The 111,406-nt window shown below is 63.0% G+C and carries 111 protein-coding genes, 1 tRNA gene and 5 pseudogenes (2 of these 117 only partly in view); 59 read left to right on the top strand and 58 right to left on the bottom strand.

The features are described 5' to 3' along the window. The 3 genes in view from mltA to NKI70_RS19800 are tightly spaced (at most 53 nt apart) and all read left to right on the top strand, a layout consistent with a single transcriptional unit that may run on beyond the window. Positions 1-547 carry the 3' portion of a murein transglycosylase A gene (mltA, locus tag NKI70_RS19810; protein WP_352570110.1) on the top strand. Its footprint begins 560 nt before the window's first position, so 547 of the gene's 1,107 nt are visible here — the last part of the coding sequence; the start codon falls outside the window, past its left edge; the stop codon is at positions 545-547. Beyond that, a complete protein-coding gene (locus NKI70_RS19805; protein ID WP_352570111.1) occupies positions 544-1,080 on the top strand; it encodes a Smr/MutS family protein in 537 nt (178 codons plus the stop codon). The genes mltA and NKI70_RS19805 overlap by 4 nt, the downstream gene beginning before the upstream one ends. A 53-nt stretch (positions 1,081-1,133) precedes the next feature. After that, a complete protein-coding gene (locus NKI70_RS19800; RefSeq protein WP_352570112.1) occupies positions 1,134-1,502 on the top strand; it encodes a helix-turn-helix domain-containing protein in 369 nt (122 codons plus the stop codon). A gap of 9 nt (positions 1,503-1,511) precedes the next feature. On the opposite strand, the gene NKI70_RS19795 is transcribed toward NKI70_RS19800, so the two are convergent. The 3 genes from NKI70_RS19795 to NKI70_RS19785 all read right to left on the bottom strand — a co-directional run bounded on the left by NKI70_RS19795 (position 1,512) and on the right by NKI70_RS19785 (position 4,237). Then, complete coding sequence (locus tag NKI70_RS19795) at positions 1,512-2,129, bottom strand: transglutaminase-like cysteine peptidase (protein WP_352570114.1); 618 nt, start codon at positions 2,127-2,129, stop codon at positions 1,512-1,514. 215 nt (positions 2,130-2,344) lie between these two features. Beyond that, positions 2,345-3,622, bottom strand: coding sequence for a polyhydroxyalkanoate depolymerase (locus tag NKI70_RS19790; protein ID WP_352570116.1), 1,278 nt, complete (start codon positions 3,620-3,622; stop codon positions 2,345-2,347). Positions 3,623-3,877: 255 nt separating this feature from the next. After that, entirely contained in the window at positions 3,878-4,237 is a 360-nt protein-coding gene (locus tag NKI70_RS19785) for a septal ring lytic transglycosylase RlpA family protein (RefSeq protein WP_352570118.1), read from the bottom strand. 305 nt (positions 4,238-4,542) lie between these two features. Between NKI70_RS19785 and NKI70_RS19780 the strand changes: the two genes are divergently transcribed. After that, complete coding sequence (locus tag NKI70_RS19780; protein ID WP_352697404.1) at positions 4,543-4,836, top strand: hypothetical protein; 294 nt, start codon at positions 4,543-4,545, stop codon at positions 4,834-4,836. A gap of 154 nt (positions 4,837-4,990) precedes the next feature. Here NKI70_RS19780 and NKI70_RS19775 read toward each other — a convergent pair whose 3' ends face one another. From NKI70_RS19775 to tauA, 3 genes and pseudogenes are all read right to left on the bottom strand, one after another. After that, positions 4,991-5,857 (bottom strand): ABC transporter permease subunit, encoded by an 867-nt coding sequence (locus NKI70_RS19775; protein WP_352697403.1) that lies wholly within the window; start codon positions 5,855-5,857, stop codon positions 4,991-4,993. Continuing rightward, positions 5,854-6,627, bottom strand: a complete 774-nt coding sequence (locus NKI70_RS19770; RefSeq protein ID WP_352570124.1) for a taurine ABC transporter ATP-binding protein — start codon at positions 6,625-6,627, stop codon at positions 5,854-5,856. The genes NKI70_RS19775 and NKI70_RS19770 overlap by 4 nt, the downstream gene beginning before the upstream one ends. Positions 6,628-6,735: 108 nt before the next feature. Next, a pseudogene (gene tauA, locus NKI70_RS19765) lies at positions 6,736-7,750 on the bottom strand (taurine ABC transporter substrate-binding protein). A gap of 352 nt (positions 7,751-8,102) precedes the next feature. On the opposite strand from tauA, the gene NKI70_RS19760 reads away from it, so the two are divergent. The 4 genes from NKI70_RS19760 to NKI70_RS19745 all read left to right on the top strand — a co-directional run bounded on the left by NKI70_RS19760 (position 8,103) and on the right by NKI70_RS19745 (position 10,974). Beyond that, on the top strand, positions 8,103-8,294 hold the full coding sequence (locus NKI70_RS19760) for a hypothetical protein (RefSeq protein WP_352570128.1): 192 nt from the start codon (positions 8,103-8,105) through the stop codon (positions 8,292-8,294). 147 nt (positions 8,295-8,441) lie between these two features. Next, the gene (locus NKI70_RS19755) at positions 8,442-8,894 is read left to right on the top strand and encodes an RrF2 family transcriptional regulator (RefSeq protein WP_023675902.1); all 453 of its coding nucleotides are present in this window, start codon (positions 8,442-8,444) and stop codon (positions 8,892-8,894) included. 49 nt (positions 8,895-8,943) lie between these two features. Next, entirely contained in the window at positions 8,944-10,290 is a 1,347-nt protein-coding gene (locus tag NKI70_RS19750) for an FAD/NAD(P)-binding protein (protein ID WP_352697401.1), read from the top strand. 330 nt (positions 10,291-10,620) lie between these two features. Next, positions 10,621-10,974: a winged helix-turn-helix transcriptional regulator gene (locus tag NKI70_RS19745; RefSeq protein WP_352570132.1), complete on the top strand. Its 354-nt coding sequence runs from the start codon at positions 10,621-10,623 to the stop codon at positions 10,972-10,974. Positions 10,975-11,088: 114 nt separating this feature from the next. Here NKI70_RS19745 and NKI70_RS19740 read toward each other — a convergent pair whose 3' ends face one another. Both NKI70_RS19740 and NKI70_RS19735 read right to left on the bottom strand, forming a co-directional pair. Next, positions 11,089-11,736, bottom strand: a complete 648-nt coding sequence (locus NKI70_RS19740; RefSeq protein ID WP_352570134.1) for a cysteine hydrolase family protein — start codon at positions 11,734-11,736, stop codon at positions 11,089-11,091. Next, positions 11,733-12,062 (bottom strand): hypothetical protein, encoded by a 330-nt coding sequence (locus NKI70_RS19735; protein WP_352570136.1) that lies wholly within the window; start codon positions 12,060-12,062, stop codon positions 11,733-11,735. Before NKI70_RS19735 ends, NKI70_RS19740 begins: the two co-directional genes overlap by 4 nt. A gap of 165 nt (positions 12,063-12,227) precedes the next feature. Between NKI70_RS19735 and NKI70_RS19730 the strand changes: the two genes are divergently transcribed. From NKI70_RS19730 to NKI70_RS19695, 8 genes are all read left to right on the top strand, one after another. Further along, positions 12,228-12,617 (top strand): RidA family protein, encoded by a 390-nt coding sequence (locus tag NKI70_RS19730; RefSeq protein ID WP_352570138.1) that lies wholly within the window; start codon positions 12,228-12,230, stop codon positions 12,615-12,617. 186 nt (positions 12,618-12,803) lie between these two features. Continuing rightward, the gene (locus tag NKI70_RS19725) at positions 12,804-14,228 is read left to right on the top strand and encodes a pyridoxal-phosphate dependent enzyme (RefSeq protein ID WP_352570140.1); all 1,425 of its coding nucleotides are present in this window, start codon (positions 12,804-12,806) and stop codon (positions 14,226-14,228) included. Then, positions 14,225-15,406 carry a cystathionine gamma-synthase gene (locus NKI70_RS19720; RefSeq protein WP_352570142.1) on the top strand — a complete coding sequence of 394 codons (1,182 nt, stop codon included), beginning with the start codon at positions 14,225-14,227 and terminating at the stop codon, positions 15,404-15,406. The genes NKI70_RS19725 and NKI70_RS19720 overlap by 4 nt, the downstream gene beginning before the upstream one ends. Before the next feature lie 306 nt (positions 15,407-15,712). Next, positions 15,713-16,681, top strand: a complete 969-nt coding sequence (locus tag NKI70_RS19715) for a GlxA family transcriptional regulator (RefSeq protein WP_352697398.1) — start codon at positions 15,713-15,715, stop codon at positions 16,679-16,681. Positions 16,682-16,973: 292 nt separating this feature from the next. Then, positions 16,974-18,278, top strand: coding sequence for a M24 family metallopeptidase (locus NKI70_RS19710; RefSeq protein WP_352570146.1), 1,305 nt, complete (start codon positions 16,974-16,976; stop codon positions 18,276-18,278). Between the two features lie 20 nt (positions 18,279-18,298). Further along, complete coding sequence (locus NKI70_RS19705; RefSeq protein ID WP_352570148.1) at positions 18,299-18,976, top strand: isochorismatase family protein; 678 nt, start codon at positions 18,299-18,301, stop codon at positions 18,974-18,976. A 16-nt stretch (positions 18,977-18,992) separates the two neighbouring features. Next, complete coding sequence (locus NKI70_RS19700) at positions 18,993-19,985, top strand: alpha/beta hydrolase (protein ID WP_352724850.1); 993 nt, start codon at positions 18,993-18,995, stop codon at positions 19,983-19,985. A 321-nt stretch (positions 19,986-20,306) separates the two neighbouring features. Then, positions 20,307-21,947 (top strand): ABC transporter substrate-binding protein, encoded by a 1,641-nt coding sequence (locus NKI70_RS19695; RefSeq protein WP_352575404.1) that lies wholly within the window; start codon positions 20,307-20,309, stop codon positions 21,945-21,947. Between the two features lie 139 nt (positions 21,948-22,086). On the opposite strand, the gene NKI70_RS19690 is transcribed toward NKI70_RS19695, so the two are convergent. Beyond that, positions 22,087-23,616 (bottom strand): pyridoxal phosphate-dependent decarboxylase family protein, encoded by a 1,530-nt coding sequence (locus tag NKI70_RS19690; protein WP_352724849.1) that lies wholly within the window; start codon positions 23,614-23,616, stop codon positions 22,087-22,089. 25 nt (positions 23,617-23,641) lie between these two features. Continuing rightward, positions 23,642-24,727: a PLP-dependent cysteine synthase family protein gene (locus NKI70_RS19685; RefSeq protein WP_352575400.1), complete on the bottom strand. Its 1,086-nt coding sequence runs from the start codon at positions 24,725-24,727 to the stop codon at positions 23,642-23,644. Between the two features lie 213 nt (positions 24,728-24,940). Here NKI70_RS19685 and NKI70_RS19680 point away from each other — a divergent pair. Then, a pseudogene (locus tag NKI70_RS19680) lies at positions 24,941-26,969 on the top strand (transcriptional regulator). A gap of 122 nt (positions 26,970-27,091) precedes the next feature. On the opposite strand, the gene NKI70_RS19675 reads toward NKI70_RS19680, so the two are convergent. The 3 genes from NKI70_RS19675 to NKI70_RS19665 form a co-directional block, all read right to left on the bottom strand. Then, complete coding sequence (locus NKI70_RS19675; protein ID WP_031212349.1) at positions 27,092-27,310, bottom strand: hypothetical protein; 219 nt, start codon at positions 27,308-27,310, stop codon at positions 27,092-27,094. Between the two features lie 136 nt (positions 27,311-27,446). Beyond that, complete coding sequence (locus tag NKI70_RS19670) at positions 27,447-28,139, bottom strand: L,D-transpeptidase (protein ID WP_352697393.1); 693 nt, start codon at positions 28,137-28,139, stop codon at positions 27,447-27,449. Continuing rightward, the gene (locus NKI70_RS19665; protein WP_502897742.1) at positions 28,136-29,107 is read right to left on the bottom strand and encodes an ABC transporter substrate-binding protein; all 972 of its coding nucleotides are present in this window, start codon (positions 29,105-29,107) and stop codon (positions 28,136-28,138) included. Before NKI70_RS19665 ends, NKI70_RS19670 begins: the two co-directional genes overlap by 4 nt. A 903-nt stretch (positions 29,108-30,010) precedes the next feature. On the opposite strand from NKI70_RS19665, the gene NKI70_RS19660 reads away from it, so the two are divergent. From NKI70_RS19660 to NKI70_RS19630, 7 genes are all read left to right on the top strand, one after another. Next, positions 30,011-30,400: a hypothetical protein gene (locus tag NKI70_RS19660; protein WP_352575394.1), complete on the top strand. Its 390-nt coding sequence runs from the start codon at positions 30,011-30,013 to the stop codon at positions 30,398-30,400. A gap of 35 nt (positions 30,401-30,435) precedes the next feature. Beyond that, positions 30,436-30,876, top strand: coding sequence for a hypothetical protein (locus tag NKI70_RS19655; RefSeq protein WP_352697391.1), 441 nt, complete (start codon positions 30,436-30,438; stop codon positions 30,874-30,876). 113 nt (positions 30,877-30,989) lie between these two features. Further along, a complete protein-coding gene (locus tag NKI70_RS19650) occupies positions 30,990-31,985 on the top strand; it encodes a PDZ domain-containing protein (protein ID WP_352724848.1) in 996 nt (331 codons plus the stop codon). Positions 31,986-32,023: 38 nt separating this feature from the next. Further along, entirely contained in the window at positions 32,024-34,327 is a 2,304-nt protein-coding gene (locus tag NKI70_RS19645) for a lysozyme inhibitor LprI family protein (RefSeq protein ID WP_352724847.1), read from the top strand. Positions 34,328-34,427: 100 nt separating this feature from the next. Next, positions 34,428-34,835: a lysozyme inhibitor LprI family protein gene (locus tag NKI70_RS19640; RefSeq protein WP_023678958.1), complete on the top strand. Its 408-nt coding sequence runs from the start codon at positions 34,428-34,430 to the stop codon at positions 34,833-34,835. Positions 34,836-34,952: 117 nt separating this feature from the next. After that, the gene (locus NKI70_RS19635; protein ID WP_156937407.1) at positions 34,953-35,453 is read left to right on the top strand and encodes a hypothetical protein; all 501 of its coding nucleotides are present in this window, start codon (positions 34,953-34,955) and stop codon (positions 35,451-35,453) included. 86 nt (positions 35,454-35,539) lie between these two features. Next, complete coding sequence (locus NKI70_RS19630) at positions 35,540-35,911, top strand: DUF4087 domain-containing protein (RefSeq protein WP_023678960.1); 372 nt, start codon at positions 35,540-35,542, stop codon at positions 35,909-35,911. Between the two features lie 130 nt (positions 35,912-36,041). Here the strand turns inward: NKI70_RS19630 and NKI70_RS19625 are convergent. The 9 genes from NKI70_RS19625 to NKI70_RS19585 form a co-directional block, all read right to left on the bottom strand. Beyond that, positions 36,042-36,126: transfer RNA gene (locus NKI70_RS19625), tRNA-Leu, on the bottom strand. Positions 36,127-36,199: 73 nt separating this feature from the next. Then, on the bottom strand, positions 36,200-36,820 hold the full coding sequence (locus tag NKI70_RS19620; protein WP_023678961.1) for a 2,3-bisphosphoglycerate-dependent phosphoglycerate mutase: 621 nt from the start codon (positions 36,818-36,820) through the stop codon (positions 36,200-36,202). Positions 36,821-36,896: 76 nt separating this feature from the next. Then, positions 36,897-37,730 carry a 4-hydroxy-tetrahydrodipicolinate reductase gene (gene dapB, locus NKI70_RS19615; RefSeq protein ID WP_023678962.1) on the bottom strand — a complete coding sequence of 278 codons (834 nt, stop codon included), beginning with the start codon at positions 37,728-37,730 and terminating at the stop codon, positions 36,897-36,899. Next, the gene (locus tag NKI70_RS19610; protein ID WP_352697387.1) at positions 37,727-39,586 is read right to left on the bottom strand and encodes an ABC transporter ATP-binding protein; all 1,860 of its coding nucleotides are present in this window, start codon (positions 39,584-39,586) and stop codon (positions 37,727-37,729) included. Before NKI70_RS19610 ends, dapB begins: the two co-directional genes overlap by 4 nt. A gap of 119 nt (positions 39,587-39,705) precedes the next feature. Continuing rightward, complete coding sequence (locus tag NKI70_RS19605) at positions 39,706-40,731, bottom strand: glucokinase (RefSeq protein WP_352724846.1); 1,026 nt, start codon at positions 40,729-40,731, stop codon at positions 39,706-39,708. A 121-nt stretch (positions 40,732-40,852) separates the two neighbouring features. Next, positions 40,853-41,944 (bottom strand): penicillin-insensitive murein endopeptidase, encoded by a 1,092-nt coding sequence (gene mepA, locus NKI70_RS19600; protein ID WP_031212369.1) that lies wholly within the window; start codon positions 41,942-41,944, stop codon positions 40,853-40,855. 56 nt (positions 41,945-42,000) lie between these two features. Next, a complete protein-coding gene (locus NKI70_RS19595) occupies positions 42,001-42,909 on the bottom strand; it encodes an SDR family oxidoreductase (protein ID WP_352570185.1) in 909 nt (302 codons plus the stop codon). Further along, positions 42,906-44,066, bottom strand: a complete 1,161-nt coding sequence (queG, locus tag NKI70_RS19590) for a tRNA epoxyqueuosine(34) reductase QueG (RefSeq protein ID WP_023678967.1) — start codon at positions 44,064-44,066, stop codon at positions 42,906-42,908. The genes NKI70_RS19595 and queG overlap by 4 nt, the downstream gene beginning before the upstream one ends. Further along, complete coding sequence (locus NKI70_RS19585) at positions 44,047-44,739, bottom strand: glutathione S-transferase family protein (RefSeq protein WP_352476844.1); 693 nt, start codon at positions 44,737-44,739, stop codon at positions 44,047-44,049. Before NKI70_RS19585 ends, queG begins: the two co-directional genes overlap by 20 nt. A gap of 162 nt (positions 44,740-44,901) precedes the next feature. Here NKI70_RS19585 and NKI70_RS19580 point away from each other — a divergent pair, with 162 nt between their 5' ends. Beyond that, the gene (locus NKI70_RS19580) at positions 44,902-45,708 is read left to right on the top strand and encodes an undecaprenyl-diphosphate phosphatase (protein ID WP_352575348.1); all 807 of its coding nucleotides are present in this window, start codon (positions 44,902-44,904) and stop codon (positions 45,706-45,708) included. 94 nt (positions 45,709-45,802) lie between these two features. Next, positions 45,803-47,053, top strand: a complete 1,251-nt coding sequence (locus NKI70_RS19575) for a flavin-containing monooxygenase (RefSeq protein WP_352575346.1) — start codon at positions 45,803-45,805, stop codon at positions 47,051-47,053. Between the two features lie 75 nt (positions 47,054-47,128). On the opposite strand, the pseudogene NKI70_RS33990 reads toward NKI70_RS19575, so the two are convergent. The 5 genes and pseudogenes from NKI70_RS33990 to rsmI form a co-directional block, all read right to left on the bottom strand. Then, a pseudogene (locus tag NKI70_RS33990) lies at positions 47,129-47,256 on the bottom strand (YraN family protein); the annotation flags it as partial. A gap of 99 nt (positions 47,257-47,355) precedes the next feature. Then, the gene (locus tag NKI70_RS19570) at positions 47,356-47,592 is read right to left on the bottom strand and encodes a metallothionein (RefSeq protein WP_254817997.1); all 237 of its coding nucleotides are present in this window, start codon (positions 47,590-47,592) and stop codon (positions 47,356-47,358) included. A gap of 83 nt (positions 47,593-47,675) precedes the next feature. Next, positions 47,676-48,644 (bottom strand): complex I NDUFA9 subunit family protein, encoded by a 969-nt coding sequence (locus NKI70_RS19565; protein ID WP_352620850.1) that lies wholly within the window; start codon positions 48,642-48,644, stop codon positions 47,676-47,678. Between the two features lie 192 nt (positions 48,645-48,836). Further along, the gene (locus NKI70_RS19560; protein WP_023678973.1) at positions 48,837-49,214 is read right to left on the bottom strand and encodes a YraN family protein; all 378 of its coding nucleotides are present in this window, start codon (positions 49,212-49,214) and stop codon (positions 48,837-48,839) included. Continuing rightward, a complete protein-coding gene (rsmI, locus tag NKI70_RS19555) occupies positions 49,207-50,133 on the bottom strand; it encodes a 16S rRNA (cytidine(1402)-2'-O)-methyltransferase (protein ID WP_352724845.1) in 927 nt (308 codons plus the stop codon). Before rsmI ends, NKI70_RS19560 begins: the two co-directional genes overlap by 8 nt. Before the next feature lie 176 nt (positions 50,134-50,309). Between rsmI and NKI70_RS19550 the strand changes: the two genes are divergently transcribed. Then, positions 50,310-50,495: a hypothetical protein gene (locus tag NKI70_RS19550; protein ID WP_023678975.1), complete on the top strand. Its 186-nt coding sequence runs from the start codon at positions 50,310-50,312 to the stop codon at positions 50,493-50,495. 263 nt (positions 50,496-50,758) lie between these two features. On the opposite strand, the gene NKI70_RS19545 is transcribed toward NKI70_RS19550, so the two are convergent. The 5 genes from NKI70_RS19545 to rph are packed head-to-tail and all read right to left on the bottom strand — an operon-like array spanning position 50,759 to position 54,068. Next, complete coding sequence (locus NKI70_RS19545) at positions 50,759-51,082, bottom strand: low molecular weight protein tyrosine phosphatase family protein (protein ID WP_023678977.1); 324 nt, start codon at positions 51,080-51,082, stop codon at positions 50,759-50,761. Positions 51,083-51,086: 4 nt separating this feature from the next. Continuing rightward, positions 51,087-52,250 carry a radical SAM family heme chaperone HemW gene (gene hemW, locus NKI70_RS19540; protein WP_352575340.1) on the bottom strand — a complete coding sequence of 388 codons (1,164 nt, stop codon included), beginning with the start codon at positions 52,248-52,250 and terminating at the stop codon, positions 51,087-51,089. Continuing rightward, positions 52,247-52,909, bottom strand: coding sequence for an RdgB/HAM1 family non-canonical purine NTP pyrophosphatase (gene rdgB, locus NKI70_RS19535; RefSeq protein ID WP_352697384.1), 663 nt, complete (start codon positions 52,907-52,909; stop codon positions 52,247-52,249). Before rdgB ends, hemW begins: the two co-directional genes overlap by 4 nt. Next, positions 52,909-53,319 (bottom strand): VOC family protein, encoded by a 411-nt coding sequence (locus NKI70_RS19530; protein ID WP_023678980.1) that lies wholly within the window; start codon positions 53,317-53,319, stop codon positions 52,909-52,911. Before NKI70_RS19530 ends, rdgB begins: the two co-directional genes overlap by 1 nt. Positions 53,320-53,351: 32 nt before the next feature. After that, positions 53,352-54,068: a ribonuclease PH gene (gene rph, locus NKI70_RS19525; protein WP_352697382.1), complete on the bottom strand. Its 717-nt coding sequence runs from the start codon at positions 54,066-54,068 to the stop codon at positions 53,352-53,354. Between the two features lie 146 nt (positions 54,069-54,214). Here rph and hrcA point away from each other — a divergent pair, with 146 nt between their 5' ends. The 6 genes from hrcA (at position 54,215) to NKI70_RS19495 (ending at position 59,667) form a co-directional block, all read left to right on the top strand. After that, positions 54,215-55,327 carry a heat-inducible transcriptional repressor HrcA gene (gene hrcA / locus NKI70_RS19520; RefSeq protein ID WP_036239090.1) on the top strand — a complete coding sequence of 371 codons (1,113 nt, stop codon included), beginning with the start codon at positions 54,215-54,217 and terminating at the stop codon, positions 55,325-55,327. 36 nt (positions 55,328-55,363) lie between these two features. Then, complete coding sequence (locus NKI70_RS19515) at positions 55,364-55,561, top strand: hypothetical protein (RefSeq protein WP_023678983.1); 198 nt, start codon at positions 55,364-55,366, stop codon at positions 55,559-55,561. A 99-nt stretch (positions 55,562-55,660) separates the two neighbouring features. Further along, positions 55,661-57,016 (top strand): PQQ-dependent sugar dehydrogenase, encoded by a 1,356-nt coding sequence (locus NKI70_RS19510; RefSeq protein ID WP_023678984.1) that lies wholly within the window; start codon positions 55,661-55,663, stop codon positions 57,014-57,016. Positions 57,017-57,103: 87 nt separating this feature from the next. Next, positions 57,104-57,721 carry a LysE family translocator gene (locus tag NKI70_RS19505; protein ID WP_352591732.1) on the top strand — a complete coding sequence of 206 codons (618 nt, stop codon included), beginning with the start codon at positions 57,104-57,106 and terminating at the stop codon, positions 57,719-57,721. Positions 57,722-57,887: 166 nt separating this feature from the next. Next, on the top strand, positions 57,888-58,868 hold the full coding sequence (gene cysK / locus NKI70_RS19500; RefSeq protein WP_023678986.1) for a cysteine synthase A: 981 nt from the start codon (positions 57,888-57,890) through the stop codon (positions 58,866-58,868). A 175-nt stretch (positions 58,869-59,043) separates the two neighbouring features. Then, positions 59,044-59,667 (top strand): glutathione S-transferase family protein, encoded by a 624-nt coding sequence (locus NKI70_RS19495; RefSeq protein WP_352575452.1) that lies wholly within the window; start codon positions 59,044-59,046, stop codon positions 59,665-59,667. A gap of 15 nt (positions 59,668-59,682) precedes the next feature. Here NKI70_RS19495 and NKI70_RS19490 read toward each other — a convergent pair whose 3' ends face one another. Both NKI70_RS19490 and NKI70_RS19485 read right to left on the bottom strand, forming a co-directional pair. Further along, positions 59,683-60,939 (bottom strand): RNA polymerase sigma factor, encoded by a 1,257-nt coding sequence (locus NKI70_RS19490; protein ID WP_352591729.1) that lies wholly within the window; start codon positions 60,937-60,939, stop codon positions 59,683-59,685. Next, complete coding sequence (locus NKI70_RS19485) at positions 60,939-61,292, bottom strand: YciI family protein (protein WP_023718846.1); 354 nt, start codon at positions 61,290-61,292, stop codon at positions 60,939-60,941. The genes NKI70_RS19490 and NKI70_RS19485 overlap by 1 nt, the downstream gene beginning before the upstream one ends. A 258-nt stretch (positions 61,293-61,550) precedes the next feature. Between NKI70_RS19485 and NKI70_RS19480 the strand changes: the two genes are divergently transcribed. The 3 genes from NKI70_RS19480 to NKI70_RS19470 all read left to right on the top strand — a co-directional run bounded on the left by NKI70_RS19480 (position 61,551) and on the right by NKI70_RS19470 (position 65,148). Next, complete coding sequence (locus tag NKI70_RS19480; protein WP_352575333.1) at positions 61,551-62,510, top strand: TAXI family TRAP transporter solute-binding subunit; 960 nt, start codon at positions 61,551-61,553, stop codon at positions 62,508-62,510. A gap of 161 nt (positions 62,511-62,671) precedes the next feature. Continuing rightward, on the top strand, positions 62,672-64,768 hold the full coding sequence (locus NKI70_RS19475) for a TRAP transporter permease (RefSeq protein ID WP_352575331.1): 2,097 nt from the start codon (positions 62,672-62,674) through the stop codon (positions 64,766-64,768). Further along, the gene (locus NKI70_RS19470) at positions 64,765-65,148 is read left to right on the top strand and encodes a DUF1850 domain-containing protein (protein ID WP_352571587.1); all 384 of its coding nucleotides are present in this window, start codon (positions 64,765-64,767) and stop codon (positions 65,146-65,148) included. Before NKI70_RS19475 ends, NKI70_RS19470 begins: the two co-directional genes overlap by 4 nt. Here NKI70_RS19470 and NKI70_RS19465 read toward each other — a convergent pair. The 3 genes from NKI70_RS19465 to NKI70_RS19455 all read right to left on the bottom strand — a co-directional run bounded on the left by NKI70_RS19465 (position 65,037) and on the right by NKI70_RS19455 (position 67,622). After that, complete coding sequence (locus NKI70_RS19465) at positions 65,037-66,788, bottom strand: saccharopine dehydrogenase family protein (protein ID WP_352571586.1); 1,752 nt, start codon at positions 66,786-66,788, stop codon at positions 65,037-65,039. The two genes, NKI70_RS19470 and NKI70_RS19465, sit on opposite strands and share 112 nt — an antisense overlap. 49 nt (positions 66,789-66,837) lie before the next feature. Continuing rightward, on the bottom strand, positions 66,838-67,218 hold the full coding sequence (locus NKI70_RS19460; protein ID WP_245274773.1) for a thiol-disulfide oxidoreductase DCC family protein: 381 nt from the start codon (positions 67,216-67,218) through the stop codon (positions 66,838-66,840). A 257-nt stretch (positions 67,219-67,475) separates the two neighbouring features. Then, positions 67,476-67,622 carry a hypothetical protein gene (locus NKI70_RS19455; protein ID WP_023678994.1) on the bottom strand — a complete coding sequence of 49 codons (147 nt, stop codon included), beginning with the start codon at positions 67,620-67,622 and terminating at the stop codon, positions 67,476-67,478. 407 nt (positions 67,623-68,029) lie between these two features. Between NKI70_RS19455 and NKI70_RS19450 the strand changes: the two genes are divergently transcribed. The 3 genes from NKI70_RS19450 to ligD all read left to right on the top strand — a co-directional run bounded on the left by NKI70_RS19450 (position 68,030) and on the right by ligD (position 72,015). Then, entirely contained in the window at positions 68,030-68,536 is a 507-nt protein-coding gene (locus NKI70_RS19450) for a YciE/YciF ferroxidase family protein (RefSeq protein WP_352473615.1), read from the top strand. Between the two features lie 119 nt (positions 68,537-68,655). Beyond that, complete coding sequence (gene ku / locus NKI70_RS19445) at positions 68,656-69,507, top strand: non-homologous end joining protein Ku (protein WP_352571585.1); 852 nt, start codon at positions 68,656-68,658, stop codon at positions 69,505-69,507. Between the two features lie 9 nt (positions 69,508-69,516). Further along, positions 69,517-72,015, top strand: coding sequence for a DNA ligase D (gene ligD / locus NKI70_RS19440; RefSeq protein ID WP_352571584.1), 2,499 nt, complete (start codon positions 69,517-69,519; stop codon positions 72,013-72,015). A gap of 111 nt (positions 72,016-72,126) precedes the next feature. Here the strand turns inward: ligD and NKI70_RS19435 are convergent, their stop codons facing one another. Then, the gene (locus tag NKI70_RS19435) at positions 72,127-72,801 is read right to left on the bottom strand and encodes an ArsR/SmtB family transcription factor (protein ID WP_352571583.1); all 675 of its coding nucleotides are present in this window, start codon (positions 72,799-72,801) and stop codon (positions 72,127-72,129) included. 69 nt (positions 72,802-72,870) lie between these two features. On the opposite strand from NKI70_RS19435, the gene NKI70_RS19430 reads away from it, so the two are divergent. The 3 genes from NKI70_RS19430 (at position 72,871) to NKI70_RS19420 (ending at position 73,857) form a co-directional block, all read left to right on the top strand. After that, positions 72,871-73,086, top strand: a complete 216-nt coding sequence (locus NKI70_RS19430) for a DUF1127 domain-containing protein (protein ID WP_352571582.1) — start codon at positions 72,871-72,873, stop codon at positions 73,084-73,086. A 97-nt stretch (positions 73,087-73,183) separates the two neighbouring features. Then, complete coding sequence (locus tag NKI70_RS19425) at positions 73,184-73,516, top strand: NIPSNAP family protein (protein ID WP_352571581.1); 333 nt, start codon at positions 73,184-73,186, stop codon at positions 73,514-73,516. Beyond that, positions 73,513-73,857 (top strand): antibiotic biosynthesis monooxygenase family protein, encoded by a 345-nt coding sequence (locus NKI70_RS19420; protein WP_352571580.1) that lies wholly within the window; start codon positions 73,513-73,515, stop codon positions 73,855-73,857. The genes NKI70_RS19425 and NKI70_RS19420 overlap by 4 nt, the downstream gene beginning before the upstream one ends. 6 nt (positions 73,858-73,863) lie before the next feature. On the opposite strand, the gene mbfA is transcribed toward NKI70_RS19420, so the two are convergent. Further along, a complete protein-coding gene (gene mbfA / locus NKI70_RS19415) occupies positions 73,864-74,847 on the bottom strand; it encodes an iron exporter MbfA (RefSeq protein WP_352451856.1) in 984 nt (327 codons plus the stop codon). 181 nt (positions 74,848-75,028) lie between these two features. Here mbfA and NKI70_RS19410 point away from each other — a divergent pair, with 181 nt between their 5' ends. The 3 genes from NKI70_RS19410 (at position 75,029) to NKI70_RS19400 (ending at position 77,276) form a co-directional block, all read left to right on the top strand. Next, complete coding sequence (locus NKI70_RS19410) at positions 75,029-75,346, top strand: hypothetical protein (protein WP_023679003.1); 318 nt, start codon at positions 75,029-75,031, stop codon at positions 75,344-75,346. Between the two features lie 206 nt (positions 75,347-75,552). Next, positions 75,553-76,530, top strand: coding sequence for a threonine ammonia-lyase (locus NKI70_RS19405; protein ID WP_352571579.1), 978 nt, complete (start codon positions 75,553-75,555; stop codon positions 76,528-76,530). Positions 76,531-76,622: 92 nt separating this feature from the next. Continuing rightward, positions 76,623-77,276: a glutathione S-transferase family protein gene (locus tag NKI70_RS19400; protein WP_352571578.1), complete on the top strand. Its 654-nt coding sequence runs from the start codon at positions 76,623-76,625 to the stop codon at positions 77,274-77,276. Between the two features lie 36 nt (positions 77,277-77,312). On the opposite strand, the gene NKI70_RS19395 is transcribed toward NKI70_RS19400, so the two are convergent. The 4 genes from NKI70_RS19395 to NKI70_RS19380 are packed head-to-tail and all read right to left on the bottom strand — an operon-like array spanning position 77,313 to position 81,041. Next, positions 77,313-78,449: an ABC transporter permease gene (locus tag NKI70_RS19395; protein ID WP_023679006.1), complete on the bottom strand. Its 1,137-nt coding sequence runs from the start codon at positions 78,447-78,449 to the stop codon at positions 77,313-77,315. Positions 78,450-78,457: 8 nt separating this feature from the next. Continuing rightward, entirely contained in the window at positions 78,458-79,378 is a 921-nt protein-coding gene (locus NKI70_RS19390; protein WP_023679007.1) for an ABC transporter ATP-binding protein, read from the bottom strand. Next, on the bottom strand, positions 79,375-80,328 hold the full coding sequence (locus NKI70_RS19385; RefSeq protein ID WP_352724844.1) for an HlyD family secretion protein: 954 nt from the start codon (positions 80,326-80,328) through the stop codon (positions 79,375-79,377). Before NKI70_RS19385 ends, NKI70_RS19390 begins: the two co-directional genes overlap by 4 nt. Then, a complete protein-coding gene (locus NKI70_RS19380) occupies positions 80,325-81,041 on the bottom strand; it encodes a CerR family C-terminal domain-containing protein (RefSeq protein WP_352724843.1) in 717 nt (238 codons plus the stop codon). Before NKI70_RS19380 ends, NKI70_RS19385 begins: the two co-directional genes overlap by 4 nt. Positions 81,042-81,129: 88 nt before the next feature. Here NKI70_RS19380 and NKI70_RS19375 point away from each other — a divergent pair, with 88 nt between their 5' ends. The 3 genes and pseudogenes from NKI70_RS19375 (at position 81,130) to NKI70_RS19365 (ending at position 83,405) form a co-directional block, all read left to right on the top strand. Then, positions 81,130-81,603 carry a CYTH domain-containing protein gene (locus NKI70_RS19375; RefSeq protein WP_352724842.1) on the top strand — a complete coding sequence of 158 codons (474 nt, stop codon included), beginning with the start codon at positions 81,130-81,132 and terminating at the stop codon, positions 81,601-81,603. Continuing rightward, positions 81,600-82,547, top strand: a complete 948-nt coding sequence (locus tag NKI70_RS19370; RefSeq protein WP_352724841.1) for a CHAD domain-containing protein — start codon at positions 81,600-81,602, stop codon at positions 82,545-82,547. The genes NKI70_RS19375 and NKI70_RS19370 overlap by 4 nt, the downstream gene beginning before the upstream one ends. 41 nt (positions 82,548-82,588) lie before the next feature. Continuing rightward, positions 82,589-83,405: pseudogene (locus tag NKI70_RS19365) on the top strand (C40 family peptidase). Here NKI70_RS19365 and NKI70_RS19360 read toward each other — a convergent pair. After that, positions 83,402-84,190, bottom strand: coding sequence for a helix-turn-helix domain-containing protein (locus tag NKI70_RS19360; RefSeq protein WP_352724840.1), 789 nt, complete (start codon positions 84,188-84,190; stop codon positions 83,402-83,404). The pseudogene NKI70_RS19365 and the gene NKI70_RS19360 sit on opposite strands and share 4 nt — an antisense overlap. Before the next feature lie 115 nt (positions 84,191-84,305). Here NKI70_RS19360 and NKI70_RS19355 point away from each other — a divergent pair, with 115 nt between their 5' ends. Continuing rightward, positions 84,306-85,166 carry an SMP-30/gluconolactonase/LRE family protein gene (locus NKI70_RS19355; RefSeq protein WP_352724838.1) on the top strand — a complete coding sequence of 287 codons (861 nt, stop codon included), beginning with the start codon at positions 84,306-84,308 and terminating at the stop codon, positions 85,164-85,166. A gap of 16 nt (positions 85,167-85,182) precedes the next feature. On the opposite strand, the pseudogene NKI70_RS19350 reads toward NKI70_RS19355, so the two are convergent. The 3 genes and pseudogenes from NKI70_RS19350 to NKI70_RS19340 form a co-directional block, all read right to left on the bottom strand. Beyond that, a pseudogene (locus NKI70_RS19350) lies at positions 85,183-85,433 on the bottom strand (sodium-independent anion transporter); the annotation flags it as partial. Between the two features lie 259 nt (positions 85,434-85,692). Then, positions 85,693-86,394, bottom strand: a complete 702-nt coding sequence (locus tag NKI70_RS19345) for a phosphatase PAP2 family protein (RefSeq protein ID WP_352571569.1) — start codon at positions 86,392-86,394, stop codon at positions 85,693-85,695. Positions 86,395-86,408: 14 nt separating this feature from the next. Further along, entirely contained in the window at positions 86,409-86,747 is a 339-nt protein-coding gene (locus NKI70_RS19340; RefSeq protein ID WP_023679017.1) for a hypothetical protein, read from the bottom strand. A gap of 201 nt (positions 86,748-86,948) precedes the next feature. Here NKI70_RS19340 and NKI70_RS19335 point away from each other — a divergent pair, with 201 nt between their 5' ends. Continuing rightward, entirely contained in the window at positions 86,949-88,940 is a 1,992-nt protein-coding gene (locus NKI70_RS19335; RefSeq protein WP_352724836.1) for a PhoX family protein, read from the top strand. Positions 88,941-89,041: 101 nt separating this feature from the next. Here NKI70_RS19335 and NKI70_RS19330 read toward each other — a convergent pair whose 3' ends face one another. From NKI70_RS19330 to NKI70_RS19315, 4 genes are all read right to left on the bottom strand, one after another. Then, positions 89,042-89,722, bottom strand: coding sequence for a GNAT family N-acetyltransferase (locus NKI70_RS19330; protein ID WP_352575304.1), 681 nt, complete (start codon positions 89,720-89,722; stop codon positions 89,042-89,044). Then, on the bottom strand, positions 89,719-90,210 hold the full coding sequence (locus NKI70_RS19325; protein WP_023679020.1) for a MarR family winged helix-turn-helix transcriptional regulator: 492 nt from the start codon (positions 90,208-90,210) through the stop codon (positions 89,719-89,721). Before NKI70_RS19325 ends, NKI70_RS19330 begins: the two co-directional genes overlap by 4 nt. 161 nt (positions 90,211-90,371) lie before the next feature. After that, positions 90,372-91,133 carry an ABC transporter permease gene (locus NKI70_RS19320; RefSeq protein WP_352451914.1) on the bottom strand — a complete coding sequence of 254 codons (762 nt, stop codon included), beginning with the start codon at positions 91,131-91,133 and terminating at the stop codon, positions 90,372-90,374. Between the two features lie 14 nt (positions 91,134-91,147). Further along, positions 91,148-92,074 (bottom strand): ABC transporter ATP-binding protein, encoded by a 927-nt coding sequence (locus tag NKI70_RS19315; protein WP_352571566.1) that lies wholly within the window; start codon positions 92,072-92,074, stop codon positions 91,148-91,150. A 263-nt stretch (positions 92,075-92,337) separates the two neighbouring features. On the opposite strand from NKI70_RS19315, the gene NKI70_RS19310 reads away from it, so the two are divergent. The 3 genes from NKI70_RS19310 to NKI70_RS19300 all read left to right on the top strand — a co-directional run bounded on the left by NKI70_RS19310 (position 92,338) and on the right by NKI70_RS19300 (position 97,346). After that, on the top strand, positions 92,338-93,711 hold the full coding sequence (locus NKI70_RS19310) for a cytochrome ubiquinol oxidase subunit I (RefSeq protein ID WP_352571565.1): 1,374 nt from the start codon (positions 92,338-92,340) through the stop codon (positions 93,709-93,711). Next, complete coding sequence (locus tag NKI70_RS19305; RefSeq protein ID WP_352571564.1) at positions 93,708-94,712, top strand: cytochrome d ubiquinol oxidase subunit II; 1,005 nt, start codon at positions 93,708-93,710, stop codon at positions 94,710-94,712. Before NKI70_RS19310 ends, NKI70_RS19305 begins: the two co-directional genes overlap by 4 nt. A gap of 99 nt (positions 94,713-94,811) precedes the next feature. Then, complete coding sequence (locus NKI70_RS19300) at positions 94,812-97,346, top strand: mechanosensitive ion channel family protein (protein ID WP_352591688.1); 2,535 nt, start codon at positions 94,812-94,814, stop codon at positions 97,344-97,346. 199 nt (positions 97,347-97,545) lie between these two features. Here the strand turns inward: NKI70_RS19300 and msrA are convergent, their stop codons facing one another. The 4 genes from msrA to NKI70_RS19280 form a co-directional block, all read right to left on the bottom strand. After that, positions 97,546-98,274 (bottom strand): peptide-methionine (S)-S-oxide reductase MsrA, encoded by a 729-nt coding sequence (msrA, locus tag NKI70_RS19295; protein WP_352724835.1) that lies wholly within the window; start codon positions 98,272-98,274, stop codon positions 97,546-97,548. A gap of 77 nt (positions 98,275-98,351) precedes the next feature. Then, positions 98,352-98,672: a hypothetical protein gene (locus NKI70_RS19290; RefSeq protein WP_352724834.1), complete on the bottom strand. Its 321-nt coding sequence runs from the start codon at positions 98,670-98,672 to the stop codon at positions 98,352-98,354. Between the two features lie 79 nt (positions 98,673-98,751). Then, entirely contained in the window at positions 98,752-99,462 is a 711-nt protein-coding gene (locus NKI70_RS19285; protein ID WP_352724833.1) for a DUF1223 domain-containing protein, read from the bottom strand. A gap of 179 nt (positions 99,463-99,641) precedes the next feature. Beyond that, positions 99,642-100,727, bottom strand: coding sequence for a TadE/TadG family type IV pilus assembly protein (locus NKI70_RS19280; RefSeq protein WP_352724832.1), 1,086 nt, complete (start codon positions 100,725-100,727; stop codon positions 99,642-99,644). Positions 100,728-100,884: 157 nt separating this feature from the next. On the opposite strand from NKI70_RS19280, the gene lepA reads away from it, so the two are divergent. After that, complete coding sequence (lepA, locus tag NKI70_RS19275; RefSeq protein WP_352724831.1) at positions 100,885-102,690, top strand: translation elongation factor 4; 1,806 nt, start codon at positions 100,885-100,887, stop codon at positions 102,688-102,690. Positions 102,691-102,711: 21 nt separating this feature from the next. Here the strand turns inward: lepA and NKI70_RS19270 are convergent, their stop codons facing one another. The 3 genes from NKI70_RS19270 to NKI70_RS19260 are packed head-to-tail and all read right to left on the bottom strand — an operon-like array spanning position 102,712 to position 105,654. Then, the gene (locus NKI70_RS19270) at positions 102,712-103,566 is read right to left on the bottom strand and encodes a hypothetical protein (protein ID WP_352724830.1); all 855 of its coding nucleotides are present in this window, start codon (positions 103,564-103,566) and stop codon (positions 102,712-102,714) included. Then, a complete protein-coding gene (locus NKI70_RS19265; protein WP_352724829.1) occupies positions 103,556-104,536 on the bottom strand; it encodes a ParB/RepB/Spo0J family partition protein in 981 nt (326 codons plus the stop codon). The genes NKI70_RS19270 and NKI70_RS19265 overlap by 11 nt, the downstream gene beginning before the upstream one ends. 2 nt (positions 104,537-104,538) lie before the next feature. Beyond that, positions 104,539-105,654 carry a DNA adenine methylase gene (locus tag NKI70_RS19260; protein WP_352724828.1) on the bottom strand — a complete coding sequence of 372 codons (1,116 nt, stop codon included), beginning with the start codon at positions 105,652-105,654 and terminating at the stop codon, positions 104,539-104,541. Between the two features lie 381 nt (positions 105,655-106,035). Here NKI70_RS19260 and NKI70_RS19255 point away from each other — a divergent pair, with 381 nt between their 5' ends. The 5 genes from NKI70_RS19255 to NKI70_RS19235 form a co-directional block, all read left to right on the top strand. Then, positions 106,036-106,548, top strand: a complete 513-nt coding sequence (locus tag NKI70_RS19255) for a hypothetical protein (RefSeq protein ID WP_352724827.1) — start codon at positions 106,036-106,038, stop codon at positions 106,546-106,548. 272 nt (positions 106,549-106,820) lie between these two features. Next, on the top strand, positions 106,821-107,195 hold the full coding sequence (locus tag NKI70_RS19250; protein WP_352571556.1) for a hypothetical protein: 375 nt from the start codon (positions 106,821-106,823) through the stop codon (positions 107,193-107,195). A gap of 541 nt (positions 107,196-107,736) precedes the next feature. Then, positions 107,737-108,360, top strand: a complete 624-nt coding sequence (locus NKI70_RS19245; RefSeq protein ID WP_352724826.1) for a CDGSH iron-sulfur domain-containing protein — start codon at positions 107,737-107,739, stop codon at positions 108,358-108,360. Positions 108,361-108,605: 245 nt separating this feature from the next. Beyond that, positions 108,606-110,633, top strand: coding sequence for a hydantoinase/oxoprolinase N-terminal domain-containing protein (locus tag NKI70_RS19240; protein WP_352724825.1), 2,028 nt, complete (start codon positions 108,606-108,608; stop codon positions 110,631-110,633). A gap of 258 nt (positions 110,634-110,891) precedes the next feature. Further along, a protein-coding gene (locus NKI70_RS19235) for a malate synthase G (protein WP_352724824.1) crosses the window boundary here: on the top strand, positions 110,892-111,406 show its start. The gene runs 1,657 nt beyond the window's last position; only the first 515 of its 2,172 coding nucleotides appear in the window; it begins with the start codon at positions 110,892-110,894; its stop codon lies off the right edge, out of view.

Below are 111,406 nucleotides of genomic sequence, written 5' to 3'. Positions count from 1 at the left end.
CGCGGCGCGGCTCAAGATGACCGACGGCAGGCTTCGCCGCATCACCTATGCCGCCAAATCCGGCCAGCGCTTTACCGGACCGGGCCAGATCCTGAGCGAGGAAGGCGAGATCCCGCTGGAGAAAGTGACGATGCAGTCGATCCGTGCCTGGTTCAAGGCGCATCCGGAACGCGTCGACGAGATCCTTTGGCGCAACCGCTCCTACATCTTCTTCCGCGAGATGGGCGTCGACGACCCAGAGCTCGGCCCGATCGCTGCCGCCAAGGTGGCGCTGACACCCGGCCGCTCGATCGCCGTCGACCGGCTGCTGCACACGTTCGGCACGCCCTTCCATATCGATGCGCCGTCGCTGACCGCTTTCGACGGAAAACCGTTCCGGCGGCTGATGATCGCGCAGGACACCGGCTCGGCGATCACCGGGCCGGCCCGCGGCGATCTGTTTGCCGGGTCGGGCGATGCGGCCGGCGAGATCGCCGGCGTTATCCGCAACGCCGCCGATTTTTATGCGCTGATCCCCCGGTCGCTTGTTTCAGGAGCAGGCCGATGACCCGGCGCATCGACAGGCTGAGCGAGGACGACCGGGTGCTGTGGAACCTGGTGGCGCGCACGGCAAAGCCGCTGAAGGGCAAAACCGCCGTCGAAATTCCAGACGTCGGGCCGGAGATCGACGAGACCAGGCAGGCGCCGCCGCCGGCACAGGTCGCGGGCAATGCTGCCACGGCCGCAAAGCCGAAGGCGCAGCATGTCTCCCACGCACTCGACGAACCGACGCTGGACAAGCTGTCGAAGGGCCGGCTGCCGATCGAGGGCCGCGTCGACCTGCATGGCCTGACCCAGGCTGAAGCCTATTCCCTGCTGTTTTCCTTCCTGTGCCGGGCGCATGCCGGCGGCATCCGCTACGTCCTTGTGATCACCGGCAAGGGTTCCTCGTCGGGCGGCGATGGCGTCTTGCGGCGCGCCGTGCCGTCATGGCTGTCGACACCCGCCTTCCGGCCCCTCGTCTCCAGCCACGACCATGCCGCCCGCAAACATGGCGGCTCGGGTGCGCTCTATATCCGCTTGCGGCGGGCGCGCTCATGAGGACACGCCCATGAGGGACGCATCTATGAGGATGCACCCATGAAGGTGCGCTTGTGACCCCATTCGGCGAAAAGCTTCGCGTGCTGAGAAACGAGCGCGGCGTCAGCCAGAAGGACATGGCCAAGGCGATCGGCGTCAGCGCGGCCTATCTCTCGGCGCTCGAACACGGCCGCCGCGGTGCGCCGAGCTGGACGCTGATCCAGAAGATCATCGGCTATTTCAACATCATCTGGGACGAGGCCGAGGAACTGGCGCGGTTGGCCGAAACCTCGCATCCGCGCGTCAAGCTCGACACGTCGGGTCTTAGCCCGGCGGCGACCGAGCTTGCCAATCTCCTGGCCGACAACATCGAAAAGCTCGACGAAGCCGAGCTTCGCCGCATCATTGCGTCGATCCGCGCCGCGCTGGCACAGCCGAAATGAGTTGCCTTGTTACTGGACCGAGCCGACCAGCACCTGCTGGCCGCCGCGGATCGAGACCCAGCGGCCGGTATTGTCAATCGCCTGCCGCTTGAGGAAACGATAGCCGGTCTGGTCCCAGGAGCGGACCTGGTCGGTCAGATTGTCGAGGATGTAGTCGCCCTTGTCGGTGCGCACCGTCAGCACGGCGTGGCCTTCGCCATCCGGCTTGCGCACGACGGTCATAAGCAGATCGGAAAACGAGACGCCCAGCCGGTTCAGCTCACGGCGCTTTTCCAGGACATAGTCCTCGCAATCGCCGACGCCCTTGTCGGGATAGGCCCAGACCTCGTCCTTGCCGTAGATGTCGAAGTCGCTCTCCGGCTTGACGGCGGCGTTAACCCTTGCCGTGACGCTGAGCAGCTTGCGCCACAGCGAGCCTGTCAGGCTGGCGGGCGACAGATCCTTCGGGCGGATCGAGCATTCGGACGCGTAGCTCTTGCAGAAATCATAATGGCCGATCGGCTGCGAGGTCGGGCCACCTGTTATCATCGGGCTGGCTGCCGAGGCCGAACCGGCCCAACCTGCCGCCACAGTAAGTCCGGCCAGCGCGCACAGGCGCAGCGTTCTCGCCATTGGTGAGGAAATCATTGTCCCCGCTTGTCCCTTGTTGTTAACGAAACGTTAAGGGGTATTTACAGTCCGTGTCAATTATGAGGATGGATTGATTTTGCGGCATGGTTACCCGCGTGGCGCCAACGCGACTATTGTGCAACAGCTCGGATGGACTACACCGATTCCAACCGGTAATTTTAGCGTTGGCCGACCTGACGCGAGGTCGCGGGCGCGGCATCATCGCTGGTCGCCTATTTCTTGCCGGTCCGGACCAGTTTCGGCTTCACCGCAACGCGGTTCTGACGGCCATAGCTGGTAATGAAATCAACGATGCGCGGCACGATTTCGGAGCGGAAGCGCGAGCCGTTGAACACACCATAATGGCCGACCGCCGGCTGCATGTAATGGGCGTGCCTGTCAGCCGGGATGTTGATGCACAGGTCGTGCGCAGCCTTGGTCTGGCCAAGGCCGGAGATGTCGTCGTTCTCGCCCTCGACCGTGAACAGGGCGACATTGCGGATCGCCGAAGGGTCGACCGCCACGCCGCGATGCGTCATTTTGCCCTTGGGCAAGGCCTGGCGGACAAACACGGTGTCGACGGTCTGCAGGTAGAATTCCGCCGTCAGATCCATCACCGCCAGATATTCGTCGTAGAACTCGCGGTGCTTCTCGGCATTGTCGCCGTCATGCTTCACCAGATGCATGAAGAAGTCCTTGTGGGCGATGATGTGGCGGTCGAGGTTCATGCTCATGAACCCCGAAAGCTGCAGGAAGCCAGGATAGACCTCGCGGCCGAAGCCCGGCACCGGCCAGGGCGCGCGCATGATGACGTTGTCGCGGAACCAGTCGATGCCCTTTTCCTGCGCCAGCAGATTGACCGCCGTCGGATTGCGGCGCGTGTCGATCGGCCCGCCCATCAGCGTCATCGTCGAGGGCACGAACGGATCACCCTTGGCTTCCATCAGTGCCGCCGCCGCCAGCACCGGCACTGAAGGCTGGCACACCGCCATCACATGGGTGTCGGGGCCCAGCGCATGCAGCATGTCGACGATGTAGTCGATATAGTCGTCAAGATCGAAGCTGCCGTCGGCCAGCGGCACCATGCGGGCGTCGACCCAGTCGGTGATATGCACGTCGGCATAGGGCAGCATCGCCTCCACCGTGCCGCGCAGCAGCGTCGCGTAGTGGCCCGACATCGGCGCGACGATCAACAGCTTCGGATCCGGCCGGCGCCCGGCCGGAACCGCGCGCTCGAAACGAACCAGGTTGCAGAACGGCCGCGACCAGACGGTGCGTTCGCTGACCTCGACGTTTTTCCAGTCGACCACGGTCTTGGTCAGGCCGAATTGCGGCTTGCCGTAGCGGCGCGTCGTGCGCTCGAACAGTTCGGCCGTTGCCGCAACCGAGCGGCCCCAGGACGTGTGTGAAACCGGATTGAGCGGATTGGAGTAGAACAGGCGCATCGCATCGGCATAGAGGCGGGCCGGCTGCAAGGCGGCGTGGTTCAGTTCGTAGAGCTGGTAGAACATCGAGAACCCCGCTGCCGACTGCGATCGAAGGGCCGACGAGCAGCGCCGAGCCTTGAATGCCTTGCGGGGAAGTTAGCAACAATCTGCTGCGATGCAATACGTCAACTTGCGTGATTTATGCTCGTTCTTTCGTCCAAGGCGTTGAGAATCCGCCTGGAACGGCAACAGCCGGCTCAATGTGCACCTGCGAAGGCCTGGCAAGCAGCACGGCTATTGGGGATGAGCGTCGGAGGCGGTGTCCGGCCGTGGCGGCCGTTAGACCCGTGCCATGCAGACAGCGGTGTGACCCGAGCTGATGAAGCCAAGCTGGCTGGCGGCGCCCTTCGACAGATCGAGCATCCGGCCCCTGATAAACGGGCCGCGGTCGTTGATACGCACGACGACGCTGCGGCCATTGTTGCGGTTGGTCACCTTCAGCTTGGTGCCGAACGGCAGGCTGCGATGCGCTGCGGTCAGCGCCGACGGGTTCATGCGTTCGCCGGAAGCGGTTCTGGAATGCAGTGAGTACCAGGAGGCACGGCCGCACTGCGCGGCGGCGCTGGCACTGGATGCGCCGACCATCAGGCCAGCCGCGGTCATGGCCGCGACAAGCGCGGTCCGGTTGCTTTTGTTCATGTGTTGGGGACTGGCTCCGTTGACAGACCCGCAGCGGTTAGGGGCGAATGAGGCAGCAAATGCGGCAATGATCTGTCGGTTCCATGACAATGTTACACGTTTGGAGTCGGTGCGAAACAATTTGTCAGAGAGTTTCCGCAGCACGACACAGCTTCTTTGATGATCGTTGCACCGATCTCCGCATGTCTTGCGCAGGATCAGAGGTTAGCATCCAAGTAGAAGTTGGCGTGACCGAACCGCTTCTTTTAGCTGTTCCATTCCGGCCGGAACGCGGCTGACGATCGACTTGGAAAGGAGTTTCAGCAATGAGATTGATCAAAAATCTGCTGGCCTTGATTGTGCTCGCCACCGGCGTGCTGTGGTCATTGCAAGGCATCGGCCTTATCGGTGGCAGCTTCATGACCGGCCAGTCGCAATGGCTCTATGTCGGCATCGTCACCGCGCTGGTTGGCCGGGCTGGCCTGGGCGAACCGCTCGCGTGGTTGAGCAGGCGTCGATCCTCAGGCATTGGCCGGAGCAGCACACAGCGGACCGTGGCAGCCCGGTCACCGCGACCAGTACTGCCAGCCCCAGTAGAAACTTTCGTCGCGCGGCGGTAAGCGGTTGCGCTCCGCGTCCAGATGCACCGGCGTCGGCGTTTTGCGTTCGTCGTCAGGCGGCTGTTTGTCTCCGGCCTTGATCAGGCGGAGCCAATGGCCGAAATGCGCAAACAATACAGCGGTGGAATGGGGCATCGTCACGTCTCCGGTCCGGTTACTCCCGCCCCGCCCACGGGACCAGCACCCGCTCGATCCTGCGGATGATGAATTCGAGCACGAAGGCAATGGCCGCGATCACCAGTATGCCCATCACCACCACGTCGGTGACGAGGAACTGGGCAGCGGACTGGATCATGAATCCGAGCCCGCGCGTCGCGGCCACCAGCTCGGCGGCAACCAGCGTCGACCAGCCGGCGCCAAGCGCGATGCGCAGGCCGGTCAGGATCGAGGGCAGCGCGCTGGGCAGGATGACGTGCCTGATCACTTGGCGCCGCGTGGCGCCAAGTGAGCGCGCTGCATTGATGCGGTCCTTCGATACGCCGCGAACACCCGATGCCGTCGACAGCGCAACTGGCGCCAGCATGGCAATGGCAATCACCAGGATCTTGGACGGCTCGCCAATGCCGAACCAGATAATGATCAGCGGCAGATAGGCGAGCGGCGGGATCGGCCGCAGGAATTCGAGCAGCGGATCGAAGATGCCGCGCCCGATCGTGCTGATGCCGATAGCCAGCCCGATGGGAACGCCGACGAAAACGGCCGCGATCAGCGCTGCAAACACCCGCCACAGGCTGGCGGCGATATGCTGGAGCAGCGTCGCGTCGACAAAGCCGTCACGGGCGACGACGACAAATTTGTTCCAGACTGCGACAGGCGACGGCAGGAAAACCGGCGACACCAATTGCAGGCGGGCCGATGCCGTCCACGCCGCCAGCATCATCAGAATGGTGATCGCGCTAACCACGCGGGCCGAAACGCGGCTGCGTCTCGGCCGCGGCCGCGACCATGGCACCGACAACCCGTCGGCTCCGTCGTCGACCTTGGAGCGCTGCGGCCGCTCGGTATAGGAGGTAACGGTCATGCTGCCTCCCCTTCGAAGATCGCGTCGGTCAGCTCGCCGCGCGCCGCGGCGAAGGCGGGATCGGCCTTGATGCTGCGAATGGCCTCGCCGGCTGCATAGCGCCGGCTGAAGCCGGTCTCGAAGCTCTGCACCACCCGGCCAGGGCCGGGAGCGAGCACAATGATGCGGGTGGCAAGAACCAGCGCTTCGTCGATGCCGTGCGTGACCATCAGCACGCCGACCTGGCTTGCCGTCCACAGATCGAGCAGCGTTGTCTGCATGCGTTCGCGTGTCAGCGCATCGAGCGCGCCCAGCGGCTCGTCGAGCAGCAGGAATTGCGGCTCGGCCGCCAGCGCCCGGGCCAGGCCGACCCGCTGGCGCATGCCGCCGGAAAGCTCCCAGATGCGCTTATCGCCGGCGCCGTCGAGCTTCACCAGCGCCAGAAGCTTGTCGGCGCGCCGCGCCCGTTCAGCCGCCCTGACACCGCGCAGCCTGAGCGCAAAGGCGACATTTTCCCGCGCGGTCAGCCACGGAAACAGCGCGTCGTTCTGGAACACGACGGCGCGGTCAGAGCCTGGCGCCGTGACCGGCCTGCCGCCAATCGTGGCGCGTCCGCGCACAGGCTCGACCAAGCCCGCAGCGACGTTGAGCAACGAGGTCTTGCCGCAGCCGGAGCGGCCGACCAGGACAACGAAGTCATCCTTGGCGATTTCAATCGACACATTTTCGACCGCCGGCGCCGGCTGACCGTCATAGTGGACCGAGACCTTGTCGAGCACGAGATGCGTCATGGGAACCTCGCCGATATTCCGAATCTGTCTGCCCCGAAGCCGCTCCTCGCAAGCGGTTCGGGGCAGGGAGCACGCGGCGTCAGGGAAGGAGAACCGCGCGCGTTGGCGTCAGTTCGAGGCAAGCGCTTCGCTGACATATTTCGACGACACGTATTTCGAATAATCCGGCAGCACGGCGTCAATCTTGCCCTGCTCCTTGAGGAAGGCCGATGTCGCCTCGACCGCCTTGACCGTGCCGCCACCGAGGAACTTGTCCGAGGCCTGCTCCTCGAGCGTCGGGAAGACATAGCCCCTCAGCAGTTGCGGCACGTCTTCGAGCTTGGCCCCGGTGATCCTGGCAATCTTGGCCGCTTGCGGCGAGGACACCGACCATTGATCCGGCTTGGCCAGGAAGTCGGCATAGGCAGCGCCCGTCACTTTGACGAAGTCGCGCACCGCTTCCGGGTTCCTTTCGGCGAAGTCGGTGCGCACGATCCAGGCGTCGAAGGTCGGCGCGCCCCAGGCGGCGACCTGGGAGGAATCCAGCACGACCTTGCCCGTCGTCTTGATCTGGCCGAGTGCCGGATCCCAGACATAGGCGGCGTCGATGTCGCCGCGCGCCCATGCCGCCGCGATCTCCGGTGGCCGTAGATTGAGAATATCGACCGACCTTCGGGTCGACACCCTCATGCTTCAGCGCGGCAAGCAGGCTGTAATGCGTCGTCGAAACGAAGGGCACCGCCACCTTCTTGCCGGCAAGGTCGGCGGCCTTCTCGATGCCGGCGCCGTTGCGGGCGACAAGGGCTTCGGATTCGCCGATCAGCCCGACAATGAAGATTGTCTGGATGGGAAGCTCGTGGCTCGCCGCCGCCGCCAGCGGGCTCGAGCCGACATAACCGATGTCGACCGAACCGGAAGCGATCGCCGCGATCACGTCGGCGCCGGAATCGAATTTCCGCCAGTCGATTGTCGACTTGGTCGCGCTCTCATAGGCGCCGTCGGCCTGCGGCACCTTCGAGGGTTCGACGACCGTCTGGTAGCCGATAGTGATCTTGAGGTCCTGCGCATCGGCTGGGCCGAGAAAGGCCGCACCAGCCAAGGCCGCCGAGGACAAGAGAACGATACGTCGCGAAATGGTGGACATGAAAGGCTCCTTGGAAAACGAGAAAAACCCGGATTGCGTTTCATAGTCACCTAACTCTATCGTTCTTGTAGAGTTAAATCCTTCCAATCGGTTCGGTCTTGTTAGAAAAAGTCATCTGGCTATGGCAGTTGCACATTCGCACGCTTCTGGGTGACGGGACGGCCCGGGTGAGAACCATCGTCCTTGCCCGGGGAACCTCTTCCACGTCGTCCATGCGCGCACCAAGGATTTTCCCGTTTTCGCCCCTGCATTGGCAAACCATGCTGCGAGTAGCCAAGAAATTGGAAACAAGTTCCCTGTGTTCGCGGTTAAGTCTAGTATCCTTATCGACATTGAAGGATTGGAGAGGACGATGAGCGACGCCACCCTCCTTGTTGCCGCGCGCGGCATGCTTTGGCCTTCAAATTCAGGGGCAGAAACTGCTGTCGGTATTCTCGCCGATGGGGACATTCCTGCCGCCGGCCAGTTTGGCGGTACGCCATTGGCGGCGGCTTCTGTGCTTCCAAAAGCACAAGCCCCGGCCAAAATGGCCATTGCGGCGTGAAAACGAAGCAAAATCAACGTTTCTCGGCTTGTATATCATGTCACTAGAATTTATCTGTAGTGACAGCTTGGACGCGGCGGGGAGGCACGCCAGGCGTTTCGCAACCGGTGGCCTTGCGCCATCGCATGACAGAGAAACGTTCGGGTTATGCTCACAAAAAAAGGTAAATACGGCCTCAAGGCGCTCGTCCATCTGGCACGCCTGCCGGTTGGACAGCTCGCCTTCGTCAACGACATCGCCACAGGAAACAATATTCCGAAGAAGTTCCTCGATGCCATCCTTGGCGAATTGCGCAATGCCGGTTTCGTTCAGAGCCGCAAGGGCAAGGAGGGCGGCTACCGGCTGGCACGCCCGGCGGACGAGATCAAGGTCGGCCACGTCGTGCGCGTGCTCGACGGACCGCTTGCCCCCATTCCTTGCGCCAGCCGCACCCAGTATCAGCGCTGCGAAGACTGCAACGAGGCGACATGCCAAGTCCGACACCTGATGCTGGAGGTCCGGCAGGCCATCGCCGAGGTGCTGGACCAGCGCAGCCTCGCCGAAATGCGCGACATCGCCGGCGACGAGGATTTTTCGGCGGCGTTGAAAATCCAGGCCTGAACCAATCTCTCCTGAGCCGGCGACGATCGCCAGGACAGCTGGTGTGCGCATGACCGTGCGCGCTACGCCAAGTTCGATCATCATTGTCGGTGGCGGTGCCAGCGGCGTCGTGCTTGCCGCGCATCTGCTGAAGTCGCCCAATCCCGATCTACGTGTCAGCTTGATCGAAAAACGCCCTCATTTTGGGCAAGGCATGGCCTATTCAACGCTGCTGTCGGCGCATGTGCTGAATGTCAGCGCGTCGGGCATGAGCGCCTATGCCGACGATCCCGGCAATTTCTCGCGCTGGCTGCTTGAACGCGGCCTGGCAACGCCGGAACAGGCGCCGGTCTATGCGCCGCGCAGCGTCTACGCCCGCTATCTCAAGGAGCTTCTCGACGAGCTCGAGGCGCGTGAGCAGCAGACGGGCCGGCTGCGCCTAATCCGCGAGGAGAGCCTGTCGATCTCGCCGACCGCGTCAGGCGTCGAAGTGGCGCTGGCCAACGGCACCAGCGTGGTTGCGCATCTTGCCGTGCTCGCCACCGGCCACGACGAAGAACCGGGGGCGGGGCAGGGGCATGCGATCAGGATGGGATCCGAGGCGGATACTGCGCTCGACCCCGAAGCCCGAGTCCTGGTCCTGGGCACCGGCTTGAGCATGGTCGATGCCTTCCTGTCGCTCGAGCAGCGCGGCCACCGCGGCGCGATCGTCGCGGTGTCGCGGCGCGGCCTGCTGCCTTCGCCGCATCGCAAGGGCAATCCGATCAAGCTCGACGTTGCCGACATTCCGCTCGGCACCCAGCTTTCCTATTTCGTCGGCTGGTTCCGCGACCTGATCCGGGAAAACCAGAAGGCCGGCATCGACTGGCGCGACGTCGTCGACGGTCTGAGACCCTTCAACCAGAAGATCTGGCAGAACTGGCCGTCCTCGGCCAAGCGCCGCTTCGTCGAGCACACCAAGGCCTGGTGGGACATCCACCGCCATCGCATGGCGCCGGAAGTCTACACCCGCGTTGCCGAGGCGGTGCAAGCGGGCCGCATCCGCCTTGTCGCCGGGCGCGTCGTCGAGATCGCCGCCGGCGACGGCTTCAGCGTACAGGTCCAGTCGCGCCACACGCAGCAGCTCGAAAGGTTCGACGTCACCCGCATCTATGATTGCACAGGCATCGCCAGGGACATCTCGACCACCTCGAACAGCGTGGTGCGGTCGCTGGTCGAGCGTGGGCTGGCACGGCCGGATCCGCTGCGCCTCGGCCTCGACGTGACCGCGAACTGCGAGGTCATCGCCGGCGACGGCACGGTATCCGCCAAGATCCTCGCCGTCGGGCCACTGACGCGCGGCACCTTCTTCGAAATCGACGCCATTCCCGATATTCGCGTGCAGTGCGCGCGGCTGAGCAAGCGCTTGCTCGGATGAGGCTCCCTTCGTCTTGGCGCAATTCGGACGCAAGACCGCCGCCGTTGGGTGAAAAGACCTCGACGGCATAAACGCGTTCGCTGAAGACGAACCAGGGGTGCGGGAGCTCGCTCCACCAGAGCCGACCGGCCAGCCCGTGGTGGTCGAGACAGCCAGGCGATGACGCCACACGTTTCGGCTGTCTCGCATTGACCGTATTGGTGTCGCGGACGCCCATCTTCGTTCTCCTCCATGGATTTTGTAGCCGGCCAGGCCGTGAGCCGCGACCCTGGCCAGATGACCGGGCAAATTCTGCTTCCGTTGTCACCGTGCCTTGCCTAGCATTGGCGCATGACCCAACGCGGAAGACTGTACGGCTGTCCGGTCGAGTTCGCGCTCGACGCGCTCGGCGGCAAATGGAAGACGGTGATCCTGGCGCGGATCAAGGAACAGCCGATGCGCTATTCCGACCTGCGCCGGCTGATCCCCTCACTCTCGGACAAGATGCTGACGCAGCGCCTGGCCGAGCTTGTCGAGATCGGCTTCGTCACGCTCGAGACGTCGCCGGACGGCAAGGGGCGCTACGCCTTGACCGGGCGCGGCGGTGATCTCGCCGCCGCGCTGCAGGCGCTCTATGACTGGGGCAGCGTGCATGGCCGCGCCGAGGGTGTGCGCTTTCGCACCGACAGCGCAGCCACCACCTAGATCAATTCCGGGAAAAGCGCGGAGCGGTTTTCCGTCCGCAATGTGTGAAGACAAAGCGATGGAGCGGTTCGGCGTTGCCGTGAAACGGTGGGTCGCGCGGCAAGCCGATTGCCCTCAACCCGCGCCGGCAAGCGCGCTGCAGAAGCTTGCGACGTCGGTGACGACGGCTTCGCCGAGGAAGCGTAGCGTCGCCATCGAGCGGTCGCGCGCTTCGCGGTTTCCGAAGCCACAGGCGTCCTCGATTACCATGGCGACGAAGCCATTGTCGGTCGCCTGGCGAACGGTCGGCTCGATGCCGATCTCCATGGCGATGCCAGCGAGCGCTATCGTGCGCACGCCGCAATCGCGCAAGGCAAAGCCGAGCGCGGTGGAATCGAAGGCCGACATCGTGAGCTTGTCGAACACCGCCTCGTCATCGCGGGGTTCCAGCTCGGGCACGATCCGCGTCGCTTCGGCGTCGCGCGGGAACCACGGCTCGACCATGTCGGGGCTGTCGCGCCGCTGCCAGGCCATGGCGGTGCGCAGCTGCGTCGCGCCCATCCATTTGCGCGGCAGCGACAGATGGCGCGTGAACGCCACCCGCATTCCGGCCCCGCGCGCCGCTTCCAGCACCGTGCCGGTACACTCGACGATGGTCGCGGCGCCGGCCACCTGGCGGCAGATACCGACCTGCATATCGTAGACCACCAGCGCCGTGCGGCGCGGATCGCACCACTCAGCCAGGCTGGCCGAAATTTCGATCCCGTCGCTCGACCGGATCATGCCGCCGTCCGGTCCCATGGCTTGGCGATATCGACCGTCGGGTCGAACAGGAATTCCAGCGGCAATGGCGCGTCGAAGGCGATGAAGTGCCATTCCAGCATCCCGGCCTTGGACAGCGGGAAGTCCTCGGTGTAGCGCCTCGCTTCCGCGACGCTGTCGAGCTCGAAGACGATGATGACGCCGCCAATATCGCCGCGCGCATAATTCTCGCGCACGATCCCCGCCTTCCAGAGCCGCCAGACATTCGACACTTCGTCGCGCAGATAAGGCCGCAAATCGTCGAGCGTGACGCCGGGCTTGAAATTGTCATAGGCAAGAATCTTCATCGGCCATTCCTTGCATTGCTGTTCGCCCAGCGCCGGGTAGCATGGCGGAATCGGCGGCCGCAACGAACGAGATGGTGCGTTGAAACGGCCGCACGATTGCCGTTGATCCCTATGGGCGGCCGGGCGGCCACGGGATAATTTTTGCTGAAGAGGAGGAAAAGCGCGGTGAGGCTGAACCCCGAGGGCATGCACAGCAATCCGGCCTATTCGCAAGGCGTGTCGCTGCCGGCATCCGCGCGCATCGTGCTGGTCGGCGGCCAGAATGGCGTCGACGCGCAAGGCCGGATCGTCGCCAGGGACGATCTCCCTGCACAGACCGCTCAGGCGCTTTCCAACCTGGCAAAGGTGCTCGAAGCCGGTGGGGCAAAGCCTGAAGACCTCGTCAGCCTCTCGGTCTATATCGCCGGCGACCTGGACATAGGGCCGGCCTTCGGCGCCTGGATGGCCTTCTGGGCAAACCGTGGCGCGCCGCCGATCATCAAGGTGCTGCGCGTCGCCGGCCTCGGCAATCCGGATTTTCTGATCGAGATCGAAGCCCAGGCGGCGATCGCCTGAACCCTAAGCGGGTTCTGCAAATCTTTTGCCCTGCCTGCAGGCCGACGAAGCTTTCGCGAAATTCCATTCCCCTGCTGGCGGCCGGATTGGCACGATCTATCTTCTTTCCAACTGCAAACGGCTGGAAAAGACGGTAGGTTGCCGTCTTCCAGGGCGGTTGCTCATTCTGGCAACGGAGCATCTGACATGAGCAAGCACAAGATCGTGGCACCGGACGATGCATCGTCCCGCCTGCGCCCGCCCTATGCCTCGGTTCTCGACCTGATCGGGCAGACGCCGGTCGTCGAGCTGACCAAATTCGACATCGGCAAGTGCCGGCTGTTCATCAAGCTCGAAAGCCAGAATCCCGGCGGCTCGATCAAGGACCGCATCGCGCTGTCGATGATTGCCGCCGCCGAAAAACAGGGCAAACTGAAACGCGGCGGGACGATCGTGGAGGCGACCGCCGGCAATACCGGTCTTGGTCTCGCCCAGGTCGGCATCCCCAAGGGCTACCGCATCATCCTCGTCGTGCCCGACAAGATGTCGCGCGAAAAAATCCAGCATCTGCGGGCGCTCGGCGCGGAAGTGCGCATGACGCGTTCCGATGTCGGCAAGGGCCATGCCGAATATTATCAGGACATGGCCGAAAAGATCGCCGCCGAGTTGCCCGGCGCCTTCTACGCCAACCAGTTTGCCAACCCGGCCAATCCGCTGGCCCACGAAACCACGACCGGGCCGGAAATCTTTCAACAGCTCGGAGGCGATGTCGATGCGGTGGTCGTCGGCGTCGGCTCCGGCGGCACGCTGACCGGGCTTGGCCGCTATTTTGCGAAAGTCTCGCCGAAGACCGAGATGATTTTGGCCGATCCGGTCGGCTCGGTGCTGGCCCCGTTGATCAAGACCGGCAAGATGGTAGAGGCCGGAAGCTGGACCGTCGAAGGCATCGGCGAGGATTTCGTGCCGCCCAATGCCGATCTGTCGCTGGTCAGGAAGGCCTATTCCATCCCCGACAAGCAGAGCATGCTTGCGGTGCGCGACCTGCTTTCGAAGGAAGGCATTCTCGCCGGCTCGTCGTCCGGTACGCTGCTTTCGGCAGCGCTTCGCTATTGCCGCGAGCAGACCGTGCCGAAGCGCGTCGTTACCTTCGTCTGCGACAGCGGCAACAAGTACCTGTCGAAAGTCTTCGACGATTTCTGGCTGGTCGAGCAGGGCCTGGCCGAGCAGGAGCAGCATGGCGACCTGCGCGACCTGGTCATGCGCACGCTCCGCACCGGCGATGTCGTGTCCGTCGGCCCGGACGAAAGCCTGCTCAACGCCTATGGCCGCATGCGCCGATCGGATGTCTCGCAGCTGCCGGTGCTGGACGAGGGCAAGCTCGTCGGCATCATCGACGAAAGCGATATCCTCGCCAAGGTCGAAGGCCCCTATGACAGCCGCTGGGACCGCTTCAAGGCCCCGGTCAGTACGGCTATGACCTCTACCCTGCACACGCTGCAAGCCAGCCAGACGCTGGACGCGTTGCTGCCGGTCTTCGATCGCAACGAGGTCGCCATCGTCTTCGATGGCGACGAATTCATCGGCCTGATAACACGCATCGACCTGATCAACCATCTGAGGCGCGCCCGATGACCGTCAAAGCCACCGTATCGGGCAAAAACCGCCTCGCCTTTTCGACGCGCACCATCCATGGCGGCCAGAGCCACGACCCGACGACGGGCGCGGTGATGGTACCGATCTATGCCACTTCGACCTACGGTCAGCAGAGCCCGGGCGTGCACAAGGGCTTTGAATATGCCCGCAGCCAGAACCCGACCCGCTTCGCCTTCGAGCGCGCGGTGGCCGACCTCGAAAGCGGCACAGCCGCCTTCGCCTTCGCTTCGGGGCTGGCGGCGATCGCAACCATTTTCGAATTGCTCGATTCAGGCGCGCATATCGTCGCGACCGACGACATCTATGGCGGCACGTTCCGGTTGCTGGAACGGGTGCGCAAGCGCTCGGCCAATTTGCAGGTCGACTTCGTCGACTTCACCGACCTTGCCGCGGTCGAGGCGGCGATCCGCCCGGAAACCAAAATGCTCTGGGTCGAGACGCCGACCAACCCGCTGCTGCGTGTCGTCGACCTCGAAGGCGTCGCAGCACTTGCCAGGCGCAAAGGCGTGCTCTCAGTCGCCGACAACACTTTCTGCAGCCCCTATCTGCAGCGGCCGCTGGAGCTCGGCATCGACATCGTGGTCCATTCGACGACGAAATACCTCAACGGCCATTCCGACATGGTCGGCGGCGTCGCCGTGGTCGGCGACAACAAGGATCTCGCCGACCGGCTGAAATTCCTGCAGAACGCCATCGGCGCCATTTCAGGGCCGTTCGACAGTTTCCTGGCGCTGCGCGGACTGAAGACGCTTGCGCTGAGGATGGAGCGTCATTCGTCGAACGGCCAGAAGATCGCGCACTGGCTGGAGACCCGTCCCGACATCCGCCGTGTCATCTATCCCGGCCTGCCCAGCCACCCGCAGCACGCCATCGCCAGGCGGCAGATGCACGCCTTCGGCGGCATGATCACGGTCGAGCTCGACCGCGACCTCGCCGGCACCAAACGCTTCCTCGAACATACGCAACTGTTCACGCTGGCCGAAAGCCTCGGCGGCGTCGAAAGCCTGATCGAGCACCCGGCGCTGATGACGCACGGCTCGATCCCGGCGAAAAAACGCGCCGAGATCGGGATTTCGGATTCGCTGGTGCGGTTGTCGGCCGGGATCGAGGACGGCGACGATCTGATCGCGGATCTGGATCAGGCGCTGGCGAGTTAGAAAGCGCCCGACCAAAGGCGATCGACCGCCAATGTTGGCGCTGCCCCTCATCGCCCTGCCGGGCACTTCTCCCCGTATAGGGACGGGGAGAAGGGAAATGGCCGCAACGCCGCCGCTCTCTTTGCAATGTTGGCGATTGGCGAACCCGTCGATGAGAGCGCTCCTCTCCCCGTCACTATACGGGGAGAGGATGCCGGCAGGCAGGTGAGGGGCAGCGCCGGCGCTTCGTGATCACGCCAACCCCGTTGACCCCAAGCCCCATCTGCCCGAATTGTAGCGCCGCAACCCTCCCGGCTCCGGACCCCCATGGCCACGCGCGACGCACCCAAACCTACCGAGCCCCTCACCTTCGCCGTGCTGGTTTTCCCCGGCTTTCCGATGATGGCGTTCAGCTCGGTGATCGAGCCGCTGCGCGCGGCGAACGTGCTGGCCAAGCGGGACTGGTACCGCTGGATCATCGTCGGCGCCGCCGAAGGCCCGGTGGAGGCCTCGAACGGCGTCGTCATCCAGCCCGGCTTTTCCGCCCATGACGCGCCGAAGGTCGATCGCATCGTCGTCTGCTCGGGCGGCGATGCCGATCATCTCGTCGCGCACGATGCGGTGAGCTGGATCCGCAGGAGCCTGCGCGACGGCGCCCATATCGGCGCGGTGGCGGACGCTGCCTTCTTCCTGGCGCGGGCGGGCCTGCTCGACGGCCATGCCTGCACCTTGCACTGGACCAGCCAGGCCGCCTTCACCGAGGCGTTTCCGGATATCGAGCTGAGGCGCGATCTCTACGTCATCGACCGCAAGCGCTTCACTTCGGCCGGTGGCGTCGGCAGCCTCGACATGATGCTGGAGATCATCACCAGCGATTATGGCGCCGAACTGGCCGCCGGCGTCGCCGAATGGTTTGTGCACAGCCCGCTACGCTCCAGCGTCGACCGCAAGCTGATGCCGCTCAGGCTGCGGACCGGCGTGCAGAACGAACTGGTGCTGTCGGCCATCGCCATCATGGAGGATGCGGTGGAGGAGCGGCTCGGCATGGCGGAACTGGCGGGGCGACTTGGTGTCTCCTCCGATAAGCTCGAACGGAATTTCCGCTCCGAACTCAGTATCTCGCCCAACGGCTATTACCGCCGCCTGCGGCTGAAGCGTGCCGCCGACCTCTTGGCGCATTCGACGCTGATGGTGCGCGACGTCGCGCTGGCCTGCGGTTTCGCCTCGATGTCGAGCTTTGCGCGGGCGTTCCGGGAGGAGCATGGCCATGCGCCGAAGGTGATGCGGAGGCAGTAGGTATTTCGGATGTTGGCGGGACAGCGCCCCCCTCTGCCCTACCGGGCATCTCCCCCTCAAGGGGGGAGATTGGCAGCTTCGATGCTCCGCTCCTCCTGCGACGGTGGAACTTCACGAAAGCGGCGATGACGAGCCGATCTCCCCCTTGAGGGGGAGATGTCCGGCAGGACAGAGGGGGGCGCCGTAGAACGCTACGGAACGACTTCAAGCGGTATTTCGCACAACATCTGCGGTATCGCGCACAGCCTCTGAACGACGTATGGCTCATCTTCCCCGCTTCAGGAGGCACCCCATGAGCATTGTCGTTTTTGACCCCGACAGCACCGAGGATGTCGACTTCAAGGACCGCATGCGCCATCCGGCGGCGGCGGATCCGGCCGGCGGCATGTGGCTGTCGGACACCGAGCCGTCCTTCATCGACGCCGACGCGCTGCGCAAGGGCCGGCTGGCCAGGCTGCGCGCCTGGATGCGCGAGGCCGGCTATGGCGGCGTCGTTTTGTTCGACCCCTACAACCAGCGCTACGCCACCGGCTCGCGCAACATGTTCGGCTATTTCCTGCGCAACTCGACGCGCTACTTCTTCATCCCCACCGAAGGGCCGATCGTGTTGTTCGAATATCCGCAGAGCTACCATGTCTCGATGGTGCTCGACACGATCGACGAGGCGCGTCCGTCCAAGCTGGTCTGGTCATCGGTGTCGGGCCGCGACGACGAGACCGCCGGCCCGTTCGCCGATGAGATCGCCGAATTGCTCAAGGCGCATGGCGGCGGCTCGATGAAGCTCGGCCTTGACCGCTGCAGCCATCTGCAGGCACTGGCGCTGGAAAAGCGCGGCTGCGAGGTGCGGGATTGCCAGGGCGAGATTTTGGCGGTGCGCGCGGTCAAGACGCCCGAGGAAGTAAAATGCCTGCAGGTGTCGATGGCTGGTGCCGAGGCTGCGGTCTATGCGGTGCGCGAGGCGATCAAGCCTGGCGTTTCCGAAAACGAGCTGTTCGCCATCATGTATGGTGAGGTGATCCGGCAAGGCGGCGAGTTCATCGAGACCCGGCTGCTGACCTCGGGCCAGCGCACCAATCCGTGGTTCAACGAGGCGAGCGGCCGCAAGATCAGGCCGGGCGAACTCTTGGCGCTCGATACCGATACGATCGGCTGCTACGGCTATTATTCGGACTTTTCGCGCACCTTCCGTTGCGGACCGGGCAAGCCGACGGATTATCAGAAGTCGCTCTACCGCATGGCGCACGACCAGGTTCAGCACAATATCGGGGTCGTCAAGCCGGGCATGGCGTTTCGCGAGATTGCCGAAAGGGCCTGGAAGATACCGGACCGCTTCGTCGACCAGCGTTATACCTCGGTCATGCACGGCGTCGGCATGCATGGCGAAACGCCGTTCATAGCGCACGCCATGGACTACGAGACCTATGGCCGCGACGGTGTCATCGTGCCCGGCATGGTGGTCAGCGTCGAAAGCTATATCGGCGAGAAGGGCGGCCGCGAGGGCGTCAAGCTGGAAGACGAGATCCTGATCACCGAGACCGGCACCGAGCTCCTGTCGCGCTTCCCCTATGAGGATGTTTTCCTTGACAGGCATGTTTGAGTGTTGACAGGCAGTTTTGCATGAAAAGCCCGATCTCGATCAAGCGCGGCAAGGTGGCGGCGGTGTTCATCGATCTCCAGGAGGAGCATCGGCGGGACAAGCGCTATCTGGTCGAAGGCTATGGCGACATCCTCGCCAACGTCCAGCGGCTGCAGGAGGCGGCGCGGGCCAACAATGTGCCCCTTTACCACTGGGCCTATATCGTCGATCTCGCCACGGCGCGGCCGCTCCACCCGGTCGAGGCCAGCGGCAAGTCGGCGTTTTCCGACAAGGACGATCCGCTGACTGCGATCTGCGCGGAAGTGGGCCCGGCGACAGGCGAGATGATGCTGGTCAAGACCGATGCCAGCGCCTTCCGCACGGGGCCTGCCGCCGAGCGGCTGAAGGCCGACGGCATCGAGTGGCTGGTCGTTGCCGGCGTCTGGACCGAGGCCTGCATCGATGCCACCGTCAAGGATGCGGTGGCGCTTGGGTTTCGAGTGCTGCTGGTCAAGGATGCCTGCGGCAGCGGCAGCACGGCGATGCACCAGACGGCCATCCTCAACCTTGCCAACCGGCTCTATGGCGGTGCCGTCACCACCACCGACGGCGCCTGCCGGCTGCTGGCAGGCGAGACGGTCGAAGCCTGGCAGGTCGAGGGCTCGGTGCCGCTGCGCTTCAGCTATGAAAATGCTGCCCGGCTCTACGCCGAGCTCTGAGCGGGATCGCGCAGCGATGATCACCGAGGCCGAGCGACCCGGAACGAGAGGGCGCGGAAAATACCAAACGCTGCTCGATCCGGAGCTGTGGGGCTATATCGATCGGGTCAACGAGTGGTATCCGCCCGAAATCGTCTACATGCCGATCGACAGGCAGCGGGCGGTCTATGATGCCACGTGCCGGGCGTTCCGCGAGCCCTATCCACCCGGCGTCAAGGCCAGCGACAGCGCGGTTCCTGCCGGCGACCGTGCGATCTCGGTCCGGCGTTACCAGATGGCGGGCACGGCGCCGCAAGCGATGGTTGTCTATTATCACGGCGGCGGCTTCGTCCTTGGCGGGCTCGACAGCCATGACGACATCTGCGCCGAGATATGCGCCGGCACCGGCTTTGCCGTGCTGTCCGCCGATTACCGGCTGGCGCCCGAGCATCTGCATCCGGCCGCCTTCGACGATGCGCTGGCCGTATTCGAATGGGCGACGGCGACGGCCGGCCTGCCGATAGTGCTCTGCGGCGAAAGCGCCGGCGGCAATCTGGCCGCTGCGGTGGCACAGGCGACACGCCGCCATCCTCGCCATGCGATCGGCCAGGTGCTGATCTATCCCGAGCTCGGCGGCCCGGAACCAGTTGGCAAAGAGAGCGCCGGGTCCTGTGTCGAGCACGCCGAAGCGCCGCTGCTGACGTTGCGCGACATCGAGTTCTATCGCCAGATCCGGTCGGCGAAGGGACAGTCGCAGGACGACCCGACCTTTTCGCCGCTCAGCGACACCGACTTCTCCGGGCTGCCGCCGACGGTCATCGTCACCGCGCAATGCGACCCGCTGTCCTCGGAAGGCGAGGCCTATCGCGACCGCATCCTCGCCGCCGCCGGTCGCGCCTGGTGGCATGAGGAGCCGCGCCTCGTGCATAGCTTTCTACGCGCCCGCAAGACCGTGCCGCGAGCCGGCGAAGCCTTCGGGCGCATCATTGCGGCCATCGCCGCGCTCGGCAAAGGCGACTGGCCTTACTGAGGTTGCGAAGGCCCCCTCATCCGGCCGCTTCGCGTCCACCTTCTCCCCGCTGGGGAGAAGAGGCTGGCATCAACGCTGGCGACCTCGTCTCCCCCCGGGGGAGAGGTCGGATTGCCCCGAATTGCCCTTCGCAATTCGGTTGGCAATCCGGGTGAGGGGGACCTTCCGTTTGCGGAACAGCGCACAAGAACTGCGGAAGTCCGAACACTCCCCCACGGGAGCTCGCCCTATCATCCCCGAGGCAATGGCGCTCCGGCGATCGCATCCGTCCCCCGCGTTTGGCGATCGGCAGAGGTGCCCAACAACAGGGGAATGACGACAATGAAGTTCATGCTGACCGATCGAAAACTGCATCCGCAGGCCGAGCCCGTCGCCGATGGCTTCAAGAAAGGCCAGATGAACCGGCGCGAATATCTCGCCACCATGGCTGCGCTCGGCGTCAGCGCTACCGGCGCGCTGGCGCTCGGCGGGCTTGCGCCGTCACCGGCCAGGGCCGAGGAGCCGAAGCGCGGCGGCATCTTGCGCGTCGCCATGAACGTCAAGGGCTGGAAGGATCCGCGCACCTTCGACGGCGTCGAGATGTCCAACGTCGCCCGCCAGTGCAACGAATATTTGGTGCGCTGGAAGCGCGACTTCACCTTCGAGCCATGGCTGCTCGAGAGCTGGGAAACCAGCGACGACGCCCGCGTGCTGACGCTGCATGTCCGCAAGGGCATCACCTGGTCGAACGGCGACACCTTCAACGCCGACGACGTGATCCACAATCTGACGCGCTGGTGCGATGCGTCCGTCGCCGGCAATTCGGTGGCCGCGCGCATGGGCGCACTGGTCAACGCCGATACCAAGAAGGCCGTCGACGGCGGCATCGAGCGCGTCGACGATTTCACCGTCCGGCTCAATTTGCCCAAGCCCGACATTTCGCTGATCGCCGGCATGGCCGACTATCCGGCGCTGATCATGCACCGCAGCTATGAAGGCGACGGCGATCCGCTGAAGGCATTGGCGATCACCACCGGGCCTTGCGAACTCGTGGCATGGGACGCCGAGGTCGGCGCCGAAGTCCGCCGCAAGGACAAGCCATGGTGGAAGGGCGAGTTCTACCTCGACGGCATCAAATGGGTCGACTACGGCTCCGACCCCAACGCCATGCTGTCGGCCTTCGAATCGGGCGAGATCGACACCGACCACGAAACCGCCTCCGATACGGTTGCGCAGACCGAGTCCATGGGCCTGAGCAATTCCGAGATCGCCACCGGTTCGACCATCGTGGCGCGTTTCAACGTCGGCAACCCGCCCTATGACGACATCAAGGTGCGGCGCGCCGCCCAACTTGCCGTCGACAATGCCGCCGTGCTGAAGATCGGCATGGACAACCGCGGCAAGCCTGCCGAGAACCATCATGTCGGGCCGATGCATCCCGAATATGCCGATATCGGCCCGGCCGTCCGCAACATTGATCAAGCCAAGGCCCTGCTCGCCGAGGCCAGCAAGGCCGACCACGAATACGAACTCATCTCGGTCGACGTCGACTGGCAGAAGAGCACCGGCGACGCCATCGCCGCGCAGATGCGCGAGGCCGGGCTGAAGATCAAGCGCACCGTGCTGCCGGCCGCGACCTTCTGGAACGACTGGAGCAAATATCCTTTCTCCTGCACGGAATGGCTCGGCCGGCCGCTCGGCGTCCAGGTGCTGGCGCTCGCTTATAAGTCTGGCGCCGCGTGGAACGAGAGCGCCTACGCCGATCCGGAATTCGACAGTCTGCTCGACAAGGCGCTGGCGATGCCCGATCCCGGCGCCCGCAAGGAGCTCATGGCCAAGATCGAGCAGAATCTCCGCGATTCCGGCATCATCATCCAGCCCTACTGGCGCTCGGTCTACCGCACCTACCGCAAGGGCGTGCATGGCTGCGAGCAGCACCAGTCACTCGAGCAGCATTTCGAGAAGGTTTGGCTCGAGGCGTAGCCTTGCAGACGACCAATTGTCGGGGCCAGCGCCGCTCCTTCTTCCTTCTCCCCTTGTGGGAGAAGGTGGATTGGCGCGCAGCGCCAAGACGGTTGAGGGGTGCGGACGGAGTGCCGTCGGTATCAAGCTGGAACACCCCTCATCCGGCCGCTTCGCGTCCACCTTCTCCCACAAGGGGAGAAGGAAGAGCCACGCCAGGCCTTGAAATCTCCAGTCCAAGCCGCACGGTCTCCCGCACCAGCAGGTCCAGATCGTCGCGCCGGGTGCGGTGGTTGTTGATCGCCACCCTGAGGCTATGCTGGCCATGCACCGTCGTGTCGGAAATGGCGGCGATGCCTTCTTCCTGCAGCCTCAGCATGATCTCGGTATTGAGCGCTTTCAGGCGCTCCCCGCCCAGTCCGTCCGCGCGGTAGCGAAAGCAGACGATGTTGATGCTCACCGGCGCTACCAGTTCGAGTGCCGGTTCGGCCGCGATCAGCGCGCCGAGATAATGCCCTTGCGCGATGTTCTGGTCGATCAGCCGGCCGAACTTTTCGATGCCGTGCTCTCGCAACGCCATCCACACCTTCAGAGCGCGAAAGCCGCGCGTCGTCTGCAGGCCGTAATCGTGCAGCCATTGGCCGGAGGCCAGGCCGCGCGGCGTCGATTCCAGATATTCCGGCGTCACCGCGAACGCGCCGCGATGCACGGAGGCATCCCGGATCAGCGCGCAGCCGACCTCGAATGGCGCGTGCAGCCATTTATGCGGATCGAGCGCGATCGAGTGGGCGTGCTCGATGCCGGCAACGCGATGCGAATTGTCCGGCGCAATCGCAAGCAAGGCGCCGATGCAGCCATCGACGTGAAACCACAGATCCTCTTTTGCCGCCAGGTCAGCCAGCGCTTGCAGATGGTCGATTGCGCCGGTGTTCACCGTGCCGGCCGTACCGATTACGCAGGCCGGCTTGAAGCCGGCGTCGCGGTCCTCGGCGATCGCCGCCCGCAACGCAGCGATGTCGATCCGCAGCCCGGCATCGCTCGGGATGCGACGCAGCGCCCGGTTGCCGAGGCCGAGCACTTCCATCGCCTTGCGGTGACAGGAGTGAAGCTGGTCGGAGCCGTAGAAACGCAGCGGCTTGTCGATGCCGGCAACGCCGTGCTCGCGTATGTCGATGCCGGCCTTGGCGTTGCGCGCCACGGTCAGCCCGATGATGTTGGCCATCGAGCCGCCGCTGACCAGCGTGCCGCTGGCCGATTGCGGAAAGCCCATCATCTGCTTGCACCAGTCGACGACCTGGTTGTCCATCAGCGCGGCGGCATGGTTGCCGCCGCCGAGGTTGGAGCCCTGGATCGCCGCCAGGAAATCGCCGAGCGCGCCGGTGAAATTGCTCGAGCCCATATACCAGGACCAGAAGCGCGGATGGATGTTGCCCATCGGATAGGGCATCAAGCTCCTGGTGACGTCGCCATAGATTTCTGCCAGCGGCGCCGGCGAACGCGGCAGCGGCGATGTGAAGAAGGTCCTCACATCAATCGGCATCTCCTGCCACACCGGACGCTCTCTGACATCGCGCAGGTAAGCGACGGCATCGTCGACGATCCGATGCGACAGGGCCTGCACGTCGGCCCAGTTCGAGGGGTCAAGCGTTTCCTCGGTGGCCGTGACGGCCAGTCCAGGCTTCGTGTCCATGCAGGCCGCTCCCGATGTGCCGCCGTCACGCCGGAAACTGGCAGCCGGGCGTCGACTGCGAAAGCGCGGTCTCCTCGGCGTCCATCTCCGCCTCGATGCCGTCGAACAGCGGTGTCGTCATGTAGCGTTCGCCAGTATCGGGCAGCATGCACAGGATCACCGAGCCGGGTGCCGCCTTTTCCGCGATCTGCCGCGCCACCGCGAAGGTCGCTCCGCCGGAGATGCCGGTGAAAATCCCTTCCTTCTGCGCCAGCGCCTTGGCCCATTTCATGCCCTCGGGCCCGGCAATCGGCACCACCTCGTCATAGAGGCTTGCGTCTATCGCCTCCTGCAGCACGTCCGGAATGAAGTCGGGCGTCCAGCCCTGGATCGGATGCGGCTCGAACGCCGGATGGCTGGCCGCAGGCGCGCCGCCGGTGCCGCGCTGCTGCGACTTGCCGCTGCCGATAAGCTGCGCATTGGCCGGTTCGGCGAGCACGATCCGGGTCTCCGGCCGCTCGCGGCGCAGCACGCGTCCGACGCCGGCGACGGTGCCGCCCGTGCCGTAGCCGGTGACGAAGCAGTCGAGCCGCGAGCCGGCGAAATCGTTGATGATCTCGCGCGCCGTCGTCGCTTCGTGAATGGCGGCGTTGGCCTTGGTTTCGAACTGGCGGGCCAGGAACCAGCCATTGGCTTCGGCGAGCTCCACCGCCTTCTTGTACATGCCGAAACCCTTCTGGGCGCGCGGCGTCAGCACCACCTTGGCGCCCAGCATGCGCATCAGCTTGCGGCGTTCGATGGAAAAACTGTCGGCCATCGTCACCACCAGCGGATAGCCCTTCTGGGCGCAAACCATGGCAAGTCCGATGCCGGTGTTGCCGCTGGTCGCCTCGACCACGGTCTGGCCAGGCTTTAGAGCGCCGCTGCGCTCGCCTTCCTCGATGATGTTGAGCGCCAGCCGGTCCTTCACCGAGGCGGCGGGATTGAAGAACTCGGCCTTCACGTAGATCGTGGCATGGTCCGGTCCGAGATTATTGATGCGGATCACCGGCGTATCGCCGACCGTGTCGAGAACGCTGTCGAACAGGCGGCCGCGCCCGGCGGTGGTTCTGATTTTCTGTTGATGCAACATGTCGATCTCCTCGCCTTGTCGGTGTCTCTTGTCGTCACGGGCCGGTTACAGACCGGTGGCTTGGGCGGCGAGGTTTCGAGACCTTGCCGCGCTACATTTGCCTCCGGCAATGCCAGCATCCGGAGCGGGAATTCGCTGCCGGATGCACCGTGTCGCGTTTGGTGATAAAACAAAGGCCGACTGGCCAGCGTGGGAGCAGGCGTGGAAACTTACGTGGAATCCGCCCGATCGAGCCTCCACGGCGAGGTGGCCGGCTTTTCCGTGCGTCTGCTCGGACCGCTGACGATCGCACGCAACGGCATCATCATCCAGCTCCCAAAATCGCGCAAGCTGTGTGCGCTGCTCGCCTATCTGGCGCTGGCGCCGCATCCGGTCGGCCGCAGCCGCCTCTGCGAGCTTTTGTGGGATGTGCCGAACGACCCGCGCGGCGAGCTTCGCTGGTGCCTGAGCAAGCTTAGAGGCATCCTCGATGAACCGCATCATCGCAGGGTCGAGACACCAGGCGACACGATCGCGCTTGATCTGAGAGGTGCTTCCGTCGACGCTGTCGACATAGCCTCGGCCGCCGCCAAGGGCGTTGAGACGCTCGGTCTAGAGCGGCTGCAGGCTCTTTCCGGAATGTTCGCCGGCGACTTTCTCGATGGGCTGGAGATCGACCGCAGCCCGCATTTCAACAGCTGGCTGATCGCTCAGCGCCGCCGCTTCGGCTCTTGGCACGCCGCAATCCTGGAACATCTCGTCAACAAGCTTCCGGTGGATGCCGACAGAATGTCTTCGCATCTGGACAAATGGCTGGAACTCGCTCCGTTCGACGGGCGCGCGCATGTGGCTCTTCTGAAAGGGCTGGCGCAGCGCGGCCAGTTTGACGCGTGCGAGGAACATCTCGCTTCCGCAGCGCAGCTGTTTGCTTCGGAGGATCTGGATTTCGGACCCGTTCGTGAGGCATGGCGCACGATCCGCAACGAACGACCTGCCGCTACGCTCTGGGCGCGACCGTCACTCGTACCCGCGGCCCCTCACGCGTCAATTGTGCTTCCCAATTCCGACACTGCTGCATCGCAGAAGGCTTCGCTTGCGGTGATGCCGTTTGCCGAAGAGACGGCTGACGGCGGCCCACGCGGAGGCATCGCCGATGGCCTGACCCACGATATCATCACCCGCCTGGCCAAGCTCAGGGATTTCTTCGTCATCGCGCGCGGTTCGGTGTTTGCGCTCGCCGAAAAAAACATTGGGCCGGAGGATGCCGGCCGTCGGCTCAATGTCGATTATGTCGCCACCGGCACGGTACGCAGCCAGGCCGGCCGCGTCACCGTCGCGGTCGAGCTGGTCGAAGTGCGCACGGCCAGGATCGTCTGGGCCGAGACGTTCGAGCGCAAGCCGAACGACATCTTTGCCGTGCTCGACGACATCGGCAACAGCATCGTCTCGTCGATCTCGGCCGAGATCGAGACGGGCGAGCGCAACCGCGCCATGTTGAAGGCGCCCAATTCGCTGAACGCCTGGGAAGCCTACCACCGCGGTCTCTGGCACATGTATCGCTTCACCCGCGGAAAACGAGCAGGCCCGGCATTTCTTCGACATAGCCTTGAAGCTCGATCCGACGTTCGCCCGCGCCTATGCCGGCCTTTCCTTCACCCATTGGCAAAATGCCTTCCAGCGCTGGGGCGACCGCGACCACGAAAGCGCCCTGGCCTTCGAGGCAGCCGGCCAGGGCCTGCTCGTCGACGATCACAATCCGGCCGCTCACTGGGCCATGGGGCGGGCGCTGTGGCTGCGCGGCGAGCAGGACGGCTCCCTCATCGAGCTGGAACGCGCCGTAGACCTCAGCCCGAATTTCGCGCTCGGCCACTATGCGCTATCTTTCGTCCATTCGCAGTCCGGCGACCCGCAGGCTGCGATCGGCTCATCCGACCATTCCAGGCATCTGAGCCCCTTCGATCCGCTGCTGTTCGGTATGTTGGGCGCCAGGGCGATGTCGCATGTCCGGCTCGGCCAGTTCGACGAAGCCGCCGAATGGGCGCTGAAAGCAGCCGCGCGTCCCAACGCCCACGCCATCATCCTCGCGATTGCCGCGCATTGCCTTGCGCTGGCGGGGCGGCTGGACGAGGCACGAAGTTTCGCCGCTGCGCTGCGCAAGATGCTGCCGAACTACTGCGCCGACGATTTCATCGGCACGTTCCGCTTCGAGCCGGACGCCGAGGCACTGTTCCGGCAAGGCGCCAAGCGGATCGGGCTGGGGTGAGGCAGGCGCGCGGTTTGCCAGGCTCTCCAAACCGCTCATCGCGGCTGGCCGCCCCAAACATCGTCATGTCTGCAGCCAGGGCGCATCGTCAGGTTGGTTGCGAATTCGTCGACCAGAGCGGATCAGACGGGCTCAACCGATTTGACGTTGCCGTCGGTATCCACGAGGCAGCTTGTCTTCTTGCCACTGGCATCGAGTTCGACCTGATAGGTCTTGGAATCGAGCTTGCTCGATGAAACCGGAAGTATCTTCGTGCTGTCGACACCGCTCGCCTTGGCGACCGCATTGGCGCAAAGCAGTTGAAGGTCCGCCGGGGCCGTCTCGACCTTCGTCCTGGACATCTGGTCCTGAGGCGGCGGCGGTGGCGTGCTGACACAAGCGCTAACGGCTCCAGCCAGGAATCCGATTGCTGTCCCCCGGATCGAAGTTCTCACTGCATTTTTTCCCGACATTGCTTGTCCCTCTCCGAATGCCGCTTCACACACCCTTGTAAAGTGCCGCCCCCTGCATGAGAACGATGACCTTGGCCCCAACCTTGACGCGGGATGCGAGATCGACGATGTCGTCGTTCCTCATACGGATGCACCCCGATGACACGTCGAGCCCGATCGTCCAAGGCTCCGGGGTGCCGTGTATCCGGTAGATCGTGTCCTGGTCGCGCTCATAGAGATAGAGCGCCCTTGCGCCGAGCGGGTTGTCGGGCCCTCCCTCCATGCCTCCGGCGTATTTCACCGCCTTCGGATCGCGAGCGACCATTTCGGCCGGAGGTGTCCAGGTCGGCCACTCCGCCATGCGGCCGACGCGCACGATGCCGGCCCATCCAAACCCTTCCCGGCCCACGCCGATGCCGTAGCGCATGGCCCGCTGACCCGGCTGCACAAGATAGAGAAAGTGCTGATTGCCATCGATAATGATCGTGCCTGGCACTTCCGCGGTGCGGAATTTGACCATCTGCGGACGAAATGCCTCGGGCACCTCATTATGCGCGGCGTAGTATTTGCGCGCCTTGGTGCGATCGTAGTCCACCCATTTGTGGCTTTTCGGGTCGAAAACCTGTGTTCCCTCAGCCAGCGCCGCCACCGCGACAAGACCGAACGCCGCGGCGACGACTGCCGTGAGGGAGCGCCGCCGGACGGTGCCGCGTTCCGCGAACATAGGATTTCCGCTCATGGATTTGCCCACCCGTGCACCCGTGCGCCTTGTGCGGCAACCCATTGTTTGGCGTATTCGTAAGGATCCTGACGCTCTACCTGGAGCGCATAACTCATCTTGGTGATTTCCTCGGGCTTCAGCTCGACCCGTTCCAGGAACGCCACCACCTTCGGATATTTTTTGCGCAGCGAGGTGGCGTAGGCGATATGGAAATGTGCGGTATCCCATGATACCGGCGCGCTGGACTTCGAGACCCAGAGCGGGTCCTCTGACGGCAGTACGATCTTCCACTTTGCCGGATCAAAGGGCGGCTCGGTAAGCCGGACAATGTCGTGCAACTCAAAGACGTGGTGCGGCGCGTAGCAGGCAAACACCATCGGATGATCCGTGGCGACCGCGGCATCGACAGCCGCCATTCCGGCATCCTCGGGCGTCTCCAACAAGGTCATTGTCTTGGCATAACCATAGCTGTTGGCGCGGACGCGCTCGATAGCGGTTGAGGACCAACCCTCAGCGCCGATCCAGAGTTCGCCGCGTCCGTCGCCATCGGTATCCAACGCGGCCGTTTTCTTCGTATCGCTGAGATCCGAAACATCGTGAATTCCAAATTTGTCGGCTGCTTCACGCGTCGCGCAAATGCCTTGCCAGGCCGGCACTCCAATGGGGCTGATGGCCACGGTGCCGGCCCCGTCCACATACTTCTTCACCAGATTATCCAGATTGGGCAGCCAGATTTCGGGATGAATATCCACCTCACCAGAATTGAGACCGGCAAAGGCAATAAGCGTCCCCATCTCGCGCACGTCGGCATCGAGCCCGAAATTTTCCTTCAGGCTGACCTTGAGGATATTTGCCGTCGCCTGGCCCGACGGCCAGTTCGGCATTGCAATGACGAGGTCAGCCGCGTGGACCGGGATGTTTAGCGCCAGCATCGTCAATGCCGCCAGCGACACTTTCCGCAGGCACTGCCGAAATCGGTTGTGCATCTCTTCCCCCTCGCTTCGGTGCTGAAATGAACCGCGACGGGAACAATCTGTCGCGGCAAGCACCTGGTTGTGACACCAGCCCCATCTTCTGACGGGCAACTGCTGAAGGTGCAGCAGTGCATTCGCCAAAGAGAGCGCCTTCACGTGCCGCCCCTGCACGCTACCCGATGACAATCCGACTGGGAAGATGCCCACGACGCGGCCGCGGCGCCCCCACTGCGCCCCTATTTGGCACGCCGCAGCGTTGAAAAGTCGGGCAAAGGGGCGCGTTTCTTTCGGCCCTCGCAACGGTTGGCTGGGTTCGAAAAAATACCACAATAGATCGCGATTAGGGCGATTCGTATAAGATGTGGTATCGTCGCGCATTTTTTGTAGAGTTGGCGCAAAATTCACAACAACATAGAATATTACTTGTACGAACTCGGCTTAATGAGAACAAAACTAAGGAAGCATTCCGGAATCTTGCTACTGATCACATTTCAGTATCTGCTAAGATAGCCCGTGCTGATTCCGAATTATTAAGCATTTGCAAAATTCAATCCTGCGATATTGGGATTTGTCCTTGTCATAGGCTGACTCGGATGCATTTCTTGGAAGCACAGCCGCGTCAGCGGATCGTTGAAACATGCTTGGGCGGACGGGGCACTAAGCATGGAGAGGAATATTGACACTCGCTAATGCGGCGGCCCCCGCTGGGAGCGTTCCCTCCCACGTAAGAGATTACGGCAACCGTCGGCTAAGTCGTCGAATGCATCGACCACAGCCTGGCTCTCGTTTGATGGCCGGCGAAGCTTTGCCCTCCTCCGATTGGCGCCAGCCTTCGCGGCAAAAGCGGGGATCGCCGCCTGCAATGGCCTTCCGATATGGACGATGTCCGCCGCCAGCCAGTCGGAGGAATGAATCATGAAACTCGTAATCTGTGCGGCCTTGGCCACTGCTTTGATGGCGATCGTCGGTTGTACCACCGACGACTACGATGGTTGTCGCGGAAAGGGCTGCCTGGTTGATCGGTCCCATAAAGGGAGCCGGAAGATAGACGACCGGCCGCAGTTCGACAGGAACGGCAATCCCAACTTCGATACCAGGGGCCGTTACATCGGCTGCCATGGGCTCGGATGTAAAGTCGACGATCCTGATGACGGGGATCAAAGTATCGACGACAGACCGCAGTACGACAGAGAAGGCAATCCCAACTTCGATACGCAAGGCAACTACCAAGGCTGCCGCGGCATCGGCTGCGAGGTCGATACACCGGACGATGACAGTTCATCGAACGATGACGATTCCGATTAAGGGACTCGGGGGGGCGAACAAGGAGGAAGCCAATCATGTCTGAATTCAGCGGCCTGGTCCGGCGACGTGTCAAAATCGTCATGGTCGGCCTCACGGGGCTGGGAATGGCGCTGACGTCCGCTTTCGCTGCGAATAACGCCTGTGACGGTATAAAGGTCGAAGTGACGAAGGCGCGCAAGCAGGAATATGCCCCTCTCGTCGTCTCGGCGATGACCAATAAGTTCAAGCCCGCTCAGGCAAAGTTCTTCTCGATCATGGAGAGCGGCAGCTGGAGCGCCGCCTACGTCTCCACGCCGGTGAGCGACGACGGCGTGATGTTCTTCCAGACAGTCGACGGAAAGAAGCAGTTTCGCGACGTGTGGGGCGGCTATGCCGAGCCGTCGGAAAAACCTGAACTGGTATCCTGGGCGAAGAAGCTCGGAGCGCCGCAAGACCTGGCAAAGTGTTTTGCCGAGACAGTTACGGAACGACGGTGATGATCGCTGGAAATTGCCGCTGACCGTTGGTGCAGGGGGAGAATGATTGGTGAGCGCTCCGGGGCGCCGGGGCTCTGAGATCGACTCCAATCATCAGCTGCAGGATGTGCAAAATGCAAAGTCTTCGAAAATCCAGACTGATCGTGCAGTTCGCCCGTGCATTGGCAACGTCAGTGAAAATGACGGCCGTCGTAAGCGTAACCGTCCCGCAAACGATCAATATTGCGCATGCCAGCAAGTATGATCTGCCGAAACCCTACGTCTCCCGGGCTCTTGATGCGGTTCTGATACCGATCAATCACGCCTCTCGGCACCGCTACCAGATCCCGCCAAAACTTCGCGGGGTGTATATCCTGGCTGTTGCACCCCATGGCATTGCCGCGCGGCAAGGTATCCGACCGGGTGACGTGCTTGCCACAGTGCGGCATCAACCGATTTCGACGCCGGTTGATGTCGACAGACTCGTTTGGGCCGCCCTTGCCGTGAGTGCCACCAGTTTCCTGTTTGGCGTGAACCGCGGGACAGAAGTCGCAGATGTCGTCGAGGTCAACACCAACATCACCGTCAACAACTTCAACACCAACATCTCGGTCGACAATATTTCGCAATGGACGAGCGTCGACAATCGAGAGGAGTGGACGCAGATCGTCGATGAGTATGACGACGAGATGGAGACGGGCCTCAATGATACGAGCTATCGCGAGGACGACTCGCAGCCTGGCGACGCCAATCCGGACGCAAATGTGTCTTCTCCCGATGCTGACGACGACGATACCAGCACCGATACTGACGACAATAGCCCGGCCGACAGTACCGACGACAACAGTTCCGATCAGGACGATTCGAGCGATCAGAACGACGATGAAAACTCAACGGACGGTGATGATGACAAGAACAGCACCGACACCGACGACGATAGCACGGATGACGATGCGTCGGATGACAGCACTGACAACAATGATTCCGACGATCAGGACGATTCCAGCGATCAGAATGACGATGACGACCCGTCGGCAGATGGTGAAGACGAAAACAGCACCGACAGTAATGACGATGCGTCGGATGACAGTAACGACGCTGACGGATCGGACGATGACGATGCCAACTAGCGGCGACCATGCCGGCAGTTCTAGACCGAGGACAATCGATGAAAACCGCGATGCTGACCGCTGCCATCGTTCTGGCCATGCCGGCTTTCGCATTTGCCCAGGACAAGTGCAACGACGCCGCCAAGGATCAGGCCGGCCCGAACGAGTGCGCCGATGCCGCGTCCAAGAAATCCGACAAGAAGCTCAACGAGCTTTACCAGCAGATCGAAACCCGCCTGAACGACGACGCGGATACCAGGACGCTTCTCGTTCAAGCACAGCGGGATTGGGTCAAATTTCGCGACGCCGAGTGCAGTTTCCAGACCGCGGGAGCGGCTGGAGGAAGCGTGATGCCAATGCTCATCGCGGAGTGCATGGACAGCCTGACGCAATCCCGTGTCAAAGATTTCGAGGGTTACCTGAAATGCAGGGAAGGCGATGCGAGTTGCCCCGTTCCGGCAGCGAACACATCACATGCCGTACCTGCCGTGGCCGATGAGAACGGCCAGGCCGGCCTTGCCCAGGCTGCCGACCCGATAACTATTCCATTGCAACATGTTAGGGGCCACGGAAGCGCTGACGTCGTTTATCACAATCTCGGGATTGCGTTGGGCATCAATGGTGCCAAGCCTCGTCTGTTCGAATTCGACACGGGGTCGGATGAGTTCAACGCCGAGATCGATTCGAGTGTCCCTGGCGTAGAGCCGGTGCACGGCAGCAAGCCCGAAATGTACGCCTATGGAGACGGCACCTATGGAGATTGGGTACAGCAGGTCCGGTTCGACAGCCTGTCCTATTACGATCCGGATGATCCCTCGCAGCCTGTCGTAACCTTCGACGGTGGCTATGGCGCCGGTCGGGTGGTGGATTACGTCTTCACCAAGGGTTTCGGCTATCTCAAGGATATGAAATTGACGCAAAAGCCCGTTGGCCACCGCGGCGATACGCCGGTCTATGCGGATCTTAATGCGCGCAAGAGCATGCAGAATGGCGAACCCGGTGGTTCGACGACGTTTTACGGTGTCTTTGGAGCCGGCGATTTTCTCGATGAGGGGGACGAGGCCGCCGCTCCCGCCAGTCAGACACAAAGCGGCTATGTGGTCTCGGCCAATGCAAATCTTGGAAAGAAGACGACACGGGGCTGCGCTCCCTGCCTGACGCTGAATTTGTCCCCCAGTCTGAGATCCCAGTTTACGGCCCTGATGCCCTGGGGCGAACTGGATTATGAATTCCGCCAGAGACGATTCCCGCGATCAGGCGCGAACGCATCCAATCACTACGAAGGGTCTTACCATTATACAATTTCTTTTGACTATAAGGGAAAGAAGCAGTCGGTTGATTTCAGTGGACCTGTTTTATTGGATACTGGATCGTCGACCTTTCTCGGTATCACCACAGAAGGCTTTTTTAATAAGCTTCGCTCGAAAGGATTTAAGCTTGATGAATATGATTATACGGTAGTCGATTTTAAGATTTTGGGATTTGAAGATAGTTTCAACAACAAGGAATACAGCGATGTCGTTATGGATCGACAAAGCGATGAGGAGGGGGGCAATGGAGTTGTTGTCGGGCTACCCTTCTTCCAGTCAAATTCCGTAATGTATGATCTGGAGAACAAGACGACCGCATATTCACCCTATTTTGTCAGCGCTGCTAACTTTACCACAGACGCGGCTGCCGAGGATCAAGTGCAGCTGAATCGCGCGACCAGCGATGCTGGAAGCAAAGGATGGCTCGGACTGGCCGGCATCATCTCCGGCGCCGGCGACTTCACGATCGAGAAGGATGCGGACGTGCGTATGACCGGGGCCAATACCTACACCGGCACAACCCATATCGCGGCCGATGGGTATCTTACTCTGGCCGGGCCGGGCAGCATCGAGCATTCCTCGCGCGTCATGGTCGACGGTGTGCTCAACATTGATCAGAAAGGAAACTACCTGAAGCCCTGGGGAGTGGCGCACTCCATGAACGATACGGCCATTCGCACCCTTAGCGGTAAAGGCGAGGTCTATCTGGGTGCGGGCAGACTGATCCTGACAGAAGCCGACGGGCAATTTGATGGAACCATCGCGAACTATGATGACGCCGGCGACAGCGGCGGCCTCGTGGTCGCCGGTGGCAAGCTGACGCTGAGCGGCAAGAACAAATATTCGGGCATGACGGAAGTGGCGGCGGGAGCGGAGTTGCACGTGACCGGCTCTTTGACCGGTGACGTTTCCGTCTCGGGACTGCTTGTCGTTGACGGAGAGGTCTCCGGCGAAGTCATGGTCAAGGAGGGCGGCACGCTGACCGGCTCAGGAAAGGTCGGCAACGTCACGGTCGCCGAAGGTGGCAAAGCTGATCCAATGAAAACCAGATAATCAGGCCATGGGCCGATCGTGGCAATAACGGACAGCTGACGAGAACATAGGGCGGGGCTGAGCAACTTAAGAGCTTGACTGCAACCGGAAAGGGAAATCGATGAAAATCGCGATACTGACTGCTGCCGTGGTTCTGGCTGCGCCGACATTCGCCCTTGCCAAGGACAAGTGCGCCGATGCCAAGGATCAGGCCACCATGAACCAGTGCTTCGGTGCCGAGTTCCAAAAATCCGACAAGAAGCTCAATGAGCTTTACAAGCAGATCGAAGCCCGCCTGAAGGACGATGCGGATACCAAGAAGCTTCTTGTTCAGGCACAGCGGGATTGGGGCAAGTTTCGCGACGCGGAGTGCAGTTTCCAGACCGCAGGCGCGGCCGGAGGAAGCATGATGCCAATGCTCATCGCGCAGTGCATGGACGGCCTGACGCAATCCCGTGTCAAAGGTTTCGAAGGCTATCTGAAATGCCAGGAAGGCGACATGAGCTGCCCTGTTCCGGCCGCGAACTGACACGTGCCACAGCTGATCTGATCACGATGATGTCGGCGGCGAGCGTGATGTCGCCGCCAGACATGAAAGGATGCGAGGGGCATCATCATTGTTTGAGGGACTTGAGGGAGGTGGATTATGAAACGCTATGGATCGTCGCTCGCATTGACAATTGCGGCATCTGTACTGTTGGCATGTGTCGTGCCGGCAACAGCCCAGACTGACATGAGCTTCGACATCAACGTCACGCTTTCCAAAAAGGCAGCCGCCAAGCTCGCGGCTGAAAAGGAGCGGATCGTTGTCTTCGCCTCCTATTACGGCGACCCGAAGAGGAGCGCCGAGAAGCGTGTAAACGAAATCGGCCAGATCGATCTCACGCCGCAGGACGAAGAGGTGGAGATACCGGGTACAGCGGGCCACGCTCACATCAGCGGCACAAAGGTCGACACGAAGCGTCTCGATTGGCTTGCCGGCCCTCCCGAGGTCAACGTCAACGTTGCGTCGGCGCGCAAGAGCAGTCCGGACAATCTGCTCAGCTGCGACTTCATCGACGGTCCACTAGGCGATGCCCAAAGGAAGACTGTGACGCTTCATTGCGGATTGATCGAAGAACATGTGGACACGAAGTTGAAGCCATAAGGCTTACAAATCATGCGCCTCGCCACCGGCGCCAACGTACATTACTCGCGGCATGACCTGCTTACTTCAGGGAGACAAAGATTCTCATGCGCCCGCTGTTCGCTATCTGTTTCGGCCTGGTCATCATGTCCTTGCCTGCGACCGCCCATGCCGAGCGCCGTTGTGGTTGGTACTCCAGCCCGACACCCGGCAACCTCGTCCTGACCGACAGTGACGGGGATTGGTGGATCCAGATGCAGGGACGACCGGATCCCAAAGGCATCGACAATGTGCCGGCCTTTGACGAGCGGCAATTCGTCGAGACCAATGTGCCTGGTTCGGGTCACGGCTACGGATGTGCGTGCATGAACGTCGTAACCAACGCCAAGCAACAGAAGATCACCAGAGTGATCTCGGGCCAAATCCTTCCGCTGCTGCGCTGTCGCAACGACAGATTGCTGCCTAACCCGGACGGATAGTTATTAGATATCTTGTGGATGCCATGGCTGACGGTAGGGCAGCCTAGAGCATTGGATCAAGAAAAAGCCCGGCAAACCGGGCTTTTTCTTGGGTCTCTGAAACCGCATCAATCGGTTCGAAACGGGAATTTGGTGCCCAGAAGAGGACTCGAACCTCCACTCCTTGCGGAACACGGACCTGAACCGTGCGCGTCTACCAATTCCGCCATCTGGGCTGGTGCGCGCTCATTAAGCGGGCGAGGGATGAGTGTCAACGCGCTTTTTTGAAAGCCGCGTTCCTTCTCCGGCTCAATGCTCCAGCACTTCTTTCGACGCCACCGTGGAATCGGCGTTGAGCGTGTAGATGATCGGCACACCGGTGCCGAGCTCGAGCTTGACGATCTCCTCGCCCGATTTGCCGTCCAGCGCCATGATCAGCGCGCGCAGCGAATTGCCGTGCGCCGCCACCAGCACGGTGCCGCCGCGCAGCACATGCGGTTGCAGATCGTGCAGGTAATAGGGCCAGACGCGCGCGCCGGTGTCCTTCAGGCTTTCACCGCCGGGCGGCGGCACGTCATAGGAGCGGCGCCATATATGCACCTGCTCCTCGCCCCATTTCTTGCGCGCATCATCCTTGTTGAGGCCGGAGAGATCGCCATAGTCGCGCTCGTTCAGCGCCTGGTCGCGAACGGTCTCGAGATCGCTCTGGCCAACGGCGTCGAGAATATGCTGGCAGGTCTTCTGCGCCCGGATCAGCGACGACGTGAAGGCGATGTCGAACTTCATGCCGCGCGCCCTGAGCTTGGCGCCGGCCGCCTTGGCTTCGGCATGGCCCAGTTCGGTCAGGTCGACGTCGCGCCAGCCGGTAAATAGGTTCTTCAGGTTCCATTCGCTCTGGCCATGGCGCACGAGCACGAGAGTTCTCGACATATTTGCTCCTTCAAATTTTGTGAATCAGCCAAATCTTGTGGATCAGCCAAGTCTGTGGATCAGCCAAGTCTGTGGATCAGCTTGTCAGGCCGAGCACGTCCCGCATCGAATAGAGGCCCGGCTTGCGGCCGCGCGCCCACAGGGCTGCCTTGACCGCGCCACGGGCAAAGATCGCCCGGTCCTCGGCATGATGGGCAAGCGTGATGCGCTCGCCGGTACCGGCCAGCACCACACTGTGGTCGCCGACCACCGAGCCGCCACGCAAGCTGGCGAAACCGATCGAGCCTGCCTTGCGCACGCCGGTATGGCCGTCGCGCACGCGAACATCGTTGCCGGCAAGTGCTACGCCGCGCCCGGCAGCGGCGGCCTCGCCGAGCAGCAGCGCCGTGCCCGACGGCGCATCGACCTTGTGCCGGTGGTGCATTTCCAGGATCTCGATGTCGAAATCGTCGGCATCGAGCGCGCGCGCCGCCTGCTCAACCAGCACCGCCAGCAGATTGACGCCGAGGCTCATATTGCCTGACTTGACCACCGTCGCGTGCCGCGCCGCCGCCGCGATCCTGGCATTGTCTTCAGCCGAGCAGCCGGTGGTGCCGATGATATGGGCGATGCGCGCCTGCGCCGCGTAGCCGGCGAATTCGACGGTCGCCGCCGGCGTGGTGAAATCGAGCACGCCGTCGGCCTTGGCGAAGGCCGGCAGCGGATCGTCGCCGATCGCCACCTCGAGCCTGCCGACGCCGGCCAGCTCGCCGGCATCCTTGCCGATATGGGGCGAACCGGCCCGCTCGATGGCGCCGGCGACGCGGGCGCCCGGTATCGTGTGGATGGCGCGGATCAGCGCCTGGCCCATCCGGCCGGCCGCGCCCACCACCACCAGGCCCATTTCACTAACGGTCGGCGTGTCACTCATGAATGTCTCCCGGCCGCCTTTTTCGCGCGACCATTTTCCGCCGCACTCTGGATTGGCTCGCCGTCATCGACAAGCCCCAGCCCTTTCCTGCCTTGCACCCGGTGGAACCGGGCATAGACGCTGTGCGGGTCGGCCATCAGCGAGGCATGCGTGCCCTGTTCGACCAGCCGGCCCTGCTCCAGCACGATGATATGATCGGCATTGACCACCGTCGACAGCCGGTGCGCGATGACAATGGTGGTGCGCCCTTCCATGACATGGGTCAGCGCTTCCTGGACGCGGGCCTCGGCCTCGTTGTCGAGCGCCGAGGTGGCTTCATCGAGCAGCAGGATCGGCGCCTGCCGAACGATAGCGCGTGCAATCGATACACGCTGGCGCTGGCCGCCCGACAGCGTCACGCCGTTCTCGCCGACCGGCGTGTCGTAGCCTTGCGGCTGCTGGCGGATGAAATCGTGTGCCGCGGCCTGTTGGGCGGCGCGTTCAATCTCTGCGTCGGTGGCGCTCAGCCTGCCGTACCGGATGTTGTCGCGGATGGTGCCTTCGAACAGATAGGGCTGCTGCGATACATAGGCGATCGAGCCGCGCAGCGAATGCTTGGTGACCTTTGAAATGTCCTGGCGGTCGATTTCGATGCTGCCCGACTCGACGTCGTGGAAGCGCTGCAGCAGCGCAACCAGCGTCGTCTTGCCGGCGCCCGAGGCGCCGACGATGGCGGTCACCTTGCCGGCGGCGGCGACAAAGCTCAGGTCCTGCAGGACCGGCGCCTCTTCGACATAGCGGAAGGACACGTTGTTGAAGCGCACTTCGCCAGAGGTGAATTTCGCCTCGGCGGCTCCCGGCACGTCACCCTGCTGCGGCTCGAGGTCGAGAAGCTCGTAGATCATGCGCGCATTGACCAGCGACTTTTCCATGCCGACCTGCATACGCGCCAGCCGCCTGGCCGGGTCATAGGCAAGCAGCAGGGCGGTGATGAAGGCAAACACCGCGCCCGGCGGCTGGCCGCCGACGGTCGCCCGGTAGCCGGAATAGGCGATGACACCGGCGACGGCGAAGCCGGCCAGCATTTCGGAGATCGGCGTCAGCCGTTCCGAGACGCGGGCGATCTTGTTTGCCCGCTGCTCGGCGCCCGCGACGAGGCCGCCGATGCGGCGCGACAGCTCGTCTTCCAGGGTGAAGGCCTTGACGATAGCGATGCCTTGCGTCGCTTCCTGCATGGCGCCGATCAGCCGCGAGTTGATCTGCACCGATTCACGGGTGATGCAACGCACCCGGCGCATCAGATAGGTGACACTGTAGATCAAGGGCGGCCCGATCAGCAGCGACATCGCCGAGAGCATCGGGTCCTGCCAGATCATGACGCCAACCAGCGCGACAAGCGATACGGCATCGCGCGCCAGCGATGTCAGCGTCATCGACAGGAGATCGCGGATGCCGTTGACGTTCTCGTTGATCTGCGCGGCGAGCCGGCCCGAGCGGGTGTCGTTGAAGAAGCCGACGCCGAGCTTCATCAGGTGGTCGAAAATGCGGCGCTGGTAGCGCGCCACCAGATTGTTGCCGATCTTGGCCAGCGTCACTGCCTGGCCGTAGCTGGCCAGCCCGCGCAGCATGAAGGCGGCCAGGATCGACACGCTGATCAGCGCGATAAGATCGCCGCGCTGCTTATAGAAGATCTGGTCGACGACATCCTTCATGATCCAGGCGGTGAAGGCGGTCGTTGCCGCGATCGTCACCAGGCACAGCACGGCAAGAACATAGTACCAGCGATAATCGCGGCTGTTTTCGGCGACGATGCGGCGGATCACCGCCACGATCTCGCTGGGCCGGGCTTTCCCTTTGGTTGGTGCTGGAAGTGTCAAGTTGGAGCGCTTTGTGGTTTTGGCTTCGGCCGGCTGCAATTCGGCAACCTCTTAACGCCCCGATGGCGGCTTGCCTATGGCCGAGGACGGCGAAACTTCGTCGCGGCGCAGCTTGTATCCTAGACCCGCCAGCGCCGCCCCGCCGTCTGCACGCCGAACAGCGACGGATTTCTGGCATAGGCGGCCAGCCCTAAAAGCGCCGCCAGCGGATGAGTGATGACATAGACCGGCATGCTGCGCATCAGGGCGCTGTGCGGCGCCTTGTCCTCGAAGGCGGCGCGGAAATTGCCGGTGCGCAGCGCCGGCAGGATTTTTTGCGCGATGCCGCCGGTGAGAAACACGCCGCCGCGGCTCATGAACGCTAGAGCGAGATCGCCGGCGGTGCGCCCCAGGCAAGTGACGAAGATCGACAGCGCCTCTTCGGCCACCGGATCGTTCTTTGCCAGTGCCGCGGCGGTGACCTCGGCAGGCGTTGTAAAGGGCGACGGCTTGCCGTCCGCCTTGGCCACCGCCCGGTAGGCATTGACCAGGCCGCGTCCGGACAGGATCTGTTCGCCGGAGATGCGGCCCTCGAGCTTCTCGATATGCGGAAACACCTGGAAATCGCGCGGCGAGCGCGGGCCGATATCCATATGGCCGCCCTCGCCGGGTACCGGTATCCAGTGATGCAGCGCATAAACCAGCCCGGCGACACCGAGCCCAGTTCCCGGGCCGAGCACCACCCGCCCGGAATTCGGTTCCGGCTCGTCGCCGCCGATCTTTTCCATGTGCTCTTCGCCGAGCGCGACGACAGCCAGCGCCTGCGCCTCGAAGTCGTTGAGCACCACGACGTCGCTGAGACCGAGACTGGCGAACATCTGTCTCGGCTTGACGATCCATGGGCAATTGGTAAGCGGGATCTCGTCGCTTTCGACAGGACCGGCTACCGCCAGCACAGCTGAATTCGGCCGGACCGACGAGCGGTCGAGCACGGCCGACTGGATCGCCTCGTCTATCGTATTGAAGTTGGCGGTCTGGACGATCGTCGGCTCGCCGGCCTCGGAATTCGCGTCGAGCACAATCGAGAAGCGCGCATTGGTGCCGCCTATGTCGCCGATCAGGATCGGAAATCGCAACAGAGTGTCGTCGTCGCTTACGCCTGGCATGCTCTCGTCCGTTCCCGACGCGTATCGCCGTTCTCTCGTTGACTAGCGCATGACCGCAAAAAGGGAAATCGGTTTTCGAAGTGGAGATGCACGGATGCAGACAGCAAACACGCTGCCCGCATCAGTGCCCCGGTCGTGGCCGCGGCAGCGGAATGCCGATCTCGGGGGTCGCCACAAAGGCGTTCGCCGAGGCCGGAAGCGCTGCCGCGCCGGCTGCGACCGTCGGCGGCGGCGAAGGTTCTGCCGCGAGAGCGGGTTCTGCCGCGATCGGTACGCCGTCGCCATAGTAGGTGACTGCTTCGGCCGTGGCCGGAGCCGGCGCGTCGAGCACGAACTGGCATTGCCTGGGCAGGTTCGCCATCGTCATCACGTCGCGTGCCTTCGGCTTGTCCGGGTTCTTGTTGGGGCGCCACGGCCCCTCGGTGAACCACCAGGCCAGCGCCTGGTCGCAGCCATCGCCCGGCGCCGTCGCTTCCTGCGCCTTGCAGTCGGGTGATCCAGCCTGGCAGCCGATGCGAATGTGGAAGTGGTAGTCGTGGCCCCAGAACGGCCTGACCTTGCGCAACCAGCTGCGGTCGCCTTTGACCGTGTCGCAGAGCTTCTTCTTGATCCCTGGATTGACCAGGATGCGCTCGACTTCGGGATAGCTCGCGGCGCGCTTCAACAGCCGCGTGTGCATCGGCGTCCACAGGCCGTCCTTCACCAGATGGGTTTTTTCATCGACCATCAAGGTAGCGCTGATGTTTTCGCGCTCTTCGGCCGAGAGCTTGCGGTCGGGCATCGGCGTCAGCCAGATGTCGGCGTCGAGGCCGATCTGGTGCGAGGCATGGCCGGTCAGCATCGGCCCGCCGCGCGGCTGCGAAATGTCGCCGATCAACAGGCCCGGCCAGCCGTCGGCAGCGGCGTCGCGCGACAGTTTCTCGATCAGCGCGATCATTGCCGGATGGCCCCAGCGGCGATTGCGCGACGGTCGCATCACCTCCCAGTGCCGGCCGTCCATGGGCAGGGCGACGCCGCCGGAAAAACAGCCTTTGGAATAAAAGCCGATCGATTGCGCTGTTGCGATTGCCGGCAGCTCTTTGGCGCCAAACAGGTCTTTTGCCCGTTGCTCGGCGCTCGCCGTCTGCGCTGCAAGCGTCAGGCCGGCGACGGCCAGAGCTGCCGTCAGCAGCAGTGTTTTGCCCGGCAAGGCTCGCTTTAACGTCTTTCCCAAGCTGGACCCCTCCGCGATTTGAACCGCATCATACCACGCCCCGCGCAGCGTATCGATCATGACCGTTTCATCGGGCTGCGCGCCTCGCCGTCGCGCCAGTCGCCGCTCGCCCACATGGCATCGAGCGCCGAGCGATAGTCGGGGAAGCGAAACCCATAGCCGGCCGCCTTGATCGCCGCGTTGGCGACACGCTTGTTCTCGCCGTAAAAGGACCGCGCCATGGGCGAAAGTTGGGCGGTCTCGAACGGAATTTCGGGCGGCGGCTCGATGCCCATCAATTGGGCGGCATAGGCGACGACGTCCTGCGGCGGCGCCGGCAGGTCGTCGGTGACGTTGAAGATGCCGCCGCGATTGCCTTCGGCCAGATGCCAGAGCGCGCCGGCAATGTCGTCGCAATGGATGCGGTTGAACACCTGGCCAGGCTTGACCAACCGCCGGGCGGTGCCGTTTTCCAGATTGACCAAGGCGTTGCGGCCTGGCCCATAAATGCCGGAAAGCCGCAGGATCGCCGCCGGCCGGCCGACGTCGTGGCCCAGTTTCAGCCAATCCTGCTCGGCGGCAACCCTCATCGCTGATCGCTTCGATACTGGCCGGCATTCGGCGGCCTCGTCCACCCAATTGCCGCCATGGTCGCCATAGACGCCGACGGTGGAGAGATAGGCGATCCATTCGAGCTCCGGCATGTTGGCCGCGATCTCCTCGCGTGCCGCGCCCAGCACCGGGTCGCCGGCCTCGTCCGGCGCGACCGAGACGACGAGATGGGTTGTCTTCCCAAGCGCATCGCCGATTTCGGAGGTCAGCGTGCCATCGAAACGCAGCGGCACGATACCGGCTTGCCGCAGCGCCGCGAATTTTTCCAGCAACCGTGTTGTACCGAAGATCGCTGTGTCGGCATCCCTGTTGGCGCGGGCGAAGGCCTTGCCCGAATAACCGGCGCCGAAGATGAAAATCTGCTTTTTTGTCATGTATGCGCCTCGATCGGCTTTGGCAGGGCCAGAAGCCATTCGCCTCTCACCGCCTCGTCATCTTCTGCTTGCAAAGCGGCTGCGGCACGTTCGGCAAATTCCCGACCCGGCACCAGCCGCGACAGCGCCCATACCGCAGGTCCGCGAACCAGGGGCGAGGCGTCGTCGAGCAGCGCGCGAACGGCGCCGGCCAGCGACAAGTCCTGGGAATTGCCGGCCGCTATCAGCACGTTGCGGATAAAACGGGCGCGGCCGATACGCTTGACCGGCGAGCCCGAAAAAAGCACGCGGAAGGCAGCGTCGTCGAGGCGCAGCAGCTCGGCGATCGGCGGTTCGCGCAAGTCCGCGCGGGCGGCAAGCTTTGCCTCCGAAGCGGCTTGGGCGAACTTGTTCCACGGGCAGGCGGCCAGGCAGTCGTCGCAGCCATAGATACGATTGCCGATCTTTTCCCGGAACTCATGCGGGATCGGTCCTTTGTTCTCGATGGTGAGGTATGAAATGCAGCGCCGCGCATCGAGCCGGTAAGGCGCCGGAAAGGCATCCGTCGGGCAAACGTCGAGGCAGGCCCGGCAGGAGCCGCAATGGTCGTCCTCAGGCGCGTCCGGCACCAGTTCGGCCGTCGTGAAGATTGTGCCGAGGAACAGCCAGGAGCCATGCGTTCGGCTGACCAGGTTGGTGTGCTTGCCTTGCCAGCCGAGGCCGGCCGCCTCGGCCAGCGGCTTTTCCATCACCGGCGCGGTGTCGACAAACACTTTCACGTCCCCGCCGGCGCGTGCCACGATCTTGCCGGCGATCTCCTTCAGCCGGCCTTTCATCACGTCATGATAGTCGCGGTTCTGCGCATAGGCCGAGATCGCGCCGCGGTCGCGCTTTGCCAGGATGTCGCGTGGGTCGTGGTCGGGGCCGTAATTCATCGCCAGCACGATGATCGAGCGGACCTCTGGCCAAAGCGTCGTCGGTTTGCCTCGCCGCTCGAGCGTTTCGGCAATCCAGCCCATCGAGCCGTGAAAGCCGTCGGCAACGAATTCGGCCAGCCGTTCCGGCGCCTGCGGAATCGCATCGGGCGTGGTGACGGCAACGGCGTCGAAGCCGGCATTCCGCGCCTCGCGGTCGATCAGCGCGCGCAGCTTTGCCGTATCAGAAATCGAGGTCCGCATAATGTGACACCGGCGACAGGCCGCGCACCCGGTCGGACAGAAGCGGCCGGAACGAAGGCCGTGATTTCACCCTTGTATACCATTCGCGCGCAGCGCTGTGTTCGCGCCAGTCGATCTCGCCGAGATAGTCGAGCACCGACAGTGCTGCCGCCGCCGCGAGATCGGCATAGGTGACCTTGTTGCCGGCCAGCCAATGACGGGTGCCGGCCAGCCAGTTGGTGTATTTCATGTGCTGGCGGATATTGGCGCGGGCGGCGCGGATCGCCGCCGAATCGGGCGAGCCGCCGCCTGCCGTTTCCGGCATGACCGGCTTCAGAACGCGTTCGCGCACCAGATGCCGGGTAACCTCGCTTTCCGCCTTGTTGAGGTACCAGTCGGTCAGCCGGCGGATTTCGGCGCGCTCCATCGGATCCTCGGCGAATAGCCGCTTGTCGCGCTTGAGTACGCCGCGCGTCTCGTCGAGATATTCGGCAATGACCATCGCGCCGACGATCGGCACGTCGCCTTCGGCGAGCAGGATCGGCAGCGTGCCGGCCGGGTTCAGCGCCAGGAACTCCTTGCGCCGCGTCCACGGCTTCTCCTCGATCAGCGCTAGTTCCTCGCCATACTCACCAAAGGCGAGGCGGACGAAGCGGCAGCTGGCGAACATCGGATGGTGGAAAAGCGTCAGCATGGTCCCGCGATAATAGAGCGCACTGGCAAATCGCCGGCTGCGCCGGTAAGTCTTGGCCGCCCGATTCAGCGGGCTGTCAGGGTGCTGCGACCTATAGGGGGAGTTCCGCGCCGTGACAAGCAAGCCCTTTTCTCAAGCCCTCACTCCAACGCCGAGGTTGCCATGGAAAGCCAGACCGTCGTCGAAGCGCTGCTGCTCGGCCTGCTCGAGGGCCTGACCGAGTTCATTCCGGTATCTTCGACCGGTCACATCCTTCTCGCCGGCCATTTCCTCGGCTTTCATTCGACCGGCAAGGCCTTCGAGATCCTGATCCAGCTCGGCGCCATATTGGCGATCCTCAGCGTCTACTTCCGCCGTCTCTGGAAGATGCTGCTCGAGCTACCCTACGATCGGCTGACGCGGCATTTCGTCCTTGGCATTCTCATCGCATTCCTGCCGGCGGCCATTATCGGCGCACTGGCGCATGACTTCATCAAGACGGTGCTGTTCGAATCGCCGCGGCTGATCTGCATCATGCTGATCATCGGCGGTGTCATCCTGCTGCTGGTCGATCGCATGAAGCCGAAGCCGTATTACCACGATGTCGAGCGGTTCCCGACCAGGCTTTATCTGCAGATCGGGCTGTTCCAGTGCTTGTCGCTGATCCCCGGCACGTCGCGCTCGGGTTCGACCATCGTCGGCGCGCTGCTGCTCGGGGTCGACAAACGGGCGGCGGCGGAATTCTCCTTCTTCCTCGCCATACCGACGATGGTCGGCGCCTTCGCCTTCGACCTGTTCAAGAATCGCAATGTGCTGAGCAGCGCCGACCTGCCCATCATCACCGTCGGTTTCGTCGCCGCCTTCGTCACGGCATTGATCGTCGTGCGCTTCCTGCTCGACTACGTCTCGCGCCACGGCTATGCGCTGTTCGGCTGGTGGCGGCTGGTCGTCGGCATCGTCGGGCTGGCGGGGCTGGCAATCTGGGGGTGAGCCGGCGCGGATAGCGCAATCCCAGCCGGAACTCTATTCTTGCCCGAAGCCGAGCCATACGATCTTGTGGACGTATGGTTGGCAGGGGGAATGCATGAGCGAAGTTCTTGACGCCCTCGTTATTGGCGCCGGTCCGGCGGGACTCGGCGTCAGTTACTTCTTGAAACGGCAGGACCGCGACCACCGCGTGCTCGATCGAGGCCGGATCGGCGAGACGTGGCGAACGCAGCGGTGGAACTCGTTTCGACTGAATTCGCCGACCATTCGCTCCATCTTACCCGGTGATTCCTACGAGGGGCCCGAGCCGTGGGGCGCGATAAGCCACCACGAATTTGTCGCGTATCTCGAAGGCTATGCCGAGCGGCACCGCCTGCCGGTAAGCACCCAAACTCCGGTGCAAGAGCTGACGAGAGACGACGGGATCTTTCGCATCACCACGACGGACGGGGCATTTCTGGCGCGCAACGTGGTGATCGCCACCGGCGACCAGAATCGGCAGGTCCGGCCAGCAGGGTCGGCGGATTTGCCAACCGCAATTGGCCAAGTCGATTCCTCGGCTTATCGCAACCCGGCCGAGTTCGAGAGTGGCGCGGTGCTGGTGGTCGGCAGCGGCCAGTCGGGCGGCCAGATCGCCGAGGATCTGGCGTTGGCAGGACGTGTGGTCTTTTTGGCGACCAGCCGCAACGGCCGTTGGGTGCGGCGCTACCGCGGGGGCAACATACTTAAATGGCTGACGCTGTCCGGTTTTCTCGACGTTCCGCGCAAGGAACTCGTCCTCCCTTCCGGCAAGCTGCAGGCCCGCGCGCTGGTCGGCGCGACGCACACGATCAGTTTGCAATCGCTGAGTGCGCAAGGCGTGGTGCTGCTCGGCCGCTTCAGGGGAGTGGAGAATGGCAGCCTCGTCTTCGGCGACGAGCTCGACGACCACATGCGATTTGCCGACGAGGTCTCCGCGAATACCAAGCGCCTGGTCGACGGGTACATTGAGCGCGCCGGGCTCGATGCGCCACTGGCCGAGGATGATCCGGCCGAGACGGTTGACCCGCGCTTGCCCGATCCTCCGATCCGCTCCCTCGACTGGACGGCAAGCGGCATCAGATCAGTGATCTGGTGCACGGGCTTCACCGGCGATTTCTCATGGGTCCGGCTCCCCGGCGCCCTCGATGCAGCCGGCCAGCCCGTCCACGAGGATGGCGTCGGCGCTGTTCCAGGTCTCTTTTTCGCCGGCCTCGATTTCGGATCGACGCGGAAGTCGGGCACCATACCGGCCATTCCAGAGGAGGCGGCCGCCGTCGTGGAGCGACTTGTCCAAGCGGGAGCCGACTTGCCACGGAACGGCGTCTAACCGTCGAACGCGGGTTCTTGAACGTGCAAGAACATGACAGCTCTGGCGCGATCAAGACGACGCACGCTGCCTTTTGTCGAAGCGCACCGACAATTTTCCGTAGTCCATTGGTGCGACAGCCAGAAATCGCGAGCACCTTCGATACGGCGCTCCGATTCGCGGCCGACTGCATCCATTGCCTCCATCAGCGTGCGGCGGCTTTGACCTCGGCTGGTCGTCGTCGTGCTGACAGCACTGGCCATATGGGATGAGCCGGCGCAGTCGTTCGGAATGGTCGACCTGGAGACGCCAAAGGAGGTGCGTCAAGGCGCACGATCGGTCAGCGCGCTCGCGCCTTCCTCCGCGGCGCAATGTGCGCAGCAGTAGATGATGTCATCCTGTTCGACGCCATGTCCGATGATCCGGCATCCGCAATGCGGACACGTCGGAGCAAGTTTCTGGACCGCGCATTCGAAGCTGTCGAATGTGTAGGTCTCGTCGGCCATCGTCACGTTGAAAGCCTTGTCGTAGTCATTCCCGCATTGATCGCATCTGGCCATAGTTCTTCTCCTTCTTTCACTGGCTTCAAGCTCGACCAACCTGTCGCGCGGCGATAGGTTCCCGCCAGGATCAGGGGGCCGTCCTAAGCCGGAGACGAGAGCGAGCCTACGCGACGGCGCTGTTCGATCGCACGGATCACCTCGTCGATATCCCGCGGCTCGATGTCGAGTTCCTTCAGGCCAGGCGCGTCGATTGCTGCCACATTGTCCTGACGCATAAGATCGATCTGGTTGCGCGTTATGGGGGCAGCCGGGAGGAGTTCCGCGACGCCAGCCAAGGCGTTCCATACCGCAAACGGCACCGGCATCAGCTTGACGTGCGTATCGAGCTGTCGGGCGATCTCCCGAAGCAGTTCCTTATAGGTATAGATACGCGGGCCACCGAATTCGAATATGGATGAACCCTGGGTTCGCCCGTCGATCAGCCGGCTCACTGCTTCTGCGACGTCTGCCACATAGACCGGCTGAAGCCGTGTGCCACCATCGCCGAACAGCGGATAGACCGGCAGGAGGCGTATCATCCTCACAATGGTCGTGAGGAAAGCGTCGTCAGGTCCTGTCATGACGGCGGGACGCACAATGAAAGCGCCGGGAAATGCGCTTTCCACGGCACCTTCTCCGCGCCCACGCGCCCTTATGTAATTCGAATCCGATTGAGGATCGGAGCCGATCCCTGAAATCTGGACGAACTGGTCGATCTCGCGGTCGCGCGACGCGGCAGCGAGATCGGCCGCGGCTTTCACATGCACGCGTTCAAAGGTCTGGACGCCCTGCTCGACGTAAAGACTGACGGCATTCACGACCGCCTGTGATCCGGTAATGGCCGACCCGATCGAGGACGCATCCAATATATCCGCCTCGACTGCTTCGGGCATCCTTGTAACCGAGGAAAAGACCAGGGCCACGCGAGCCGGATGGCGAGATGCGGCGCGCACCGTGAAACCTCTTTCCAGGAGCCGCTTCACGATCCTGCGCCCGAGAAAGCCAGTTCCGCCGAACACGGTGACGATCCGTTCCGGGTTGAGATCGTCGGGATCCATTTGCCTCGCCATCCCTTTGTCCTCGCATAGCTGCCACGCGGACTGCCCTGGCCGGCATTTGAACCAGCCCGTCGAACATCAGGACGATTGGGGAACAACGCAGGAACGCTTTTGTTCCAGTCAGCGCTGGGCGGATGCTTGACAGATCGGCAAACCATGATCTGAACCGCAGGCGCAGCAAAACGGCCCCACGTCGAGAATGGCCTAGTTTCGCCCGTAAAACACATTCTCGACATGCACCGGCCAGCGCCACGGCAGCACCGCCACCATGTCGAAGCGCACCGATAATTTTCCGTAGTCGGATTGGCGCGACAGCCAGAAATCGGCGGCGCCTTCGATGCGGTGCTCCGATTCGCGACCGACGGCTTCCATTGCCTCCATCAGCGTGCGGCGCGCCTTGACCTCGACGATCAGCACCAGATCGCCACGCCGCGCGATCAGGTCGATCTCGCCGAACCTGGTGCGGTGGCGGCGGGCCAGAATTCGGTAGCCTTTCAGCATCAGCGCCGCCGCCGCCAGCCATTCGCCGTGATGGCCGCGCCGGTAGGCCTTTTGCCGGCTGGCGCTCGGCCGTTCAGCCATCGCCGTCTCCGCCGGTCCCGTCTCTTCCGGCATTCTTGAGGTCGAGCAGCCGACGATAGAGCGTCTGCTTCTGGCCACCCGTCATCTTGGCGGCTTCCGCCGCTGCCTTGGAGGCCGGCATCTCGGCGGCGAGCGAAAGCAGCAGCCGGTCGATGTCTTCAGGCTCATCAGCGACAACATCCGCCAGGCCGACGCAGATGACGATTTCGCCTTTCGGCGTATCAGCTGCGGCGTAATGGCTGGCGAGCGACTGCAGGGTGCCGGTCCGCATCTCCTCGAAGGTCTTGGTCAGCTCGCGGCCGATGGCCGCCTTGCGGGCACCGCCCAGCACCTCGACCATGGCACTGAGCGTCTCGGCCAGCCGGCGCGGCGATTCGAAGAAGATCAACGTTGCCGGCACCGCCTTCAGCGCTTCCAGCCGCGTCAGCCGCTGCCCGGTCTTCACCGGCAGGAAGCCGGCAAACAGAAACGCGTCCGAGGGCAGGCCGGATGCCGTCAAAGCGGCAAGTGCTGCTGATGGGCCGGGGATCGGCACGACACGAATGCCGCGTTCCAGCGCCTCACCGACCAGCCGGTAGCCGGGGTCGGAGATGAGCGGCGTGCCGGCATCCGAGAGCAGCGCTACGCTTTGGCCGGCCAGCAGCGCCGCGATCAGCTTCGGTCCGGCCTCGCCGGCATTGTGCTCGTGGTAGGCGGTGGTGCGGCGGCGGATGCCGTAGCGGTCGAGCAGCACGCGGCTGACACGTGTGTCCTCGCAAGCGACGATATCGGCGGCGGCGAGCGTTTCCAGCGCGCGCAGCGTGATGTCGGCGAGATTGCCGATAGGCGTCGCCACCAGGTAGAGCGCCGGCTCGAGCGGCCGGGCGGCGATTTCGGTCTGCCCGACCACATAACTGCGTTTGGCCGATTCGCCGGTCACCTGCACAACTCCGTTCGACCCTGTTTGGCACGGCTCACGCTTGGTTGCAAAAGCCTGGGTTGCAAAGGCCCTGGTTCCAAAAGGGATGCCGACGTGAACCGGCCGCCATGCCTTCGCCACAGTAGGGAACGAAACCGTTGCCGGCGAATTTTACCCCTGATCTCGGGAGGAGCAGGATGAACAGCCTGACGATACAGGACGTTTTCGAACCCTACTATGCCGGCCGCAAACGCTTCGCCGCGCCATGCGACAAGAGCCTGCCTGCCGAAGCCGCAGATGGCAGAGCCAAGAAGCCGCTTGCACGCCAGCGATCGGCAGAGAGCAAGCCCGCAAACGAAACCGACCGCACGATGGAGCACTGACCGGACGATGCCCAATCGCTTCGACATTTTCATCACCCGCCTCGAAACAAAAAGCGCCCGCGATGGCGCAGCGTCACATTCCACAGACGACCAGCACCATGCCTCACGCGACAAAAGCGAGATCAAGCCGGCCCGTTCCGGAGAGACCAGCGAAAAAGATCGCGCCAAACACCGCCACAAGCACGAGGCTTGACCCCGCAAACCTTAGCGATCGGTCGAGACAGTTCTCGAAGCGCGGTTGCGAATGCTCCGCGATGTATCATTCAACCCAGATACTTCGAGACACGCGCCTCCAGCAGGCCCACCAGAGCCGGGTCCATGAATGCATAGTCGTCGGGAATATCGAGGCAGATTACTCGAGCCTTTTTCAGGCTTGTCTTGAATTTCTGCTGCAGTTTGGCGCGGTGCGTTTTTTCCATCACGAAGATGATGTCGGCCCAGGCGACGAGTTCATGCGTCAACGGTATGTCGGCATCGTGATTAGTGCCGGCCGAAGCGACCTCGATGTCCCGCCGCTTGGAAAACACCTGCTCCGCCGTCGGGCTGCGCAAGCGATTCTGGCTGCAGATGAAGAGAACGTTCTTCAACGTGCTATCTGGCCAAATCCGCCACGACCGCATCGAGCACGATCATGCCGGCCGGCGTGGCGCGCAGGCGGGCATTGCCGATCGGCGCCACCAGGCCTTCGTCCTGCAGCACCGACAGCCGTGCCGTCGACAGGCCGCGCCCTGAAAATGCCTCGTAGCGGGAAAGGTCGATGCCTTCCGCCAGCCTCAGCCCCATCAGCAGGAACTCGTCGGCCTCTTCCGACCGCGTCAGGACCTCGCCGCCGGTAACGCCATGACCCTTGGCCTCGACCAGATTGGCCCAGGTCTCCGGCATTTTCTCGGCGATCGTCACCACGCGGCGGCCATTTTCGACGAACCGGCCATGCGCGCCGGGACCGACGCCGACATATTCGCCATAACGCCAATAGGTGAGATTGTGCCGGCTTTCGGCGCCGGGCCTGGCGTGGTTGGAAATCTCGTAGGCCGGCAGTCCGCGCGCGGTGGTGATCTCCTGTGTCAACGCGTAGAGATCGGCGGCAAGCTCATTGTCTGGAATGATGAATTTCCTTGCCGCATGCAGTGCATGGAACGGCGTGCCTTCCTCGATGGTCAGCTGATAGAGCGACAGATGGTCTGCGGCGTGGCCGATCGCCTGCTCGAGCTCCGTCTGCCACGCTTTAAGCGTCTGGCCCGGCCGCGCGTAGATCAGGTCGAACGACAGCCGTGGGAATATCTCGCGCGCCAGGCCGATCGCATGCAGGGCCTCATCGACATTGTGCAAACGGCCGAGGAAGCGCAGATCCTTGTCGTGCAGCGCCTGCACGCCAAGCGATACCCGGTTGACGCCGGCCGCGCGATAGCCGCGAAAGCGCTCGGCCTCGACCGAGGAAGGATTGGCCTCCAGCGTCACCTCGATGCCATCAGGCACCGTCCAGTTCTTCGCCACTGCATCCAGCACCGCCGCCACGGTCTGCGGCTTCATCAGCGATGGCGTGCCGCCGCCAAGAAAGATGCTGGTCACCTCGCGCGGTCCGGTGCGGCCGCGCATCGTCGCCAGCTCGGTCTCGAAGGCGCGGGCAAAACGCTCCTGGTCGACCGGCTGGTGGCGGACATGGCTGTTGAAGTCGCAATACGGGCATTTGGCCGCGCAGAACGGCCAGTGGACGTAGACGCCGAAACCAGGCCTGCGGTCGAGCAGCATGGTCATACGCCGGCCAATCGGGCTTGCGCGAATTTCTGGAAGGCGCGGGCACGGTGCGACAATGTGGTTGGCTGGCCGGGCTTCCAGCCATGCTTTTCCTTCGCGCTCATCTCGCCGAAGGTCTTTTCGAACCCGTTGGGCAAGAACACCGGATCGTAGCCGAAGCCGAGCTCGCCGCGCGGTGGCCATACCAGCGTGCCCTCGACCTCACCGCGAAAATATTCCGCCTGGCCATCGGGAAAGGCCAGGCAGATGACCGCGACAAAGCGGCCCTTGCGCTGGGCAGGCGTGATCGCGCCAACTTCTTGCAAGGCCACTTCCGTGCGCTGCATGGCCATGCCGAAGTCGCGGGAGCCGTCCGGCGTCTCAGCCCAGTTGGCGGTGTAGACGCCGGGTGCGCCGTCGAGCGCATCGACACACAGGCCGGAATCGTCCGACAGCGCCGGCAGTCCAGTGGCCTTGGCGGCAGCCAAGGCTTTTATGAGGGCGTTCTCCTCGAAAGTGGTGCCGGTCTCGTCCGGTTCCGGCAGGCCGTATTCCTTTGCGGACTTCGCTTCAATGCCGAATGGCGCCATCAGATCGGCGAATTCCCGCAATTTACCGGCGTTATGGCTGGCGACGACGATCTTATGCCCGTCAAGCGAATGAACAGTTGGCGAATGCATCAGATGCCCCAGATTCTTGGCTCGGCGAATTCGATCGAATTGCCCGACGGGTCGCGAATATAGATCGAGCGGCCGCCCTGCGGCCATTCGAACTCGCTTTCGATGGCAATTTTCTTCGCCTCAAGATGCGCTTTCCAGCGTGGGATTTCATCCGCGCTTGCGGCGAAGCAAAGATGGCCCTGGCCGACCGCGCCATGCGGCGGTACTTTGAGCTTGGCGTCGGCCGGCGGCGGCACTTTGGTCGCCTCGGCATTGAACATAAGCAGCACGCTGTCGCCGCAGCGGAAGAAGAGATGCCTGCCATCGACCTTGCCGAGCAGATCGAGCCCGAGCACGCCCGAATAGAACCGTTCCGCGGCAGCAAGGTCCGTCACGTAGAGTGCTGATTCCAGGATTGCAGAAGGGGTCACAGGATCGCCAATCTCATCAATATTGACCGCAGCTAAGCCACCGCCATTTGCTGCAAGCTGACCAGGCGCTGAATACCTTTCTTGGCGAGCCCCATCAGCGCCGCGAACTGCTCTTCCGAGAACGGCTCGCCCTCGGCCGTGCCTTGGATCTCGACGATGCCGCCCTTGCCGGTCATGACGAAATTGGCGTCGGTACTGGCCGAGGAATCCTCGATATAGTCGAGGTCGATGACCGGCTGGCCATCATGGATGCCGCAGGAGATCGCCGCAACGTGATCCTTCAGCACCTTGCCCAGGCTCGCCATCTGGCGGGTTTCCATCCAGCGCAGGCAGTCGTAGAGCGCCACCCAGCCGCCGGTGATCGAAGCGGTGCGCGTGCCGCCGTCGGCCTGGATCACGTCGCAGTCGACGGTGATCTGCTGCTCGCCGAGCGCCTGCAGATCGACCACGGCGCGCAGGGAGCGGCCGATCAGCCGCTGGATTTCCAGCGTGCGGCCGCCTTGTTTGCCGGCCGAAGCCTCGCGGCGCATGCGCTCGCCGGTCGAACGCGGCAGCATGCCGTATTCCGCCGTCACCCAGCCCTTGCCGGAGTTGCGCATCCAGCCCGGCACCTTTTCCTCCAGGCTGGCCGTACACAGCACATGCGTGTCGCCGAACTTCACCAGGCACGAGCCTTCCGCATGCTTGGAGACGCCGCGCTCGAAGGAGATGGGGCGCATTTCGTCGAATTGGCGTTTGGAAGGGCGCATTCAGGCTTCTTTCTTTCTTCGGAATCTTGGCCGGGGAATCTTGGCCGGCTTGTAGCCGCACGGGGCGTGAGGCGCAAAGGAAAATGGACCGGTTGCGCCGACACCGCGGAAGTCTATATCTTCGGGGCGGAGGTTTTTGGCTCGAAATGACAAAGGCAGTCGATCCCGGTTTGCAGTCGCACGTGCTCCCGTCGCACGCGCTGCAATCGCCCGCGCTTCAATCGCTCGACATGCGTTCGCGCGACATCTTCCGGCGCATCGTCGATTCCTATTTGAGGGATGGCGAGCCGGTCGGTTCGCGCAGCCTGTCGCGCATCCTGCCGTCGTCGCTGTCGCCGGCCACCATCCGCAACGTGATGAGCGACCTTGAGCATCTCGGCCTGATCTATGCGCCGCACATTTCGGCTGGCCGGCTGCCGACCCAGGCAGGCCTGCGCTTCTTCGTCGATGCTTTCATGGAACTTGGTGACCTCTCCGACGAGGAGCGCCGTACCATCGAGGCCCAGGTGCGCGCCTCCGGCTCGGGCGCGACGCTGGAGCATATGCTGACCGAGGCCAGCCAGATGCTGTCCGGCATGTCGCGCGGCGCCGGCCTCGTGCTCGCCGCCAAGAATGAGGTGGCGCTTAAGCACATCGAATTCATCCAGCTCGAGCCGACCAAGGCGCTGGCCGTGCTGGTCTCGCAGAACGGCGACGTCGAAAATCGCGTCATCGATCTGCCCGCCGGCATCACCATCTCGCAATTGCACGAAGCCTCCAACTTCCTCAACGCCCATATCCGCGGCCGCACCCTGGCCGAGGCGCGGGTCGAGATCGCCCGCATCAAGGAAGAGACCAGGGCAGCCCTCGACACGCTGTCGCAGGATCTGGTCGAGAAGGGCCTGGCGGTCTGGGCAGGCGCTGAAAGCGGCGTGCCTGGGCGGCTTATCGTGCGCGGCCGCGCCAATCTCCTGGAAAACGTCACTGCCCAGGCCGACATAGAATTGCTGCGGCATCTGTTTGAGGATCTGGAGACGCAGGATGGGCTGATCCAGCTTCTCGACCTCGCCGAGGCAGGCCCAGGCGTGCGCATATTCATCGGTTCGGAAAACAAGCTGTTTTCGCTGTCTGGCTCCTCGCTGGTGGTGGCACCCTATCGCGACAAGGACGCGCGCGTCGTCGGTGCGCTCGGCGTCATCGGGCCGACGCGGCTGAATTATGCGCGCATAGTACCGATGGTCGACTATACCGCGCAGCTGATTTCGCGCATGCTGAGCTAGGAGCCGCCGCGGGCCTGCCGCAAGGAGGAGAAAAGAATGGCGCTGGAATCGTTCAAGGCCCAGATCAGTCTGCTGCTCGAAGAAATGATCAACCAGCCAGAGGATCAGCACGAGGTGCAAGAGCAGTTGCGCGAGAAGCTGCAAGAGATGCGGGCGATGGGTCTGCCGCTGCCGGCCGATCTGGTCGCGCTGGAAAAGCGCCTCGACGACGACTTTTACGCCTCTGGCAACTGAACGGGTTCGGCTTCAAATCCTCGTGTGCTGGACGGCCGCTTGGAACGATCAATACCTGATGCCGTTTGCCCTGTTCGAGGCGAATCCCGGAGGACGTTGATGATCCGATCTGGCGGCTTTGCGGCTGTTGCCGCTGCCCTCCTTGTTGCGACACCGGCAGCCGCCCAGCAGGCGGACCAGAATGTGCTCAAAGGCGAAGCCGCGTTTGGCGATTGGCACGCCGACAGGCCTGGCGTCCGACGCCTGATTGGGCCGCGAGACATGCCGGCAGCCGACCCCGCCCAATCCGCTTCGAACGGCGCCGGCGTGGCGGAACGGCCCGAACGCGCCAAGCCAGAATTGCCGTCGGGCTTTTCGGCTGAAATGATCGCATCCGGCATCGTCAATCCACGTGTCGTGCGCGTCGCTCCGAATGGCGACCTGTTTGTTGCCAACAGCCATGCCGACCAAATACGCGTCTATCGTCTCGCCGAGGGCAGCGCCAAGCCCATCGAGAAAGCGATCTTCGCCAAGGGGCTCAATTATCCCTACGGCATCGCCTTCTATCCGCCAGGAGACAAACCGCAATGGGTTTATGTCGCGAACAGCGACAGCATCGTCCGCTTCCCCTATCGCGATGGCGACCTGAAGACATCCGGCAAACCAGAAACCATTGTCGCCCAAATCCCGTCGGGTGGTCACACGACCCGCGACATCGCCTTCTCGCAGGACGGCAAAACGCTTTATTTGTCGGTTGGCTCCGCCTCGAACGTCGCCGAGGATATAGGTAAGGAGCCGGATAGCGGCCTCGACGCCTGGGCCAAATCAAAGCCGCTCGGGGCGGCCTGGGGCTCCGAGGACGGCCGTGCCGATGTGCTCGCCTTTGACCCGGATGGGAAAAATCCCCGAACTGTCGCCACCGGCCTGCGCAACTGTACGGGCATGACCGTGCAGCCCGCCACCGGCGCATTGTGGTGCGTCGTCAATGAGCGCGACGAACTCGGCGACAATGTGCCGTTCGAATTTGCAACAGCGGTCAAGGACGGCGGATTCTATGGTTGGCCTTGGTACTACATCGGCAATAACGAGGATCCGCGCCATCAGGGCGAGCGGCCAGACCTCGCCGGCAAGGCCACTGTCCCCGATGTATTGATGCAGGCGCATTCGGCGCCGATGAATATAGCCTTCTACGACGGCAAGAACTTCCCGGCGGATTATCAGGGTGACGCCTTCGTCGCCATGCATGGTTCGTGGAACCGTGGCGCCAGGACCGGCTACAAGGTGGTGAGGCTCAAATTCAGGGATGGCAAGCCGACAGGCGAATATGAGGACTTCATGACCGGCTTCGTCATCTCGAACGACGCCGTCTGGGGCCGACCGGTCGGTGTCGCGATGGCCAAGGACGGCTCGCTGATCGTCACCGAGGACGGCAACGGCACCATCTGGCGCATTACCTACGAAGACGGCCGCTCCTGAACGGCGGTGTCGCCTGCTGCGCTGGCGCAATCGAATTCGGCCCGAGGGAATTCACCCAACTTCAACATTGTGCGACAAGCGCCAATCATGACACTCACCGGGTTCCTCGCCTATAGCGCCGCCCTCGGCATCGCCGCGGCCATCCCCGGCCCCGGCGTCACCGCGCTCGTTGCGCGTGCGCTGGGTTCCGGCTTCCGCTCGTCGCTGGCCATGTCGTTCGGGCTGATGCTCGGCGACCTGACCTATCTCACTGCCGTGGTGCTCGGCCTGGCTTTCGTCGCGCAAACTTTCGGCATGGTCTTCCTGGCCATCAAATGGCTGGGCGTCGCCTACCTCGCCTTTCTTGGCTGGCGTTTCTGGACGAGCGGCATCACGCCGGAGACGGTGGAGGCGAAGAAAGGCAAGGGCGGCTTGGCATCCAGCTTTGTAGCCGGCCTCGCCGTCACGCTCGGCAATCCGAAGACGATGATCTTCTATCTTGCCATCACCCCGACCATCGTCGATCTGAAGACGATCACGCTGGCCGATTACGGCATCCTCGTTGCGCTCACCATCGTCGTCCTGCTCGTCGTGCTGGTGCCCTATCTGGCGCTGGCGGCCAAGGCGCGCTGGTTCCTGAAGTCGCCGCGGGCGCTGAGGGCACTCAACCGCACCGCCGCGGGCTTCATGGTCGGTGCGGCGGCGGCAATTGCCGCCCGCCAATAGATCTCCTTCGCCAATCCGCCCAAGGATTGCCACGCCTTGCAAGGGCGGGGGTACTCAGCACGAACTTCACTCGGATATTTTTCGATCGACAGCCTATCTTGCGCGGCGGATGGCTCTATCCTAGGCCCCGCCCGACTCTTGCCGCTTGACCTCTGGGAGGAAATCAATGAACAAGCCCGCCACCCCCGCACACGTGCCCGGCCGCGGCCGCATCTACAATTCGATCACCGAGACGATCGGCGACACGCCGCTGGTGCGGCTTGATAAATTCGCCAGGGAGAAGGGCGTCGTCGCCAATCTGCTGGCCAAGCTCGAATTCTTCAACCCGATCGCCTCGGTCAAGGACCGCATCGGCGTGTCGATGATCGAGGCATTGGAGGCTTCGGGCAGGATTACGCCCGGCAAGACCACCCTGATCGAGCCGACCTCGGGCAATACCGGCATCGCGCTCGCCTTTGCCGCCGCTGCCAAGGGCTACAAGCTGATCCTGACCATGCCGGAAACCATGTCCGTCGAACGCCGCAAGATGCTGGCTCTGCTCGGTGCCGAACTGGTGCTGACCGAAGGGCCGAAAGGCATGAAGGGCGCCATCGCCAAGGCGGACGAGCTGGCGGCAACGCTGCCCGACGCTGTCATTCCGCAGCAATTCGAAAACCCGGCCAATCCGGAAATCCATCGCCGCACCACGGCCGAGGAAATCTGGAACGACACCCATGGCGAAGTCGATATCTTCGTTGCCGGCATCGGGACCGGCGGCACCATCACCGGCGTCGGCCAGGTGCTGAAGAAGCGTAAGCCCTCGGTGCATGTCGTCGCCGTCGAACCGGAAGCCTCGCCGGTGCTGTCGGGCGGCCAGCCAGGCCCGCACAAGATCCAGGGCATTGGCGCCGGCTTCGCGCCAAAAATCCTCGACACGACGATCTATGACGAAATCGTCAAGGTCTCGAACGAGGATTCGGTTGCCAATGCACGGCTCGTCGCTCGGCTCGAAGGTGTGCCGGTCGGCATCTCGTCGGGTGCCGCCCTGCAAGCGGCGATCGTCGTCGGCTCGCGGGCCGAGAACAAGGGCAAGAACCTCGTCGTCGTCATCCCCTCTTTCGCCGAGCGCTATCTCTCGACGATCCTGTTCGAGGGATTGGGCGCTTAGACACGAGCGTTTTTGACCGGTCAGTAGCGATCCTTCGCGATGCCCTCCGACATCAAATACTCTGTATCACGCGTCGGCGTGGACCGCTGAAAAACCACCTGTGGCGGGCGTCGTTCGCTTGAGCGGCGGGTCCCTTCCGTATCAAATCGTCGCTGCCCGGCAGGTGGAGGACTTCATGTACAAGCTCTATACGCGTGCCAATACCGGCGGCTTTGTCATCGAGGCGGCGCTCGCTTTGGCGGGCGTGCCTTTCGACCAGATCGACGTTCCGAAGGGCCGACCCGACCAGGCCTTTTTAGATATCAGCCCCTTGAACCAGGTGCCGGTCCTGATCTTGCCGGACGGACGCTCGATGACCGAATCGGCGGCGATCTGCATCCTGCTGGCCGAGCGCCACCCGGAAGCAGGACTGGCGCCCGCAGCAAGTTCGGCTGACCGTGCCGACTTCCTGCGCTGGATGTTTTTCATGTCCTCCGTCATCTATTCGGCTGACCTGCGGTTCTTCTACGCTCATCGCTACACGACCGATCCCCGCGGCGTGGACGCTGTCAAACGGGCGGCGGTCTCGGAAATGGATCGCAGCTTCGCCATTCTCGATGCCGCCCTCGCAGGCCATGACTGGCTGGCCGGCGACCGGCTCTCGCTGGCCGACATCTATCTCGTCATGTTGGTGGCCTGGCATCCGGAGGTCGCGAAGGTTCCAACCGCTTGGCCGAATATCGAACGCCTGTGGGCCAATTTGCGGGAACATCGAGTGATAAAGAGGCTGAATGCTTCCCACGACATGTGGCCGGCCTAAGCACTCCGCCTTGTCTCAGTGTCTTTCCGCGTGGCCGAGCCATGCCCGTCGTTCCTGCAGGAACCGGCGCACGGCCGGATCGCGTTCGAGGCCGATAGCCCGGTCATAGGCCTCGCTCGCTTGCGGAACTTTGCCGAGTCTGGCCAGCAGGCCCGCGCGGGCGGCCCAGTAAGGTTGATAGTCATACAGCCGCTTGTCGCCGCTGAGTTGATCAAGCGCGCCCAATCCTGCTGAAGCACCTTCGGCCTCGGCAATCGCCACCGCACGGTTGATCGACACCACCGGCGAGCCGGCAATCACCGACAGCGCGTCGTAGAGCTCCTTGATCGCGACCCAGTCGGTACAACCGGTCAGCCGCCGTGTCGTATGGGCGGATTGCACGGCGGCCTCGAGCTGGTAGCGGCCGACAACACCCTCGGCGGCCGCGCGCCCGAGCAGCGCCTCCGCTTCATCGATCAGGGTGTCGTCCCACAATGCAAGATCCTGCTCGGCCAGCGGCACATAGTCACCCGCCGCATTGCGCCGGGCTGCACGCCGCGCCTCGGCGAACAGCATCAGCGCCAGCAGGCCGAGTGCTTCCGGCTCATCCGGCATCAGCGAGGCGATCAGACGGCCGAGCCAGATGCCTTCGGTCGCGAGATTGCGGCGCCGCGTTTCGGTGCCGGCCGGGTCGGACCAACCTTCGGCAAACGCCGCGTAGATCGCTTCCAGAACGGTGCCCAGCCGCTCGCCGAGCTCGGCCCGCTCCGGCACGCGGAACGGAATGCCTGTCTCGCGAATTCGCGTCTTGGCGCGCACCAGCCGCTGGCTCATCGTGGCTGGCGAGACAAGAAAAGCCGAGGCGATGGTCGCTGCGTCGAAGCCCAGGACCGTCTGCAGGATCAGCGGTGCTCGCACGCCGGCCTCAATCGCGGGATGGGCGCAGGCAAACATGAGCCTGAGCCGCTCGTCCGGCAGGTCTTCCTCGGCCATGCGCGCCTCCATCTCCTCGGCGATCAGTCTCAGGTGGTCGCGGCCCGCCTCGCGTGTCAGCCGCCGTCTGACCGCGTCGACGCGGCGCTTGCGTGCCACCGCCAGCAGCCAGGCTTCCGGCTTGTCGGGCACGCCCGCCTGTGGCCAACGCTCGAGCGCCGCTGCAAAGGCATCGGCCAATGCGTCCTCTGCAGCGGCCACGTCGCGCGTGCGTGCGGCGAGATAGGCGACCAGCTTGCCGTAGCTTTGCCGGGCGGCCGCTTCCGCCGCCGCCCGCGCAGTATCGGGCAATTCCGGCATCACATGGTGAGTTCCCAGATCGGCCGCACCTCTACCGTGCCGGTGCTGGCGCCCGGGCAGCGCGCCGCCCAGGCAATGGCGGCGTCGACGTCCTCCGCTTCGATCATATAGAAGCCGGCAAGCTGCTCCTTGGTGTCGGCATAGGGGCCGTCGAGCACGTTGGTCTTGCCATTGGCCATCCGCACCGAGGTAGCGGATTGCGTCGGCTTCAGCCGGTCGCCGGCGAGCCAGGCGCCGGATTTCTTCAACGCTTCGGTGTAGGCGACGTACGCGCTCGACATCTGTGTCACCGCATCTGCTGGCGCGGCTGCCATCCCCGCTTCGTTTCCATAGATCAAAAGCATGTATCGCATGGTCTTCTCCCGTTTCTCGAAGGCCGCATCGTTGCGAGCCGGACTTATGTCGCGCGGCCCTGCCGGATTTCGACAAGCGCTGGAAAAATCTTTCTGCCGCGATGCGACCTCGCGCAAGCGCCAACGTGTTGCGGCACTGCTTAGCCGTTCGTCTAATCGCTGCTATTGCGGGTTGGCATTTCCCGCCCGCTGTCTAAACTCGCTTCGCTTCGTGCCGCCGAGGAGGGCACGGCGGCGAATTTTCAGGGAGGAAATCGCATGCTCAATTTCAGGACGAAATTTGTTGCAGCCGGCGTGCTGGCGCTGTCGCTTGGCCTTGGCGCGGTATCGGTCAAGGCACAGGAATTCATCAACGTGCTGACCGGCGGCACGTCCGGCGTCTACTATCCGCTCGGCGTCGCCCTGTCGGAAATCTACGGCAAGGGCATCGAAGGCGCGCGCACCCAGGTGCAGGCGACGAAAGCGTCGGTCGAAAACCTCAATCTCTTGCAGCAGGGCAAGGGCGAGATTGCTTTCGCGCTTGGCGATTCCGTCAAGCTGGCCGCCGAAGGCAATACCGAAGCAGGCTTCCCAGGCAAGCTCGACAAGCTGCGCGGCATTGCCGCCATCTATCCCAATTACATCCAGATCGTCGCCAGCAAGGAATCCGGCATCAAGACGCTCGCCGATCTCAAGGGCAAGAGCCTTTCGGTCGGCGCGCCGGCCTCAGGCACCGAGCTCAACGCCCGCACGATATTTGCCGCTGCCGGGCTGAAATACGAAGACCTCGGGCGGATCGAATATCTGCCCTTCGCCGAATCGGTGGAGCTGATCAAGAACCGCCAGCTCGACGCCACGCTGCAGTCGGCTGGCCTTGGGGTCGCGTCGATCCGTGACCTCGCCACCTCAGTGCCGGTAAACGTCGTTGCCGTGCCGGCGGAGGACGTCGCCAAGATCGGCTCGCCCTATCTTTCCGTGGTCATCCCCAAGGGCACCTACGAGGGCCAGACCGAGGATGTTGCGACCGCCGCCGTCGGCAATTTCCTGATCACCAGCGCCGATGTCTCCGACGAGACCGCCTACCAGATGACGAAACTGCTGTTCGAGCATCTCGACCAGCTCACCGCTGCCCACGCCGCCGCCAAGGCGATCGACCCGGCCAAGGCGCTCGACGGCATGCCGGTGCCGCTGCATCCAGGCGCCGAGAGGTATTACAAGGAAAAGGGATTGGTGAAGTAAGGAGCCATCCCTCCCCCTTGAGGAGAAGGTGAACAGCTGCCGAAGGCGAATGGACGGGTAGGGTCGGTTGAGGCCGCGCACTGCCGCACCGACCTCACCCGCCTCGCTTCGCTCGGCACCCTCCCCTCGAGGAGGGGACCGCCCCGCCAGGAACCCCGCTAATGACCGTAACCCCGACCGTTCTTTCCCCCACAGCGGAAGCTCCTGTCGAAGGATTGCCGCCTGGCTTCGGCGAAGGCATCGCCGGCAAGGCGGCTTTTTTTATCGCCATCGCCTTCTCCATCTTCCAAATCTACATCGCCGCCTATGGCAGCCTGCCGAGCCAGGTCATACGCGCCATGCATGTCGGCTTCCTGCTGCTGCTCGGCTTTGCCCTAATCGCCAATCTGCGCGCCAAAAGCGTCCCGGCGAAAGCAGTGTTCTGGACGCTCGGCCTGCTTGGTTTCGCCACCGGTCTGTACAATTGGGTGTTCTATGCCGACCTCATCCGCCGCTCCGGCTTTCTCACCACGCCTGACCTGATCGTCGGCGCGGTGCTGGTCGTGCTGGTCTTCGAGGCGGCGCGGCGGTTAATGGGGCTGCCGCTCGCCGTCATTGCCTTCATCTTTCTCGCCTACGCATTTGCCGGCAATCATCTGCCGCCGCCGTTCATCCATCGCGGTTATGATTTCGCCCAGCTCGTCGACACCTTCGCCTATGGCACCGAAGGCATCTACGGCACGCCGATCTATGTCTCGGCCGCCTACATCTTCATCTTCGTCGTTTTCGCCGCCTTTCTTGAGCGCGCCGGCATGATCGCGCTGTTCAACGATTTTGCGCTTGGCCTGGTCGGCTCATGGCGCGGCGGCCCGGCGCAAGTCTGCGTGCTGTCCTCGGCGCTGATGGGCACCATTTCCGGCTCCGGCGTCGCCAATGTGGTGGCCAGCGGCCAGTTCACCATCCCGCTGATGAAACGCTTCGGTTTCCGCTCGGCTTTCGCTGGCGCCGTCGAGGCGACCTCGTCGATGGGCGGCCAGATCATGCCGCCGGTGATGGGAGCGGTTGCCTTTATCATGGCCGAGACCCTGAACATCCCCTATGCCGCGGTGGTCAAGGCGGCGATCATTCCGGCGCTGCTCTATTTCGGCGCCTGTTTCTGGCAGGTGCACCTGGAAGCTGGCAAGGCCGGCCTGCACGGCATGGCCAAGGCCGACCTGCCCAATCCGTGGGATGCGGTGAAACAACACTGGCCGCTGGTGCTGCCGCTGGCAGCGCTGATCTACCTGCTGTTTGCCGGCTATACGCCGGTCTTCGCCGGCACCATGGGCCTGGCGTTGACCATTGTGCTTATCCTCGGCACGCCGCTGGCAGCATCGATCGGGCCGCTCGCCTTCCGCATCGTCTTCTGGCTGGCGCTCGGGCTTGCCGCGGCTTCCTTCATGAAATTCGGCGTCAACATCCTCAGCCTGGTCATCGCCGTGCTGGTCGCCGCCTGCCTCACCTTCAAGGGCGGGCGCGAGACGCTGCGCATATGCGTGGATTCCCTTGCCGAAGGAGCGAAGAACGCGCTGCCGGTCGGCATTGCCTGCGCCATTGTCGGCATCGTCATCGGCACGTTGACGCTTACCGGCATCGCCTCGACCTTCATCGGCTGGATCATCTCGATCGGCGAGAACAATCTGTTCCTGTCGCTGCTTTTGACCATGCTCACCTGCTTGGTGCTCGGCATGGGCATACCGACAATTCCCAACTACATCATCACTTCGTCGCTGGCCGGGCCAGCGCTGCTGTCGCTCGGCGTGCCGTTGGTGGTCAGCCATATGTTCGTCTTCTATTTCGGCATCATGGCCGATCTCACCCCGCCTGTGGCGCTGGCCGCCTTCGCCGCCGCGCCCATGGCCAAGGAAAGCGGCCTCAAGATCGGCATCCAGGCCACCAAGCTTGCCATTGCCGGCTTCGTTGTGCCGTTCATGGCGGTCTATACCCCGGCGCTGATGCTGCAGGACCCCGGCCCGATCGCCGCCCAGTTCGGCTATCCCGTCGAGGTCGCCTATATCGTCATCAAAGCCTGCATGGGTATCGTCCTGTGGGGCGCCGCGGCCGTCGGATTTCTCGCCCGGCGCATGGCGTGGTGGGAACGCCTCGTCGCCTTCGCCGCCGGCGTGCTGCTGGTTGCGGCGCTGCCGCTCACCGACGAGGCGGGCTGGGCGCTGTCCCTTGCCTGGATCGGCTGGCACTGCTGGCGCGCGCGGCAGGCTTCGCTGGCTAATTCAGCATGAGCCTCTGCATCGTCGCGGCCGGCAAGACGGTGACGCTCGCCGTTGCTGCCTTCACGCTCTCCTGGGTGCATTCGGTGGAGAAGACCCAGTGGCAGGAAGACTGGAAGGTGCTGCCGTCCGGCCTGCAGCTGGTCGAGGCCCGCATCAAGGGATCGGGCGCCGGGGTGGAGCCGCCGCAAGGCTCGGTGCTGAGAAACGGCTGGTGGGTCTATGCGCCCAAGGTCGGGCCACAGCGGCGCCTCGCGCTCGCCGCCTCGGGCGCCACGGGTCAGGGCTGGACGCTGTGCACGGCGCAGGACTGTCGCGAACTGGGCAAGCTGGCAGGCGGCCCGATCTCGTTGGAGCCGTGCGGGCCGGAGGGCTCCAGCCAGCCGCGGTAGCGGGCGATCATGCCGGCAAGCGGATGCGAGATCTCGACATGGAAGCGGAAGCGGCCATCCTTCACCGTTTCGTAGGAAGTCGAGCGTGGACCGAGCCACATCGGAAGCGGCAGGCCAAAAAAACTCCAGCGGCGCAAGACCAGCGCCAGCCGGCCGTCTTCGGCAACCAGCGCCATCGCGAAGGTCAGCGGGCCGAAGCGTTCGCACAGCAAGCGCTGCGATCGACCCCGGCCTGCGGACTGTAGGCTCGAAAAACTGTGCTTGCCGAATGTCCGGGTCCAGGTCTCGCCGTCCTTGTCGGTGTCGAAGCGGACATGAACCGGGATGTCCTCGCTTGCCCCGGGGAAGCCGACCGTCCAGGCCATTAGCCGGCCAAGAACATTGCGCCCGCGTTCGACGCGCGCGCGGCCTGCGGCCGTGATCGTACGGTCATGCATTGACCGAATTGCCTCGGGAAGGCCTTGCCAGGCGGCACCGAGCAGCTCGGCATAAAGCGGCTTGTCCTCGTCCGCCGCCCCGTTCCTGAAGCCGGTGTAGATTGTCCGCCCGGCGAACAGGGCTTCATAATCCCGGAGCTCCAAATCGCGCACCCCCGCCCGTGCGCCCGGCGCGGGCTGATGTCCGGCCAGCGCTTTGCGGGCCAGTGCTTCGACCGCCATCGACGGGATCAGCGGCCCGTCATTGCCCTCGGCCAAGAGATGCCACGAGCGCTTGACGATGGCGCCCGCCCGGTCCGATCCCTCGACCTCGACGAACATGCCGCCGCGATGCTCGCCCCAGCGCAGCCGGTTCGTTGCCTCATGCATCAGCGGCGCCAGCGGCGAAAGCGAACCGATCAATCCGGCGCGCACCAGCCAGGCGAGGCCGATCAGGGCGCGGTGCAGCACCTCGGGTACCGGCCCGGCTCCCATCCAGATGGTCCTCGCCTCCGGCCAAAGCGCGGCCAAGGCGCGCAGGTCTGGAACGTCGACCAGAGAAAACAGCGTGTTTCGAAGCGGCAGCCGGCCCGGCGGCGCGATAGTGTAGCGCAGCTGCTCGGTAAACGGACGGCCTTGTTCGGGACGGCCATTGCGAACAAGCCGCACCGGCCGACCGGCATAACCGGCGATAGCCCGGATGACGTTCCCGCCGACGCCGGCAAAGGGCGAAGGCGCGATGCCGCCGCGAATGCCGTCGACCCGCGTCAGGTCCGAAGACAGGCGACGCACCACCGCCGCCGTCAGCACCGGAAAGCTCGAGACGCCGGACAGCACGAAGACGCCGGCGTTTCGCGCCGCCTCGTCGAACGCAGAGACCCCGGCGACGAAATCCGAGCCGTCGGCTAGATCGAGATAGTTGATGCGCCGGGCGATGCAGGCCTCGATCAGGCGATAGCGTCCCTCGCCATAGGCCTGGAACGGACCGCTCGCGTCGACTACAATATCAGGCTCAAATGCAGCGAGTTGCGCGGCGAGATCGCCGTCACGGTCGAACAGTGCCGGCACCAGCTGGGCTGCTGTCGGGGCGCGCTTCTTGCAATACGCGTCAGCCTTGGCGAGCGAGCGCCCGGCGACAAAGAGGATCAGATGCGGCTCGCCCTCCAAAAGCTCGACGGTGCGACCGCCAAAGGTGCCATAGCCGCCGACGACAAGAACCTTCATCCGCAGTTCCCCCAAAATGCCCCGCCCGCTCCCGGCCACGGCAACGAACCTAGCCGATCAATCTTGCCCTCACCTCAGCGGAAGGGATTTCGCAATTGTCCTTCTTGCCGAACAGGGCGTAGCGGTTCTTTGCGATGCGGTCGTAGAGCCAGTCGCGAAGCGGGCGCGGCAACAGCAGCAGGATCCGCGCCGCCCGCCACGGCCAGCCGAGTTCGGCCATGACGGCAACGAAACTGTCCAGGCGGGTGAAAGCCGCGCCATCGACGATGACGAGATTGGTCTCGTAGCGATCCGTCCGCAGCCCGTATTTCTTGAACAGCATCTCGCCGAAGGGCGACTGCGCCGTTACGAAATGAAAGCGGCCCTTGCGGTCGAGCTTCACCACCATGCGCACAAAGCCCGAGCACAACACGCAAATACCGTCGAACACGATCAACGGGCGACTTGATTCGAATTCTGGCGGCTCAGGAGAATGGTTCGGCTTGACGATCACGTGACGCCCGGCAGCTGGTGTCAGGCGACACTAGGCCTGCCGGCGGCTGGATCAAAGCCCGGAATGCTGAAGGCTTGGCGTTGTCGCACGCCGTCTGTCGGTCAGCGCAGGGCGCTCGGCGCGATAAGTCGTTGACCGATTGTCGGCGTCGGGCCGGCAGATACGGCTGTCGTGACGGCTCTCCATGCTCATCATCAGCGCACGCTGATCCCAAGCGTGTTGCCACGGCGCGCGCAGGCGGGGCCTGGGCCGCGCATATAATAGCGCTCAGGCCGATAGGTCGGCGCGACGAATTCGCGGATGGCGGCGGCATAGCCGGCGATTTGATTCCAGAAGCTCATTTTACTCGGTCCCTGTCCCGTTTCGGATGTCCCTTCCGAATTGCGGGGATCATAGCGTCCAGGCGTGAATAGTCGGTGAACGCGATGTTAATCTCTGGTCGAAAATGCCTTTGTTCATGGCTGGAATGCGGCTGATTCGCGGTGTTTCCATGCAGTCCGTCGGCATTTCGTCCAGTGTGACTTTTGCATCACATATGTTTCGCCTGAATGTCGCAGAGGCGCGGTTTTGTTTCAGGTTTTGCCGGACCGCGAAATTTCCGTGCACGCGGCCGGAAAACCAGGAACCGGCCCGTCAGCCGCACGTTGATTTCCCAGTGCCGGGACGAACTGGCTCCGCAGGCTGTGGTGCTCGGGTGGGCCGCAGCCAAAAAATCCGAAACTGCAAGAGCAATGGAAAGGCAAAGGCCATGGGTTTCTTTTCGAAGGATATCAAAACCCTCGACGACCTCTTCGTGCACACGCTGCGCGACATCTATTACGCTGAAAAACAGATCGAAAAATCGCTGCCGAAGATGATCGACAAGGCGAGTGATCCGCAGCTGAAAGCCGGCTTTGAGAAACATCTCGCTCAGACCAAGGGTCATATCCAGCGTGTCGAGCAGGTGTTCGAACTGCACGGCGTGAAGGCCAAGCAGGTCGACTGCCCGGCCATCGACGGCATTCTCGAAGAAGCCGACGACGTCAGCGGCGACATCGCCGACAAGGAGGTCCTCGACGCTGCGCTGATCGCCTCCGCCCAGGCGGTCGAGCATTATGAGATGACCCGTTACGGCACCCTGATTGCTTGGGCCAAGCAACTGGGCCGCAGCGACTGCGCCAATGTGTTGGCCAACAACCTCAAGGAGGAGCAGGCAACCGACCGCAAGCTTACCGAAATAGCGGAAAGCAAGGTCAACCTGCAAGCCGCCGAGTAGGGCAGTGAGCGAGAACAAGGCAAGGCTGGGTTGAAAGCCCGGACTTGCCTTTTGCGCCGCCGGAACCGGAACGGACTTTGCCCGTTCTCGGTTGAACATTGTCGCGCAGGGAGTTTGTCATGGCGCCGCGCCCGGCCTGGAGAGGGTATCTCAAGCTTTCGCTGGTCACTTGCGCCGTCGAACTGACCAATGTCGTCACCCAGGCCGAGAAAGTCTCGTTCCGCGTGCTCAACCGCAAGACCGGCAATACCGTCAAGCGCGTCTATGTCGATTCGGCAAGCGGCAAGCCGCTCGATGAAGGCGACGAGATCAAGGGCTACGAGATCGGCGACGGCGACTTCGTCCAAATCGAGGAGGAGGAGATCGAAGCCGTGCTGATCGACTCCTCGCATACGATGAGCCTCGATGGTTTCATCGAAAAATCCTCGATCCAGCAGATCTATCTCGATGCGCCCTATTATGTGACGCCTGCGGACGAGGTCTCGGAAGAGGCCTTCGCCGTCATCCGCGACGCCATGGCCGCCAAGAAGACGGCGGGGCTAGCCCGCATTGTGCTCTATCGCCGCGAACGTCCGGTGGTCATTGAGCCGTTGGGCAAGGGTCTGCTGCTGACGACCCTGCGCTATGGCGATACGGTTCGCAGGCCCGAGATGGTGTTCGGCGACATCAAGCCGGTGAAGACCGACGCCGAGATGATCAGGCTGGCCGAACACATCGTCGATGACAAACAGGCGAAGTTCGATCCTTCCGAATTCGAGGACAAATACGAAAACGCCCTGATCGAGCTGGTCCGCGCCAAGAAGGCCGGCAAGAAGGCACCGAAGACCAAGGCGGAACCACGGCCCTCCAACGTCGTCAACCTCTTCGATGCGCTGAAGAAGAGCCTTTCGTCGGAAGCCGGTGCGCCGGCAAAGACCGGACGCCCGGCAAAAGGCGCCAAGTCCAAAGCCGCCCGGCGCAAATCTGCTTAGGATCCGCCCATGGCCAGCCTCGAGCAGTATCACGCCAAGCGCAATTTCAAGAAGACGGCCGAACCAGCCGGCAAGGTTTCGCGCGGCAAGAAAGCCGTGCCGGGTGGCATCTTCGTCATCCACAAGCATGCCGCCACCAGGCTTCACTACGACCTTCGTCTCGAGCACGGCGGCGTGCTGTGGAGCTGGGCGGTGACGCGAGGCCCGAGCCTCGACCCGCACGAAAAGCGGCTCGCCGTGCATGTCGAGGACCACCCGATCGACTATGCGCCGTTTGAAGGCACCATCCCGAAGGACCAATATGGCGGCGGCTCGGTCATTGTCTGGGATGAGGGAACTTGGGTCCCCGATGGCGACCCGGCAAAGGCGATGAAGAAAGGCCATATCAGTTTCGAACTGCATGGCCACAAATTGCATGGCGCATGGCATCTGGTGCGGCTGAAGCCGCGTCCGGGCGAAAAGCGTGACAACTGGTTGCTGATCAAATCCGACGATGCCGCCGCGCGTCCAGGCGAGGACATTTTGCAGGAGGCGCCGCAATCGGTGAAATCCGGCCTGACCATCGAGGAGGTCGGCGAAGGCAAGACCGCCGACGGCAAGAAGCCAAGGGTCTGGCAGTCCGACAGGCCGGCTACCGGCAAGAAGGCAGTCGCGGCAAGGCGGCTCGAATTCATCGAACCGGCGCTCGCAACGCTGGAGCGGGACGCGCCGCCCGGCAAGGACTGGCTGCATGAGGTGAAGTTCGACGGCTATCGCATGCAGTCGCAGCTTGCCGGCACCGAGGTGCGGCTTTTGACACGCGCCGGCCTCGACTGGACCGACAAATTCGGTGGCGCAATTGTCGCGGCACTTGGCGGCCTGAAATGCACCGATGCGATCATCGACGGCGAAATCGTCGTGCTGGCGGATAACGGCGTCTCGTCATTCTCGCTGCTGCAGCAAGATCTGTCGGCGGGCCGCACGGATCGTTTCATCTACTACGTTTTCGACCTGTTGCGTCTCAACGGTGAGGATATCCGTTCCGAGCCGCTGGTCGAGCGCAAGGAAAGGCTGCGCACTTTGCTCGCCGGACAGGCCGAGGATCAGGCCGTGCGCTTCAGCGACCACTTTGCCGAGCCCGGCAAGATCATGCTGGAGCATGCTTGCCGGCTGGGGCTCGAAGGCGTCGTCTCCAAGCGTGCCGATGCGCCCTACCGCAGCGGTCGTGTTCCCTCGTGGGTGAAGTCGAAATGCACGGCGCGCCAGGAATTCGTCATCGGCGGCTATATGCCGTCGGACAAGACCGGGCGCGGCCTGCGCTCGCTGCTGGTTGGCTATCACGAGGGCGGCAAGCTGCGCTATGCCGGCCGCGTCGGCACCGGCTTCACGGCCAAAAGCACCAACGAGCTGAAGAAGAGGCTTGATGCGCTGAAGACGACAACCTCGCCCTTCGACAGGGCGGTGCCAAGGGGCAAGGGGCTGGTCTGGGTCAAGCCCGAACTTGTCGGCGAAGTGGAGTTTCGCAGTTGGACGTCGGACCGTATAATACGCCACGCGTCGTTCCAGGGATTGCGCGAGGACAAGCCGGCGGAGGAAGTCGTGCAGGAGAAACCGAAAGCACGCTCAGCCACGGCCGAGCCGAGGCCAAAGCCCGCCGAACCCGCCGGCGCGGCGAAAACCTCGGTTACACTGTCCCGCCCCGACAAGCTTCTGTGGCCCGAGGAGAACGTATCGAAGCAGGATCTGGTTGATCACTACGCGCTGGTCTGGCCGCGCATGAAGCAATTCGTCATCAACCGGCCGCTCAGCCTCGTGCGGGCGCCGGACGGCGTTGGCGGCCAACGGTTCTTCCAAAAACATGCCTCGGCCGGCATGAGTGAAAAAATAGCCGTGATGAAGGATCCGACGGACGGCGAGGAAATCCTGTTCATCCGCGATTTCGACGGCGTCGCGGCGCTGGTGCAACTGGGCGTCGTCGAGATCCACATCTGGGGCTCGACCACCAACGAGCTGGAAAAACCCGACCAGATCATCTTCGATCTCGATCCGGACGAGGGCGTCGACGTGAAGGCGGTGCGTGCCGCGGCGCTCGATATCCGCGGCCGGCTCGACGAACTGTCCCTGCCGAATTTCGTCAAGACCTCGGGCGGCAAGGGCTATCATGTCGTCGTGCCGCTGAAGCCGTCGGCGGATTGGGACGAGGTCAAAGGCTTCGCCCATGAGTTCGCCCGAGCGCTCGAACAGGCCGCGCCCGACCGCTACACGGCGACGCTGTCGAAGAGGGCGCGCACCGGCAAGATTTTCGTCGATTATCTGCGCAACGGCCGCGGCGCCACCACGGTTGCGCCCTATTCGTCGCGCGCCAAAAAGGGAGCCACGGTATCGATGCCGGTGACCTGGGCGGAGATCGAGGCCGGATTGCCGCCGAACGCCTTTCCGATCGGCGACAAGACGACGCTGAAGCGGCTCGGGCAAGCCGATCCCTGGGCGGATTTTTTCAAGCAGGCAAAGCCGCTCAAGCGCGGCTAGAGCAATTTCAGGAAAGTGTGAAACGGTTTTCCGTCCGGAATTGCGTCAAAACAAAAAGATAGAGTGGTTCGGCGTTCCCGTGAAACGCCGAACGCGCATCGAAGCGCGCCGTCAGGCGAGAAACGTCTTCTCGAAGGCCTGCTTGCCTACCGGTGAAAAGATCACGGCACGGCTGTCCTTCTCGCGCCGTGCCCATTTCTCGGCGAGGACCTTGTCGAGAATGGCGGCGCCCAGCGCGCCGGCAAGATGCGAACGCCTCACGCTCCAGTCGAGGCAGGCGCGGCACACCGGTCGCCGCGCTTTGGTATGGATGTCGATGCCGATCGCGGCGAAATGCGAGGCGGCCGACGGCCCAAGCTGGATCACCTCGTCGTCGCGCAGGAGCACTTGTCGAGCCACAAGACGGTCCAGCATCGCCACCGCCTGCTCGCCGGCGAGGTGATCGTAGCAGACCCGCGCCACGCGCATGGCCGCGTCGCGAGGGCCGGGTCGCACCCTCTGCGGTCCGACCGCAGCGGCAACGCCGGTGATGGCTTCGATCATTCCCGCCACCTGCGGGCCGGCGAGGCCGTAATAGCGGTGCCGCCCCTGGCTCGCCAGTGTCAGCAGCCCGCCTTCCATCAGCTTCGACAGATGCGAGCTCGCTGTCGGAAGCGACACCCCGGCTTCGAGTGCCAGTTCGCTCGCCGTCAGTGCCGTGCCGCCCATCAGTGCGGACAGCATGTTTGCCCGCGCCGGATCGCCCACCAGGCTGGCAATGCGGGCTATGTCAGGTCCTTCGCGCATAGTTCGTTCCTCATCGAAGCATCCTCGTCAGATAAAGCATTAGTCTCGATGCAAATCAAGGAGACAACGATGCCTGCAAGGACCATTCTCAGCGCCGCGCCTGCTCGCCGGCCGTTCCCGTTCATCGTCTTGCGCCGCTTGCGGCTGCGGCTCCTGAAGCGGTGGTACGACCGTCATTTGCAGCGTCTCGACCTCGCCGAGATCGACGATCATCTGCTGCGTGACCTTGGCCTGACACCCGAAGACGTCCGTCGCGAGTGCGCGAAATCCTTCTGGCAAACCTGACCGGCCAGCGAATTTGCCTAGCATATCGATCTTCGGAACGTTTCGACCCGGCTCGAACTGTGACCGCCAGAAAACATCCACCGCCAAGGAGGCGAAAATGACCATCACCTGCTTCATCCGCTACGAGATCGATCCGTTCGGCAAGGCGGCATTCGAGGAATATGCACGCAATTGGGGGCAGGCGATCCCGCGCTGCGGCGCCGATCTGATCGGCTATTTCGCGCCGCACGAAGGCTCGGCCACCACGGCTTATGCCGCCTACAACATCGACAGTCTTGCGGCCTACGAAGCCTACCGCGCCCGGCTCGCCGCCGATCCCGCCGGCAAGGCGAACTACGAGTTCGCCCGACGGGAAAAATTCATTCTGAAGGAGGACCGCATCTTCCTCAAGCTGGCCTCCGGGCCGCATGCTCCTTCGGTGAAGCCATGATCGCCGTCATCTTCGAGGTCGAGCCGGCGGCGGGCAAGCGCGATGCCTATCTCGGCATCGCCGCCGACCTGCGCCCACTGCTCGACGGCATCGACGGTTTCCTGTCGATCGAGCGCTTCCAGAGCCTTGCCGATCCGAACCGCATCCTGTCGCTGTCCTTCTGGCGCGACGAGGACGCGGTGAAGACCTGGCACAACACGCAGGAACATCGGCAGGCGCAGAAGGCCGGGCGCGGCGGTATCTTTGCGGACTATCGTTTGCGCATCGCCCATGTCGTGCGCGATTACGGCCTGACCGAACGCGCCGAGGCGCCTCAGGACAGCCAGGCGGTAAATGGTTAAGGACTGTTAGGCATTCCCGATCAGCACCCCTGCCGCAAACACCAGCGCGCCACCCAGCACCACCTGGAAGGCGGCGCGCCAGAATGGCGTCTGCATGTAGCGGTTCTGCACGAAGGCGATCGCCCACAGCTCGAAGAAAACCACCACGGCGGCGACAATGGTCGCCGTCCAAAAAAGCGGGATTAGATAGGGCAGCGCATGGCCGAGCCCGCCCAGCGTCGTCATGACGCCGACGGTCAGCCCGCGTTTTGCCGGCGAGCCGCGGCCCGATAATTTGCCGTCGTCGGAAGCCACCTCGGTGAAACCCATCGAGATGCCAGCGCCGATCGAGGCGGCAAGCCCGACCAGAAAGGTCTGGAACGTATCATGCGTGGCAAAGGCGGCGGCAAAGATCGGCGCCAGCGTCGACACCGAGCCATCCATCAGCCCGGCCAGCCCCGGTTGGACATAGGTCAGGATGAACTGGCGCTGCTCGGCTGCCGTTTCTTCGTCCTTGACCGCGCCCGGCACATGCTTTTGCTCCAGCCGCTGCGCCAGTGTCTCGTGGCCCTGTTCTGCGATCGCCAGGTCGTCGAGCAGCTTTCGCGTCGACGCATCGCCTGTGCGTTTGGCCGCCTCGATATAGAACAGGTAGGCCTGCCGCTCCATGGCCTCGGCTTGGCTGCGCACATGATCGATGCCGAGCGGCCTCACCAGCCAGTCCGGCTTGCGTTCGTAATAGCCCTTCACATGTTCGCGCCGGATCAGCGGTATGCGCTCGCCGAAACGCTTGCGGTAAAGCTCGATCAGCGAATCGCGATGGCCGTCCTCCTCCTCCGCCATCTCCTCGAACACCTTGGCCGATTGCGGAAAGCTCTCCGCCAGCCCGTCGGCATAGGCGCGATAGATGCGCCCGTCATCCTCCTCGGAGGAGATGGCGAGCGCCAGGATCTCCTGTTCCGAGAGCGATTCAAAGGGACGGCGGCCGAAGCCGAAAACGCGGGAAAGCATGAGAAATTCACCCTAGTTTAGAATAGTTCTAAACTATGACCTCGCACGTCGCCGGTCAATCGTGTGCGCTCCACTCATGCTCAAAAGGTACAGGCTTCAAAATCCCGAACACATCGCCGTTGCTATCGGCAAACGTTCACTTATATAACCGAATCTCAACCAAGAGAAAGGAACGCCGCAGATGCCGGAAAAACAGCAGCTGTTTGATCCCAAACCGGTTCTCGACCTTATCGCTAATATTGAGGCGGATCTGCAGCGCCTGAAAGGCCTAGTCGAGCAGCAGGTCGAAAAATTCGATCCCGCCAATCCGCACAACAAGGCTCCCGACGGCAAGTTGACCGAGGAGGGCGTCGAGTGCTGCTATCGGCTGTTCGACGAGGGCAAGTCGCGCTATTCGGTCGCCCAACAGATGAAGATCTCCTTCGCCGCCGCCACCCACCGCTTCAACACCTGGCGCAAGATGGGCGGCCCCAAACGGCAAAAGACGCTGTTGGGGTGAGGAGCGGCAGGCTATGCCGGTCAATCGACAACGATTTGTCGACTGAAGCGACGAATGCATGGCAGAGGGCCGAGGAGGCGGTGGGGACAGTCACGCCCCACTCTCCTGCCTCCAAGGACGAATTGTAACGGTCACATTTTTTCATTGGTGCGCCGCCTCCCTTTCCGTGCAGCATAGGCGGTCTCATCTCTTGCAGGACCCTAGCCATGACCACCCCTCCCGGCATCGCCGATATTCACAGCGCAGCAGCGCGATTGTCCGGACTGATCGTCGAAACGCCGCTGATCGAATCGCCGGAGTTGAACAAGCGCTTCGGCGCCAGGATCCTGTTCAAGCCCGAGACGTTGCAGCGCACCGGCTCGTTCAAGTTCCGCGGTGCATACAACAAGCTCTCCTCGCTCTCGGCGGAAGAACGCGCCCGCGGCGTCGTCGCCTTCTCGTCGGGTAATCACGCGCAAGGCGTCGCCGCCGCGGCGGCGATGTTCGGCGTCAAGGCCGTAATCGCCATGCCTACCGACGCGCCGGCGATGAAGGTCGGCAATGTCAGGAAGATGGGCGCCGAAGTGATCACCTTCGACCGGGTCCGCGACGATCGCACTGCCGTCGTCCGTTCTTACGTGGAAAAGGGCATGGTCCTGGTGCCGCCCTACGACGATCCGGCCATCATCGCCGGCCAGGGCACGATCGGCCTCGAATTGATGCGCCAAGCAAGAGCGCTTGGCGTCAGCCTCGATGCGGTAGTGGTTCCCTGCGGCGGCGGCGGGTTGAGCAGCGGCATTTCGATCGCGGTCAAGGACGCCTCGCCGGGCACCGCCGTCTTGGCCGTGGAACCCGAGCATTTCGACGACACACGCCGCTCGCTGATCAAAGGCGCCAGGGTGTCGAACGCGCCCGGCCACACCTCGATCTGCGATGCCCTTCTCGTCGCCGAGCCCGGCGCGATCACTTTCGAAATCAACCGCAAGAATCTCGCCGGCGCCATCGCCGTTTCCGACAGCGCGGTGACACAGGCGATGCGCGACGCGATGGCTTGTCTGAAGCTGGTGGTCGAACCTGGCGGTTGCGTCGGCTTGGCCGCGCTGTCGTCAGGCGAAATCGACCTTGCCGGCAAATGCATTGCCGTGGTGCTCTCCGGCGGCAATGTCGATCTCAGCACCTATGCCGAGATCATTGCTGCCGGCTAGGATAGCAACCAGTTCCAGCTCATGTGCCGATTCGAGGTGCTCAAGCGTCCGTTGCACCCGGTCGAACCGGTACCCTTCAAAGACTGAGATCAATGAAACTGTTCTTCAGCCGCAATCCCAATCCTCGCCTCGCGGTCGCGGTGGCACGGTATCTCAACGCCAAGGTCGAGTTTGAATTCGCCTCTCCCTTCGCTCCGGGCCAGGCCGAGCGATTTCGGCCGCTCAATCCTAATCTTTCATTGCCCATCCTTATAGGTTCGGGAAAAAGCCTCTGGGAGGCCGACGCCATAGCCTGTCGGCTTTCGCGCGATATGCATTCGGATTTCTGGCGCGCTGGCGACGACGAGCCCGAGATGATCCGATGGCTGAGTTGGGGGAAAGAGAACTTCGCACGAGCCTGCGATGTCGTGCATTTCGAACGCGGGACCAAACAGCGCTATGGGCTCGGCCCGATAGATCAGGCGCGGGTTGAGGAGGGCCTGAGGGACTTCAGTACCGCCGCTGCAATACTTGATGCCGAGCTTTCTGAGCGCGACTGGCTGGTCGGCAATTCGGTTTCCTACGCCGACTTTCGAATGGCGACGTTTCTGCCCTTCAACGATGTCGCCCGATTGCCGCTCGATGACTATCCCTCTGTCAGTCGCTGGTATCTTCAACTCGAAGAAATCGACGCCTGGCGCGATCCCTTCGAAGGGCTCAATGCGCCTGAATTGACACCGGTCCCGGGCCAGGCCGAGTCCGTGTGAATCTCGATCATTTGCACAAGCGGATCGAGTTCGACCCTAATCCAGCGTCCGGCGGAACCGCACCAGCGCAATACCGGCGAACAGCGCCACGAACACCACCAGCCAACCGATTTCCGTTGCCACCGCCGGCAGTTCGGCGCCCTTCAGCATCACCGCGCGGATGATGCGCAGGAAGTGCGTCAGCGGCAGCACCTCGCCAAAGACCTGCGCCCAGTCCGGCATGCCGCGATAGGGGAACATGAAGCCGGACAGCATGATCGACGGCAAGAAGAAGAAGAAAGTGAGCTGCAGGGCCTGCATTTGCGTGCGGGCGATCGTCGAGATCGTGTAGCCGAGCAGCACCAGCGCCAAGACGAAGATCAGGACCGCCGTCAACAGCAGCGACATCGACCCGGTGAAGGGGATGGCAAACAGAAGCTTCGAGGCTGCCAGCACCACCAGCACCTGCACGGCGCCGACCGCCAGATAGGGCAGCACCTTGCCCAGCATGATCTCGAGCGGGCTTGACGGCATCGCCAGAAGGTTCTCCATCGTGCCGCGCTCGGTCTCGCGCGTCAGCGCGATCGAGGTCATCATCACCATCGTCATCTGCAGGATGACGCCGAGCAGGCCGGGCACGATGTTGTATTGCGAGACGGCTTCCGGATTGTAGCGCCGGTGCACCACCACCTGGAGCTGGCCCCGGGCAGCCTCGGCCGCCGTTTCCTGCATGCCGCGTGCCCTGAGCAGCGCCTGGTTGGCGACGGTGCCGAGCGTCGAGATGGCGCCGCTGGCGACGGCCGGATCGGTCGCATCCGCCTCGATCAGAATCTGCGGGCTGTCGCCGCGCTCGACCCGCCGGGCAAAATCGGCGGGAATGGTGACGACGAAGGCGACGTCGCCGCGCGCCATCAGGAATTCGGCTTCGGCGGCACTTTGCGCGACGTGGTCGAAGCGGTAATAGCCGGTGGTCTGCAGCGCCGAAACCATGGCTCGTGTGTAAGGATCGCTGCTCATCGCCACCAGCGCTGCCGGCAGGCTCTTCGGATCGTTGTTGATGGCATAGCCGAACAGCACCAGCTGCATCAACGGCACGCCGAGCATCATGGCGAAGGTGATGCGGTCGCGCCGCATCTGGATGAACTCCTTGATCAGCAGCGCGCCTAGCCTGGCGAACGAAAAGATGCTGTTTATCCCATTTTTCATCCCATGTTGTCCTTCGAACCGGACATGAACTGGATGAACACATCCTCCAGGCTGGTCTCGCCGGGCGTCACCGTAACGCCCTCGTGCTCTTTCTCGACATCGGCGAGCGCTGCCTGAAGTGCCGTCCTGTCGGAGCCGACGACATGCAGCGTCGCGCCGAACGGCGCCACCTGGTCGACGCCGGGGCGGCCATGAAGTGCGGCAGCGACCTGATCGAGCCGCGGCCCTTGCAGGACGAAGGTGGTCAGCCCGGCATTCCTCACCACGTCCTCGACCGTGCCGGTGGCCAGCATCTTGCCGTAGGAGATGTAGCTGATGCGATGGCAGCGCTCGGCCTCATCCATGTAATGGGTGGAGACCAGCACGGTCAGGCCGCCGCTCGCCAGCCGGTGGATCTCGTCCCAGAATTCGCGTCGCGCTTTCGGGTCGACGCCCGCCGTCGGTTCATCGAGCAGCAGCAGTTTCGGCTTGTGCATGATGCAGGCGGCCAGCGCCAGCCGCTGCTTCCAGCCGCCGGACAGGGTACCGGCCAACTGGTTCCTGCGCGATGTCAGGCCGAGCTCCTCAAGCGTCTTAGCCACGTGCTCGTCGAGCGGCTTCAGCCGGTACAGCCGAGCCACGAATTCGAGATTCTCGCCGATCGTCAGATCTTCGTAGAACGAGAATCTCTGCGTCATGTAGCCGACTTCGCGTTTGATCCGCAGGCTGTCGGTGCGGATGTCGAAGCCCAGAACCGTGCCTTCGCCCTCATCCGGCGTCAGCAAGCCGCACATGATGCGGATGGTCGTCGTCTTGCCCGAGCCGTTCGGCCCGAGGAAGCCGACGATCTCGCCCTCGGCCACAGCCATAGTCACATGATCGACGACGGTCTTGTCGCCAAAGCGTTTGACCAGGCCGTGCACGTCGATGACGTTCATTTTCCGATGTCCGCCAGATCGACGTCGACGATCTGCCCGGGCTGCAAGGCGCTGGCGTCGCCCTCCGGCCGCGCTTCGACCAGATAGACCAGCTTTTGCCGGGTCTCGAGCGAGTAGATCACCGGCGGCGTGAATTCCGGATCGGGCGACACATAGCTGACGCGTGCCTTCACGCCCGACCCGCAGCCGTCGCAATGGACGTTGAGCAGCGTGCCGACGTCGACCGAGGAGAACGCGCTTTCCGGCACATAGACGCTGAGCTTCACCGCGCCGTCCGGCAGTATCGAGATAACCGGTGCCGTCGGCCCGGCCGTATCGCCGGGATTGCGGATCACGTCGTTGACCCGGCCGGGCGAAGGCGCCGTCAGCACGCGCTTCGACAGCCGCCATTGCGCTTGCTCCAGCGCCGATTGCGCCTGCCTGACCTGATTGTCGGCGGCCTTGATAGTCTCGGGCCGTGCCGGCAGGCCGCCGACCGCGAGATTGGCCTCCGCCTGGCCGACCTGCGCGTTGGCCGTCTCCAGCGTCGCGGAAGCCGTGTCGTAGTCGGCCTGTGTGCCGGTGCCGCGTTTGAACAGATCGCTGGCGCGGATGTAACGGCGTTTGGCGTCGGCGGCTTGCGCCTTGGCTATGTCGACCTGCGCCTTGAGCACCGCAATCTCTTCCGGCCGCTTGCCGACCTGTAGGTCGGCAAGTTGCGCCTGGGCCTGCGCAAGGGCCGCCTCGGCTTGTGCGATGGCGATCTTGGCGTCGGCGTTTTCCAGCGTCACCACCGGCGTGCCGGGCGCGACGCGGTCGCCGCGCTTGACCGCAATCGTCTCGACCTGCGCCACCTCGATCGGCGCCAGCAGGACATAATCGCCCTCGACGTAGCCGACGGCGAGCGGTGCTGCCGGCGCGCAGGCGCTGAAAAGCTGGGCGGCAAGCGGCAAAGAACAGAGCAGGCTCATGATCCACGATCCTTCCGGACAGCCAAATCGCGCCGAGCTAAAATCGCGCTGAGATTGTCGGTTATTGTTGCCGCGATCTTGCCGGCCTCGTCGTCGCCGATCTCGCGCCAGCCCATCCGGCGCATAACTGCCTCGCGGCCGATGCGGAAATAGACGACCTGGCCGATCAGCGTGAATACGGTGAGTTTAGTGCGCTCGCTCTCGGCCGGCTCGCCCGTCGCCTGTTCCCAGATCAGGCAGAGTCGGTGATGCGCCGGTTCGAACACGCCATCATAGATACGGTCGAGCGCGGCGGTTGGATGAGACAGCTCACGCAGGACGAACTGTACAATCTCGCCGGCTTCCGGCCTTGCCGCGATGAAGGCGACCATCCGCTCCAGTGCGACGGCCAAATGTGCCCGCGCGGCCTCGGCGTCCGCCAATGTCGCGGCCGGCGCTTGCAGATTGCCGATCGCCTGGCCGGCAACGGTCTGGATGGCGTCGACGATGTAGTCGGCCGCCGCGTTGCGGAGCCCTTCCTTGCCGCCGAAATGATAGGCGATCGAGCCGATATTGGCCTTGGCCTCAGCCGCGATCTGGCGCGTTGACGTGCCGTCGAAACCCTGGCGTCCGAACAGCTTCAGCGCCGCGCGCACGAGTGCCGTCCGCGTCATATCCGCGGCGGTCTTGGGCGCCTCATGAGGAAGGCCGCTGGCGCTGGGCGATTTGATCATGGCCAACAATTTAATCAATCGAATGATTAAAGTCAAGTGCGGTCAAGCGGCTTGCCAACTCTGGCCGTGCGCGCTTTAGTGCCTGGCCATGGGCAAGGAAATCGAGCGTAAGTTCCTGGTCTCAGGTGAGGAATGGCGGGCAATGGTCGAGGCGGACATTCATATCCGTCAATTCTATCTAGTCGCCGAACCCAGCCGCACGGTGCGTGTGCGCATCAGCAACGATGCGGCCGCCAAGCTGACGCTCAAGTTCGGCAGCCAGGCACGCGAGCGCGATGAATTCGAATATCCGATACCTTTGGCGGAGGCGCAGGAGATGCAGGCCTTTGCCATCGGACATGTCATCGAGAAGACACGCCACCATGTTAGACACCGCGGCTATCGCTACGAAGTCGATGTCTTCGGCGGGATGCTTGCGGGGTTGGTGATCGCCGAGCTCGAGACGCCGGATGATGTACAGGACGAAATGCTGCCACATTGGCTCGGCCGTGAAGTCACCGGCGAGCCGAGATTTTACAACGCGTCGCTCGCCCTTGGGGGGATTCCGGAGATCGTCGCATGAGCTTTCGTATCGATCCGCGCATGTCGCTGACCGGAGAGGTCAGGCGCATCTTCGCCGAGGAGATCGGTAAGGCGCTTGTCCATCTGGACGCCGCGCGTGACAGGCCCGAACAGGGGCTGCACAAATGCCGCAAACGGCTGAAGAACGTCCGCGCCTTGCTGCGCCTTGTCCGTTCCGGAGACGAAACATTCTGCGTGACGGAGAATCAATGCTACCGCCAGGTGGCGGCCCTGCTTGCCGGCCCGCGCGAGGCGACCGCACTGGTGGAAACAATCGACCGGCTGGCGGCAAGCTTTCCCGAGCAAAGTGCCGGCGATGGCCTCGGTGCCGTGCGTGACAGGGTCGTCGCGCGCCAGCATGAACTGCATGGCGGAGCAGGCCTCGATGCTGCGATAGGCGCGGCGATTTCCGCTTGCGAGGAAGGTGTCGCCCGGATCGACAAGCTCGCTCTGCCCGACCAGCCGGAGCAGGCTGCCGACGTGCTCGCCGAAGGCGCGCGCACCACTTTGCGCCGCGCCAGGAAAGCGCTGGACAAGGCGGCTTCGCGCGGCCAAGCCGATGACTTTCACGATCTGCGCAAGGCGGCCAAGACGCATGGCATGCACCTGTCGCTGCTTGGCAGGCTGTGGCCGACGCCGATCAAGACGCGGCGCAAGGCCGTCGACGAATTGGGCGAGCGGCTTGGCGAGCTCCACGATGTGTTCGTCATGCGCGCGCTTATAGATGCCGAGGACCAACCGCTCGGCCCCCCTGAGGAGACGCGGTTGCTTGCCAAGCTGCTGAAGCGCTCGGAAAAGGGCCTGAAAAAGACCTGCCTCGCCGAGGCGGCCGAGCTTTTCGGCGACAGTCCGAAGCGCTCGACGAGGAAGCTCGCCCGCAAGGTGCGCGAAGATCTCACAGCGGCACCGCAGCACGAAGACGCCGGCGCGCCTGGCGTGGGCTGATCATGGTCTAATTTGCCGCCCTGTGGTAATCGCCGTCTGGCATGACCGAGCCCGGCGACACGCTTCTGACCGACTTGGCCGCTGGCTTGCAGGCCGGCTGCAGGAGGAATCGTCCGGCTACGAGCCTTACACGCCGTCGGATGCCGAAACGCTGCGCCGCACGCTTGAGCCCGGCGACATCCTGCTCATCGAAGGTAACCAGAAGATCTCGGCGGCGATCAAATACCTCACCCGGTCGACCTGGTCGCATGCCGCCTTCTATGTCGGCGATGCATTACCGGAGCCGGAGGACGGATCGGAGCGGCGGCGCCTGATCGAGGTCACGCTCGGCGATGGCTGCATCGCCGTGCCGCTGTCGCGCTATCGCAGCTACAACACCCGCATCTGCCGTGCGAGTGGCCTGGCTCCGGATGACCGCGAAGCGGTCGTCGCGTTCATGATCGGCAGGCTCGGTCTCAGATACGATCTCAAGAACATATTCGACATGCTGCGCTACTTCTTGCCGACGCCGCCGGTGCCGGTGCGCTGGCGCCGCCGCATGCTGGCTTTCGGTTCCGGCGACCCGACGCGCGCCATCTGCTCGTCGCTGATGCCGAGGCCTATGGCCTGATCCGCTACCCGATCCTGCCGGAGATTACCCGGGCGCCTGGCCGTGCCTCGGCCCAGTCGAGCTATTCGCGCAGGGAAATCCTGCACATCCGCCATCACTCGCTCTACACGCCGCGCGATTTCGACCTGTCGCCCTATTTCCGTATCGTCAAGCCGACGCTGGAATACGGCTTCGACTACCGGCAGATGGTCTGGGATGACAAGCCCAGGATTGCCGATGCCGAGACAAGGGCTCAGGGTGGCGGCTAGGCCGGTAGCTTTGCGGCGGCCCGGCCGGGTGTCCGCGCGCCTGCGTCGCGCGGATGCGGCCCGATCGGCATGATCACCGGGAACGGCGTTGCGCCGAACGCGAACGTCCATTTGTAACCGACCAGCCCGTCTTCGGGCGTCGTGTGCTGATCGTGATGGGCAAGCAATTTGGCGCGCTCCGCCAATTCCTCAGCCTCGCGCTTGATCATTTCCGCCGTTTCCGGCCGCATCCGCCTGGAGAAGCTGACGAACGTCGCCTCGCGCTCAAGATGGGTAATGGCCCAGCCGATAAAAGTCTTGTTGGTCATCTCGAACAGCGGCCGCAATGGCCCGTCGAAATTCCACTGGATCGGCGCCTCGACCAGCAGCCTCGCCGACAGGCCGCGACCGAGCGCGATAAGGCCGAGTTCCTCGAGGTCGCGCAAATAGAGGAACATCGAAGCCTCGCTCAATCCTTGTGAGCGCATGATGCCTTCCGGCGTGAATTTCTCGGAAAGCATGACAAAGACGAACAGCAGTGCCGGCCGCCCGGCGAGCTTGCGCTCGATCTCCGGCGCGATCTGGTTGGCGGGTCCTGGTCCTCTGTTCATAGAGCCGAGCACGTTCTCCAACTCTACGCCGGCGGCAATGCAGATCTCCATCAGCCGGTCGAGCTTGCAGTTGCGCTCGTGGAAGATGCGCTTCACCGTAGGCTCGGAAACACCCATCCGCTCGGCAAGGACGCGATAGGTGATGCCCTTTGCCTTAAGCGTCCGCTTCAGCGCTTCGAAGATCAGGCCGTTCATGGGATGCACCTCTTTTGCACGATTTGGTATCAGCCTTCGGTACTAGTCCTGATAGATCTTCCCGAAAAGTATCGAAAGGCTTAGCTCTCCGCCAGTCCATTACAGGAGACTAGCCATGAAGAGCCTCTTCACCTCGATACTTCTCGCCTTGGTCGGCATCGCGGCCGCGCCGGCAGTTCAGGCCGCTGAACTCTGGCGCACCGGCGGCCTCGAGCAGCCTGAATCGGCGCTGTTCGACGCCGCCGGCCAGCGCGTTATCGTCTCGAACATCGTCGGCAATCCCGGCGAAGCCGACGGCAACGGCTATCTGTCGATCCTGTCGATGGACGGCAAGCTAGTCACGCAACGCTGGACCGACGGCATGGACGCGCCCAAGGGCATGGCGATTGTCGGCGGCAAACTCTACGTCGCCGACCTCACCCATGTGCGCGTCGTCGATCTCGCAAGCGGCAAGCTAACATCGACGATCGACGTGCCGAACGCGGTCTTCCTCAACGACGTGACCGCCGACGCGTCCGGCAAGATCTACGTCACGGATATGCTTGCCGATACGATCTATCGCATCGACGGCGACCGGCCCGAACTGTTCGTCAGGGATGCGGCGCTTGCTTCGCCGAATGGTATCTTCGCCGATGGCGGCCGGCTGATCGTCGCTTCGTGGGGCAGGGGCATCAAGCCCGACTTCAGCACCGCGGAGCCGGGCGGCCTGCTCTCGGTCGATCTTGCTACCAAGGCCGTTTCGCCACTGGCTGGCGCGGAAAAGTTTGCCAACCTCGATGGCGTCGTTGCCATCGGCGGCAGCATCTACGCCACTGCCTATATGACCGGCACGCTCTACCGCTACAAAGCCGGCGGTACGCCGCAAGTGGTTGCGACGTTCAAACCGGGCAGCGCCGACATCGGCACCGACGGCAGGTCGACAATCTTCGTGCCGCTGATGAACGAGGGCGAGGTCTCAGCGTTGGGCCTCGACTAAGCCGGCAGTTGCCGGCTCAGGCGGCGGGCGCGGCTTTCCTCAGCTGCGCCCGCGCATCCGTGATCGAGGCGGCATAAGTCACCAGCGGCCGCTTGACACCGTGGTTGATCAGCATGCGGCGTACTCCTGCGGTGAAGCGCCTGATATAATGAAGCGAACGCCGGCGCGGCTCGCCTTGTGGGCCGCACCCTCGATGACATTGGCTGCCGTCGAATCGAAGAACGGCACCGCCGAACAGTCGAGGATGAAGTTCCGGCGCTGGCGCGGTCGGCGACGTCTTCCTGCACCAAGGATTGATGGTCTGCCTCCAAACATGCAGCACTCTTTGCCAGCCGATGCGCAGTCATGCTACAAACCTCGGCATCGTTTGGCGGGACATCCACTGCGATCCCGAATGCACAGGCACGACTTCAAAAGGATGAGCGGGTGAAGATATTCAAAGCGTTGGCGACCTCGACAGCCTTGCTGTCGATGGTTTTCCTGCTGGCAGGCTGCGGTCATGGCCTGATCAATAGGCTGATTTGAGTCAGGTGCCGTCGGCCCGCCCAAGCCATCGCTGCAGGAACCGTGCCGCAAGCCAGCACAGCATCGCCCAGGCAAAGCCGGCGCACCAGCCGGCCAATACGTCGGACGGCCAGTGGACGCCGAGATAGATGCGGCTGATGCCGACCACCACCGTCGTCAGCACCGCCAGCCCGAGTACATAGATCTTCGTTGTCCGCCCGGGCAAAAACCGCGCCGCCATGCTGCCCAGCGTCAAATATGTCACCGCCGACAGCATGGCGTGGCCGCTCGGAAACGAAAGCGATGCCACATCGGCGAGATGCGAGACCAGATCAGGGCGCGGTCGGTCGATATCGAATTTCAGCACGCTTGACAGGAGCTGGCCGCCCGCTACCGCGACGAACATGAGAAGCGCCGCGCCTGGCCTGCGGATAAGGAGCAGATAGACGATCATTGCTGCCGTGATCAGCACCAGTACGCTGGCGCTGCCGAGGCTGGTGATATCGCGCATCGCCCCTTCCAGCCACGCCGGTCCGATCGGATTGTCGGGCTGCCCGGCCTCGCGGAAGGCAAGCAGGATTTCGGTGTCGAAGGCATGCGGCGTGGTGGCCCGCGCCAGCTCCATCAGCTCCTCGAACCCCCACAGCCCGCCGGCAATGACCAGCCCGGCCAGCAGAACCGGGAACTCCAGCCAGTTGCGCAGTCTGCTTGCAATCTTCTTCATCGGCCCGATCGCAGTTACAGCCTTTGCAGATAGGGCCCGAGCGTGATCAGCGCCACAGCTGCGATGGCAAGCACGATGCCGGTTGCCTGTAAGGCATTGACGCGCTCGCCGAAGAAGACCAGCGCCACCACATTCACCGACACCAGCTGGATCACCGCCGACAGGCTGAACGACACCGACATGCCGAATTCACGGATCAGCCTCAGCATGATCAGATTGCCCAGCGAATAGAGCGCCAACGTCAGCACAATCTTGCCGAGGCTCGGCGCCAGCCCCCACTGTTTTGCGGCCATCGCCGCCAGCAGGAAGATCACCGTCGAAACGCAGAGCTGCCCAAGTCCCCAGAAACTCACTTTTGTTCCTCCCGATGCGGTCCCTACGCGCCTGCCGCAGCTCTTGTTTCCGAAGCGCCGGTCGCGGTCAAGCGGGGCCGATGTTGGATACGAAATCGCAGGCGGCAATTAGCCGGCATGTCATCAAACTGTGACCTGCCGGCGATACCGGATTGGCCAGGCAACACGCTCCAGCAATCCATCCAGCCAGAGGCAGGCCCAATGACCGAACATCGCTCCCCTGACGCCCATTTTCGCACCAGCCTGCTCGAGGAAAACGATGGGCCAGGAGCCAATCCCACCGACAACCGCACCATGGGTGAGATCATCGCCGCGCGGTTCTCGCGCCGCGGCTTCCTCAAGGGCTCGCTTGCCGTCTCGGCCATAGCCGCTACCGTCAGCCCGCTGGCGCTGATCACCGCCGACAATGCCCGCGCCGCCGAAGGCTCCGCCTTCGCTTTTGACGAGCTCGAGGCCGGCATCGACGACAAGCATCACATCGCACCCGGCTATGACGCCGATGTACTGCTGCGCTGGGGCGATCCGCTGTTCGCCGATTCGCCGGAATTCGATCCGACAAAACAGTCGGCGGAAGCCCAGGCCAGACAATTCGGCTACAACAACGACTATGTCGGTTATATCCCGATCGACGGCTCGGCCGAGCACGGCCTGCTGGTCGTCAATCACGAATACACCAATCCGCACCTGATGTTTCCGGGCCTCGTCACCATCATCGATGGCAAAGCCAAGCAAGCACCCCTCAGCAAGGAGCAAGTGGATGTCGAGATGGCCGCGCATGGCGGCACTATCGTCGAGATACGCAAGGTATCAGGCAAATGGCAGGTCGTTCGCGACGGCAAGCTCAACCGCCGCATCACCTCCAACACCGAGATCGCGCTCTCCGGCCCGGTCGCCGGCCACGACCGCGTCAAGACCAGCGCCGATCCGACCGGCACGAAGGTCATCGGCACCATCAACAATTGCGCCGGCGGCGTCACGCCGTGGGGCACCTATGTCATGGCCGAGGAGAACATCCACGGCTATTTCTCGGGCGAGCTGCCGCAGGGCCACAAGGAGGCGGCCAATTACAAGCGCCTCGGCATTCCCGAAGGTGCCTATGAATGGGCAGCGCATTACGGCCGTTTCGACATCGGCAAGGAGCCTAACGAGCCGAACCGCTTCGGCTGGATCGTCGAGGTCGACGTCCTGGATCCGACTTCGGTGCCGAGGAAGCGCACCGCGATGGGGCGCTTCAAGCATGAGGGCGCCGAATCGATCGTCGCCCAGGATGGCCGTGTCGTCTTCTATCTCGGCGACGACGAGCGCTTCGACTATGTCTATAAGTTCGTCACCACAGGCAAGTTCAATCCGGACAACCGCCCCGCGAACATGGATTTGCTCGACGACGGCACCTTGCATGTCGCCAAGTTTGCCGACGACGGTTCGGTCGAATGGCTGCCGATCGTCTTCGGCCAAGGGCCGCTGACGGCGGAGAACGGCTTTGCCAGCCAGGCCGACGTGCTGATCGAGACGCGCCGCGCCGCCGACCTGCTCGGCGCCACCAAGATGGACCGCCCGGAAGACATCCAGCCCAATGCCGCCAACGGCAAGGTCTATGTCATGCTGACCAACAATTCGAAGCGCGAGGCCGACCAGGTCGACGCTGCCAATCCGCGTGCCGAAAATGCCTTTGGCCACATCATCGAGATCGTCGAGGACGGCGGTGATTTCACCGCGACAAAGGGCAGGTGGGAAATCCTGCTGAAATGCGGCGATCCCGCTGTGACCGACGTCGGCGCCACCTTCTCGACCGCAACCACCGCCAATGGCTGGTTCGGCATGCCGGACAATTGCACGGTAGATTCGGCTGGTCGCCTCTGGGTCGCCACCGACGGCCAAGGCCCGAAAGCCACCGGCCGCACCGATGGTCTGTGGGCTGTCGATACGGAGGGGACGGCACGGGCGACATCAAAGCTGTTCTTCCGCGTGCCGATCGGCGCCGAAATGTGCGGTCCCCTGTTTGCGCCGGACGACCAGACCGCCTTCGTTGCCGTCCAGCATCCGGGCGACGGCGGCGAGGACTGGGAGGCTTTCGGCCGTCCGTCCTACTATGAGGATTTGTCGACGCGCTGGCCCGACTTCAAGCCGGACATGCCGGTGCGCCCGGCGGTCGTTGCCATCACCAGGCAAGGCGGCGGCAAGATCGCGGTCTGACACGCAGCAAGGTCTTGCAGTCTCAAGGAAGGATTTCGGCCATACGAAATCCTTCCTTCCGATACGGGATGCATCCATGCTGCGCATCAGGCGCCGACTAATCATTCGCTGCGCTGAGCCACGGCGACATTCATTGTGCTTCGCAACCTGAAGCCGATGGACTCGTATAACGCTATGGCCGCGGCGTTGCTGGCATAGGCGTGGAGATAGGGAACTTCGCCGCGCGCCACTATCCGGTTTGCCACGAATAGGGACAGCAGCTTGCCCAGGCCACCGCCGCGAAATTCCGGATGTGAGCACACCCCGCTGAGTTCGGTATAGCCAGGTTGCTTCATGCGCTCGCCGGCCATTGCCGCAAGCCTGCCCTCGATTTTCACACCCCAAAAATCGCCCAGGCTCAAGGCTTCGAGCGTGAATGGGCCAGGCTTGGTGAGCAATGCCAGGGCGAGCATCTCAGCAGCATCGTCTCGGGTCAGACGATGCACGCGCGGGTCGGAGACGATCTGCAATGGCTGCTCGGCGATCATCTGAACCCCGGCTGCGGTCGAAGTCGCGGAAAGCCCGGTGGGCAGAGCAATCGCGTCCGCTTGAAGCAGGATCACACTCTCGCCCGGGGAGACAAGCTTTTCGAGCGCCCGCAGGCTTTCCGGGTCGTCCGCGCCAGTGGCGGCGAAAGGGACGATCGACGGCCGATATCGCATGGCGAGGTTGTCACCCTCCGCGAAGGCCCGATGTCGCGTCTGAAGCGCGCTCCAGATAGGGCGGTCGAGCAGATGTCTCATTGCGCGGCACCCTCAGGCTTATTTACACGACGGTCGAGAGGGGCAGCGGCGAGGCCGTCCTCGATGGCAGCCAGCTGCTCAAGAAGTGGCCCCGAAAAACCTGCGCACAAATCCGCGACCACGTTCTCGATGCAAGGCCAGACGTCGCGCTTTGCGACATCGACCAGCCGCCGGCCGTCCCGAGTAAGCGAGACGATCCTGCGCCGCTGGTCATCGGTCGACGGACTGACCTCGAGCAGTCCCAATCCGGCCAGAAGCGAGACGCTTCGCGTTACGCCTGGCTGCGCGATGCCAAGGGATTGCGCCAGTTCCCCGACCGACAGCGGACCCAGTCTGTCGAGCGCGGCCAGCAGCGGGTATTGGCTCGCCTGAACCGGGACATCCAGCCTGTCGAGCAGGCGCTGCGCCTCCGCTTGCAGTTGCTCGCCTATACGCTTCAGCCTGCTGCCCAGGCACAGGAAGCCAAGCGATCGTATGACGTCTTCCATAGGTCAATTCATCCCATGAACATCGATAACATGATATATAACAATGCATGAAAAGCAAGATCGAGGCATTCAAGCGCGGGTTCCAGGCATCGGGCGTATGTCGCCTTCGGCAAGGAAAGGTCGATCGATAAGGCTGATTCGCCTGGACGAGGCCCGTTCGATCAGTTGCGCAGCCGGTAGCCGGTCCTGAAGATCCAGGCGACGATCGCTATGCAGATGAGCAGGAAGACCACCGTCATGCCGAGGCTGACGCCGACCGAAACGTCGGACTTGCCGTAGAAGCTCCAGCGGAACCCACTGACCAGGTAGACCACCGGGTTGAACAGCGTCACCGTGCGCCAGATGCCGGGCAGCATGTTGATCGAATAGAAGCTGCCGCCGAGGAAGGTCAGCGGCGTGATGATCAGCAGCGGCACCAGCTGCAGCTGCTCGAAGCTCTTCGCCCAGATGCCGATGATAAAGCCGAACAGGCTGAAGGTCACCGCCGTCAGCACCAGGAAGGCGAGCATCCAGAACGGATGCTCGATCGTCAGCGGCACGAACAGCGAGGCCGTCGCCAGGATGATCAGGCCAAGCACGATCGACTTTGTCGCCGCGCCCCCGACATAGGCGATGACGATCTCCAGATAGGACACCGGCGCGGACAGCAATTCGTAGATCGAGCCGACGAATTTCGGAAAATAGATGGCGAAGGAGGCGTTGGAGATCGATTGCGTCAGCAGCGACAGCATGATCAGCCCCGGTACGATGAAGGCGCCGTAGCTGATGCCGTCGATCTCGGTGATGCGCGAGCCGATGGCCGAACCGAAGACGACGAAATAGAGCGACGTCGAAATGACCGGCGAAACGATGCTCTGCAGCACAGTGCGAAGGGCGCGCGCCATCTCCACCCGATAGATCGCCCATACCGCATGAAGATTCATGGCCGCGCGCGGGTTCATGCCGGTTTCCTCACCAGATTGACGAAGATCTCCTCGAGCGAGCTGTTTTCCGTATCGATGTCGCGGAACTGGATGCCGGCCGCCTCGAGCTCGCGGATCAGCGAGGCGACGCCCGGCCGTTCGCTCTGGTTGTCATAAGTATAGGTCAGCTGTCCGCCATCCGGCGAAAGCTCCAGCGCGTAGTGCGAAAAAGCATCGGGAACGGTGGCCAGGGGACTGCGCAGTTCCAGCACAAGCCGTTTGCGGCCAAGCTTGCGCATCAGCTCGGCCTTGTCCTCCACCAGCACGATCTCGCCGCGGTTGATGACGCCGACGCGGTCGGCCATCGCCTCGGCTTCTTCGATGTAATGCGTGGTCAGGATGATGGTGACGCCGTCTTCGCGCAGCCGGCGCACCATCGCCCACATGTCCTGGCGCAGTTCGACATCGACGCCTGCCGTCGGTTCGTCGAGGAACAGGATGCGCGGCTCGTGCGACAGCGCCTTGGCAATCATCAGCCGGCGCTTCATGCCGCCGGACAGCGTGATCGCCTTGGCGTCCTTCTTGTCCCAGAGCGACAGGTCGCGCAGCACCTTTTCGACGAACGCCCTGTCCGCCGGCTTGCCGAACAGGCCGCGGCTGTAGTTAACCGTCGCCCACACGCTCTCGAAGGCGTCGATGGTCAGTTCCTGCGGCACCAGCCCGATCAGACTGCGCGCGGCGCGGTAGTCGCGGTTGATGTCATGGCCGTCGACGGTGACGGAACCCGACGAGCGGTTGACGATGCCGCAGACGATCGAGATCAGCGTTGTCTTGCCGGCGCCATTCGGCCCGAGCAGCGCAAAGATCTCGCCGCGCACGATGTCGAGATTGATCTCCTTCAGCGCCTTGAAGCCGGTGGCGTAGGTCTTGGTGACCCCGGAAATCGAGATGATCGGCTGCATGGCTGAAAACGACTGCTTGAAACAGAGTTGTTGATTTAATCCGCTGAATGTCGGTTCGCAAATCCGGATGTCAATGGCGCTCCTGACAGTTCTGGACCATCGAGGTTCGCCGGAATAGGCAACACCTGCCCGGTCGTCCAGCCAAATTCCACGCAAAAGCAGATTAACCGCACTGCGGCGTTCCGCCTCGCGGCGGGACGCCGCTTTGACCGTCCGGTGCATCAAGCCTATCCTTCAACAAACAAGCAGCAGCCGGAGCCGCCATGGACCCGCTCATTCTGTCGCGCATACAGTTCGGCGCGAACATCTCGTTCCACATCCTGTTCCCGGCGATCACCATCGCGCTCGGCTGGGTGCTGCTGTTCTTCAAGCTCCGCTACAACGCGACAAACGATTCCGCCTGGATGCGCGCTTATTTCACCTGGGTTAAGGTATTCGCGCTGTCCTTCGCCATGGGCGTGGTTTCCGGCGTCACCATGAGTTTTCAGTTCGGCACCAACTGGCCGGGCTATATGGAGACGGTCGGCAACATTGCCGGCCCGCTGCTGGCCTACGAAATCTTGACCGCCTTCTTCCTCGAGGCGGCGTTCCTCGGCATCATGCTGTTCGGCTTCCGCCGTGTCTCGAACCGCGTCCACACGCTGGCGACGGTGCTGGTGGCCGGCGGCACCACCTTGTCCGCCTTCTGGATCATCGCGCTCAATTCGTGGATGCAGACGCCGGCCGGCTTCGAAATGCGCGATGGTGTTGCGCACGCCACCGACTGGTGGGCCGTTGTCTTCAATCCGTCCATGCCCTACCGGCTCGTCCATATGCTGCTTGCTTCGGGCCTGACCGTCTCGTTCCTGGTCGCCGGCCTGTCGGCGCTGCGCTATCTCTACGGCGATCGCTCGGAATCGATGTGGAAGGCGCTGCGCACCGGCGTCTTCACCGCCGCGATCCTGATCCCCATCCAGATCTTTGCCGGCGACCAGCACGGCCTCAACACGCTGGAACACCAGCCGCAGAAGATCGCCGCGATGGAGGCCAACTGGAACACCGGTCCCAACGTGCCGCTGGTGCTGTTTGCGCTTCCCGATGAAGCGGCCAAGGAGAACAGGTTCGAGCTCACCATTCCCGATGGCGCCAGCCTCATCCTCAGGCACAGCGCCGGCGGCGTCGTACCGGGGCTGAACGATTATGCCGGCAACCATCCCCCGGTATTTCCGGTGTTCTGGGGCTTTCGCATCATGGTCGGCACCGGCCTCCTGATGCTCGCCGTCTCCTGGTCGGCGGCCTTCTTCCTCAAGCGCCGCCACGGCCTGCCCAAGCCGCTGGCGCTTGTCATGGTGCCGATGGCGCTGTCCGGCTGGCTGGCGACGCTGGCCGGCTGGTACACCACCGAGATCGGCCGCCAGCCCTGGCTGGTCACCGGCGTGCTGCGTACCGCCGATGCTGTCGGGCCGGTCGCCGGCAGCCATGTCGCGCTGTCGCTCGCGGTCTATCTCATCCTCTATGTGCTGCTCTTGATCGCCTATCTCGGCGTGTTGGTGCATCTGGCATTGAAGGCGGCGAAGGATGGTGACACCTCGCCGCTACCGGGCGTCATGAACAGGCCGCTGTCGCAGCCGGTTGCGCAACCAGGAGAAACATCATGAGCTTCGACTGGCCGACCCTGCTGCCTCTGATCTTCGCCGGCCTGATGGGCCTCGCTATCCTGATCTACGTCATCCTCGACGGCTTCGATCTCGGCATCGGCATCCTGTTCGCCGCAGCCGAAGACACCGAACAGGATACGATGATCGCCGCCATCGGCCCGTTCTGGGACGCTAACGAGACCTGGCTGGTGCTGGCGGTGGGCTTGCTGCTGGTCGCCTTTCCATTGGCGCACGGCACCATTCTGACGGCGCTCTACATTCCGGTCTTCGTGCTGCTGGTCGGCTTGATCCTGCGCGGCGTCGCCTTCGATTTCCGCGCCAAGGTGCCGGCCGGCAGGAAGCACCGCTGGAACCGCATCTTCTTCCTCGGCTCGGTCATCGCTTCGCTGGCGCAAGGTTATATGCTCGGCGTCTATGTGCTCGGCCTCGACGTCGGCCCTGGCGGCATGGCGTTCGGCGCGCTGGTGGCGCTCTGCCTTGCCGCGGCCTACGCGGCGATGGGCGCGGCCTGGGTCATCTATAAGACCGAAGGCGATCTGCAGAAGAAGGCGGTGCTGTGGCTGCGCACGGCGTTGGTGCTGACCGCGCTCGGCATGGTCGCGGTATCGCTGGCCACGCCCTTTGCCAGCGCGCGCATCTTCGACAAATGGTTCGTCTGGCCGGCCATGCTCTATTTGTCGCCGCTGCCGATCCTGTCGGCAGTGCTGTTCCTGTGGCTGTGGCGCCAGACCTTCCATCTGCCGAAGCCCGACGACCGCCACGCGCTGCTCCCGTTCCTGACATTGGCCGCGATCTTCACGCTCGGCTTTGCCGGCCTCGCCTGGTCGTTCTACCCCTTCGTGGTGCCCGACCGGCTGACCATCTGGCAGGCTGCTTCGGCACCCGAAAGCCTGGCCGTCATCCTGGTCGGGACGGTCGTCGTGCTGCCGATCATCATCTTCTATTCGTTCTTTGCCTACCGGGTGTTCGCCGGCAAGGCGACGGATCTGACCTATGACTGACCGGTATCGCCGTCGCCTGAAACAGAATATTCATCTTCAAGCGGAATAACCTTCTCTGGCCGGCCCAGCAGAATCGCCGGCAAGAAGAAGGGCAACAGAATGAACCCCTTTTCTGCGGCAGGACAGGATCGGCTGCTGCTTTTGCTGATCCGGACGGTCGCGCTGATCGGCGCACTCGCGCTTGCCGGCCTGCTGCCGGCCATGCCGCAGGCGCATGCCCAGGACGCGGCCAACTGGACGGGCGTGTGGGACACGAAGTGGCGCGGCGGCGGCGCCCAGATCAAGTTCGAGCAGACGGGCACTGACGTAAAGGGCGTGTACCCGCTTTATAACGGCCGTATCGAGGCCAAGGCCGAAGGCGACAAGCTTGTCGGCCACTGGTTCGAAGGCGACCGCCAGGGCGCCTTCACCTTCGTCCAATCGCCTGACGGCGGCAGCTTCATGGGCCGCTTCGATGCCGCCACCGCCGAATGGTGGACAGGTGTGCGCGTCAGCGCCGTCGAGGACGTCCGTGTCGACCAGTCGAGCCCGATGAGCACCATGCGCTCGTTCCTGCAGACAATGAACGAGAGCGGCGCCGACAATGTGCCGCGCGCCACCGGTGGCGGCATGGGTCTTGCCGGTCTGGCAGCGGGTCTCGTCGACGTCACCGAGGCCGACCGCGGCGGCCTCAACATGCCCGATTACACCAAGCTTCTGTTCACCGTCATCGACAACGCGACGTTCCGTCTGTGGAGCATGCCGCATGATGCGATTTCCGGAGACGAGGTGACGGCGACGCTGCCGCAATACGGCACCAGGATCTCCTTCGACGTCACTTTTCGTCGCAAGAATGGCGACTGGTTCATCGTCGGGCCGCCACTTGCCCAGCTCCAGGCCAAGCTCGCCGAATTCCAGGAAGCGCGTGGCGAAGCCGTCGACATGGTCGACGATCCGAGCAGGCTCGCCTCGCCGCGCGACACGTTCAAGGTATTGTTGAGCGGCCTCACCGAAGCCGGCGACCCGGCCCAGGCGGCGCTCGACCTGCGCAACTACAGTCAGGCGGTGCGTGGCGACGAGGCGTTCCTGCTCGAGCGCTATCTCAAAAAGGTCATCGACCGCATCGGCTACGTCTATTGGCAGGAGATCCCCGACGATCCGAAGAGCAACACCCCCTTCGTCTATTTCGAGCATCCCGTCGGCAACATCGTCATCGGCCCGGTCGAGACTGAGAAGGGCAAGATCTGGCAGTTCACGCCCGAGACGCTCGCCCACATCCGCGCGCTCTACGCCGATGTCGAAGACGTGCCGGTGGCGCCGGAATTCGCCGCCTTCGCCAGCACCGACCCGTTCTTCATCGCCCGTGGCCTCGCCCGCGAGATCAGCCCCGGCCTGCTCACCCGCGCCGGCCCGATGGAGCGCTGGCAATGGTCGATGCTCGGCCTTGCCGCACTGGCCGGCATCGTCTTCGGCTTCATCGCCAATGCGCTGATTTCCTTGTTTGTGCGAAGGACGGACAGCCCGGCCTTCTTCCGCATTGTCGAATGGGCGGTGCGCTCGATCGTGCTTGGCTTCTTCCTGCTGTTGACGCTGCGCCCGCTCGGTCTGCCGCAAGTGGTCGCCGCCCCGGTCAAGGCAATCGCCTGGAGCCTGGTCGTGATCGGCGCCGTGCCGGTGGTCTGGCACCTGATCGGCAAGGTCGCCGACCATTACCGTGGACTGTGGCAGGTGCCCGGCTATCACGACACGCTGATTTCGCTGTCCACCGGCGTGGCGCGCGTCGCCGTGCTGGTCGTCGCCTTCCTGCTGCTGGCCGAAGTGCTCGCCATCCCCTACGAAGGCGTCATCGCCGGTCTCGGCATCGGCGGTCTGGCGGTGGCGCTGGCCGCGCAGCCGACGCTGCAGAACTTCCTCTCCGGCCTGACGCTCTATGCCGATCGGCCGGTCAGCGTCGGCGACTTCTGCAAGTTCGGCGACCAGTCCGGCACGATCGAGCATATCGGCATGCGCTCCACCCGCATCCGGTCGCTCGACCGCACGATCATCTCGGTGCCAAACTCGGATTTCGCCGGCATGCAGATCGAGAACTACGCGCATCGCGATCGCACCCGGTTCGCGACGACGCTGCAGCTGCGCTACGAAACGACGCCCGATCAGCTACGTTACGTCCTGGCCGAGCTGCGCAAGCTGCTGATTGCCCATCCGCGCGTCACCGATGAGCCCTGCCGCGTGCGCTTTGCCGGCTTCGGCGCCTATTCGCTCGATATCGACGTGTTCACTTATATCAAAACCGCCGACGTGGCCGATTTTCAAGCCATCCGCGAGGACATCCTGTTGTCCATGATCAACATCATGGATGATGCCGGCGCGCAGTTCGCCTTCCCTTCGTCACTGGAATACAGAGCCACCGACCTTCCGGTCGACGACGAAAAACGCATCGCCGCGGAGAAAAGGGTCAGCGATTGGCGCGAGGCGCAAAACCTGCCTTTCCCCGACTTCAGCCAGATCGACAAATTCGCCCTCAACAACACACTTGCCTACCCGCCTGAGGGCTCGGCGCATTATCGCGAGACAGAGCCCGACCCGGACTCGGCCGAGGCAAAGGCGACGCTGGAGAAGGTGCGCTGGAGCCTGCCCTGGAAAAAGGGGGAGTAGTGCGAAGCGCGGAAACTGCTGATCTCCCCCCTTGAGGGGGAGATGTCGCTGAAAGCGACAGAGGGGGTCGCCGCGCGTGGAGTGCCAACTTCGTCTTCCTCGATATGCCGGACCGCGTCGCGCCAACCGAACCGACCCCCTCTGGCCTGCCGGCCATCTCCCCCTCAAGGGGGGAGATCAGCAGGCCCCCCGCAAAAGCTCAGCTCTTGTTGGCGGCCAGCACCAGCACCGGCTTTTCGCTGTAGAGGTTGGGGAACAGCCGCTTCAGGTTCTCGACCTTGGGCAAATCGTTGTAGACGATATAGGGATACGTCGGGTTGAGCGTCAGAAAATCCTGGTGATAGTCCTCGGCCGGATAGAAGGTCTTGCCGGTCTCCAGCGTCGTCACGATCGGCTTGGGAAACACCTTGGCCTTGTCGAGCTGGGCGATGTAGCTTTCGGCGATCTTTTTCTGTGCGTCGTTTTCGGCAAAGATCGTCGAACGGTACTGGGTGCCCGTGTCCGGGCCCTGGTAGTTCAGTTGCGTCGGGTTGTGCGCCACCGAGAAATACACCTGCAGCAGCTGGCCGTAGGTCACCTTGGACGGCTCGTAGGTGATCTCGACGGATTCGGCATGGCCCGTCCGGCTGGTGCCGACCATTTCATAGACGGCCGTGTCCTTGTCGCCGCCGGCATAGCCGGAAACGGCGCTGGTGACGCCCTTGATGTGCTGGAACACGCCTTGCACGCCCCAGAAGCAGCCGCCGGCAAAGACCGCCTTTTCGGTGCCGGCGGTGGCCTTCTCGTCCATTGCCGGCGGCGGGATCACCACCGCGTCTTCGGCCGAAACTGCCGGCGTCTGCCAGAACACGGCCGCGGCGGCCGTGAGGATGAGCGCGGCAAGTGCTGCTTTTGCGAAAATCGACGATCGTTTCAGGGCTCCGGTCATGTCTGATCTCCCATGATGCTGGTGTGGATTATACGACGGATAGGTCCGCCGGGCTCTCACATTGCTGTGCGCATCGCCTATTTGGCCGGAGCCATGGCATCGCAGGCCTTGGTCGCTTCGGCTTTCTTCATGGCGTCCGTCTCGGCGGCGGCCTTGGCCATGCAGTCGGCCTTCATCGGATCGCCCGCCTTCATCGCGGTCGTGGCCATCGCGTCAGCCGCCATGGCGCCGGCTGGCTTCATGGCGTCCGTTGCCGGTTTCATGGCGTTTGTTGCCATGGCGTTCGCCGGCTTCATCGCATCTTCGGCCCGCGCCGCGCCTCCTGCGAACAGCGCCGTCGAGCAAAGTGCGAAGGCGAGTGCCGCCAGGGTCGGGCGATTGGTCAAAGGATTGGTCATGATGATCTCCTAGGGTTTGGCAGGGGTTGACGGCATGCAGCGGCGCCGCTGCGGCGTTGCGCAAATTTCGGAACGGGTTCTAATTCGCTGCGGCAGCGAGGATCGGCCCGCCGCCCGGCACCTGCACCAGCACCGCTGTGCTGAGGCCGCCCGTCGCCGCCGGCAGCGGCAGTGCGGTGGCGTCGCCGGTCCAACTGCCCAGCCTGGTCAGCGAATGCACGACATTGGCGTGCGGCAGCGTGCGGCCGGTGTTTTCTCCGCGCGCCACCGGCACCTCGACGACGCCCTTGTCGTAACGCACCAGCCAGACATCGGCCCTGCCGCCGGGCACCGGACCGGCGCCGATGCTGACCTTCCCGCCGGCGAGCGACAACGAAGGTCCGTCACCGTGGCCGCCACTCGAAATCAGCTGCTCGATCTCGCCCGGCCTGGCGCCGACGGCATCGGCCCTGCCGTTGACCACCACTTGCGGCGTGAACGGGCCGGAACGGCCGAGCGACGGTTCATAGCGGACCTGGCGCTGCGTGAATTCTTCTTTGCCGAATGTGTCCTTCCAGCCGAGATAGTCCCAGTAGGTGACGTTGAAGGACAGCGCCAGCACGCCGGGCCGGTCCTTGACCCTGATCAGATTGGCGTTGGCCGGCGGACAGGACGAGCAGCCCTGGCTGGTGAACAGCTCTACGACGGTCAGCGTCTGGCCGGCGGCCGCGCTGGTTGCCGACAGCACAGTCGCGGAAAACAGTGCCGCGGCGAGCCCCATCAGGGCTGTGCTTCGTTCCGATCCGGTCATCGCTGTTCTCCTGTGCGGTTCCATGTCCACACTTCGCCGCCGACACACGGTTCGTTACAGCATCACCGCTTCGTGATTGAGGAGAAGTCCGAGTTCCTAGAGCATTAGCGAGAGCCGAGGGGATGTCCGATCTCCCCCCTTGAGGACCCACAAGGGGGAGATCGGCACTCAAGTCGCCCCTATTGTGTGAGCACGGTTTCCGAAGGCCGCTTGTTGAACGCGCACTTGCCGGTCACAAAATAGGAAAAATCGGCATCGTCTATGGTGTTGTTGGTAAGTGATCCGCCATCTTCCCACGCTTGACTGCTGGTGATGCCGCACGGCACGGCCTCAAAGATGTCGACAGTCGTATTGGCCAGCGTCTTGACCTTGTCGATAAACAATCGGTCGGACGTGGCCGGATCGTCCGATCGCAGGGTTTCTTTCGTGCCCGAGGCCAGATAGCCGCCGCCAAGACCAGGATTGGGATTCGGAATCTTCATCTCCAGAGACAGGTTATCCATGTCCTTCACGTCGATCACCGCACCGGCGCCGGTCGCGGGATACATCGTGTTGACGCAGGTGGTTGCGTATTTCCTGGTACCGCTGATCTGAGTGATTGTGCCGGTGGGCAAGCCATAGAAGCTGGTCACCGTGACGGTCGTGCATACTTGTTTCTGGACCAGCGTCTCCGTCGTTCCGTTGATCGTGTAAACAGAGGACGTCCCGTAGCCTTTGGGATCGCCAAACCTGTTGTACGCGTAGGAGATCCTCATCAGCTTGTTGGCCGCCGCGTCACCGGGTTTGGTGCCGTAGAGCGTCACCGTCTTGTCCCACCAGCCAGAGATCTTGTCGACCTTGAACGTGGCTTGCACCAATGCCGGCCGCTTTGTCACTGCCGACGCAACGCCGACCTGCACGGTGTTGATCCTGGCGATCTGCATGAAATTCGTCGGCATGGCAAAGCCGGCCGAAGCCTTGATGCTGGCGGCGCCGTCGGTGGCGACGACGAAGCTGTCGAGCTTGGCCGTGCCTTGCCCGCCATTGGCCAGGTATGCCTCCTGCAGTTTTACCTGGCGGTCCGCCAGTGAGGTGTCCGTCGAAAGCGTCGTGATCGACAGCGACGCTGCATCGAGGGCGTTCTGCATCGATGCCCTGGTTGAAACCGCAGAGGTATAGTCGATGGAAAAACCCAATGCGGCAACCATCGGGATAAGCAAGATGGCGAGCAATGGCGCGAACGAGCCGCTCACCGATTTGAGAAATTTGCGTGCTGACAACGGCATTCCGATCCCCCCGAAACGGCGATGGCCAGTGGCTATCACGCCGGGCGCGAACTATGCTCTAATCTCATGGATCAAAGTTTAACGACTTTGCCGCCCCGCCGCCGCACCCGCGCCCCGCCGCTTGCCGATGTAGCGTGCCCCTGCTAAAGCGCGCCGCATGACCACGCCGATCAAAAACATCCGCAACTTCTCCATCGTTGCCCATATCGACCATGGCAAATCCACGCTTGCCGACCGGCTGATCCAGTCGACCGGCGGGCTGGAGCTGCGCGACATGAAGGAGCAGGTGCTGGACTCGATGGACATCGAGCGCGAGCGCGGCATCACCATCAAGGCGCAGACGGTGCGGCTGAAATACCGCGCCAACAATGGACAGGACTATGTCCTCAACCTGATCGACACGCCCGGCCATGTCGACTTCGCCTATGAAGTGTCGCGCTCGCTCGCCGCCTGCGAAGGTTCGCTGCTGGTCGTCGACGCCTCGCAAGGCGTCGAGGCGCAGACGCTGGCCAATGTCTACCAGGCGATCGACAACAACCACGAGATCGTCGTGGTGCTGAACAAGGTCGACCTGCCCGCCGCCGAGCCCGAGCGCATCCGCGAACAGGTCGAGGAGGTGATCGGCATCGACGCCTCCAACGCCGTGCTGATTTCGGCCAAGACCGGGCTTGGCATTCCCGACGTGCTGGAAGCCATCGTCAACGATCTGCCGCCGCCGCGCGAGGGCGACATCACGGCCCCGCTGAAGGCGATGCTGGTCGACAGCTGGTACGACGCCTATCTCGGCGTCATCGTGCTGGTCCGCATCATCGACGGCGTGCTGAAGAAGGGCCAGACCATCCGCATGATGGGTACCGGCGCCAGGTACCTGGTCGAGCGCACCGGCGTCTTTACGCCCGCCCGCATCAATGTCGACGAGCTCGGCCCCGGCGAGTTCGGTTTCTTCACCGGCTCGATCAAGGAGGTTGCCGACACCCGCGTCGGCGACACCATCACCGAGGACAAGCGGCCGACGGCGCAAGCGCTGCCCGGCTTCAAGCCGGCACAGCCGGTGGTGTTCTGCGGCCTGTTCCCGGTCGACGCCGCCGATTTCGAGGATCTGCGCGCCGCTGTCGGCAAGCTGCGCCTCAATGACGCCTCCTTCTCCTTTGAAATGGAAACCAGCGCCGCGCTCGGCTTCGGCTATCGCTGCGGCTTCCTCGGGCTGCTGCATCTCGAAATCATCCAGGAGCGGCTGGAGCGCGAGTTCAATCTCGATCTCATCGCCACCGCGCCTAGCGTCGTCTACCGCCTGCTGTTGAACGACGGCTCGGTCAAGGAACTGCACAACCCGGCCGACATGCCCGACGTGGTCAAGATTTCGGCCATCGAGGAGCCGTGGATCCGCGCCACCATCCTCACCCCCGACGACTATCTCGGCGGCATCCTGAAGCTCTGCCAGGACCGGCGCGGCATCCAGGCGGATCTGTCCTATGTCGGCAAGCGCGCCATGCTGATCTACGATCTGCCGCTCAACGAGGTGGTCTTCGACTTCTACGATCGGCTGAAGTCGATCTCCAAGGGCTACGCCTCGTTCGACTATCATTTGACCGACTACAAGGAAGGCGACCTGGTCAAGATGTCGATCCTGGTCAACGAAGAGCCGGTCGATGCGCTGTCGATGCTGGTCCACCGCACGGCAGCGGAAAAGCGCGGCCGCCAGATGTGCGAGAAGCTGAAGGAGCTGATCCCGCATCATCTGTTCAAGATCCCGATCCAGGCGGCGATCGGCGGCAAGGTCATCGCCCGAGAGACCATCTCGGCGCTGCGCAAGGACGTCACCGCCAAATGCTACGGCGGCGACGTCTCGCGCAAGCGCAAGCTGCTCGACAAGCAGAAAGAGGGCAAGAAGCGGATGCGCCAGTTCGGCAAGGTGGACATCCCGCAGGAGGCGTTTATCCAGGCGCTGAAGATGGGTGATTAGGCGGGAACTGTAGGCGGAAACTTATGCGATATGCATTCTAAGATGGTAGCCTAGATCGTGCGTGGCTTGGCGCAGTTTTACCGCGATGCCGATTGCATCAAGAAACCCAGCTTTGCATTTTCGTATTTTTTCGGCTGCTTCCTTCGCGCTACGGGCTGGATGGCTGGCGGTATTTCGAAAGTCTTGAACGAATTGACGAGCTCCGCCCAGCGCAGCTCTAAAATTTTGAAAAGTATTTTTTCCATAAAGGTCGTCTATTCGGAATGCTAACGGCTTTGCAAGTGTACTGGCTGGCACGACGCCGACGCGATGCGCTTCTTCAGCCAAAGATGTCACTATCGCTTCCACTATCTGACCTGCTTCCTGCAAGCCTTGGCCCTCGTTCGTTTGATAAACGTCATACGCCGTTCGGAAAAGAACCTTCAGCTTTGGAGTCAAACCTTGGATTCTCCTGTCGAATTCATCAGGAGAGATGTGCTGGGCCAATGGTATGCAATTATGCTGCATTGCAGCATTTCCATTACTGTCTACGGTAATTATGCCGAATCCATGCTTTTTAAGCACACTTACGCTTCTATGGTTTGGGTCATTCAGGTATGCCTCCAGGCTGCAAGCCTGAAAAACAGATATTGGAAAATCAAAATGGCCAATCTCATGGGCCGCTCCCTTTAAACTATTCGGATACAGGTTATCGTCAACTTCCACAGCCACGATCTTCGTTCTACTAGGTTTGAGGAAAAAGCTCGGCCGCCACAAAATTGAATCGTGGATGCCTTCTTCTATTCTAAGGCCGTTGACGCCATATTTGCTGCGGCAGAAATTCAGGGAGCGGGTTGCAACATCTTTAAGGCGAGGGCTCAGCGTATCAAAGGACATCTGTCGCTGCCCCGAGAATTTTGTCAATAATATCTCTTAGCTTTACGAGCTTAACTCGAAGAGGCTTATGGATAGAGGCGACATCATCGCTCTCAAGGGTTGCGTCCAGATACTCGTATACGGACTCAACACTTAGGGTTACCTTTCTTTCATCGTACCGCATCTCGAAGTGTTTAGTATATACATCATGAATGCCTATATTATTGCGGCCGTCGAAGATATCACGGATGGCCCGGCGCGCACTATCTTCCTTGACTCCCACATTACTGATGGACGTGGCAATTTTCGAAAGCTTTCGGAAGTCAGTCACGTTGTTTATTGTGCCGTCACGAAACTTGGCGATTAGCGCGTCTCGCGCGGCATCGGTGTTCGGAAGTGCAGAGGGCACCCTGTTCTGGACAGTTTTCAGAGCCCTTTCCATCTCAATGAAGAAATCTTCCGAAAGGCGTTGCAAAGGCTTTGGAAGAGAAAGCTCCTCCTCCAGTTGCGATCTATACGTTGGAGGCAGGTCAAACAGAAGGCGGCAACGACGTATTTGACCGCGAGTGAGCCCCGTTATTTCGCTCAACTCTATCTCATTCGGCTCTCGCCCCTCGTTCTCCCCAGCGAAAAGCTCTATGACGCTCGGAAGTTTGTTGGCGATGGTGAGGTAATCCCACTGTTCCCGTAGCGCATGTATGTTGAACATAAGCAGGAGGTTGTTCAATCGCGTGGGCCGAGGTTGGACTAAGGCCGGCACACGCTTGAGATTTAGCTTAAGAGCACATCGCCACCGCCGTTCCCCATCTATCAGAATGTAGTCGCCGCCATCTTCGTAAACCGTGAGCGGCACCTGGATCCCGTAGCGCCTTATAGACGCCATAAGGGTGTCCATCTCTTCGGACCGAAAAAAGAGCCGTGGATTCTCGGGGTTTCGCCTGATTCGATCGGGCGATAATTCCTTGAGGTGGCCGGAGGGGTGCTTGTCCACTTTTAAACTCGCCCCAGAAAGATCTGCTCGATAACAGGAGAGGTTGCGCTCCCCTTCGATGCGCCAAGTGTAGAATGAACGTGTGAGATCGCGTAGCAGCGTTCCGCGCGTGGATAGCGCTCACGCATCATAGTCAAGATGTCGAAGCCGGCTTTGCAAACGAGACCGTTTGTCGGATAGCTAAGCACCAGGTCCGCGCCTATTGATGCTGCTGCGCTGATTATCCCCTTAATCGCCTTTGGAGCCAACGACTTGACGGAGAAGGGTGTCCGATACCTGTCCGGTCTATAGAGGCCTGCACCCGTGACAGAGGGGTAGTCATACTTTATCAATGTCTCAAGAAGGTGATAATATCGAGAGTATTGATCGTCGGTGTAAGGCGGATCAGCATATATAACCGAAGGCCGATCTTTTTTCTTTTTAAATGACCTTATCAGCGAAACGCTATCTCGATTAAAACTGCGATTGTTCTGGCGCCAGGATGCAGTACCTACTGGGCGCAAACCTTCTATCGCAGTTAGGAATTCGAGCCATATCGATCGCCGCCTCTGGCGGAGAAAGACACGGAAAGATCCCTCCTTTGGCTTCAAGAACTGTGCAAAATGGCCGGTAGAATTCGATACCCGCAGCATCGCTCTCCCGAGAGCAATCAATGCCCATCGATGTTGATCAGTATTAAGGAATCCCTCAGAGTGCGCCTTGAATGCGCTGAAGAGTATGGAATCTAATTCCATTGCTTGCCCAAGTCCAAAAAATGAATCCGAATAGGTTTTGGAAAATAGAGAATATTCCAAGCGACGGGGGCTAGAGAGACAGAAATTGAGTGATTCCTTGAAGCACTGATACTTTTCGACAAAATCAGCAAACTCAGAAGCCTGAAGAAGGGAGTCTTCTTTTGAGAGAGCGTCAACAAAGGAAGATCGCAGACGAGTGAACTGGATGTCGTAGTGGTGGAACAGTCGATCTGAAATGTTAGCGGAAGTCAGGGACGGATCGGCAGCGGCAAACATAGCTGTCCCCACTTCGTATGCAAATGCCTGAATATCATTAATCCAAACTGGCCGGGATTGGCCCACCGCTTCTCCGACTGAGCACATGCCAGAAAACGCGTCCAGCATTGGTCCACCTTGGGCCAACTGGACGACTCCTGCGACTGTGGGCGCAAGCTCTCGCTTCGTGCCCATGTAGCTAATGTTAACACCCATCCCCCAGCGCGTCCTTTGTTTTGGTTGGTATTGGAGCGGCTGCCGCTGCTCATGATATTTGCTTGCAGCAAAAGTTCAACTATCGATTAAAATTTGAGCTGGGCGACAGACTAGCTATCTTATTTGTGGAGATTTGCTGATGCTGGACGTTTCGATATCTTGTGGACGGGTCCGGTCGTTTGCAAAAGGAGAGCATCCCGATACATGTTGGCTAACACGCTCCTAGTAGACATAGCCCACCCTTGAGAACGCCCCGCCTTGCGATATCCTGCCCCCCGGCTTGGGAGACACCAAATGCGCTCCACTCTGGATCTCGTAGCCGCGATCGGCCTCGCCATCGGCGGCGCTTTCGGCCTTGCCGGCACCTTCGTGGCGAGCGCCGAGTTCCGCGAAATGCTCTGGACGATCGACGGCGTAGCGCTCGTGGTGGCGACCGCGCTGCTGACGATGAAATATCAGCGCCAGGGCAATGACTGCGTGGCGGCTGGATTTTTGACCTTTCTCGCCGGCGAAAGCCTGCTGCTCGCCGGCAATGCGGCGGGGCTTGAGGCCAGCGTGCCCTCCTATGTCGGCGGTATCTCGCTTTGGGCGGCGGCGCTGGTCATGGTCAGCGCGCCGAAAACCTTCGCGCTGTGGATGCGGCTTACCGCTGTCGTGGCGGCTGTGCTGTTCGTCGTGTCGGCCGGCCTGATCCTGTGGGGTGCGCCTTTGCTGCCGACCTCGGCGCCGCTGCCCGCTGCCGGATATCCCTTCCTGGTGCTCACATTCATCGGCTGGATCTGGACGCTGCTGAAGCCCAGCCGGTGAGGCCAGTCGGACCGCCCCCTCTCCGGCCGCTTCGCGGCCACCTCCCACTGGGGGCGAGGACCCCAGGTCTTGTGAGGCTTCGGCGATTGGCATTTCCTCGCCCCACGAAGTGGGGAGAGGTGGTTTGCGAAGCAAACCGGAGAGGGGTCTTCCTTGGCAACGCTGCGCCTTTCGCGATGTGCAAATGGCGCACCCCCTTCCACCCATCCCGCCGCCATGCCATGTTCCCCCTCGCGGCCGGGCAGGCCGCTTCATTCCGGGGGGAAATCATCATGTCGTCCTACGCTTTCGCGCGCCGCGTCGCCGCGTCGCTGTTCATTGTCACGCTGTTTGCGCCCGTCGCGCATGCCGGCGATGTCACCTTCGAGATCAAGAACAGCCATCCGAACGCCATGCGCGTCGAGCTCTACAGCCAGGACCGCGATCATGTCTGGCCGGGCAACAATCAGGATTACTATCTCAACGACGGCGAGACCAAGGCGATCCCGCTGTCCTGCAGTGACGGCGAATCGATCTGCTACGGCGCCTGGGTCGATGGTGACGAGAATACCTATTGGGGCGTCGGCCCCGGCAATACGGAAAAGTGCGACGATTGCTGCTACACCTGCAGTGGCGGCGAGACCGAGGAAATCGATCTGGTTCCGTGAGTTGCCCGTCTCCCTCTTGTTGGGAGGCAATCGCGTATGGGCAAGTGCCCCCTCACCCGGATTGCCAACCGAATTGCGAAGGCGGGGCAATCCGACCTCTCCCCGAGGGGAGAGGAGGTCGCCTGCGCTGCGCCAGGCTCTTCTCCCCGGCGGGAAGAAGGTGGCCGCCCACGAGTCTGCCTCCTCAGCCCGAGGGCAGGCTCCGCGGCCGGGGGACTTCATAGGCGATTGCTCCATCCTTGGGGAGAAGCCAGCACAAAGCGGGCAGGGGCGTCCCGCCAACGTCAGGCCGGCAACGCCGGAATTTCAAAGCTGAAACAAAAAACCCGCCTCGGCAGGCGGGTCGTTGGAGCCAATTGGCACCATACGCAAATTAGTAGCATAGCTGCCGGCACAAAGCAAGAACAAAATGTGGTGCTGCGAGCAAAAAATGGGAATTCCCTTACCGCCGCGCCCGAGGTCGGCCCTCACGAGGGGGAGAATGCTGCCTTGACGTCGTCGTGACTGTCGCCATAGCGTAGTCCGACAGGAGATCCCACCCATGGCAGTGGTCGAAGGCGAGAACATCGACATCGGCTTTTCGGGAAAACGCTGCATCCATTCGCGCAACTGCGTGCTGGGCGATCCGCATGTCTTCGTGCCCAACGCGCCCGGCCAGTGGATCCACCCCGAGGCGGCCAGCGTCGAGAAGATCGTGGCGCTCGCCGAAGCCTGCCCGTCCGGCGCCATCACCTATGTCCGCAAGGATGGCGGGCCGCAGGAAAGGCCGCCGGCGGTCAACATTGTGCGCATAAGGGAAAACGGTCCGCTGGCGGTCCATGCCGAGATCGTCTTGGGCGGCGAAACGTTTTACCGCGCCACGCTCTGCCGCTGCGGCGCCTCGGAAAACAAGCCGTTCTGCGATGGTAGCCACACCAAATCGGGCTTCACCGCCACCGGCGAGCCGGCGCTGAAGGACACGCCGGCGCTGGAGGTGCGGAATGGCCCGCTGACCGTCACACCGACGACCAACGGCCCGCTCAAGCTCGAAGGCAATGTCGAAATCGTCACCGGCACCGGCCACACGGTCGACCGTACGCAACGCGCCTTCCTCTGCCGCTGCGGCCACTCCGCCAACAAGCCGTTTTGCGATGGCTCGCATAAGCGCGTGGGGTTTGTGGGGTAGCCTAGCGATCTCCCCCCTTGAGGGGGAGATGTCGCCGAAGGCGACAGAGGGGGGTCGGTACGTCCTGACGCCAATGCCATCGCGGCCAGAGAATGCCGGGGCTCCACGCGAGACGACCCCCTCTGGCCTGCCGGCCATCTCCCCCTCGAGGGGGGAGATTACGCTGCCTTGGCCCAGCGCTCGTGCCTTTATCGGCCCGTTCATATCGGCTAAGGGCGGGGCAAGAGAATTCTCCGGACCCGCCAATGACCGCCAAGACCAAATCGCCACCCCTATTCCTCGGCATCGACACCGGCGGCACCTATACCGACGCCGTGCTGTGGTCGGAGGCCGGCGGGCCAAGCGGAAAGGTGCTGGCCAAGGCCAAGGCGCTGACCACGCGCCATGATCTGGCGGTCGGCATCTCCGGCGCGGTCGATGCGGTGCTCGAAATGGCCGGCACCGACCCGGCAGCGATCAAACTGGTGTCGATGTCGACGACGCTTGCCACCAATGCGCTGGTCGAGGGCCAGGGCGGCCGCGTGGCGCTGGTGATGATCGGCTTTGCCGAGGGCGACCTTGCCCGCGACGGGCTGAAGGCGGCGCTTGGCACCGATCCCGTGGTGTTCTGCCCCGGCGGCCACGATGTCCACGGCAATGCGGCAAAGCTCGATCTGTCCGGGCTGGAGGCAGCTTTGCCGGAACTGGAAAAGTCGGTGTCCGGCTTTGCCGTCTGCGCCTATTTCGCCACCCGCAACCCGGCGCATGAGCTAAACGCGCGGAACCTGATCCGCGACAGGACCGGCCTGCCGGTCACCGCCAGCCACGAACTGTCGGCCAAGCTCGGCGGCCCGCGCCGGGCGCTGACGACATTGCTCAACGCCAGGCTGATCTCGATGATCGACCGGCTGGTCGCGGCAACCGAAGGCTTTTTGGCCGCGCGCAACATCGCCGCCCCGCTGATGGTGGTGCGCGGCGACGGCGCTTTGGTCTCGGCCGCCTTTGCCCGCCAGCGGCCGATCGAGACCATCCTGTCCGGCCCCGCCGCCAGCCTCGTCGGTGCCCGCCACATGACCGGCCTCGACGATGCCGTGGTCTCCGATATCGGCGGCACCACCACCGACGTCGCCGTGCTCGACAAGGGCCGGCCGCGGCTCGATCCGGAAGGCGCCACCGTCGGCGGGTTCCGCACCATGGTCGAGGCCGTCGCCATGCGCACCTTTGGCCTCGGCGGCGATTCCGAAGTGGCGCTGGAGGACGGCGCGCTCAATCCGAGAATCCTGCTCGGCCCGCGCCGCCTGGTGCCGCTGGCGCTGGCCGGCTTGATGCATGGCGAGGCCGTCACGGCGGAGCTCGAGCGCCAGCTGCGCGCGCCCAATCCCGGCCGCATGGATGGCCGGCTGGCGGTGCGCACCGGCGTGCCGGAGCGGCTTGCGGCCGGACTGACCGGCGCCGAAGCCAAGCTTTACGAGCTGATCGGCGCCGTGCCGCAGGCTCTCGACAGATTGCTGACCTCGAACGCCCAGAACGCCACCTTGAACCGGCTGGTATCGCGCGGGCTGGTGCATGTCGCCGGCTTCACGCCGTCGGACGCGGCGCATGTGCTGGGCAGGCAGGCCAATTGGGATGCGGCCGCGGCGCGTCTGGGTGCCGAGCTGTTCGCGCGCAGGCGTGACGGCCGCGGCCAGTTCATCGCCGCCTCGCCGGAGGCGATCTCGGAACGGGTGCTGACCGCGCTGACCCGCCTGTCGGCCGAAGTCATCCTCGAAACCGCCTTCGCCGAGGACGGGCTGGATGGCGCGGCGACCGTCGCCCATGCCCTGGTCCAGCGCGCCGTCGACGCGCATCCTGGCATCGCCCGCTTGAGCGTCGCGCTCGACCGTCCGGTGATCGGCCTCGGCGCCTCGGCGCCGCTGCACTATGCCGGCCTGGCCGAGCTGGTCGGCAATCGATGCATGGTGCCGCAGGATACCGATGTCGCCAACGCGCTCGGCGCCGTCGTCGGCCAGGTCCGGGTATCGGCCGAGGCGCGGGTCAGCCAGCCCAAGGAAGGGCTGTTCCGCGTTGCCTCAGGTGAAAGCGTGCGCGATTTCAACGACGAGGCGGCGGCAATCGCCGCGGCGGAGAAAGATGTGCGGGCGATTGCCGCCGGGCGGGCTAAGGACGCCGGCACCGACAGTGCCGAGATCGAAATCGCCAGCGAGTTCCGAGTCTCCACCGTAGAGGGCCAGCGCATGTTCATCGAGGCGCATGTCGTGGCGGTGGCGTCGGGACGGCCAAGGATTGCGGTGTGAGCGCGTAATCTCCCCCCTTGAGGGGGAGATGTCGCCGAAGGCGACAGAGGGGGTCGCCTCGCATGAAGCGCGACGCGATTTGGTGCAAAGAAGAGGTTGCACTCCACGCGAGGCGACCCCCTCTGGCCTGCCGGCCATCTCCCCCTCAAGGGGGGAGATCGGCAGCGAAAACGCCCTACCTTCACCCTAAGCTGAATTGACCCTGCCACCGTGACATGCCAAAGGCCCGGCCTAGCCGTTCGCCTTGGAGAAGCCCTGATGACCGATCGCGTCGAGATCGCCGGATTGCGGATTGCCCGCGAGCTTCATGATTTTGTCGTGAACGAGGCGCTGCCGGGCACCGGCATCGAGGCGGAGGCATTCTGGAGCGGTTTTTCGGCGATCGTCCATGATCTCTCGCCAAAAAACCGGGCGCTGCTCGAAAAGCGCGATGCCATGCAGGACAAGCTCGACCGCTGGTATCGCGACAATGGCGCGCCCGTCGACATGGAGGCCTACAAGACGTTCCTCCGCGAGATCGGCTATCTCCTGCCCGAGGGGCCGGCGTTCAGCGTGACCACCGAAAATGTCGACCCGGAAATCGCTTTGGTTGCCGGGCCGCAGCTGGTGGTGCCGGTGATGAACGCGCGTTATGCGCTGAACGCCGCCAATGCGCGCTGGGGCTCGCTGTACGATGCGCTCTACGGAACCGACGCCATCCCGGAGACGGACGGCGCCGAGCGAGGCAACAAATTCAATCCGGCGCGCGGCGCCAAGGTCGTCGCCTGGGTGAA

It is taken from the genome of Mesorhizobium sp. M0500, from assembly GCF_040321165.1.
Taxonomy (GTDB): domain Bacteria; phylum Pseudomonadota; class Alphaproteobacteria; order Rhizobiales; family Rhizobiaceae; genus Mesorhizobium.
This window is presented reverse-complemented; position numbering and strand designations above follow the sequence as displayed.

Bases quoted from the DNA above. Each gene is read 5' to 3' on its own strand.
- NKI70_RS19675 (WP_031212349.1), bottom strand. From the start codon at position 27,310: ATGTCCAGGACGAAGGTCGAGACGGCCCCGGCGGACCTTCAACTGCTT.
- ku (WP_352571585.1), top strand. From the start codon at position 68,656: ATGGCGCCGCGCCCGGCCTGGAGAGGGTATCTCAAGCTTTCGCTGGTC.
- NKI70_RS19560 (WP_023678973.1), bottom strand. From the start codon at position 49,214: ATGGCTGAACGGCCGAGCGCCAGCCGGCAAAAGGCCTACCGGCGCGGC.
- NKI70_RS19805 (WP_352570111.1), top strand. From the start codon at position 544: ATGACCCGGCGCATCGACAGGCTGAGCGAGGACGACCGGGTGCTGTGG.
- NKI70_RS19725 (WP_352570140.1), top strand. From the start codon at position 12,804: ATGAGCAAGCACAAGATCGTGGCACCGGACGATGCATCGTCCCGCCTG.
- NKI70_RS19660 (WP_352575394.1), top strand. From the start codon at position 30,011: ATGAAACTCGTAATCTGTGCGGCCTTGGCCACTGCTTTGATGGCGATC.
- NKI70_RS19790 (WP_352570116.1), bottom strand. From the start codon at position 3,622: ATGTTCTACCAGCTCTACGAACTGAACCACGCCGCCTTGCAGCCGGCC.
- NKI70_RS19795 (WP_352570114.1), bottom strand. From the start codon at position 2,129: ATGATTTCCTCACCAATGGCGAGAACGCTGCGCCTGTGCGCGCTGGCC.
- NKI70_RS19760 (WP_352570128.1), top strand. From the start codon at position 8,103: ATGAGCGACGCCACCCTCCTTGTTGCCGCGCGCGGCATGCTTTGGCCT.
- NKI70_RS19315 (WP_352571566.1), bottom strand. From the start codon at position 92,074: ATGCAGCCGATCATCTCGATTTCCGGGGTCACCAAGACCTACGCCACC.
- NKI70_RS19245 (WP_352724826.1), top strand. From the start codon at position 107,737: ATGGCAGTGGTCGAAGGCGAGAACATCGACATCGGCTTTTCGGGAAAA.
- NKI70_RS19575 (WP_352575346.1), top strand. From the start codon at position 45,803: ATGAGCGAAGTTCTTGACGCCCTCGTTATTGGCGCCGGTCCGGCGGGA.
- ligD (WP_352571584.1), top strand. From the start codon at position 69,517: ATGGCCAGCCTCGAGCAGTATCACGCCAAGCGCAATTTCAAGAAGACG.
- NKI70_RS19270 (WP_352724830.1), bottom strand. From the start codon at position 103,566: ATGTCCTTTGATACGCTGAGCCCTCGCCTTAAAGATGTTGCAACCCGC.
- NKI70_RS19735 (WP_352570136.1), bottom strand. From the start codon at position 12,062: ATGAAGATTCTTGCCTATGACAATTTCAAGCCCGGCGTCACGCTCGAC.
- NKI70_RS19490 (WP_352591729.1), bottom strand. From the start codon at position 60,939: ATGCCGGAATTGCCCGATACTGCGCGGGCGGCGGCGGAAGCGGCCGCC.
- NKI70_RS19740 (WP_352570134.1), bottom strand. From the start codon at position 11,736: ATGATCCGGTCGAGCGACGGGATCGAAATTTCGGCCAGCCTGGCTGAG.
- NKI70_RS19400 (WP_352571578.1), top strand. From the start codon at position 76,623: ATGAAACTGTTCTTCAGCCGCAATCCCAATCCTCGCCTCGCGGTCGCG.
- hemW (WP_352575340.1), bottom strand. From the start codon at position 52,250: ATGACCATGCTGCTCGACCGCAGGCCTGGTTTCGGCGTCTACGTCCAC.
- rdgB (WP_352697384.1), bottom strand. From the start codon at position 52,909: ATGCATTCGCCAACTGTTCATTCGCTTGACGGGCATAAGATCGTCGTC.
- NKI70_RS19750 (WP_352697401.1), top strand. From the start codon at position 8,944: ATGACCGTGCGCGCTACGCCAAGTTCGATCATCATTGTCGGTGGCGGT.
- dapB (WP_023678962.1), bottom strand. From the start codon at position 37,730: ATGAGTGACACGCCGACCGTTAGTGAAATGGGCCTGGTGGTGGTGGGC.
- NKI70_RS19655 (WP_352697391.1), top strand. From the start codon at position 30,436: ATGTCTGAATTCAGCGGCCTGGTCCGGCGACGTGTCAAAATCGTCATG.
- NKI70_RS19465 (WP_352571586.1), bottom strand. From the start codon at position 66,788: ATGAAGGTTCTTGTCGTCGGCGGCTATGGCACCTTTGGCGGTCGCACC.
- NKI70_RS19510 (WP_023678984.1), top strand. From the start codon at position 55,661: ATGATCCGATCTGGCGGCTTTGCGGCTGTTGCCGCTGCCCTCCTTGTT.
- NKI70_RS19715 (WP_352697398.1), top strand. From the start codon at position 15,713: ATGGCCACGCGCGACGCACCCAAACCTACCGAGCCCCTCACCTTCGCC.
- NKI70_RS19620 (WP_023678961.1), bottom strand. From the start codon at position 36,820: ATGTCGAGAACTCTCGTGCTCGTGCGCCATGGCCAGAGCGAATGGAAC.
- NKI70_RS19665 (WP_502897742.1), bottom strand. From the start codon at position 29,107: ATGCACAACCGATTTCGGCAGTGCCTGCGGAAAGTGTCGCTGGCGGCA.
- msrA (WP_352724835.1), bottom strand. From the start codon at position 98,274: ATGACCGGAGCCCTGAAACGATCGTCGATTTTCGCAAAAGCAGCACTT.
- NKI70_RS19580 (WP_352575348.1), top strand. From the start codon at position 44,902: ATGGAAAGCCAGACCGTCGTCGAAGCGCTGCTGCTCGGCCTGCTCGAG.
- NKI70_RS19385 (WP_352724844.1), bottom strand. From the start codon at position 80,328: ATGAGCCTGCTCTGTTCTTTGCCGCTTGCCGCCCAGCTTTTCAGCGCC.
- NKI70_RS19470 (WP_352571587.1), top strand. From the start codon at position 64,765: ATGAGCCTCTGCATCGTCGCGGCCGGCAAGACGGTGACGCTCGCCGTT.
- NKI70_RS19480 (WP_352575333.1), top strand. From the start codon at position 61,551: ATGCTCAATTTCAGGACGAAATTTGTTGCAGCCGGCGTGCTGGCGCTG.
- NKI70_RS19700 (WP_352724850.1), top strand. From the start codon at position 18,993: ATGATCACCGAGGCCGAGCGACCCGGAACGAGAGGGCGCGGAAAATAC.
- NKI70_RS19255 (WP_352724827.1), top strand. From the start codon at position 106,036: ATGCGCTCCACTCTGGATCTCGTAGCCGCGATCGGCCTCGCCATCGGC.
- NKI70_RS19770 (WP_352570124.1), bottom strand. From the start codon at position 6,627: ATGACGCATCTCGTGCTCGACAAGGTCTCGGTCCACTATGACGGTCAG.
- NKI70_RS19390 (WP_023679007.1), bottom strand. From the start codon at position 79,378: ATGAACGTCATCGACGTGCACGGCCTGGTCAAACGCTTTGGCGACAAG.
- mbfA (WP_352451856.1), bottom strand. From the start codon at position 74,847: ATGCTTTCCCGCGTTTTCGGCTTCGGCCGCCGTCCCTTTGAATCGCTC.
- NKI70_RS19285 (WP_352724833.1), bottom strand. From the start codon at position 99,462: ATGACCGGATCGGAACGAAGCACAGCCCTGATGGGGCTCGCCGCGGCA.
- NKI70_RS19505 (WP_352591732.1), top strand. From the start codon at position 57,104: ATGACACTCACCGGGTTCCTCGCCTATAGCGCCGCCCTCGGCATCGCC.
- NKI70_RS19685 (WP_352575400.1), bottom strand. From the start codon at position 24,727: ATGTTGCATCAACAGAAAATCAGAACCACCGCCGGGCGCGGCCGCCTG.
- NKI70_RS19325 (WP_023679020.1), bottom strand. From the start codon at position 90,210: ATGGAAGACGTCATACGATCGCTTGGCTTCCTGTGCCTGGGCAGCAGG.
- NKI70_RS19355 (WP_352724838.1), top strand. From the start codon at position 84,306: ATGAAGAGCCTCTTCACCTCGATACTTCTCGCCTTGGTCGGCATCGCG.
- NKI70_RS19705 (WP_352570148.1), top strand. From the start codon at position 18,299: ATGAAAAGCCCGATCTCGATCAAGCGCGGCAAGGTGGCGGCGGTGTTC.
- NKI70_RS19310 (WP_352571565.1), top strand. From the start codon at position 92,338: ATGGACCCGCTCATTCTGTCGCGCATACAGTTCGGCGCGAACATCTCG.
- NKI70_RS19320 (WP_352451914.1), bottom strand. From the start codon at position 91,133: ATGAATCTTCATGCGGTATGGGCGATCTATCGGGTGGAGATGGCGCGC.
- NKI70_RS19565 (WP_352620850.1), bottom strand. From the start codon at position 48,644: ATGGCGAGGCAAATGGATCCCGACGATCTCAACCCGGAACGGATCGTC.
- NKI70_RS19780 (WP_352697404.1), top strand. From the start codon at position 4,543: ATGAGATTGATCAAAAATCTGCTGGCCTTGATTGTGCTCGCCACCGGC.
- NKI70_RS19710 (WP_352570146.1), top strand. From the start codon at position 16,974: ATGAGCATTGTCGTTTTTGACCCCGACAGCACCGAGGATGTCGACTTC.
- rph (WP_352697382.1), bottom strand. From the start codon at position 54,068: ATGCGCCCTTCCAAACGCCAATTCGACGAAATGCGCCCCATCTCCTTC.
- NKI70_RS19690 (WP_352724849.1), bottom strand. From the start codon at position 23,616: ATGGACACGAAGCCTGGACTGGCCGTCACGGCCACCGAGGAAACGCTT.
- NKI70_RS19650 (WP_352724848.1), top strand. From the start codon at position 30,990: ATGCAAAGTCTTCGAAAATCCAGACTGATCGTGCAGTTCGCCCGTGCA.
- cysK (WP_023678986.1), top strand. From the start codon at position 57,888: ATGAACAAGCCCGCCACCCCCGCACACGTGCCCGGCCGCGGCCGCATC.
- NKI70_RS19405 (WP_352571579.1), top strand. From the start codon at position 75,553: ATGACCACCCCTCCCGGCATCGCCGATATTCACAGCGCAGCAGCGCGA.
- NKI70_RS19755 (WP_023675902.1), top strand. From the start codon at position 8,442: ATGCTCACAAAAAAAGGTAAATACGGCCTCAAGGCGCTCGTCCATCTG.
- NKI70_RS19250 (WP_352571556.1), top strand. From the start codon at position 106,821: ATGTCGTCCTACGCTTTCGCGCGCCGCGTCGCCGCGTCGCTGTTCATT.
- NKI70_RS19605 (WP_352724846.1), bottom strand. From the start codon at position 40,731: ATGCCAGGCGTAAGCGACGACGACACTCTGTTGCGATTTCCGATCCTG.
- NKI70_RS19745 (WP_352570132.1), top strand. From the start codon at position 10,621: ATGACCCAACGCGGAAGACTGTACGGCTGTCCGGTCGAGTTCGCGCTC.
- NKI70_RS19475 (WP_352575331.1), top strand. From the start codon at position 62,672: ATGACCGTAACCCCGACCGTTCTTTCCCCCACAGCGGAAGCTCCTGTC.
- NKI70_RS19720 (WP_352570142.1), top strand. From the start codon at position 14,225: ATGACCGTCAAAGCCACCGTATCGGGCAAAAACCGCCTCGCCTTTTCG.
- NKI70_RS19695 (WP_352575404.1), top strand. From the start codon at position 20,307: ATGAAGTTCATGCTGACCGATCGAAAACTGCATCCGCAGGCCGAGCCC.
- NKI70_RS19330 (WP_352575304.1), bottom strand. From the start codon at position 89,722: ATGAGACATCTGCTCGACCGCCCTATCTGGAGCGCGCTTCAGACGCGA.
- NKI70_RS19360 (WP_352724840.1), bottom strand. From the start codon at position 84,190: ATGAACGGCCTGATCTTCGAAGCGCTGAAGCGGACGCTTAAGGCAAAG.
- NKI70_RS19345 (WP_352571569.1), bottom strand. From the start codon at position 86,394: ATGAAGAAGATTGCAAGCAGACTGCGCAACTGGCTGGAGTTCCCGGTT.
- NKI70_RS19380 (WP_352724843.1), bottom strand. From the start codon at position 81,041: ATGATCAAATCGCCCAGCGCCAGCGGCCTTCCTCATGAGGCGCCCAAG.
- NKI70_RS19240 (WP_352724825.1), top strand. From the start codon at position 108,606: ATGACCGCCAAGACCAAATCGCCACCCCTATTCCTCGGCATCGACACC.
- NKI70_RS19410 (WP_023679003.1), top strand. From the start codon at position 75,029: ATGCCGGAAAAACAGCAGCTGTTTGATCCCAAACCGGTTCTCGACCTT.
- NKI70_RS19570 (WP_254817997.1), bottom strand. From the start codon at position 47,592: ATGGCCAGATGCGATCAATGCGGGAATGACTACGACAAGGCTTTCAAC.
- NKI70_RS19300 (WP_352591688.1), top strand. From the start codon at position 94,812: ATGAACCCCTTTTCTGCGGCAGGACAGGATCGGCTGCTGCTTTTGCTG.
- NKI70_RS19785 (WP_352570118.1), bottom strand. From the start codon at position 4,237: ATGAACAAAAGCAACCGGACCGCGCTTGTCGCGGCCATGACCGCGGCT.
- NKI70_RS19495 (WP_352575452.1), top strand. From the start codon at position 59,044: ATGTACAAGCTCTATACGCGTGCCAATACCGGCGGCTTTGTCATCGAG.
- NKI70_RS19420 (WP_352571580.1), top strand. From the start codon at position 73,513: ATGATCGCCGTCATCTTCGAGGTCGAGCCGGCGGCGGGCAAGCGCGAT.
- NKI70_RS19515 (WP_023678983.1), top strand. From the start codon at position 55,364: ATGGCGCTGGAATCGTTCAAGGCCCAGATCAGTCTGCTGCTCGAAGAA.
- NKI70_RS19455 (WP_023678994.1), bottom strand. From the start codon at position 67,622: ATGAGCTTCTGGAATCAAATCGCCGGCTATGCCGCCGCCATCCGCGAA.
- NKI70_RS19305 (WP_352571564.1), top strand. From the start codon at position 93,708: ATGAGCTTCGACTGGCCGACCCTGCTGCCTCTGATCTTCGCCGGCCTG.
- NKI70_RS19370 (WP_352724841.1), top strand. From the start codon at position 81,600: ATGAGCTTTCGTATCGATCCGCGCATGTCGCTGACCGGAGAGGTCAGG.
- NKI70_RS19280 (WP_352724832.1), bottom strand. From the start codon at position 100,727: ATGCCGTTGTCAGCACGCAAATTTCTCAAATCGGTGAGCGGCTCGTTC.
- NKI70_RS19260 (WP_352724828.1), bottom strand. From the start codon at position 105,654: ATGCTGGACGCGTTTTCTGGCATGTGCTCAGTCGGAGAAGCGGTGGGC.
- NKI70_RS19630 (WP_023678960.1), top strand. From the start codon at position 35,540: ATGCGCCCGCTGTTCGCTATCTGTTTCGGCCTGGTCATCATGTCCTTG.
- NKI70_RS19430 (WP_352571582.1), top strand. From the start codon at position 72,871: ATGCCTGCAAGGACCATTCTCAGCGCCGCGCCTGCTCGCCGGCCGTTC.
- NKI70_RS19645 (WP_352724847.1), top strand. From the start codon at position 32,024: ATGAAAACCGCGATGCTGACCGCTGCCATCGTTCTGGCCATGCCGGCT.
- hrcA (WP_036239090.1), top strand. From the start codon at position 54,215: ATGACAAAGGCAGTCGATCCCGGTTTGCAGTCGCACGTGCTCCCGTCG.
- NKI70_RS19425 (WP_352571581.1), top strand. From the start codon at position 73,184: ATGACCATCACCTGCTTCATCCGCTACGAGATCGATCCGTTCGGCAAG.
- NKI70_RS19375 (WP_352724842.1), top strand. From the start codon at position 81,130: ATGGGCAAGGAAATCGAGCGTAAGTTCCTGGTCTCAGGTGAGGAATGG.
- NKI70_RS19335 (WP_352724836.1), top strand. From the start codon at position 86,949: ATGACCGAACATCGCTCCCCTGACGCCCATTTTCGCACCAGCCTGCTC.
- NKI70_RS19775 (WP_352697403.1), bottom strand. From the start codon at position 5,857: ATGACCGTTACCTCCTATACCGAGCGGCCGCAGCGCTCCAAGGTCGAC.
- NKI70_RS19435 (WP_352571583.1), bottom strand. From the start codon at position 72,801: ATGCGCGAAGGACCTGACATAGCCCGCATTGCCAGCCTGGTGGGCGAT.
- NKI70_RS19585 (WP_352476844.1), bottom strand. From the start codon at position 44,739: ATGCTGACGCTTTTCCACCATCCGATGTTCGCCAGCTGCCGCTTCGTC.
- NKI70_RS19640 (WP_023678958.1), top strand. From the start codon at position 34,428: ATGAAAATCGCGATACTGACTGCTGCCGTGGTTCTGGCTGCGCCGACA.
- NKI70_RS19450 (WP_352473615.1), top strand. From the start codon at position 68,030: ATGGGTTTCTTTTCGAAGGATATCAAAACCCTCGACGACCTCTTCGTG.
- NKI70_RS19670 (WP_352697393.1), bottom strand. From the start codon at position 28,139: ATGAGCGGAAATCCTATGTTCGCGGAACGCGGCACCGTCCGGCGGCGC.
- NKI70_RS19290 (WP_352724834.1), bottom strand. From the start codon at position 98,672: ATGACCAATCCTTTGACCAATCGCCCGACCCTGGCGGCACTCGCCTTC.
- lepA (WP_352724831.1), top strand. From the start codon at position 100,885: ATGACCACGCCGATCAAAAACATCCGCAACTTCTCCATCGTTGCCCAT.
- NKI70_RS19485 (WP_023718846.1), bottom strand. From the start codon at position 61,292: ATGCGATACATGCTTTTGATCTATGGAAACGAAGCGGGGATGGCAGCC.
- NKI70_RS19550 (WP_023678975.1), top strand. From the start codon at position 50,310: ATGAACAGCCTGACGATACAGGACGTTTTCGAACCCTACTATGCCGGC.
- queG (WP_023678967.1), bottom strand. From the start codon at position 44,066: ATGCGGACCTCGATTTCTGATACGGCAAAGCTGCGCGCGCTGATCGAC.
- NKI70_RS19595 (WP_352570185.1), bottom strand. From the start codon at position 42,909: ATGACAAAAAAGCAGATTTTCATCTTCGGCGCCGGTTATTCGGGCAAG.
- NKI70_RS19635 (WP_156937407.1), top strand. From the start codon at position 34,953: ATGAAACGCTATGGATCGTCGCTCGCATTGACAATTGCGGCATCTGTA.